Annotated in this window: 96 protein-coding genes, 2 tRNA genes and 1 pseudogene (1 of these 99 running past the window's edge); 45 read left to right on the forward strand and 54 right to left on the reverse strand. The window is 64.1% G+C overall.

Features of this window, described 5'->3' with window-relative positions; all coding sequences use genetic code 11:
- Positions 1 to 179, reverse strand: a pseudogene (locus Uis4E_RS11770) (DNA repair protein RadA); the annotation flags it as partial.
- Between the two features lie 134 nt (positions 180 to 313).
- Here Uis4E_RS11770 and Uis4E_RS00005 point away from each other — a divergent pair.
- The gene (locus Uis4E_RS00005; protein ID WP_101621260.1) at positions 314 to 928 is read left to right on the forward strand and encodes a hypothetical protein; all 615 of its coding nucleotides are present in this window, start codon (positions 314 to 316) and stop codon (positions 926 to 928) included.
- 105 nt (positions 929 to 1,033) lie between these two features.
- Positions 1,034 to 1,123, forward strand: a complete 90-nt coding sequence (locus Uis4E_RS00010) for a 30S ribosomal protein bS22 (protein ID WP_004268639.1) — start codon at positions 1,034 to 1,036, stop codon at positions 1,121 to 1,123.
- A gap of 134 nt (positions 1,124 to 1,257) precedes the next feature.
- On the opposite strand, the gene rpiA is transcribed toward Uis4E_RS00010, so the two are convergent.
- Together rpiA and Uis4E_RS00020 are read right to left on the reverse strand one after the other, a co-directional pair.
- Entirely contained in the window at positions 1,258 to 1,956 is a 699-nt protein-coding gene (gene rpiA / locus Uis4E_RS00015; protein WP_034527071.1) for a ribose-5-phosphate isomerase RpiA, read from the reverse strand.
- Positions 1,957 to 2,051: 95 nt separating this feature from the next.
- Positions 2,052 to 3,002 (reverse strand): ribonuclease H family protein, encoded by a 951-nt coding sequence (locus tag Uis4E_RS00020; protein WP_423734895.1) that lies wholly within the window; start codon positions 3,000 to 3,002, stop codon positions 2,052 to 2,054.
- A 740-nt stretch (positions 3,003 to 3,742) separates the two neighbouring features.
- Here Uis4E_RS00020 and Uis4E_RS00025 point away from each other — a divergent pair.
- From Uis4E_RS00025 to Uis4E_RS00050, 6 genes are read left to right on the forward strand one after another with little or no spacing between them, the layout of a single operon-like run.
- Positions 3,743 to 6,130, forward strand: coding sequence for a fibronectin type III domain-containing protein (locus tag Uis4E_RS00025; protein ID WP_101621262.1), 2,388 nt, complete (start codon positions 3,743 to 3,745; stop codon positions 6,128 to 6,130).
- Between the two features lie 5 nt (positions 6,131 to 6,135).
- Positions 6,136 to 7,371 carry a heme/hemin ABC transporter substrate-binding protein gene (locus Uis4E_RS00030; RefSeq protein WP_207764521.1) on the forward strand — a complete coding sequence of 412 codons (1,236 nt, stop codon included), beginning with the start codon at positions 6,136 to 6,138 and terminating at the stop codon, positions 7,369 to 7,371.
- Positions 7,368 to 8,468: a FecCD family ABC transporter permease gene (locus Uis4E_RS00035; protein WP_101621263.1), complete on the forward strand. Its 1,101-nt coding sequence runs from the start codon at positions 7,368 to 7,370 to the stop codon at positions 8,466 to 8,468. Before Uis4E_RS00030 ends, Uis4E_RS00035 begins: the two co-directional genes overlap by 4 nt.
- Complete coding sequence (locus Uis4E_RS00040; RefSeq protein ID WP_101621264.1) at positions 8,465 to 9,346, forward strand: heme ABC transporter ATP-binding protein; 882 nt, start codon at positions 8,465 to 8,467, stop codon at positions 9,344 to 9,346. Before Uis4E_RS00035 ends, Uis4E_RS00040 begins: the two co-directional genes overlap by 4 nt.
- The gene (locus tag Uis4E_RS00045; protein ID WP_101621265.1) at positions 9,343 to 10,668 is read left to right on the forward strand and encodes a hypothetical protein; all 1,326 of its coding nucleotides are present in this window, start codon (positions 9,343 to 9,345) and stop codon (positions 10,666 to 10,668) included. Before Uis4E_RS00040 ends, Uis4E_RS00045 begins: the two co-directional genes overlap by 4 nt.
- A gap of 14 nt (positions 10,669 to 10,682) precedes the next feature.
- Positions 10,683 to 12,038, forward strand: a complete 1,356-nt coding sequence (locus Uis4E_RS00050; RefSeq protein ID WP_133125349.1) for a hypothetical protein — start codon at positions 10,683 to 10,685, stop codon at positions 12,036 to 12,038.
- Positions 12,039 to 12,114: 76 nt separating this feature from the next.
- Here Uis4E_RS00050 and pgm read toward each other — a convergent pair whose 3' ends face one another.
- Positions 12,115 to 13,791: a phosphoglucomutase (alpha-D-glucose-1,6-bisphosphate-dependent) gene (gene pgm / locus Uis4E_RS00055; protein ID WP_101621408.1), complete on the reverse strand. Its 1,677-nt coding sequence runs from the start codon at positions 13,789 to 13,791 to the stop codon at positions 12,115 to 12,117.
- Positions 13,792 to 14,191: 400 nt separating this feature from the next.
- Between pgm and Uis4E_RS00060 the strand changes: the two genes are divergently transcribed.
- Complete coding sequence (locus Uis4E_RS00060; protein WP_207764524.1) at positions 14,192 to 16,303, forward strand: glucose PTS transporter subunit IIA; 2,112 nt, start codon at positions 14,192 to 14,194, stop codon at positions 16,301 to 16,303.
- Between the two features lie 142 nt (positions 16,304 to 16,445).
- Positions 16,446 to 17,279 (forward strand): PRD domain-containing protein, encoded by an 834-nt coding sequence (locus Uis4E_RS00065; protein ID WP_101621268.1) that lies wholly within the window; start codon positions 16,446 to 16,448, stop codon positions 17,277 to 17,279.
- 6 nt (positions 17,280 to 17,285) lie between these two features.
- Here Uis4E_RS00065 and Uis4E_RS00070 read toward each other — a convergent pair whose 3' ends face one another.
- Positions 17,286 to 18,416, reverse strand: a complete 1,131-nt coding sequence (locus tag Uis4E_RS00070; protein ID WP_101621269.1) for a diacylglycerol/lipid kinase family protein — start codon at positions 18,414 to 18,416, stop codon at positions 17,286 to 17,288.
- A gap of 379 nt (positions 18,417 to 18,795) precedes the next feature.
- On the opposite strand from Uis4E_RS00070, the gene serS reads away from it, so the two are divergent.
- Positions 18,796 to 20,082: a serine--tRNA ligase gene (gene serS / locus Uis4E_RS00075; RefSeq protein WP_101621270.1), complete on the forward strand. Its 1,287-nt coding sequence runs from the start codon at positions 18,796 to 18,798 to the stop codon at positions 20,080 to 20,082.
- A 248-nt stretch (positions 20,083 to 20,330) separates the two neighbouring features.
- Positions 20,331 to 20,415, forward strand: a tRNA-Ser gene (locus Uis4E_RS00080).
- Between the two features lie 192 nt (positions 20,416 to 20,607).
- On the opposite strand, the gene Uis4E_RS00085 is transcribed toward Uis4E_RS00080, so the two are convergent.
- The 4 genes from Uis4E_RS00085 to Uis4E_RS00100 all read right to left on the reverse strand — a co-directional run bounded on the left by Uis4E_RS00085 (position 20,608) and on the right by Uis4E_RS00100 (position 26,130).
- Entirely contained in the window at positions 20,608 to 22,602 is a 1,995-nt protein-coding gene (locus Uis4E_RS00085) for a DUF6541 family protein (protein WP_101621271.1), read from the reverse strand.
- Between the two features lie 85 nt (positions 22,603 to 22,687).
- Positions 22,688 to 23,935, reverse strand: coding sequence for a hypothetical protein (locus tag Uis4E_RS00090; protein ID WP_101621272.1), 1,248 nt, complete (start codon positions 23,933 to 23,935; stop codon positions 22,688 to 22,690).
- On the reverse strand, positions 23,936 to 24,736 hold the full coding sequence (locus tag Uis4E_RS00095; protein ID WP_101621409.1) for a LuxR C-terminal-related transcriptional regulator: 801 nt from the start codon (positions 24,734 to 24,736) through the stop codon (positions 23,936 to 23,938).
- Between the two features lie 32 nt (positions 24,737 to 24,768).
- The gene (locus Uis4E_RS00100) at positions 24,769 to 26,130 is read right to left on the reverse strand and encodes an ATP-binding protein (RefSeq protein ID WP_101621273.1); all 1,362 of its coding nucleotides are present in this window, start codon (positions 26,128 to 26,130) and stop codon (positions 24,769 to 24,771) included.
- A 113-nt stretch (positions 26,131 to 26,243) separates the two neighbouring features.
- Here Uis4E_RS00100 and Uis4E_RS11775 point away from each other — a divergent pair, with 113 nt between their 5' ends.
- The 3 genes from Uis4E_RS11775 (at position 26,244) to Uis4E_RS00115 (ending at position 30,954) form a co-directional block, all read left to right on the forward strand.
- Positions 26,244 to 28,127, forward strand: a complete 1,884-nt coding sequence (locus tag Uis4E_RS11775) for a PspC domain-containing protein (RefSeq protein ID WP_101621274.1) — start codon at positions 26,244 to 26,246, stop codon at positions 28,125 to 28,127.
- On the forward strand, positions 28,120 to 28,878 hold the full coding sequence (locus Uis4E_RS00110) for a hypothetical protein (RefSeq protein ID WP_101621275.1): 759 nt from the start codon (positions 28,120 to 28,122) through the stop codon (positions 28,876 to 28,878). The genes Uis4E_RS11775 and Uis4E_RS00110 overlap by 8 nt, the downstream gene beginning before the upstream one ends.
- 213 nt (positions 28,879 to 29,091) lie before the next feature.
- On the forward strand, positions 29,092 to 30,954 hold the full coding sequence (locus Uis4E_RS00115) for an alpha/beta hydrolase family protein (protein ID WP_243394249.1): 1,863 nt from the start codon (positions 29,092 to 29,094) through the stop codon (positions 30,952 to 30,954).
- A 389-nt stretch (positions 30,955 to 31,343) separates the two neighbouring features.
- Here Uis4E_RS00115 and Uis4E_RS00120 read toward each other — a convergent pair whose 3' ends face one another.
- The 5 genes from Uis4E_RS00120 to Uis4E_RS00140 form a co-directional block, all read right to left on the reverse strand.
- Entirely contained in the window at positions 31,344 to 31,994 is a 651-nt protein-coding gene (locus Uis4E_RS00120) for a DUF4125 family protein (RefSeq protein ID WP_101621277.1), read from the reverse strand.
- A gap of 12 nt (positions 31,995 to 32,006) precedes the next feature.
- Positions 32,007 to 34,481 carry a DUF4037 domain-containing protein gene (locus tag Uis4E_RS00125; protein ID WP_101621410.1) on the reverse strand — a complete coding sequence of 825 codons (2,475 nt, stop codon included), beginning with the start codon at positions 34,479 to 34,481 and terminating at the stop codon, positions 32,007 to 32,009.
- A 629-nt stretch (positions 34,482 to 35,110) separates the two neighbouring features.
- Positions 35,111 to 38,752, reverse strand: a complete 3,642-nt coding sequence (locus Uis4E_RS00130; RefSeq protein ID WP_243394250.1) for a 5'-nucleotidase C-terminal domain-containing protein — start codon at positions 38,750 to 38,752, stop codon at positions 35,111 to 35,113.
- A 148-nt stretch (positions 38,753 to 38,900) separates the two neighbouring features.
- The gene (locus Uis4E_RS00135; RefSeq protein ID WP_101621278.1) at positions 38,901 to 40,097 is read right to left on the reverse strand and encodes an MFS transporter; all 1,197 of its coding nucleotides are present in this window, start codon (positions 40,095 to 40,097) and stop codon (positions 38,901 to 38,903) included.
- A gap of 107 nt (positions 40,098 to 40,204) precedes the next feature.
- A tRNA-Pro gene (locus Uis4E_RS00140) sits at positions 40,205 to 40,278 on the reverse strand.
- 114 nt (positions 40,279 to 40,392) lie between these two features.
- Between Uis4E_RS00140 and lysS the strand changes: the two genes are divergently transcribed.
- Positions 40,393 to 42,078: a lysine--tRNA ligase gene (gene lysS / locus Uis4E_RS00145; RefSeq protein WP_101621279.1), complete on the forward strand. Its 1,686-nt coding sequence runs from the start codon at positions 40,393 to 40,395 to the stop codon at positions 42,076 to 42,078.
- 96 nt (positions 42,079 to 42,174) lie between these two features.
- Here the strand turns inward: lysS and Uis4E_RS00150 are convergent, their stop codons facing one another.
- Positions 42,175 to 43,197, reverse strand: a complete 1,023-nt coding sequence (locus tag Uis4E_RS00150; protein WP_101621280.1) for a zinc ribbon domain-containing protein — start codon at positions 43,195 to 43,197, stop codon at positions 42,175 to 42,177.
- Between the two features lie 45 nt (positions 43,198 to 43,242).
- On the reverse strand, positions 43,243 to 44,025 hold the full coding sequence (locus tag Uis4E_RS00155) for a hypothetical protein (protein WP_101621281.1): 783 nt from the start codon (positions 44,023 to 44,025) through the stop codon (positions 43,243 to 43,245).
- A gap of 272 nt (positions 44,026 to 44,297) precedes the next feature.
- Between Uis4E_RS00155 and Uis4E_RS00160 the strand changes: the two genes are divergently transcribed.
- On the forward strand, positions 44,298 to 45,983 hold the full coding sequence (locus Uis4E_RS00160; RefSeq protein WP_133125350.1) for a serine hydrolase: 1,686 nt from the start codon (positions 44,298 to 44,300) through the stop codon (positions 45,981 to 45,983).
- A gap of 60 nt (positions 45,984 to 46,043) precedes the next feature.
- Here the strand turns inward: Uis4E_RS00160 and Uis4E_RS00165 are convergent, their stop codons facing one another.
- Together Uis4E_RS00165 and Uis4E_RS00170 are read right to left on the reverse strand one after the other, a co-directional pair.
- Entirely contained in the window at positions 46,044 to 46,979 is a 936-nt protein-coding gene (locus tag Uis4E_RS00165; RefSeq protein WP_101621283.1) for a hypothetical protein, read from the reverse strand.
- Positions 46,976 to 48,046 (reverse strand): hypothetical protein, encoded by a 1,071-nt coding sequence (locus Uis4E_RS00170; RefSeq protein WP_101621284.1) that lies wholly within the window; start codon positions 48,044 to 48,046, stop codon positions 46,976 to 46,978. Before Uis4E_RS00170 ends, Uis4E_RS00165 begins: the two co-directional genes overlap by 4 nt.
- Before the next feature lie 139 nt (positions 48,047 to 48,185).
- Between Uis4E_RS00170 and Uis4E_RS00175 the strand changes: the two genes are divergently transcribed.
- The 5 genes from Uis4E_RS00175 (at position 48,186) to Uis4E_RS00195 (ending at position 53,196) form a co-directional block, all read left to right on the forward strand.
- On the forward strand, positions 48,186 to 49,163 hold the full coding sequence (locus Uis4E_RS00175; protein ID WP_133125351.1) for a hypothetical protein: 978 nt from the start codon (positions 48,186 to 48,188) through the stop codon (positions 49,161 to 49,163).
- An 80-nt stretch (positions 49,164 to 49,243) separates the two neighbouring features.
- Positions 49,244 to 50,635 carry a VirD4-like conjugal transfer protein, CD1115 family gene (locus Uis4E_RS00180; protein ID WP_165784778.1) on the forward strand — a complete coding sequence of 464 codons (1,392 nt, stop codon included), beginning with the start codon at positions 49,244 to 49,246 and terminating at the stop codon, positions 50,633 to 50,635.
- Between the two features lie 47 nt (positions 50,636 to 50,682).
- Complete coding sequence (locus tag Uis4E_RS00185) at positions 50,683 to 51,075, forward strand: helix-turn-helix transcriptional regulator (protein WP_165784779.1); 393 nt, start codon at positions 50,683 to 50,685, stop codon at positions 51,073 to 51,075.
- Between the two features lie 10 nt (positions 51,076 to 51,085).
- The gene (menA, locus tag Uis4E_RS00190) at positions 51,086 to 52,363 is read left to right on the forward strand and encodes a 1,4-dihydroxy-2-naphthoate octaprenyltransferase (protein WP_133125352.1); all 1,278 of its coding nucleotides are present in this window, start codon (positions 51,086 to 51,088) and stop codon (positions 52,361 to 52,363) included.
- 92 nt (positions 52,364 to 52,455) lie between these two features.
- Positions 52,456 to 53,196, forward strand: a complete 741-nt coding sequence (locus Uis4E_RS00195) for a phosphoglyceromutase (protein WP_034525883.1) — start codon at positions 52,456 to 52,458, stop codon at positions 53,194 to 53,196.
- A 431-nt stretch (positions 53,197 to 53,627) separates the two neighbouring features.
- On the opposite strand, the gene phoU is transcribed toward Uis4E_RS00195, so the two are convergent.
- On the reverse strand, positions 53,628 to 54,308 hold the full coding sequence (gene phoU / locus Uis4E_RS00200) for a phosphate signaling complex protein PhoU (RefSeq protein WP_101621289.1): 681 nt from the start codon (positions 54,306 to 54,308) through the stop codon (positions 53,628 to 53,630).
- Between the two features lie 225 nt (positions 54,309 to 54,533).
- Between phoU and Uis4E_RS00205 the strand changes: the two genes are divergently transcribed.
- Positions 54,534 to 55,838 (forward strand): sensor histidine kinase, encoded by a 1,305-nt coding sequence (locus Uis4E_RS00205; protein WP_101621290.1) that lies wholly within the window; start codon positions 54,534 to 54,536, stop codon positions 55,836 to 55,838.
- A gap of 150 nt (positions 55,839 to 55,988) precedes the next feature.
- On the opposite strand, the gene Uis4E_RS00210 is transcribed toward Uis4E_RS00205, so the two are convergent.
- Entirely contained in the window at positions 55,989 to 56,243 is a 255-nt protein-coding gene (locus tag Uis4E_RS00210; RefSeq protein ID WP_101621412.1) for a DUF2530 domain-containing protein, read from the reverse strand.
- 59 nt (positions 56,244 to 56,302) lie between these two features.
- Complete coding sequence (gene serC, locus Uis4E_RS00215) at positions 56,303 to 57,445, reverse strand: phosphoserine transaminase (RefSeq protein ID WP_101621413.1); 1,143 nt, start codon at positions 57,443 to 57,445, stop codon at positions 56,303 to 56,305.
- 322 nt (positions 57,446 to 57,767) lie between these two features.
- Between serC and Uis4E_RS00220 the strand changes: the two genes are divergently transcribed.
- The 3 genes from Uis4E_RS00220 (at position 57,768) to Uis4E_RS00230 (ending at position 60,918) form a co-directional block, all read left to right on the forward strand.
- Complete coding sequence (locus Uis4E_RS00220) at positions 57,768 to 58,784, forward strand: CHAP domain-containing protein (protein WP_101621291.1); 1,017 nt, start codon at positions 57,768 to 57,770, stop codon at positions 58,782 to 58,784.
- A 139-nt stretch (positions 58,785 to 58,923) separates the two neighbouring features.
- Positions 58,924 to 59,670 (forward strand): C40 family peptidase, encoded by a 747-nt coding sequence (locus Uis4E_RS00225; protein WP_101621292.1) that lies wholly within the window; start codon positions 58,924 to 58,926, stop codon positions 59,668 to 59,670.
- Positions 59,671 to 59,889: 219 nt separating this feature from the next.
- Complete coding sequence (locus Uis4E_RS00230; RefSeq protein WP_101621293.1) at positions 59,890 to 60,918, forward strand: universal stress protein; 1,029 nt, start codon at positions 59,890 to 59,892, stop codon at positions 60,916 to 60,918.
- A 271-nt stretch (positions 60,919 to 61,189) separates the two neighbouring features.
- On the opposite strand, the gene Uis4E_RS00235 is transcribed toward Uis4E_RS00230, so the two are convergent.
- Positions 61,190 to 61,603 (reverse strand): OsmC family protein, encoded by a 414-nt coding sequence (locus tag Uis4E_RS00235; protein ID WP_034525863.1) that lies wholly within the window; start codon positions 61,601 to 61,603, stop codon positions 61,190 to 61,192.
- 135 nt (positions 61,604 to 61,738) lie between these two features.
- On the opposite strand from Uis4E_RS00235, the gene Uis4E_RS00240 reads away from it, so the two are divergent.
- The 3 genes from Uis4E_RS00240 to Uis4E_RS00250 all read left to right on the forward strand — a co-directional run bounded on the left by Uis4E_RS00240 (position 61,739) and on the right by Uis4E_RS00250 (position 64,003).
- The gene (locus tag Uis4E_RS00240; protein WP_101621294.1) at positions 61,739 to 62,614 is read left to right on the forward strand and encodes a thymidylate synthase; all 876 of its coding nucleotides are present in this window, start codon (positions 61,739 to 61,741) and stop codon (positions 62,612 to 62,614) included.
- Positions 62,615 to 62,658: 44 nt separating this feature from the next.
- Positions 62,659 to 63,327: a dihydrofolate reductase gene (locus Uis4E_RS00245; RefSeq protein WP_101621295.1), complete on the forward strand. Its 669-nt coding sequence runs from the start codon at positions 62,659 to 62,661 to the stop codon at positions 63,325 to 63,327.
- A gap of 130 nt (positions 63,328 to 63,457) precedes the next feature.
- Positions 63,458 to 64,003, forward strand: a complete 546-nt coding sequence (locus Uis4E_RS00250) for a low molecular weight protein-tyrosine-phosphatase (protein WP_101621296.1) — start codon at positions 63,458 to 63,460, stop codon at positions 64,001 to 64,003.
- Between the two features lie 82 nt (positions 64,004 to 64,085).
- On the opposite strand, the gene Uis4E_RS00255 is transcribed toward Uis4E_RS00250, so the two are convergent.
- Entirely contained in the window at positions 64,086 to 66,026 is a 1,941-nt protein-coding gene (locus Uis4E_RS00255; RefSeq protein WP_101621297.1) for a beta-N-acetylhexosaminidase, read from the reverse strand.
- A gap of 721 nt (positions 66,027 to 66,747) precedes the next feature.
- Here Uis4E_RS00255 and Uis4E_RS00260 point away from each other — a divergent pair.
- The 3 genes from Uis4E_RS00260 (at position 66,748) to Uis4E_RS12115 (ending at position 69,523) form a co-directional block, all read left to right on the forward strand.
- The gene (locus Uis4E_RS00260) at positions 66,748 to 67,992 is read left to right on the forward strand and encodes a tyrosine-type recombinase/integrase (protein WP_094667163.1); all 1,245 of its coding nucleotides are present in this window, start codon (positions 66,748 to 66,750) and stop codon (positions 67,990 to 67,992) included.
- Between the two features lie 92 nt (positions 67,993 to 68,084).
- Positions 68,085 to 68,789 carry a helix-turn-helix domain-containing protein gene (locus Uis4E_RS12110; RefSeq protein WP_240542077.1) on the forward strand — a complete coding sequence of 235 codons (705 nt, stop codon included), beginning with the start codon at positions 68,085 to 68,087 and terminating at the stop codon, positions 68,787 to 68,789.
- On the forward strand, positions 68,786 to 69,523 hold the full coding sequence (locus tag Uis4E_RS12115) for a hypothetical protein (protein ID WP_240542078.1): 738 nt from the start codon (positions 68,786 to 68,788) through the stop codon (positions 69,521 to 69,523). The genes Uis4E_RS12110 and Uis4E_RS12115 overlap by 4 nt, the downstream gene beginning before the upstream one ends.
- A 50-nt stretch (positions 69,524 to 69,573) precedes the next feature.
- Here Uis4E_RS12115 and Uis4E_RS00275 read toward each other — a convergent pair whose 3' ends face one another.
- Genes Uis4E_RS00275 through Uis4E_RS00290 form a run of 4 tightly spaced genes read right to left on the reverse strand, consistent with a single transcriptional unit; the run spans position 69,574 to position 72,784 of the window.
- Positions 69,574 to 70,248 carry an ABC transporter ATP-binding protein gene (locus tag Uis4E_RS00275; RefSeq protein ID WP_101621298.1) on the reverse strand — a complete coding sequence of 225 codons (675 nt, stop codon included), beginning with the start codon at positions 70,246 to 70,248 and terminating at the stop codon, positions 69,574 to 69,576.
- A gap of 14 nt (positions 70,249 to 70,262) precedes the next feature.
- Positions 70,263 to 71,333, reverse strand: a complete 1,071-nt coding sequence (locus Uis4E_RS00280) for a hypothetical protein (RefSeq protein WP_101621299.1) — start codon at positions 71,331 to 71,333, stop codon at positions 70,263 to 70,265.
- The gene (locus Uis4E_RS00285; protein WP_101621300.1) at positions 71,330 to 72,355 is read right to left on the reverse strand and encodes a hypothetical protein; all 1,026 of its coding nucleotides are present in this window, start codon (positions 72,353 to 72,355) and stop codon (positions 71,330 to 71,332) included. The genes Uis4E_RS00280 and Uis4E_RS00285 overlap by 4 nt, the downstream gene beginning before the upstream one ends.
- Before the next feature lie 51 nt (positions 72,356 to 72,406).
- On the reverse strand, positions 72,407 to 72,784 hold the full coding sequence (locus tag Uis4E_RS00290; RefSeq protein WP_044089000.1) for a hypothetical protein: 378 nt from the start codon (positions 72,782 to 72,784) through the stop codon (positions 72,407 to 72,409).
- A gap of 389 nt (positions 72,785 to 73,173) precedes the next feature.
- On the opposite strand from Uis4E_RS00290, the gene Uis4E_RS00295 reads away from it, so the two are divergent.
- Positions 73,174 to 74,451 (forward strand): tyrosine-type recombinase/integrase, encoded by a 1,278-nt coding sequence (locus Uis4E_RS00295; RefSeq protein ID WP_043164767.1) that lies wholly within the window; start codon positions 73,174 to 73,176, stop codon positions 74,449 to 74,451.
- Between the two features lie 123 nt (positions 74,452 to 74,574).
- On the opposite strand, the gene Uis4E_RS00300 is transcribed toward Uis4E_RS00295, so the two are convergent.
- The 6 genes from Uis4E_RS00300 to Uis4E_RS00325 form a co-directional block, all read right to left on the reverse strand.
- Complete coding sequence (locus Uis4E_RS00300) at positions 74,575 to 76,596, reverse strand: beta-N-acetylhexosaminidase (RefSeq protein ID WP_101616317.1); 2,022 nt, start codon at positions 76,594 to 76,596, stop codon at positions 74,575 to 74,577.
- Positions 76,597 to 76,730: 134 nt separating this feature from the next.
- Positions 76,731 to 77,600, reverse strand: a complete 870-nt coding sequence (locus Uis4E_RS00305; RefSeq protein WP_043164770.1) for a carbohydrate ABC transporter permease — start codon at positions 77,598 to 77,600, stop codon at positions 76,731 to 76,733.
- Positions 77,600 to 78,535: a carbohydrate ABC transporter permease gene (locus tag Uis4E_RS00310; protein WP_044088999.1), complete on the reverse strand. Its 936-nt coding sequence runs from the start codon at positions 78,533 to 78,535 to the stop codon at positions 77,600 to 77,602. Before Uis4E_RS00310 ends, Uis4E_RS00305 begins: the two co-directional genes overlap by 1 nt.
- A 10-nt stretch (positions 78,536 to 78,545) precedes the next feature.
- The gene (locus tag Uis4E_RS00315) at positions 78,546 to 79,856 is read right to left on the reverse strand and encodes a sugar ABC transporter substrate-binding protein (protein ID WP_043164773.1); all 1,311 of its coding nucleotides are present in this window, start codon (positions 79,854 to 79,856) and stop codon (positions 78,546 to 78,548) included.
- A 412-nt stretch (positions 79,857 to 80,268) separates the two neighbouring features.
- On the reverse strand, positions 80,269 to 81,198 hold the full coding sequence (locus tag Uis4E_RS00320; protein ID WP_052119032.1) for an ROK family protein: 930 nt from the start codon (positions 81,196 to 81,198) through the stop codon (positions 80,269 to 80,271).
- 131 nt (positions 81,199 to 81,329) lie between these two features.
- A complete protein-coding gene (locus Uis4E_RS00325; protein ID WP_101616319.1) occupies positions 81,330 to 82,448 on the reverse strand; it encodes an ROK family protein in 1,119 nt (372 codons plus the stop codon).
- 234 nt (positions 82,449 to 82,682) lie between these two features.
- Between Uis4E_RS00325 and Uis4E_RS00330 the strand changes: the two genes are divergently transcribed.
- Complete coding sequence (locus Uis4E_RS00330; protein ID WP_043164978.1) at positions 82,683 to 84,017, forward strand: ABC transporter substrate-binding protein; 1,335 nt, start codon at positions 82,683 to 82,685, stop codon at positions 84,015 to 84,017.
- A 156-nt stretch (positions 84,018 to 84,173) separates the two neighbouring features.
- Here the strand turns inward: Uis4E_RS00330 and Uis4E_RS00335 are convergent, their stop codons facing one another.
- From Uis4E_RS00335 to Uis4E_RS00405, 17 genes are all read right to left on the reverse strand, one after another.
- Positions 84,174 to 84,857 carry a response regulator transcription factor gene (locus Uis4E_RS00335; RefSeq protein ID WP_043164775.1) on the reverse strand — a complete coding sequence of 228 codons (684 nt, stop codon included), beginning with the start codon at positions 84,855 to 84,857 and terminating at the stop codon, positions 84,174 to 84,176.
- A complete protein-coding gene (locus tag Uis4E_RS00340; RefSeq protein ID WP_081886550.1) occupies positions 84,854 to 86,122 on the reverse strand; it encodes a sensor histidine kinase in 1,269 nt (422 codons plus the stop codon). Before Uis4E_RS00340 ends, Uis4E_RS00335 begins: the two co-directional genes overlap by 4 nt.
- An 8-nt stretch (positions 86,123 to 86,130) precedes the next feature.
- Positions 86,131 to 86,487 (reverse strand): hypothetical protein, encoded by a 357-nt coding sequence (locus tag Uis4E_RS00345; RefSeq protein WP_052119033.1) that lies wholly within the window; start codon positions 86,485 to 86,487, stop codon positions 86,131 to 86,133.
- Positions 86,488 to 86,508: 21 nt separating this feature from the next.
- Positions 86,509 to 86,907 (reverse strand): DUF6591 domain-containing protein, encoded by a 399-nt coding sequence (locus Uis4E_RS00350; RefSeq protein WP_043164778.1) that lies wholly within the window; start codon positions 86,905 to 86,907, stop codon positions 86,509 to 86,511.
- A gap of 32 nt (positions 86,908 to 86,939) precedes the next feature.
- On the reverse strand, positions 86,940 to 88,364 hold the full coding sequence (locus Uis4E_RS00355; protein WP_101616323.1) for an FtsX-like permease family protein: 1,425 nt from the start codon (positions 88,362 to 88,364) through the stop codon (positions 86,940 to 86,942).
- On the reverse strand, positions 88,357 to 89,055 hold the full coding sequence (locus Uis4E_RS00360; protein WP_243394251.1) for an ABC transporter ATP-binding protein: 699 nt from the start codon (positions 89,053 to 89,055) through the stop codon (positions 88,357 to 88,359). The genes Uis4E_RS00355 and Uis4E_RS00360 overlap by 8 nt, the downstream gene beginning before the upstream one ends.
- Before the next feature lie 201 nt (positions 89,056 to 89,256).
- Positions 89,257 to 91,059, reverse strand: a complete 1,803-nt coding sequence (locus tag Uis4E_RS00365) for a prolyl oligopeptidase family serine peptidase (protein WP_101621301.1) — start codon at positions 91,057 to 91,059, stop codon at positions 89,257 to 89,259.
- A 63-nt stretch (positions 91,060 to 91,122) separates the two neighbouring features.
- Positions 91,123 to 91,257 carry a hypothetical protein gene (locus Uis4E_RS12285; protein WP_257798101.1) on the reverse strand — a complete coding sequence of 45 codons (135 nt, stop codon included), beginning with the start codon at positions 91,255 to 91,257 and terminating at the stop codon, positions 91,123 to 91,125.
- Positions 91,238 to 93,790, reverse strand: coding sequence for a class III lanthionine synthetase LanKC (gene lanKC / locus Uis4E_RS11595; RefSeq protein WP_133125353.1), 2,553 nt, complete (start codon positions 93,788 to 93,790; stop codon positions 91,238 to 91,240). The genes Uis4E_RS12285 and lanKC overlap by 20 nt, the downstream gene beginning before the upstream one ends.
- A 371-nt stretch (positions 93,791 to 94,161) precedes the next feature.
- Entirely contained in the window at positions 94,162 to 95,667 is a 1,506-nt protein-coding gene (locus Uis4E_RS00370; RefSeq protein WP_243394252.1) for an ABC transporter ATP-binding protein, read from the reverse strand.
- Between the two features lie 264 nt (positions 95,668 to 95,931).
- The gene (locus Uis4E_RS12370) at positions 95,932 to 96,360 is read right to left on the reverse strand and encodes a lasso peptide biosynthesis B2 protein (RefSeq protein WP_081886553.1); all 429 of its coding nucleotides are present in this window, start codon (positions 96,358 to 96,360) and stop codon (positions 95,932 to 95,934) included.
- Positions 96,357 to 96,629 carry a PqqD family protein gene (locus Uis4E_RS00380; RefSeq protein WP_043164786.1) on the reverse strand — a complete coding sequence of 91 codons (273 nt, stop codon included), beginning with the start codon at positions 96,627 to 96,629 and terminating at the stop codon, positions 96,357 to 96,359. Before Uis4E_RS00380 ends, Uis4E_RS12370 begins: the two co-directional genes overlap by 4 nt.
- Positions 96,616 to 98,205 carry an asparagine synthase-related protein gene (locus Uis4E_RS00385; protein ID WP_043164788.1) on the reverse strand — a complete coding sequence of 530 codons (1,590 nt, stop codon included), beginning with the start codon at positions 98,203 to 98,205 and terminating at the stop codon, positions 96,616 to 96,618. The genes Uis4E_RS00380 and Uis4E_RS00385 overlap by 14 nt, the downstream gene beginning before the upstream one ends.
- A gap of 54 nt (positions 98,206 to 98,259) precedes the next feature.
- The gene (locus Uis4E_RS00390) at positions 98,260 to 98,388 is read right to left on the reverse strand and encodes a lasso RiPP family leader peptide-containing protein (RefSeq protein ID WP_106426817.1); all 129 of its coding nucleotides are present in this window, start codon (positions 98,386 to 98,388) and stop codon (positions 98,260 to 98,262) included.
- Between the two features lie 170 nt (positions 98,389 to 98,558).
- The gene (locus tag Uis4E_RS00395) at positions 98,559 to 99,242 is read right to left on the reverse strand and encodes an ATP-binding cassette domain-containing protein (RefSeq protein ID WP_240540846.1); all 684 of its coding nucleotides are present in this window, start codon (positions 99,240 to 99,242) and stop codon (positions 98,559 to 98,561) included.
- A gap of 245 nt (positions 99,243 to 99,487) precedes the next feature.
- A complete protein-coding gene (locus Uis4E_RS00400) occupies positions 99,488 to 100,195 on the reverse strand; it encodes a response regulator transcription factor (protein ID WP_101616400.1) in 708 nt (235 codons plus the stop codon).
- Positions 100,196 to 100,211: 16 nt separating this feature from the next.
- On the reverse strand, positions 100,212 to 101,564 hold the full coding sequence (locus Uis4E_RS00405) for a sensor histidine kinase (RefSeq protein ID WP_243394253.1): 1,353 nt from the start codon (positions 101,562 to 101,564) through the stop codon (positions 100,212 to 100,214).
- A gap of 485 nt (positions 101,565 to 102,049) precedes the next feature.
- On the opposite strand from Uis4E_RS00405, the gene Uis4E_RS00410 reads away from it, so the two are divergent.
- Positions 102,050 to 102,670: a DUF4192 family protein gene (locus tag Uis4E_RS00410; RefSeq protein WP_101616396.1), complete on the forward strand. Its 621-nt coding sequence runs from the start codon at positions 102,050 to 102,052 to the stop codon at positions 102,668 to 102,670.
- A gap of 88 nt (positions 102,671 to 102,758) precedes the next feature.
- A complete protein-coding gene (locus Uis4E_RS00415) occupies positions 102,759 to 104,318 on the forward strand; it encodes a ParB/RepB/Spo0J family partition protein (RefSeq protein WP_101616394.1) in 1,560 nt (519 codons plus the stop codon).
- Positions 104,319 to 104,433: 115 nt separating this feature from the next.
- Here the strand turns inward: Uis4E_RS00415 and Uis4E_RS00420 are convergent, their stop codons facing one another.
- Complete coding sequence (locus tag Uis4E_RS00420; RefSeq protein WP_043164796.1) at positions 104,434 to 104,766, reverse strand: hypothetical protein; 333 nt, start codon at positions 104,764 to 104,766, stop codon at positions 104,434 to 104,436.
- A gap of 28 nt (positions 104,767 to 104,794) precedes the next feature.
- On the reverse strand, positions 104,795 to 105,271 hold the full coding sequence (locus tag Uis4E_RS00425; protein WP_165784780.1) for a hypothetical protein: 477 nt from the start codon (positions 105,269 to 105,271) through the stop codon (positions 104,795 to 104,797).
- Between the two features lie 319 nt (positions 105,272 to 105,590).
- Here Uis4E_RS00425 and Uis4E_RS00430 point away from each other — a divergent pair, with 319 nt between their 5' ends.
- Genes Uis4E_RS00430 through Uis4E_RS00470 form a run of 9 tightly spaced genes read left to right on the forward strand, consistent with a single transcriptional unit; the run spans position 105,591 to position 114,009 of the window.
- On the forward strand, positions 105,591 to 105,995 hold the full coding sequence (locus Uis4E_RS00430; RefSeq protein ID WP_043164798.1) for a MobC family plasmid mobilization relaxosome protein: 405 nt from the start codon (positions 105,591 to 105,593) through the stop codon (positions 105,993 to 105,995).
- Positions 105,986 to 107,437: a relaxase/mobilization nuclease domain-containing protein gene (locus tag Uis4E_RS00435; RefSeq protein ID WP_044088992.1), complete on the forward strand. Its 1,452-nt coding sequence runs from the start codon at positions 105,986 to 105,988 to the stop codon at positions 107,435 to 107,437. Before Uis4E_RS00430 ends, Uis4E_RS00435 begins: the two co-directional genes overlap by 10 nt.
- Positions 107,438 to 107,488: 51 nt before the next feature.
- Positions 107,489 to 108,391, forward strand: coding sequence for a DUF3801 domain-containing protein (locus tag Uis4E_RS00440; RefSeq protein WP_101616392.1), 903 nt, complete (start codon positions 107,489 to 107,491; stop codon positions 108,389 to 108,391).
- A 39-nt stretch (positions 108,392 to 108,430) separates the two neighbouring features.
- The gene (locus tag Uis4E_RS12120) at positions 108,431 to 109,438 is read left to right on the forward strand and encodes a hypothetical protein (RefSeq protein WP_240540845.1); all 1,008 of its coding nucleotides are present in this window, start codon (positions 108,431 to 108,433) and stop codon (positions 109,436 to 109,438) included.
- The gene (locus tag Uis4E_RS00450; RefSeq protein WP_165784781.1) at positions 109,438 to 110,883 is read left to right on the forward strand and encodes an antirestriction protein ArdA; all 1,446 of its coding nucleotides are present in this window, start codon (positions 109,438 to 109,440) and stop codon (positions 110,881 to 110,883) included. The genes Uis4E_RS12120 and Uis4E_RS00450 overlap by 1 nt, the downstream gene beginning before the upstream one ends.
- 18 nt (positions 110,884 to 110,901) lie before the next feature.
- The gene (locus tag Uis4E_RS00455) at positions 110,902 to 111,615 is read left to right on the forward strand and encodes a hypothetical protein (protein ID WP_101616388.1); all 714 of its coding nucleotides are present in this window, start codon (positions 110,902 to 110,904) and stop codon (positions 111,613 to 111,615) included.
- Positions 111,612 to 111,920, forward strand: coding sequence for a hypothetical protein (locus tag Uis4E_RS00460; protein ID WP_101616386.1), 309 nt, complete (start codon positions 111,612 to 111,614; stop codon positions 111,918 to 111,920). The genes Uis4E_RS00455 and Uis4E_RS00460 overlap by 4 nt, the downstream gene beginning before the upstream one ends.
- The gene (locus tag Uis4E_RS00465; RefSeq protein WP_101616384.1) at positions 111,917 to 112,351 is read left to right on the forward strand and encodes a hypothetical protein; all 435 of its coding nucleotides are present in this window, start codon (positions 111,917 to 111,919) and stop codon (positions 112,349 to 112,351) included. Before Uis4E_RS00460 ends, Uis4E_RS00465 begins: the two co-directional genes overlap by 4 nt.
- Complete coding sequence (locus Uis4E_RS00470; protein WP_101621303.1) at positions 112,348 to 114,009, forward strand: VirD4-like conjugal transfer protein, CD1115 family; 1,662 nt, start codon at positions 112,348 to 112,350, stop codon at positions 114,007 to 114,009. The genes Uis4E_RS00465 and Uis4E_RS00470 overlap by 4 nt, the downstream gene beginning before the upstream one ends.
- A 26-nt stretch (positions 114,010 to 114,035) precedes the next feature.
- On the opposite strand, the gene Uis4E_RS00475 is transcribed toward Uis4E_RS00470, so the two are convergent.
- Both Uis4E_RS00475 and Uis4E_RS00480 read right to left on the reverse strand, forming a co-directional pair.
- Positions 114,036 to 115,193: an ABC transporter permease gene (locus Uis4E_RS00475; RefSeq protein ID WP_165784782.1), complete on the reverse strand. Its 1,158-nt coding sequence runs from the start codon at positions 115,191 to 115,193 to the stop codon at positions 114,036 to 114,038.
- Positions 115,174 to 115,343, reverse strand: the final stretch of a protein-coding gene (locus Uis4E_RS00480) for an ABC transporter ATP-binding protein (protein WP_165784783.1). 532 nt of this gene lie beyond the right edge of the window; the window shows 170 of its 702 coding nt (coding positions 533-702); the start codon falls outside the window, past its right edge; its stop codon occupies positions 115,174 to 115,176. The genes Uis4E_RS00475 and Uis4E_RS00480 overlap by 20 nt, the downstream gene beginning before the upstream one ends.

A 115,343-nucleotide genomic window follows, 5' to 3' on the forward strand; every position in this document is an offset into this window, starting at 1 on the left:
CCACGGCCCGCGCCGGCACCGCCGGCCACGCCCGCGCCGCTCCGGCGCGCGGCGGCCGGCCGGGCCTCGTGGAACTCGTCCACCGTGCCCCACTGGCCGCATTCGGGGCATTTCCCGTACCATTTCGTGCCCGTCCAGCCACATTCCGAGCACAGGTACTGCACATTCGTCTTCGCCATGCCTCGACGATACGCACGCAATCGATAAACCGGTAGATGTATACCGGTTTATCGCCGTCCTTCGGAGTGTCGCGCCGCGTCACCGGCGTTCCGCGCCGGCCGCAGCGTCACAAGGCTGTGCCACAATCGGAACCATGTCGAATACTCGTAGTTCCGCGCAGCACGGCCACGGCAAGCTGATCGCCGTCATCATCGCCGCTGCGCTCGTCGTCGTCCTCGCCCTGCTGTCCGCATTCGTCTGGCCCGGATGGGCGCTCAACAAGAACGCCACCGGCACGCAGAACAGTGCGCAGCAGACCGCGGAGCCGACCACGCCGAGCATCAAGGCCACGGCCCTGCCGGACAACGCGACCGAACTGCTCAAGGCCATGCCGGACAGCGTGCTCAACTATGCGCGCACCAAGGCCGACGCCTCGACCACGTGGAACTCCGCCACGCCGCTCGAAGAGTACACGCTCACCTACTCGACCGGCAAGAAGGCCGCCGACGTGACGCTCGTCGTCGCCCAGTGGAGCACGTCCGACCCGGCGAAGACCCAGTACGACGCGCTCGCCAAGAACCTGACCGGCAAGTCGATCGCCTCGGGCGCGGTGAAGGTGCAGGGCGACACCACCGGCGACTACGTGGTGAAGACCGATTCCGGCGACGCGAAGAAGGCCACCGCCCTGTGGCGCAACGACACGGTCGTGTTCCAGGCCACCGGCTCGAAGGCCGCGGTCCAGCGGTTCTACCAGAAGTTCCCGCTGTAAGGGGAGCCCCGGGGCTCACGGCGACGCACGGGTGGCGTAGTCCGCGAGAACGTGTATACTCGTGCGAGTTGCAACTTTTACGATTAATCGGATTGGAGGCTTCAGATGGGTTCCGTCATCAAGAAGCGCCGCAAGCGGATGAGCAAGAAGAAGCACCGCAAACTGCTGCGTAAGACCCGCCACCAGCGCAAGTAGTCTTACCTGCATCAAGGCATGAGAAGACCCCGCGGACCGGAAGGTTCGCGGGGGTCTTCGTTTATGCTCGCAGGTCGGCCGGGCCAGACGCGGAATCGGGCCCGGCCGACCTGCTCAGTCGGACGTGAACCGACTCACTTGTTGCCGTTGGTGAGGACGCGCGGGCCGTTCGGATCGCCGACGATCACCTTGTCGACCATGTTGAGGAACAGGCCGTGCTCGACGACGCCTACCGTGTTGATGAGGTCCTCGGCCAGCTCGAACGGGTGCTCGATCTTCTCCAGGTGCAGGTCCACGACGTAGTTGTTCTCGTCGGTGCGGACCTCCTTGCCTTCGGCGTCGAGGCGCAGGACCGGCTTGTAGCCCTTGGCCTCGAACTTCTTGATCACGTGGCCGGCGCCGAACGGGATCACCTCGACCGGCAGCGGGAACTTGCCGATCGTGTCGACGACCTTGGACTCGTCGACGATCCACACGATCTTGTCGGAGTTGGTGGCCACGATCTTCTCCCACAGGAGGGCCGCACCGCCGCCCTTGATGCCATTGAAGTTCTTGTCGACCTCGTCGGCGCCGTCGATGGTCACGTCGATGTGGTCCACGTCGTCGATGTCGACGATCTTGATGCCGTAGCTTTCGGCCTGCGCCTGCGTGCGGCGGGAGGTGGTCACGCCGGTGAACTGGAGGCCTTCCTCCTGCACGCGGCGGCCGAGCTCGTCGACGAGGAACTTGACGGTGGAACCGGTGCCCAGGCCCGCGATCATGCCGTTCTCGATGAGCTTGGCGGCCTCGATGCCGGCGGCCTTCTTGAGGGCGTCCTGCTGTGCCTTATCCATGATGTGAATCCTTTCCTTCCATATGAAAAGTCGTTTCCATCCTAACGCGGGTGGAAGATTGTGCGCGGGTGTGTGCGCTCGTGTTCGCCAAATGTTCAGTCGCGCAGAAAATCCGCGTCCGTGATCGTGAGATTGCCGTCGCCGTCCACGAATCCGTCCACCGCGATGTACCCGCGCACATGCATCGGCATGCCGTCGAAGTACGGACTTGTCTTCGGCGCGGGCGAGAAGCGCACGTCGCCCGTCACCCTCAGTCCGCTCGGCGCGGGGAGTGCGGGTTGTGCGACGGGTTGCACGGGAGATGCGGGTTGCGCGGAGAGCGACATGGACTGCGCGATCTCCGTGTGCGACGACGCCGTGCGCGTCTCCGCCGCGTCCGGCGCGGTGCCGCCTACTCCGCCGAGATCGTCCGGCACGCCCTCCGGCTCGGCGAGCAGGTCCGCGAGACTCTTCCGCGATCCCGAGTCGTCCTGCGTCGCGGCCCGTCCCGCGTCGCGACGCAGGCTCGCCGCGTCCGCCTTGCCGTCCAGCACGAGCTGGACGTCCGGCGGCACGTCGGTGCCGCGCGAGTACTCGGAGTTCAGCAGCGAACGCCATCCCTCGATCGGCAGGTATCCGTCGCGCGCGCCCGACCGGCAGTCGCCGGCGTACGTGCGCGCGAGCTCGTCGACGAGCTCGTTGCCCGCGTTGCCCGCGTGCCCCTTCACCCATCTGAACTCGACGGGACCGGGACGTTTCGAGATCGCCTCGTCGATCGCCTGGATGAGTTCGCGGTTCTTGACCGGCTTCTTCTGCGAGTTCTTCCAGCCGTTGCGCTTCCAGCCTTTGACCCATTTCGTCGAACAGTTGATCGCGTACTGCGAATCCGATTCGATGATGAGCTGCTGTTCTCCCGGATGCGCGCGCAATGCTTCGAGCACGGCGCACAGTTCGCCGATTTGGTTGGTGCCGTTCGTGGCGCCGCCCGCGTCGTAGCCGCGCGAATCGTGCTCGTGGCCGGGGTCGCCGCCCGCGTCCCTCGCATGGTCGGCCCACGCCCATCCCATCGGCCCGTTCGGATTGCCGAGCGCGGACCCGTCCGTCGATACCACAATCGTGTCAGTCATACCTCCACCCTAATGGCACCCGCGGGCGTGATGGGGACGACCGTCCCCCGTCCGCTTCGCGGGTACCGCGCCGGCGGGCGCGGTGCCTGGTGTCGTGCGCGTTTGCGCCACACAAGGGGTGCTGCGATGCTGTGTGGCGCGCGTTTGCGCCACGCAACGCCATGTGCAGGTGGTTTCGTGCTTGTGTGGCGCGATACTGCGCCACACTCGGCCCGAATCGGTGATTCCGCGTAAGTGTGGCTGAGGAGCTGCGCCACACGACGCATGGAGATGCGATTCCGGCGTTGCGTGGCGAGGAAGTGCTCCACACTTCGGTCCGTGTGGCATTGTGTGGCGCACATCCGAGTGCATGGAGGATTATCCCGCTTGCCTGGGTGTCCACTCCGGGCCCGTCGCTCACTCAGCCGCGCGACACGTGCGTGGAATCGCGTTTCTTGGGTTGGTGTTCCCGCGCATCGGGAATGTGAGGTTTCTCACAGCTATTGATTTCGCGTGGAGAATCTGCCATCGTGCGCGTGCGAATAGCGGCGGAATCGCGTGGACACAAGACTGTTCTTTCAAAAGAATCCTTCGTAGATTGCGAAATGCTTTCGCGGCCGCCCGCCAGCGACTCAAGGGAATCAGGGGCGGAATCCGCGAGGAACCTCCGCAAGGGAACGAAGGAACGAAAGGACCCCAGGATGACCGCATCATCCCGCCGCGCCGTGATCGCCGCGTTCGCGGCCGTCGCCGCACTCGGCGCCGGCCTCGTCGCGCCGACCGCGCACGCCGCCGAATCCAAGACCACCAGCGACGCCACGCTCACGTGGAGCCTCAACAAGGAATCGAACTGGCGCGCCTACGCGCCGGGCACGTTCAACTTCCTGTCCGCCGGCATCGTCGACAAGACCTCGGCCAGCGACTCCGTCGAGGAGAACGAGTGGAAGCAATCCGACGGCAACGTGTCCATCGAGAAGAAGCAGGCCGACGGCACATACCAGGCCGCCACCTGGGCGGGTCTCAAGACCACGCCGGACGGCAAGGACCTGCCCGCCGCCTATTCCGCGACCGGCGAAGGCAGCGGCAACCGCGTCAAGCTCACCAAGGGCTCCGGCACGATCGACGCCGCGAACGACGACGCCGAGATCTCGTGGGACGGCGCGTTCACCGTCGTCTACTACTCCGGCCTCAACCAGTGGTACGCGAAGGACCTCAAGCTCACCGTGACGAACGGCTCCGGCAAGCTCACCGCCACGCTCGGCGGATGGGCCACCGACATGAACGACACGAGCAAGTTCGCCGTGCTCGACGAGGAGAAGGACGTGGAGATCGCCACGCTTTCGAACGTCGACGTGAAGGACGACGGCACCGTCGTCACCCCCGACTTCAACGAGACCGACGTGGACGGCCAGGGCACGATGTTCAAGAGCTGGCCGAAGCCGTTCCTCGACTTCGTGTCCAAGACCGGTTCCGGCCCGTACTGGTACGCCTCCGGCGGCGCCGCCGACCAGCGCAAGGCCCCCGCCGAGATCCAGGTCGCCTACACCGCGAAGACCCCCGAGCCGCAGGCCACCGCGCCCGAGGCGCCGGCCAAGCCGACCGCGACCGTCGCCGGCACGATGGCCGACCCGTACCGCGTGAAGGTCGATTGGACCGCCCCGGCCAAGGACGGCGGCTCCGCGATCACCGGCTACACCGTCACCCTCACCCCGTCCACCGGCGACCCGGTCAGCCAGGACGTGGACGCGACCGCCACCACCGCCACGTTCGGCAAGCTCACCGCGCAGAACGTCTCCTACACGGCGTCCGTCGTCGCGAAGAACGCGGAAGGCGCGTCCGCCGCGTCCCCGGCCTCCGACCCGGTCACCCCGAACGCCGATCCGGCCGCCACGCCGGCCATCACCGTCGAGCCGACCGCCGACATCGATCCGGCCGTGGAGAACACGTTCACCGTCAAGGGCACCGGCTTCACCGGCGGCGCCGCCTTCTACGGCGCGTACGCCGTCGTCGCCGACACGAGCAAGTGGAACGCCGGCCAGACCCCGACCTCCGCGAACGACTTCGTGAAAGCCGCGTGGGTCAAGGCCGCCGACATCAAGGACGGCGCCTTCACCGCCACCGTCACCGTGCCCGCCGGCTCGCTCGAATACGGCAAGACCTACGTGGTCGGCACGACCGCCGCGCACGGTCTGTCCCTGACCGACCGTCGCCTCGACACCGCCACCGCGATCACGCTCAAGGCCCAGCCGAAGGCCCCCGAGGCCCCGGCCCGCCCCGCACTCGCCGCGAACGGCACCAGTGCCACCGTCACCTGGACCGCCCCGGCCGACAACGGTTCCGCGATCACCGGCTACACGGTGACGCTCACCCCGGCCGACGGCAAGGGCGACGTCAAGACCCAGGACGTCGACGCCGCCGCGACCGCCGCCACGTTCGACGGTCTCGCCAAGGGCGTCGACTACACGGCCACCGTCGTCGCCAGGAACGCGATCGGCGCGTCCGCCGCGTCCCCGGCCTCCGCTCAGGTCACGATTGCCGCCACCGCGCCGGGCGCGGCGGGCGACGTGACCGTCCGCCAATCCGCCGCGCACGAGCTGATTGTCGGTTGGACCGCTCCGGCCGACGACGGCGGTTCCGCGATCACCGGCTACACGGTGACGCTCACCCCGACCACCCGCGCCGACGGCGCCAAGACCCAGCAGGTCGCCGCCGACACGACCACCGCCGTCTTCACCGACCTCGATCCGGCCGTCGCCTACACGGCGTCCGTCGTCGCCGCGAACAAGATCGGCGATTCCGCCGCCGCGACGTCCGATCTCGACAATCCGGTCAATCCCGCTCCGGACCAGTCCACGGGTGATGGTGACGGTGACGGCACTACCGACGGCACCGGTACCGGCACGACCGACGGCAACGGCTCGAACGGCTCGACCACGACCGGTTCCGGCACCGCGGATGCCACGACGAACGCCGACGGCTCCGCGAAGCTGAGCGCCACCGGCGCCTCCGTCGCCGCGCTCGCCGGCGTGATGATCGCCCTCGCCGTCGCCGCGGCCGCCGTGACCATCCTGCGCCGCCGCAACGCCTGACGCGGATGATGACCGACTCCCGCAACGGCCGCCGTCACCGCGCCATCTCGCGCGCCGCGACGGCGGCCGTGGCCGCGTGCCTGCTGGTGCTCGGCGGGTGCGCGAACATCGGCACGATCTCCGAGGCGAGCCTCGACTCATGCGACGTGCCGACCGCCTCCACCGAGCCGAATCCGCCGCAACTGCCCGATGTCACGCAGTCGCAGCTCACCGATCCGCGCGAAATCACCGGTCCCACGACCGCATACACGCGGTCGGACCAGATCATCCCGATCACGAACGTGCCGTTCGAGGAGCAGCGGCTGCCCGTCACCGTGGAAAGCGCGGACGGGCCCAAGCAGACCGTGACCGACACGACGCGCATCCTCGCGCTCAACCAGAACGGCGGTCTCGCCGCGGCCGTGTACGCGCTCGGCTTCGGCTGCAACCTGGTCGGCCGCGACACGGCCACCGGCTCGTCCGGCATGGACAAGCTGCCCAAGGTGACCGTCAACGGCATGGATCTGAACGCGGAGGCGATCCTCGCGCTCGAACCGACCGTCATCATCACCGACACGTCGATCGGCCCATACGACGTGCAGTTGCAGTTGCGCCAATCCGGGATCCCGGTCGTGTTCGTGCCGTTGGAAAGCGAGAAAGGCGTCTCCGGCGTGGGCGCGCAGATCCAGGCCGTCGCCGACGCGCTCGGCGTGAGCGACCTCGGCAGACAGCTCGTCAAGCGCACGAACAGCGAGATCAGCCAGACCATCCAGAACATCCGGAACACGCTCGTCCCCACGGACGAGAAGCGACGCCCCCGCATCGTGTTCCTCTACGTGCGCGGCAAGTCGATCTACTACTGGTTCGGCGAAGGCTCCGGCGCGGATTCGCTCATCCAGTCGATCGGCGCGGTCGACGTGGCCGAGGAGGTCGGCTTCAACGGCATGGCCCCCACCAATTCCGAGGCGCTCATCAAGGCGAAACCCGACGTGATCCTCGCGATGACCCTCGGCGTCGAATCCGCGGGCGGCGTCGACGGCATGCTCGCCATGCCCGGCATCGCGGAGACGCCAGCCGGGCAACACCGGCGCATCGTCGACATGAGCGACTACGAGATCATGAGCTTCGGCCCGCAGACCGCGCAGGTGCTGGCCGCGCTCGCCACCGCCGTCTACGCGCCCGAACACAGCTACCAACCGGAGAACAAGCCGGAAGTCATCCAGAAACGACTCGACGAGATGCAGCAGGAGAACAAGTCATGACCGAACGTGACGCGCGCATCGCCGCCAACGCGGCCGACCTCGGTCTCGCCGCCCGCACCCCGCGCGTCGGCAGGACCGCCCTCACCTTCATCGTGCTCGCCGCCGGGCTCGTCGTGATGACCGTCGTCTCCGCCTCGCTCGGCCAGCTCATCATCCCCTTCGACCAGGTGCTCGGCTCGGTCCTCAACAAGGTCGGCCTCCACTGGCTCGACGGCCCGACCCGCGCGTTCGGCGAGGAGGCGTTGTGGAACGTGCGCTTCCCGCGCATCGTCATGGCGATCGTCGTCGGCGCGGCGCTCGGCGTGGCCGGCGCGCTCATGCAGGGCGTGTTCGGCAACCCGCTCGCCGAGCCGGGCACGGTGGGCGTCTCCTCCGGCGCGGCCGTCGGCGCGAGCTGCTCGATCCTCATGGGCTGGGATTTCCTCGGCGCGCTCACCACGCCCGCCCTCGCCTTCGCATGCGGCCTGTTCACCACATTGTCCGTATACCTGCTCGCCCGCCGCGACGGCCGCACCGAGGTCGTCACCTTGATCCTGACCGGCGTGGCCGTCAACGCGGTGGCCGGCGCGCTGATTTCGTTCTGCACGTTCGCCGCGCCCACCTCCGCCCGCGACCAGATCGTGTTCTGGCAGATGGGCTCGTTCAACGGCTCGCGTTGGAACCAGGTCGCGCTCGTCGCGCCGATGTGCGTGGTCGGCGTCATCGCCGTGCAGTTCATGGCGCATCGGCTCGACCTGCTCGCGCTCGGCGAGAAGCCGGCCCGTCATCTTGGCGTCGACGTCGAGCGCCTGCGCTTCTGCTCGATGCTCGTCGTCGCGCTGCTCGTCTCGTCGGCCGTCGCGTTCTGCGGCATCATCGCGTTCGTCGGTCTCGTCGTGCCGCACCTGCTGCGCCTCATCATCGGCCCCGGGCATCGCGCGCTGCTGCCCGCCTCCGCGCTGGGCGGCGCGCTGCTGCTCACCATCGCCGATTTCGCCGCGCGCACCACGATCCAGTTCGCGGACCTGCCGATCGGCATGCTCACCTCGCTTGTCGGCGGACCGTTCTTCTTCTGGCTGCTGCGCCGCAGCCGCTCCAAGTCGGGAGGTTGGGCATGAAACTCACGGCCATGAACCGCACGCATCGCCCGCCGGTCCCGCCGCGGCCGGGCGACACGGTGCTCGAACTGAACGGCGTCGGCGTCGAGATCGACGGCCGCACGATCCTCGATCGCATCGACCTCGACATCCGCGCCGGCGAACTGCTGTCCATCGCCGGGCCCAACGGCGCCGGCAAATCCACGATGCTGGGCGCGATCACCGGTGACGTGCCGGTCACGTCCGGCGCGATCAGCCTGTTCGGCAACCCGCTCGCCGCGTGGGATGCGACCGAACTCGCGATGCGACGGTCCGTGCTCATGCAGAACGTGGACGTCACGTTCCCGTTCACCGTCGACGACATCGTGCGCATGGGCCGCTCGCCGTGGGAGGGCACGCCCGACGAGCTCGACGACGACATGGTCGTCGCGTCGGCGATGGCGATGACCGAGTCGACGCCGCTCGCGGAACGCGTCTACACGTCGCTGTCCGGCGGCGAGCGCGGGCGCGCCGCGTTCTCGCGCGTGCTCGCGCAGGCCGCGCCGATCCTGCTGCTCGACGAGCCGACCGCGGCGATGGACGTGAAGCATCAGGAGATGCTGATGCGCCTGGGCCGTGACTACGCCGAGGCCGGCTGCGCGGTCGTCGTCATCGTGCATGCGCTCGACGCGGCGGCCGCATGGTCGGATCGCGTGGCGCTGCTCGAGCGCGGCCGGATCGCCGCGCTCGGCGCGCCCGAGGAGGTGTTCACGTCCGCGCGCCTGTCCGCCGTGTACCAGTGCCCGATCGAGGTGCTGCGCCGCGGCGACGGGAGTCTCGTGATCCTGCCGGAGCGGCCGGCCGTGCACCGTCACGTGTACGGCCGCCGCCGGACCGTCCAGAGAGAGGAGACGCGATGATGACGAGGAAGAGGATGACCGCCCGCGTGGCGCCGCACGTTGCGACGCGCCTGACGGCGTGCGTCGCGTCCGCGTTGCTGTCCGCGGCGATGCTCGTCGCGTCCGCACTGGCCGGCGTGTGGCCGGGGGCCGCGTCGTCGGCTCTTGTGCCGTCCGCCTACGCCGCCGGCGCGAGCGTCGCCGTCAGCGTGGACGGCGGCACGCTCAACCCGGACGGGAACACGGCGGTCGCGTTGTCCGGCAGCGGGTTCCAGTCCGTGAAGAACGGGTTCGGCGGCATCTACGTGCTGTTCGGATGGGTGTCCGATCCGGGCGGCGACTCGTGGAAGCCGTCGCAGGGCGGCGTGACCGGCGAGACCTACAAGTACGTGCCGGACGACGAGAACGATCCGGCCGGTTACGACGTGTTCGTCGCGTTCCCCGGCAGTTCGACGGCGAGCGCCGCGAACGGCGGCACGATCGCCGCGGACGGCACGTGGGGCGCGACGATCACCGTGCCCGGCGCGAGGTTCACGAGCACGGATCGTTCCGGCAATCCGTCGGACGTGGACTGCACGGCCGTGCAGTGCGGCATCATCACGATCGGCGCGCACGGCGTCGCGAACGCGAACAACGAGACGTTCACGCCGTTGACGTTCGGCGCGACGGCCTCGTCCGCCGCGGATGCCGCGGACTCCGGCGCCGCGCAATCGGGCGAGTCGGGGCAGCAGACGGGGGCGGCGTCCGGTTCGGACGCGACCGGCAAGAGCGGCAAGACCGGCAAGAGCGCGGGCGGTGCGACGACCGCGGACGACGCCGCGCGACAGGCCGCGGATGTGATGGCTGAAGGAGCGAATATGGGAACCCCGACCTTGGGCGTGGCCGGATGGCTGATCGTCGCTGCAGCGATCATCCTCGGCATCGCCGTGATCGTGTTGGCGGCGGGATACGGCGGCTATCTCGCCGCGAAATCGTTGCTGCTCGGCGTCTCGCCGGCCGCGTTGGAGAAGGAGATGGCGCGTCGTGAGCGTCGCGCCGAAGCCGTGCGCGCGCGGGAGGAGCTCAAATCCGCGAAACGACGCCGCAAGCAGGCCGAACGTCTGGCGCGCGAACAGGCGAAGGCCGGTCGCGCGCAGGGACTGCCGGCGGATGCGGGGATCGGCGCCGCCGGCGAGGAGACGCAGGTGCTCGCGTCGCCGATGGGGGAGACCACGGTGATGCCCGCAGTCGCGGGGGATTCGGATGCTCGGCCTGCCGGCGTCGCGCGTCGCGCGGCCGACATCCGCGGGTTCTTCACCCGTCACGCGGCGGCCGATGCGGCGACGGTGCAGGAGGTCGCGTGATGGGCGTGTGGCGCATGATGCTGAGAACGCTGTGCGCGTTCGCCGCGGCGCTGACCGTGTGCGCCGGTTCGGTCGCCGTCGTCGCGCCCGCGCTCGCCGCGGATGACGGCTCCGGTGATGACGGGGACGCCACGAAACTCGCCGACGTGACGTTGCGCTGGGGCATGAACGACGAGACCAACTCGGCCGCGTTCTTCGGCGGCTGCAACTTCCTCTCCGCGGGAGTCGCCGCGAACACGGGCGGTTCGAAGACCTGGGACGAAAGCCTCTACACGGCGAACGACGGGAACGTGAGCATCGTCAAACCCGATGCGGACGGCGCATGGGTGGAGGCGACCTGGACGTCGAAATGCCTCACCCGCGACGGCGCGAACGTGACGATGGGCAAACGCGCGGACGGCCGCTCCATCAACACCGAATCACAGGTCGTGCTCTCCGGCGGCACCGGCACGGTGCGGGCGGACGGCGCGACGACCATCAGCTGGAAGGGCTCGTGGACGGTCGCCTACTACGGCGGCATGACGTACTGGTCCGTCACCGATCCGACGCTCACGCTTGACGCGGACGGCACGGGCGCGCTCACCGCCACCGCCTCCGGCTACGGCGCCGACATGAACGACGCGAGCAAGTGGCTCACGCTCGAACCGCAGGAGATCCACCTCGCCGACTTCACCGGTGGCAACGCGGTGGACGTCGCGAAGGCGGTCTCCGACCACGGCTTCACCGCGACCCCCGACTATCTCGGCGTCGCGGTGGACGCGAACGGCGACCACGGTTCGCAGGCCGGCAAGGACGCGGCGAACGCCGCCTACTGGGGCGCGTTCCCACAGTCGTTCGTCGACTTTCAGATGGGGACCGGGCAATCCGCCTACTGGTACACGTCGGGCAGCGCACGTGACTTCGCCAAGCCGACCCTGCCGCTGTACGTGCAGTACGACGCGTCGTATGTCGTGGATGCGGGGGAGGGCAGCCCCGCCGCCGGAACCGCCGCGGGGGGAACGGCATCGGGGTCGGGCTCGTCGGCCTCGGGCACCGGTGCGGGTCCGGGCACCGGTGCAGGCTCGGGCTCCTCCGCGACGAAGAAGACGACCGCTGCCGCGGCGGCGCCGTCCGACACCGCGGCGCAGTCCTCCGGTGATGATGCGTCGGCGGACGGCGCGGATATGGGTGCCGCGGATACGGGTGCCGCGGCGTCCGCCGACGGCTCCGACGACCGCACGATGCTCATCGCCGACAACGCGCGGACCATCGCCGTCGGCTCCGGTGCGGTGGCCGTCGCCTCCGCACTGCCACTGGCAGCCGGGTGTCTCATCCGCCACCGCCTCGGCCTCGACGCCGCCGCCGAGCTCGACCGGCGGCTGGGGCTATGACAAAGGCGCCCGGATCTGGGATCCGGGCGCCTTAGCGTCTCACTCATTTCCCGTCAGAGGAACGGGGAGACCGACGTCACTCGCCGAGGGCCTTGTCGACGACCTCGGAGGCCTCCGCGAGCACCTTGTCGAGGGCCTCGGGGCTCTCGAAGGACTCGGCGTACACCTTGTAGATGTTCTCGGTGCCGGAAGGACGGGCGGCGAACCAGTTGTCCTTCGTGGTGACCTTGAGGCCGCCGATCTTGGCGTGGTTGCCCGGCGCCTCGGTCAGCTTGGCGGTGATGTCCTCGCCGGCGAGCTGCGTGGCGGTCACGTCGTCGCCGGACAGGGAGGCGAACTTCTGCTTCTGCTCGAGCGTGGTCGGGGTGTCGACGCGCTTGTACCAGGACTCGCCGAAGCGGGCCACCTGGTCCTTGTGCAGCTCGGCCGGGTTCTTGCCGGTCTTCGCGGTGATCTCGGCGGCCAGCAGGTCGGGAATCAGACCGTCCTTGTCGGTGGTCCACACGCGGCCGTCGCGGCGCAGGAAGCTCATGCCGGAGCTCTCCTCGCCACCGAACGCGACCTCGCCGGAGAACAGCGGGTCGACGAACCACTTGAAGCCGACCGGGACCTCGAGCACCTTCGCATTGATCGACGCGGCGACGCGGTCGATCAGCGAGGAGGAGACGAGCGTCTTGCCGACGGCGGCGCCCTTCGGCCAGTCCGGACGGCTGCCGCCGAACAGGTATTCGACGCACACGGCGATGTAGTGGTTCGGGTTCATCACGCCCCAGTCCGGGCAGACGATGCCGTGGCGGTCGGCGTCCGGGTCGGTGCCGCCGACCAGATCGTACTTGTCCCACGCGCCGGCGTTGAGCTGGTCGACGAGGCCCTTCATCGCGTACGGCGAGGACGGGTCCATGCGGATCTTGCCGTCGTGGTCGATCGTCATGAAGCGCCAGGTCGGATCGACCTCCGGGCGCACCACGCCGATGTTCAGGCCGTACTTCTCGTTGATGAGCGGCCAGTAGTTGACGGACGCGCCGCCCAGCGGGTCGATGCCGAGGCGCACGCCGGAAGAACGGATCACGTCGAAGTCGATGACGTTGCCGAGGTCGGCAACGTAGTGCTCGCGGAAGTCGAAGCCCTCGACGTACTCGGACTTGACGGCCTCCTCGTAGGGCACGCGCTTGACGTTCTTGTAGTCGCCGAGCAGCTCGTTGGCGCGGGCGGCGATCGCGTTGGTCACGTCGGCCGGGGCGGGGCCGCCGGTGACGGGATCGTACTTGAAGCCGCCGTCGGTCGGCGGGTTGTGGGACGGGGTGACGACGATGCCGTCGGCCAGGCCTTCGCCTTCGAAGCGCTGGGTGCCGTCGGCGGCGCGGTTGTGGGTCAGGATCGCCTGGGAGACGACCGGGGTGGGGACGAAGTCGTCGCGGGAGTCGATGCGCACATGCACGCCGTTGGCGACGAGCACCTCGATCGCGGTCTTCTTGGCCGGGCCGGACAGCGCGTGTGTGTCGGAGCCGAGGTACAGCGGTCCGGTGACGCCGGCCTTCTTGCGGTATTCGGCGATGGCCTGGGAGATGGCGACGATGTGGGCCTCGTTGAACGAGGTCTTCAGGGACGATCCGCGGTGGCCGGAGGTGCCGAAGATGACACGCTGCTCCGGAACGGACGGATCGGGGACGAGGTCATAGTACTTGCCGATGACCTCATCGACGTTGATCAGATCTTCTGGGGTGGCGGGCTTGCCCGCATTGTTTGCTACCATGAATCCCATTGTACGGCGATGGGACCGCGCAACACGTTATGTTCTGTGATTAATTGTTCTGAAATGTGTGTGAACGCCCGTTGAATTCCGCGCGGATTCGTGTGAGGGTTCACATGCGATTCGTGTGAGCCCTCACGACACGGACGGCGATGAAAAGGTTTGCACAATCGTTACCGTTCTGTTATAGTGACGCACTGTCAGTTTCCTTAGCAGGGTTGCTACTCAAGATTTCGAGGCAAGACCTGAGGCGTGAGCCAAACCATAGGGACGGTCGCCCACAAGGCGCATATCCCCCTACGGTTTCAGACTCTTGCCTCAGGTCTTTTTCGTTGTCTGGGCCAATGCCGACCTGACACGTGGGGGAACTGCGACATATGGAATGAAGGAAATGGAGAACACGATGTCGCATCAGGACGATGTCAAGGCGATCATCACCGCCGTCGGTGGTGCCGCCAACGTCAAGTCGTTGACGCACTGCGCCACCCGACTGCGTTTCGAACTCAAGGACGGTGGCAAGGTCGATCAGGCCTCGCTCGACAGCAACAAGGTCGTGCTGGGCGCCGTGCCGCAGTCCGGCGACCGCTACCAGGTCGTCATCGGCGGCCAGGTCGCCTCCGTGTACGACGAGATCATGCACCTGCCCGAGATGGCGGGCCTCGGCTCCGGCACCGTCGACGCCGACGCCGCGGACGGTGAGATGAGCGATGCCGAGCTCAAGGCCGCCAAGCGCAACCAGGGCGTGCGCGGCAAGGTCGCCTGGCTCGACAACTTCTTCGAGTACCTGGCCGACTCCTTCCGCCCGATCCTGGGCGTCCTGCTCGGCGCGTCCATCATCATCGCGCTCGTCAACCTGTTCATCTCGCTGGACGTCATCCCGAACGACGAGGCCAACACCGGCCTCATGTTCATCAAGGCCATCTGGAAGGGCGTGTTCTACTTCCTGCCGATCATGGTCGCCTACAACGCCGCCAAGAAGCTCAAGGTGGACCCGTGGCTGGGCGGCGCCATCATGGCCGCGCTCATGACCCCGCAGTTCACCGCCCTGTCCGACACGAAGACCTGGGGCGACGCCGTCAGCTGCGTGGAGAACACCACGCTCGGCACGTCCTCCTGCACCGCCACCGTGTTCGGCCTGCCGATGCAGCTGTCCGACTACTCCGGCAACGTGTTCGTCCCGTTGATGATGGCCGCCGTGCTCGCCCTCGTCTACCACGGACTCAAGAAGATCATCCCGGATTCCGTCCAGCTTGTCTTCCTGCCGTTCTTCTCGATGATCATCGTCGGCGCGCTCACCGCCTTCCTCATCGGCCCGCTGGGCGTGTGGGTCGGCAACGGCCTCGGCGTCGGCCTCGCCTGGATGAACGGCCACGCGCCCTTCATCTTCGCCATCGCGATCCCGCTGCTCTACCCGTTCCTCGTGCCGCTCGGCCTGCACTGGCCGCTCAACGCCCTCATGCTGATGAACATCCAGTCGATGGGCTACGACTTCATCCAGGGCCCGATGGGCACGTGGAACTTCGCCTGCTTCGGCGCCACCGCCGGCGTGCTGTTCCTCTCCATCCGCGACAAGGACGACCAGATGCGCCAGACCTCCATCGGCGCCCTCGCCGCCGGCCTGCTCGGTGGCGTCTCCGAGCCGTCCCTCTACGGCATCCACCTGCGCTACAAGCTCATCTACTCCCGTATGCTCGTCGGCTGTGGCGTCGGCGGCGTCGTGATCGCCGTCTTGGGCTGGCTGTTCCCGTCCTCCGCCGGCGTCCACGGCGTGACCACCACCGCCTTCGCCTTCACCTCGCTGCTCACCATCCCGGTGTTCGACCAGATGTGGGTCTACGCCGTGTCCATCGCCGCCGCGTTCCTCACCTCGATGGTCCTCATCATCACCCTCGACTACCGCACTCCGGAGCAGAAGGCCGAAGTGAAGGCCCGCGTCGCCGCCGCCCAGAAGGCCAAGGCCGGCAAGGGCGAGGCCGCCGTCGAGGCCGCCCCGGCCGCTGCTGAGGCCGCCGCGACCGCCACCGAGGAGGCTCCGGCCGCCCCGGCCGCCGAGGCCGCGCCGACCACCGCCGTGGTCGCCCCGGTCGACGGCCACGTCGTCTCCCTCGACGACGCCGGCGATCCGGTGTTCGCCTCCCGCGCCCTCGGCGAGGGCGTCGGCGTCCAGCCCGCCGCCTCCGTGGTCAAGGCCCCGGTCTCCGGCGTGCTCCAGACCGTCGCCGAGACCGGCCACGCGTTCGGCCTCAAGACCGACGACGGCGTCGAAGTGCTCGTGCACGTCGGCATCGACACGGTCAAGATGAACGGCGAAGGCTTCGACGTCAAGGTCGCCAAGGGCGATCGCGTCAACGCCGGCGATCCGCTCGTCGACGTCGACTTCGACAAGGTGAAGGAAGCCGGCTACAGCACCACCACGCTGATGACGGTCCTCAACACGGCCATGCTCAAGGCGGTCACTCCGAAGACGGACGTGGACGTCAAGGCCGGCGACGAGGTCATCGCCATCGAGAAGTGACCATTCCGACGCGCCGGCCCGGGGCTTCGGCGGCAATCGCCGCCAAGGCTTCCGGGCCGGCGCGTCGGCTATGCTGGAAAGGATCCGCGACGAGGCCGACCGGCCGTTGCCTTCCCGCGGGTCCTGCGGTGAAAGGGATGTCATGGAAATACTGCGCGTCTTCAACAACAACGTCGTTCTCGCGAAGGACGGGACGCGCGAGGTCATCCTCACCGGCCGCGGCCTCGGATTCAAGGCGAAACCCGGCATGACCGTCGACCGCGCCAAGGTGGCGCGCGTCTTCGTGCCCTCCGACGGGCGCGACCCCGACCACATGGCGCAACTGCTCGGCGACATCCCGCCCGAGATCATCAGACTCGTCTCCGACGCGATGGACGAGATCGGCATGGGGGAGGAGGCGGCGCAGAGCCCCACGCTCGTCATGGCGCTCGCCGACCACGTGTGCGGGGCGCTGCGCCGCGTCAAGAACCGCATCCCCGCCATCGCCTACCCCCTCACCGAAGAGGTGCAGACGCTGTACGAACGCGAATACGAGCAGGGGCGTGCGCTGCTCGCCGCGTTGAACCGGCGGCTCAACGGCGTGCTGTCGGACAACGAGGGCGTCGCGTTCGCCCTGCATCTCGTCAACGCCGGATTCTCGACCGGCGACCTCAGCCACACGTATGCGATGACCGGCGTGATCCAGCAGCTGCTCGCCGTCATCGAAAGCACGTACGGCATCACGCTCGATGAACATTCCGTCAACGTGGGCCGTTTCATCACGCATCTGCGCTACCTGTTCGTGCGCATCCACCAGCACGGCCAGCTGGACCGCGAGCCGGAGGCGATCGTCACGTCGATCATGGAATCGTATCCGCAGGCCGCCGAATGCGCGCACCGCATCGCCGCGCTCATCGAACTGCGCCTCGACACCACGCTCACCGAGGACGAGATCGCCTACCTCACCCTCCACGTCGCCCGCGTCACCGCCGCATAGCGCTCCCTACGCCCGGATCGGCTCCATCGTGCCGGTGGCGGACGGATCCTGCCGCGTGATCTCCGGCACGCGCACGATCAGCGCCTCACGGTCCACGGTGAACCGGATGTGCTGCGTGGCAGGCAGCATGTCGCCGTCCACCTGCGCGGGCGTCGGCTTCTCCAGCACGAGCTCCGCGCTCACGCCCTGCACCTGGTCGATCGTCGAATTCGTGGAGAGCGGGTTCTGCTCCGCCTTGCCGGTGATCGTCTGGTGCACCACGTCGCCGAACAGGTTCGCCCATCCGATGAGCCCGCCCGTCGTGTCGATGATCTCGAAGTCGAGCAGGCCGTCGTTGAACGAGGCGTTCGGCATCAGCGAGAACACGGGGATCTGGCCGCAGTTGCCGGCCATGAACGTGCGGAACACGAGCCCGCGCGTCGAATGCGTGCTGCCGTCCGCGCTCCGGATCGTCACGTTCGCACGGTATTTCGGCGCGAACAGGTTCTTCACGCCGCCCACGAAATACGCGAGCCAGCTGATGTTCTTCTTCAGTTCCGGATCGGTGTCGTCGATCATCGCCGCGTCGAAGCCGACGCCCGCGATGATGAGGAACGCGTGCGCATGATCCTCCTCCGGATGGTCGAGCAGCGCGAGACGGCCCATGTCCACGCGACGCGACCCGTGCGACGTGGCCACGGTGAGCGCCGCGTCGATGTCGTCCACCGGAATGCCCATGTTGCGCGCGAACAGGTTGCCGGTGCCGATCGGCACGATGCCGAGCGCGTGGCCGGTGCCGGACACGGCCGACGCGACCGTGCGCACCGTGCCGTCGCCGCCCACCGCGACGACCACGTCCGCGCCGTGCGCGAGCGCCTCGAGCGCGCACGCGCGGCCGTCCTTGTCGAGCTGCGTGTCGATGAACTCGACCTCCGTGAGCCCCTTCTCCTCGCAGAACCGTTCGATGCGCGCGCGGCGGGCGTCCGCCTGCGGCTTCGACGGGTTGATGATGAACGCGTAATGCACCTGGTCGTCATCGCGTTTGACGAGTTTCTCGGCGAGACGGCGGCGACGGTACGCGCGCATGGCGAGCGCGGCTGCGACGATGACGGCGACGACGCCGAGGATTACTGCGATGATGACTGCGGCTGTGGGCATAATCTTTATTCTGCTCACCTGACGCTAAGATTCCCGCATCGCCACGGAATAATTGAACGATTCCTGCACGTGCGAAGGCCATAGGCGTCGGATGCGTGCCGGCCTTGGCGCGGTCCGGACGCGGCGGGCCCGTTCGGTGTCGCTTCCATGCCACGTCTGGCGCGGAACCGACGCTGAGCTAGCTGTTTGCGTCGGATGCGTGCCATGATTGGCATGGCGCCGACGCTGCGAGGTCCGTAGGCGTCGGATGCGCGCCATGGTTGGCGCGGTCCGGACGCGGCGGGCGCGGAGACACCTGCGTTGCATCGCCGGAGCGGACGGGTCCTCGATGCAGGACGCAGTCTCCCGCGTGTCGGCTTACGGCGGTAGGCTGGGCGGCATGCTTGATATTCAATTCATTCGCGAACACGCCGATGTCGTCAAGGAATCCCAGCGCAAGCGCGGCGAGTCCGTCGAACTCGTCGACGAGGTCCTGCGCTCCGACGAGGCGCGCCGCTCCTCCCTCAAGGAATTCGAGGCCGCCCGCGCCCAGCAGAAGGAGATCGGCAAGAAGGTCGCCGCCGCCCCGGCGGACGAGAAGGCCAAGCTGATCGCCGAGACCAAGGCGCTCGCCAACAAGGTCTCCGAGTACAAGGCCGCCGCGGACGCCGCGTCCGAGGAATACACCACCGCCATGTGGAAGCTCTCCAACATCGTCGAGCCGGAGGCGCCGGAAGGCGGCGAGGACGATTACGTCGTCGTCAAGAAGGTCGGCCAGATCCGCGACTTCGCGGCCGAAGGCTTCGAGCCGAAGGACCACCTGACCCTCGGCACCGAGGTCGCCGGCATCGACATGCGCCGCGGCGTCAAGGTCGGCGGCTCCCGCTTCTACTTCCTGCGCGGCCAGGTCGCCCGCATGCAGATCGCGATGCTCACGATGGCCGTCGACCAGGCCGAGGAGCACGGCTTCACGCTCGCCATCACCCCGACGCTCGTGCGCCCCGAAGTGATGCGCGGCACCGGCTTCCTCAACTCCCACGCCGACGAGATCTACCGTCTGCGCGAGCCCGACGAGCAGTACCTCGTCGGCACCTCCGAGGTGGCGCTGGCCGGCATGCACGAGAACGAGATCCTGGACCTCGGCAACGGCCCGCTGCGCTACTGCGGTTGGAGCTCCTGCTACCGCCGCGAGGCGGGCGCCGCCGGCAAGGACACCTCCGGCATCATCCGCGTCCACCAGTTCGACAAGGTGGAGATGTTCGTCTACGCGAAGCAGGAGGACTCCTACGCGGAGCACCAGCACCTGCTGGAGATGGAGCAGGAGATGCTCGCCAAGGTCGAGGTGCCGTACCGCATCATCGACACCGCCGCCGGCGACCTCGGCTCCTCCGCCGCTCGCAAGTTCGACTGCGAGGCGTGGGTGCCGACCCAGGGCCGCTACCGCGAGCTCACCTCCACCTCGAACTGCACCGAGTACCAGGCCCGCCGCCTGAACATCCGCGAGCGCACCGAGGATGGCTCCACCCGCCCGGTGAGCACGCTCAACGGCACGCTGGCCACCACCCGTTGGCTCGTCGCGATCCTCGAGAACCACCAGCAGAAGGACGGCTCCATCGAGATCCCGAAGGCCATGCGCCCCTACATGGGCGGCCGCGAGGTCATCGAACCCACCAAGTGGGAAGCCTGACACCCCCAACCTAATCCCCATGGTGCGGTAACACACAATCTCCATAACGGCGGGAAATAGCCGTTTTGTGTCACCGCACCATGGGGATTTCACCGCACCATGGGATGTTGGGTGCGGTGTATGGGTGCGGGGCGCGCCGCTGCGGTGCGCTGCCGCAGCGCGCCACCGCGGAGGCGGAGGGGCGTGTTCCGCACCTTCTGTATAATGAATCGTCGTGCATGCGGCCGAAATGGGGCGTGCGCGTATACGGGTAGATGTCTGAGCGGTCTAAAGAGACGGTCTTGAAAACCGTTGAAGGGCAACCTTCCGCGAGTTCGAATCTCGCTCTGCCCGCCGTAACGGGAACGGGGCTTCGAAAATGTCCGAAGCCCCGTTTCGCGTATTCGCCCGACATCGCCCGCGTATTCGCCCGACATCGCCCGCGTATTCGCCCGACATCGCCCGCGGGTCCGCCGGAATCGGGTCCGCCGGACCCGCGCTACGCCGTCCGCCGCCGCTACGCCGTCCGCCGCTCGCCGCCGCCGGCTACTTCACCGGGCAGGCGAGCTGGTACAGCGCCCAGTCCTTGGCGTGCGGTCCGTACGTCGTCAGATCGAGCCCCGTGACCGGCTTCAACGCGCCCGCCTTCACATAGGCGTCGATCAGCTTGGCGTCGTGGAACTGGTAGAACTGCGCGCGGTACGTGAACATCTGCAGGCTCGGCGCCTGCGGGCCCATCGCGAGGAAGTACACGGGCCTGCCGGGCGTGATGGAGCACGGCGAGGCGAGCATCGTCGCCGGATCGCCGGACGCGAAGTCGCGTTCCACCTGTCCGAAGATCGCGCCGTGGATCGTGTCCTGCGGGTTGTAGACCGGGTACAGCATGTTCGCGTCGAGCACCGCCGTGCCGTACATCGAACCGTTGAGCGGATCGGAGACGATGAGCGCATCGGTGCCGACCTTGTCGACCACGCGGGTGAGCGCGTCGAGCTTGTCGCCGGTCAGCTGTTCGGTCGGATCGACCTTGTCGAGCCGGGCCGCGTCGGTCAGCGCCGCGCGCATCTCCGTCTTGACCGGGCTGTCCGCCTGCGCGGCGACCATCGCGACGGCCAGCAGCACGGCGCCCGCCGCCGCGACGCCGCGCGTCAGACGGTTCCGGCGTCGCGCCTGCGTCGCGCCGGAACCGGCCTCGCGCGCGTCGGCGGCGTCCGTGGCGGCGGCGGTCGCGTCTGCGCGATCCGCGCCAATCCACGCGTCGAGCCGCGCGGCGGCGAACGCGATGAGCGGCAGGATCACGTACGGCAGGAACGTCATCGTGCGCACCTCGTTGCGGTACCAGACCGCGGTGACGATGTTCGGGATCGCGCCGGTGAACGTCGCGCTGCATTCGAAGACGAACAGGACGAACAGGAACGACAGAATCAGCGACAGCGCGATCTTGCCGGTGCGGCGGTCCGGCTCGCGCGGACCGTCCGAATCGTCCGCGACGGTGGGCACGGCGCCGGTCCGGTGTCCGATGGGACACCGGCCTGTCAGTGTGATTCCCGCGACCGCGAGCGCCCCGATGAGCAGGATCATCATCGCCCAGCCGGCCACGGTCGGCACGTCGAACGAGATCAGTCCGTTCGCCGGGTCGCCGGAGACCATGCCGTCGGTGAACGCGTAGGTGAGCGACGTGCGCAGCGACATGTCCGGCTTGTGCGTGTGGAACCAGCGTTCCGGATGGAAGTACTTGTCCGATTTGATGAACGTGAACGCGTAGACGAAGAACGCGACCGCGCCCACGGCGAGCGCCGCGAACACGCCGGCGATCAGCTTCCACGGCATGCGCACCAGCACGAACGGCAGCATGATGAGGATGTACGTGAAAATCAGCTTCGGCTGCGTGGACGCCACGACGAATCCGGCCAGCGCGGTCAGCGCGAGCGGGCGCCACAGCCGCGCGCTCGCCGCCCGCGCCTCGAACATGTCCGACAGCGCGTCCAGCAGGTGCAGCGTGGCGAGCAGCAGGAACGGCAGCAGGTTGCTGCCCAATCCGTAGGCGAGCAACGGCCCCGCGTACAGCATCTGGTACGGGTTCGTGCCCGAGGAGACCGCGAGGATCGGCACGGCGAGGCCCAACGCGCAGCGCACGCCGAGCGACGCGTCGCGCAGGAAGTACCGGCACAGCAGCAGCATGCCGAGCGGCCACAGGATTCCCGCGCCGAGGATCCACACGCAGTTCACCGCGACGATGACCGCCATGTTCCCGGCGAGCGCGGGGATGCCGAGCGCCCCGCCGACCTTCACGATCAGCGCGGCGAGCACGTGGAACAGCGGCGGGTAGAAGCCGTCGTGCGGCTGCAACGTGAGCAGCACGCCCGGCCCGTGATGGAGCAGCTTGCGGATGAAGTAGTAGTGCGACGGCGCGTCGATGCCTTGGATCGGCTTGTCCCACACGGCCGTCGGGAACCAGGCGAGCACGATGCAGAACGCGGCGACCACGCCCAGCAGCCCCGCCACGATCGGCGCCCACCGGATGATGCGGTCTTGCGTACGCATCCGTTGGTGAATCATCGAAATCTGAGCCATGGAAACCAATCCCCGATCGTCGTCGGAATCATCGTCGTCTCAACCGCGCAACAGTCTAGCGCAGCAGCCGCATCGCGCGCAGCAGCGGCTGGCGCGTGAACCGGTCCGCCATCGTCACCACGAGCACGAACAGCGCCGAGAACGCGACGCCGAACGCGATCGCGCCGGCGACGCCCGCGCCGCCGTGCGCGGCGAGCGACGTCATCAGCGCGGTGCAACGGTCGTGCCACAAACCGTTCATCAGCGACTGCGCGATGTAGAAGCCGAGGATGCCGGACGCGACGGCGGCCGCGAAACGCACGGCCGGACGCGGTCGCGCCGGACCAGCGACGCCCGCGCGGCCGGTCCCGCGGCCGGCGGACGCGTCGTCGCGACGCGCGTCGCCGCCGGTCGCCGCCGCCATCAGCGCGAACCACGCGGCGAGGAACGAGACGAGCGACGTCGATTTGAACGACATCGCCATGAACAGCCCGCGCGCGCCGGCCACGGCGAACGCGGCCTCGATCGCCGCCGTCACGACGACGAGAGCGACGAGCGCGCGCCGCCAGACGCGCGGCGGCGCGGCGCGGCCCGCACGCACGTCCATACCGAGGACGCCGGAGAACAGGAACGTCGCCAGATACGTGACGGCGCTCATCAGCTTGCGCCAGTCGGTCAGTCCGCGGCCTCCCTCCGGCGCGACGAACGCGATGTACGCGTTCAGCGCGAACACGGCCACGAGCGCGAGTGCGGCGAGCGCGTGGCGGGTCCGCGCGTCCATGCGCGCGAACAGCCACGCCGCCGCCGGCGCGACGACGACGAACACGAGGTACAGCCAGACGAATTCGAGACCCATGCCCCACCATCCCGCGGTGCCGAAGCCGGCGACCGGCGTGAACAGGTCGATGACGGCGCACACGGCGACGTAGAACAGCACGGACAGCACGATGATCGCGGCCCGTCGCGCCGTCGCCGCGGCCTGCGCGCGCAACGGCTTCGCCGCCGCGGAGGGGATGAGATAGAACCCGGAGATCATGTAGAAGATGTGGTTGCCGCACGCGCCGAGCAGCGCGGTCATGCCGAGCACCCACATCGCCGCCGGATTCGCCGCGACCGGCTGCAGCTCCGCCGGCAGCCGGTCGACCGGCGTGGACGTGGCGACCACGGTGAACCACGGCTGGGACGTGTGGAACACGGCGATGCCGAGGATCGCGGCGACGCGCAGCATCTCCACGCGCATGTTGCGCGCGCGGCGGGGGCGCGGGGATGCGGGTGATTGCGCGGAGGCGCGGCTGGTCATCTGGACGGATTCGTCATCGGTCATTCACACGATTCTACGGTCGGCCGCCCACCGGGTCAGCTCGGTGCGGTTCGACAGCTGGAGTTTGCGCAGCACGGCGCTCATATGCGTCTCCACGGTCTTCACGGAGATGAACAGCTCGGCGGCGACCTCCTTGTACGTGTAGCCGCGCGCGATGAGGCGCATCACGTCCTGTTCGCGGCGGGAGAGCCGGTCGAGCTCCTCGTCGTGCGGCGGGTAGCCGGCGGCCCCGGCCGGGCCGAACCCCGCGCCGCCCGCGCCGAATCCAGCGCCCGCGGCGTCCGCGCCGGACGCGCCGGACGCGGCCCCGCCGCCGAACCCGCCGCCCGCGCCCTGGAACGCGGACAGCACGAATCCGGCGAGCTTCGGCGAGAACACCGCATACCCCTCGTGCACCTGCTTGATCGACGAGATGAGGTCCGCGCCGGTGATCGTCTTGGTCACGTAGCCGCGCGCGCCGGCGCGGATCACCGCGCCCACGTCCTGCGGAGCGTCGGACACGGACAGCGCGAGGAACGCCGAATCGGGGGAGTAGGCCTTCGACTTGAGCAGGATCTCCGCGCCTCCGCCGCCCGCGCCGCCCGGCACGTGCACGTCGAGCAGCACCACGTCCGGCTTGGTGTGCGCGATCATCGCGATCGAGCCGTCCACGTCCGCGCCCTGGCCGACGATGTCGAATTCGGTGCGCAGCGTGGCGGTCACGCCCGCGCGGAACATCTCATGGTCGTCGACCACGGCCACGCGGATGCGCGCGCCGCCCGCCGGGTTTCCGCCCGCCGCGCCCGTCGTCGCGTCGTTATCCATCATCATCCCGTATCCCTCCGTCATCGCGTCCATCATTCCTTCCCGTCCCGTCGCGACGCATCGTCGTCGACCGTCGTGCGCGCGCCGCCGGTCGCGCCGCCTTCCGGCGCGGCCGCGACCGGCATGCGCATGCGCACCTCCGTGCCCCACCCGGGCCGCGACACGATCTCCACTGTACCGCCGCGGCGACGCACGCGGCCGACGATCGACTCGCGGATGCCGAGACGGTCCGGCGGGACCGCGTCCACGTCGAACCCGTCGCCGTGGTCGCGCACGTACACCTCGACCGCCCGCGCGCCCGCCTCGCAGTAGACGGACACCGGCTCGCCGCCGTGCGTGACCGCGTTGACGAGCGCCTGCCGCGTCGCGTCGAGCAGCGCGTCCGTCGCGGCGCTCGGACGTGCGTCGCCGACGGTCACGACGTCGATCGCGCGTCCGTGGCCGTCCTCCACCTCGGCGGCGATCGCCTTCACGCCCGCGCTCACCGAACGGTCCGACGTGACGCGCTCCTGGTACAGCCACGCGCGCAGCTCGCGCTCCTGCGCGCGGGCGAGCGTGAACACCATGTCCGGTTCCGCGCTGTGCAGTTGGATGAGGGCGAGCGTCTGCAATACGCCGTCATGCAGGTGGGCGGTCATGTCGGCGCGCTCCTCCTCGCGCTCCTTCATCGCGCGTTCCGCGGTCAGCGTGCGCAGCGTCGCGCCCGCCCACGGCAGGATCGCGAGCACGACGCCGACGAGCATGAGGAATCCGGCGACGATGATGCGGCGGGGGAACGGCGTGCCCGAATACATGACGGTCGTCACGTACGCCACGTAGGCGAGGAAGATGAGGATGAGGCCGGCGACCATCGTCGGAATACGGCCCTGCTTCGCGTCGAACCGCGACCATGCGGCGATGAGGCCGCACGCGGCGAGCAGCAGCGGCATGATGAGGTCGGCGTGGTCCGTGCCGCCCAACGCGACGCTCATCGCGACGAGCGCGAGACCGACGCAGGCGACGAGCGTCGGCATCGGGATGCGGAGGACCGCGGCCGCCACGTTCTCCGTGGAGCCGTGCATCGCCTCGGCGGCCGATTCGGCGCGCGTGCGGCCGGTCGCCGTATCGCGGTTGCCGGCGGCGAGCGGCGCGTTCGCGACCGGGGTGGCCTGCGCCTGGGCGGCCGCCGCCGCGAACGGGTCGCCGGCGGGGACGAACATCCACAGGAACAGGTAGGCGGCGACGCCCGCGCCCCACAGGAACGCGAGCGCGACGAACGCGAGCCGCACCCACGCCGTTGATACTCCCAGATGCAGGGCGACGCCTTTGCAGACGCCGGCGAGCATGCGGCCGCGGGTCGGGCGCATGAGCGGGAGCCGCGCCGGGCGCAGGGGCGGAATATTCGGTGAGGTCATGTCTCCATTGTGCCCGCTTCAGGGTGCCGAATCAGGATTCCTAGCCCGGGTTCAGGGAAGAATCAGGGGTTTCCCCGACGGCCGTGCAAGCATGCGGCTGCTGTAATGGAGGCATGAACGAGAACAACAAGCTAGTGACCAAGGTGTTCGCCTGGTTCCGCGCCTCCGGCGTGGTGCGCGGCGACGACCGTTGGATCGGCGGCGTGTGCAGCGGCATCGCCGCCCGCCTCGGATGGAGCCCCACGCTCGTGCGGGCCCTGATGATCGTCTTCACCTTCCTGTTCGGATTCGGCGCGGCCCTGTACGCGTTCGCGTGGCTGCTGCTGCCGGACGCGCGCGACGGGCGCATCCTCGCCGAGGAGCTCGTTGCCGGCCGATGGGATTGGAACTGCCTGGGCGCGTTCGCGATGCTCGGCGTGGCCGTGCTCATCGTCGGCGCCGGATGGGTGGCGATCGGCGTCGCCGCCGTCGCCTTGTGGGCCATCTGCCAGAGCGGCATGCGCCAGCAGCACGGCTACGGGTACGGCTACCGCAAGGAGGGGCCGAACGGGCCGTACACGCCGGTGCCGCCGCGCGGTGCTCCGGGTGCTCCTGGGGCTCCTGGGGCTCCGGGTGCCGGCGGCGGGCCGGCGTATCCGGGAGTCGCGTATCAGAACGGTGCCGCGTATCCGGGCGGCCCGGTGCCTCCCCAAGGTGCGCCGGTGAATCCCGTCGGCGCAGCCTACGGTCCGGCGCCGGCCTACGGCCCCGCGTCTGCGTCTGCGCCCGCGTCCATGCCGGCGATGCGGACGATCCCCGTCTCCGCGATCCCCGCGCCCACGCCGCGCCGCGCGCGCCGCAAGCCGGCCGGGCCGCTGCTCGTGCTGCTCGTCATCGGACTGACGCTCGTCTCCGGCGCGGCCGTGATGCTCGCCATGGAGCACGGGTACGCCGACAGCCACACCGGCGAAAGCATCATCAACGCGGTCACGATGATGACCGTGTGGATCTCGGCCGTATGCATCGCGATGGGCGTGCTGCTCGTCATCCTCGGCGCGATCGGCCGACGCTCCGGCGGACTCATCCCGCTCGCGCTCATCGCCGGATTCGTCGCCTGCTGCATGATCGTCGCGACCGGCGTCGCCGGCTACTCGACCTACGACATCAACACCGTCCGCGACGGCTACACCGAGGTGCGCCTGGGAGCCGGATCGAGCGCCGGATCCGAGAACGCGAACGGGATGGTCGCCGTGCAGGCGCGACTCGACGAGAACGCCGACCGCGACTACTGGTCCGCCACCGGCGGCCTCAACGCGAACATGAACTACTGGGTGTCCGATTCGAGTCCGGAGACCTTCCGCACGCTCGAACAGGGCGTCCACTTCCAGGGCGTCGACTACGACCTGAGCACCGCGAACATCGACCTGAGCAAATACGGCAACTGGGGCTACGGCGGCGACCGGAGGAACACGTACAAGGCCGGATGCCCGGCCGGGCAGATCAACCTGTCCGTGCGCAACGCGCACGTGTACGTGACGCTGCCCGACGGATGCCCGTACGCGTTCGGCTCCGGCGGATTCGTCTACACGCAGGGCGACACGCTCGGCGGCTACGACCAGATCGTGCGCAACAACGGCACGACGACGCTGGAGGTGCCGTTCCTCGACCGCATGGCCGGCACCCGCGACAACCGCGACGACAGCATGATGAACGCGGACGGCTACCAGCCGGACAACTACGACTGGCAGGGCAACGGCGAGACCGACGAAAGCTCGTTCCTCATCAACGTCGCCTCCGGCGTCTCCGGCAAGGTGATCGTGCGCTACGCCTCCGAGACGCTGCTGCCCGGCTACACCGACTTCGTCAGGCAGATCTCGAAGGGCGACGTCGCCTCGCTCGACCTCACGACCCGCAGACACTACGCCGTGCAGAACGGCGACACGACCGCCTCCGGCACGAACGGTTCCGGTTCCACGGATTCCGGTACGACCAACAAGAAGGAGCGTTCCGATGACTGACGACAAGACCATGGACAAGACCACGGACATCCGCACCATGGACACGCAGGCCATGCCCACGGAACAGGCCGCCGCGGAACAGGCCGCCGCGGACAAGGGATTCGACGACTCCCGCAACCACTCCCTGCAGGACATCGTCGACACGCAGGCTATGCCCGCGCCCGCCGGCGTGAAGCCGGACGTCGCCCCGCCCACCGAGCAGGTCCTCGACAAGCCGATCCCCACCGTCGACCAGAACGCCGACACCGCGGTGTTCGCCGAGGCGGCGGTCGGTACCGAGGCGACGACGAAGACCGACCCGGCCGCAAAGGACGACACCACGCAACCGGTCGCCACCCCGCCCGTCGACCTCAACACCCCGCTCACCCGTCTGATGGGCGTCTCCGACGAGCCGGAACCCGAGGCGAAGCCCGAACCGGCGCCGCCGAAGCCCGCAGCGGCACCGTCCGCTCCGCGGCCCGCGGCCCCCGCGCAGCCCGCGGGCGGCGCACGGCCCGCAGCCCCCGTTCCGGCGACGATCGCCCCGACCGGGCCGAGCGTGCCGACCATCCTGCTCGGCGCCGTCGGCATCCTCGTCGGCGCGTTCGGGCTGCTGCTCGGCCTGCGCCTGCCCGACGTCACCGCCTGGATGTTCGGCATCGACCCGCAGACACTGACCGCCCTGTTCTTTGGCGGCATCGGCGTGGTCCTCATCCTCGTCGCCATCATCTGGGCCATCGCCAAAGCCATCACCGGCCGCAGGAACCAGTAGCTCGGCTTCCGGCCCCCTCGACTGCGCTTCGCACGTCAGCTCCTCCTCAAAGGGGGAGCAAGACAGTGAAATGGTTTGCGCCCCCTTCAGGGGGAGCTGTCAGCCGTAGGCTGACTGAGGGGGTCGCCATCCCGCCTATGAAGGCGTGTCCCGCGGGCGGGGGAACTAGAGTGACGCACAGTGAGACCGGTGGCAATCCGCGCCGGTGGAACCATGAGATACCGCGGAGAGGTCGTCGGAGAGAAGGAGCGGGAGATGGACGCGTGGCGCACGGTGGGGCGGATCGCCGGCACCGCCGTCGTCCTGCTCGCCGTCCTCGCCGCGCTCGGCACGCTGATGATGCCGCAATGGCGTCCCGAACCCTACACCGACCACATCACGGTCGCGTCCGCGGACACCTCCATCATCGCGAATCCCGCCGCCGTCCCCGCCGGCGCTGCCACATCCGACAACGCCGCAGTCGCCGCGAATCCGTCCGCACCCGTCGCATCCGACCCGTCCCCGTCATCCCTCCTCGCCGACCATCAAGGCACCTACCGCACGCGCACGCGCGAACTCACCATCCACCTCGACGACGGCGGCAGCGTGCCCGCCATCCTGCGCGAACCGGTCGACGCTCCAGGACGGCGCCCCGCATGCCTGTTCATCCACGGCTCCGGCACCGGCACGGCCGACGACTTCGGCGACATCGCCAACGCGATGGCCTCCGCCGGCATCGTCACGCTCGTCCCCGCCAAACGCACCGACGACTACACGCCGCTCCACCGCGACTACCCGCGGTTCGCACGCGACTACACGACCGCGCTCGATCTGCTCGAACTCATCCCCGGCGTCGACGCCACGAAAACCGGACTGTACGCCGAATCCGAAGGCACCTGGATCTCCATGCTCATGACGTCGCAACGCCGCGACATCGCCTACAGCATCCTCGCCTCCGCCCCCGTCTACAAAGGCCGCGACCAGATGGCCATGGCCGTGAGCGCCTACGCGCGGCAGGCCGGCGCACCCCAGCCGGTCGTCAAGGACGTCGCCAAACTCCTCTCCCTCGACTTCGCGCCGTTCGACCTGCGCTACGCCGACTTCGACGCCGACACGGTGCGCGGCTCGCTCACCATGCCCGTATTCGTCGGCTACGGCACGTACGACACTGCCATGCCGATTGAACAGGGGGCGCGCACCATCATCCGCGACGCCGCACGCCACGGCAACCGCAACGTGACCGTCCGCTACTACGCCGCCAACCATCAGATGCGCGCCGGCCAAGGACTCCTCACCGCCGGACTCCCGCTCGCCGACGGCTACACGCGCGACCTCGCCGACTGGGTGAACGGCGTCGCCTCGGGCGCGGCATCCGGCACACGCGCCGACGGCTGGACCACGCCGCAGGTCGCCGGCGCGACCCCGCACCAGCAGTACGCCGCGCCACGCGACACATCATCCGGCATCATCGGCTCGCTCGGCGCGCTCGTCGCGATCACCGGCCTGTCGCTGATCTGCTTCGCCGCCGTCATCATCATGGCGATCGGATTCGGATGCGCGGAACTCGCGCGTCGCCGCCGGCTCGCCGCGCTGCGCGCGCAAGGCGCGGCGAGCGTCGGAGGCCTGCGCGAACGGTTCCCGGCGATCGGACGGCGCGGGACGGACGGCGCACGATCATGGCCCGGCACCAGCCGCGCGTACGTGCGCAACGTCGGCTACTCGCGCGCGTTGCGGCGAATCCTCGGCTGGGGCATCGCCGCGACGACGCTGACGCTCGCCGCGCTCGCCGCATACCTCTCCTACGTGGGCGTGAGCGCCGTATTCGTGCGCCATGACCCGACGCTGCTGTCCATGGGATTCATCGCGCTGCGGGTCGGCGGCGTGGCGTGCGCCGTGATGTGCGCGTGGCTCATCGTGCGGCTGCGGGACGCGTGGCGCATCCGCCGCGCCTACCTCGCGCACGGCCTCTACCCGATGGCCGGACTCCACTCCACGTGGCTCGTCGGCCGCTGGCATTGGCTCGCCGCGTTCCTCGCGCTCGCCGGCATGCTGCTCGCGCTCGTCGTCATGGCCTTCTGGGGCCTGTTCACCCCGTGATATCGGCGGGGCGTCCTTCGGTGCTTTTCGCGTTGCCACGATTCGGGACGGCCGGCTTGTCTTTGGGACCAGCCGGACGGGACGGACCTGTTCGGACGCGTTCAGGGGGCTTGGATGTGGCTATCTCCATCGAGAGGGGTACATCTCACTCCGTCACGAAGGGCAACTGGTTTGAGAGGGGTACCTGGTGTGGCTGTTACAGGGTATTCATGGCGGAACGACGTTGGTTATTGTCCGGATACGCCATTCGAGATACCCCTCGTAACGCGGATAGGTGTCTGCGGCAGGACGCATGTACCCCCTGCAACGCAGATAGACCTTTGCAAGGTGATCCTTGAACGCACTGCCGCGCGCTCGCGATGGGTCGGGGCCAGCTCGTGGCGGATGATTCACACCGAGGCCTGCGCGGCCTCCGCCTCGTTGAGGTCCGCGAATCCGCCGAGCCGCACCGTATGCAGCAGCGTCTCCTCGGTGATGTTGGCGCTTCGCGCCGCGCGCCCCGCGATCATCGCCTCGTACAGTGCGAACGTGCGGTCCGAATACGTGCCGAGCTCGCCGCGCAGATACGTTTCGAACGACGTCGCCGCAGGCGTGTCCTCGCTGGTGGTGAGCACGCGCATCGCCTCGCCGAGCCGAGGGTAGCGCGCGCGGAAGTCGCGCGCCCACGAGACCTGCGTCGCGATGACGCGCTCCTGCCGCGCGATGCGTCCCTCGGACAGCCGCGGAATGTACGGTTCGATGGTGCGCTCGTACTCGTCCGGCGCGGTCGAGGCCATCATGCGCCCGTACTTCTCGGTGACGAGATTGCGCCCGATGCGGTCCGCCTCGGCGAGATCGCTTGCGTAGGATTCGAGCAGCGGCCGGTCCCATGTGAGGAACTGGGCGAGACGCATCTGGTGGAACACCGGCCAGTTGCCCTGGCATGCGGCGCGCCCGCCCTCGTTGTTCGTGCGCTGGAACTGGTCCCACTCAAGACACACGATCCGCTCGCGCAGCGCGGTGATGTCGGCGGTGGCAGTGGATTCGTTCGATTCGGTCATCGTGGATGCTCCTTACAGACTGTGCAGGCATGCGGCGTCGGATGCGATATGCTCCTCGACGTACGGCCGCTGCCATTCGAGGAAGGTCTCGTCCGAGCGGGTGAGTCCGTCGCGCCTGAGCTCCTTGACGATGGACGCCGCCACCTCCTCGACGAGACGTCCGATGGTCTCCGCCGCGGGCGCCGACCCCTTGCCGCCCTCGCCGAAGCCGGCGCCGCCGTAGCAGGCCGCGGAGGCGAGGCGCATCACCGATTCCAGCTTGCCGCACACGTCGCCCAGACGGGCGAACATGCCGCCGGACAGCTTGCGTAGCGCGGCGAACCGCCACTTGTAGTACGGCAGGTAACCGGCGATCATCGGCTTGTTGACGAGGAACACGAGCGAGGCGGCGGCATCCACGAACTCGGATATCGCGAGCCAGGCGGCCGCGCCGTCGCCGCGCTTGAGGCTGCGTGGCAGATTGTACTGCCCCGCCTGCGCGATCATGCCGAGCCGCTTGGAGACCAGCGCGAGGCGCACGTCCTCCGGCATGTCCTTGAACCCCTGGCGTGTCTCGGAGAACGCGCCGAGCGGGTCGGCGAACACATGGCCGTTCGTCGCGGCGGCGAGCGTCGCCTCGTCGAGCATCAGCCATTCGTGCGGCGCGTCGGCCGCCGGGGCCTTGCGGTATCCGGTGATCGATTCGAAGAAGTCGCCGATGCGGAACACGCCGTCGCGCCGGAACGCGCCCTGCGCGCGCGGCGTGAGCGGCGAGGGGGCGGTCGGAACAGTCGGGGTGGTTTGGGCGGTGGCGGCGATATCGGCGGTGGCGGTGGTGCTGGTGGCCGTGGCGCTGGTCGTGTCCGTCGGTTCGTCCGCGGTGGCGGACGGGCGCACATAGCCGCGGAAGTCGCGGGGAAGCGCGTCGTAGTCGGCCTGCAATCGCGCGCCGATCGCCGCGTAGTCGTCATCGGTGAGCCACAGGCAGAAGCGCGGGCCGAAATCATGGTCATGCGAATACGCGTCGTCGAAGCCGTAGCATTCCGAGCCGTGCCCGACGAGGCCGGCGGCGATGCGGTCCGCATACTCCGGGTACTTCGCCCGCACCATCGGACGCCCGATCTCCTCCCAGTACGCTTTCGCGAGTTTGAGACCGGAGATGGGTGCCGCATCCCCGCTCCCGCTGGGCGGCAGGGGGGAGGATGCCTCATTCCCGCTCCCGCTGGCGGGAGCTGTCCGCGGAGCGGACTGAGGGTGGTCGACGTTGGTTGTGCGGGCGCCTGTCCGCTGACCACCCTCCGGCGCTTCGCGCCACCTCCCGCCAGCGGGAGGCAGAGGGGAGTTCCCGCTCCCGCTGGGCGGCAGGGAAGAGTTCCCGCTCCCGCTGGCGGGAGGCAAAGAAGAGGCCGCCCCGTTCCCGCTCCCGCTGGCGGGAGCTGTCCGCGGAGCGGACTGAGGGTGGTCGGCGTCAGCCGCGCGGACGTCTGTCCGCTGACCACCCTCCGGCGCTTCGCGCCACCTCCCGCCGGCGGGAGGCAAAGAAGCGTCGTCCGCTCCCGCCTTCGTCTCGGCCTCCTTGAGGTTCGCTTCGGTGATCCGGTAGTAGTCGGTGTCCGTCCCGTAACATTCCTCGATCACGGCGAGCGCGCGCCGGTAGTAGGCGACCGCGTCCGCATACCGGTGCTCCGCGTAGCGCACCTGCGCGAGCCCGGCCAGCGCGGACGCGTAGTGCGCCGAATGTTCGAGATGACCGGTCGCGTAGATCTCCAACGCCTTCGCCGCGTGCCGGTCCGCCTCCTCCAGCTTGCCTTCCTGGAGCAGGACGAGCGCGAGGTTCGTATGCGACGAGGCCACGTCGATGTCGGCGTCCGGGTTCACGCTCGACGATTCGATGATGCGCAGCGCCTCGCGCAGCTCGGCCTCCGCCTTGTCGATGCGGTCGGTCTCGCTGTACAGCATCGACAGGTTGTTGTGCAGCGCGGCGAGCCGCCGGTCCGTCGGATCGTAGTTGCGTTCCGCGCATGCCAGCGCCTGCCGGTACAGGTCCTCCGACTGGTCGTAGCGTTTCGCGGCGCGCATCGCGGTCGCGCAGTTGATGAGCGTCGTCGCCCACGCCTCGGTGCCTTCGAGACCCATGTGCAGGGCGAGTTCGATGGCCCGCTGCACGATCCACTGGTTTTCCTCGTGCCGGCCCTGCGACCGGTAGAAACCCATCGTCTCGTTGAGCACGGTGAGCAGTCCGGCCTCGTCGCCCGCGTTCTCCGCGTCGACCGCCGCCTGTTCGAGGTATGGTCCGGCTTTCTCCGCCGCGTCGTGCGCCGCGAAGATCGCGTCGAGACCGGTGAGGAACCCGTTCACGTCGAACGTGCGGGTAGAAGCGTCCGTGTCGCCGGCGTCGTCGGATGCGCTGCTCTCGGTCGCGGCGGTGTTCTTCGTGGCGGTGGTGCACTTGTCGTCCGCGTTTCCATGCTGGGGGGCGTCGAAATCGTGCGCGTGCTTCGCGGCCATCCGCTCCAGCGCCGCCTCCAAGTCCGGGTTCATCGCGGAATCCCCCGCAAACGATTCCATGCTGTCGATCGCGTCGGCGTCCACTGCATCATCGGCCATTGGTCCGTTCCCTCCATCGCGAATGTCGTTCGTCACTGTCTTCCAGCGTACTGTGACCGTTCCCGCCGCACGCTGTGAGTGTCGTTACATCGAGAGACTCGGAGGTCTTCGCCGCTCTCGCGTTGTCCTGCCATGACACTGCCGTGACGCTGCCGTGATACGCCGCCGCGGTGTCCCATTGTCGGGAAACAGGGCCACTGCTCCCGACAACGGGACTCTGACGTCCGCTCAGCGTCCCGTTGTCGGGAAACGGAGCCACTGCTCCGGAATCCGGGACGCTCACGTCCGCTCAGCGTCCCGTTATCGGGAGCAAGCGGCTGATTTCCCGACAACGGGACGCCGTAACGGAAGCAAAACGGGGAGGGCCCCGCATCGCGGGGCTCTCCGAGAGATCGTGGTCCGGGCCCTACAGGGTCCCGGCCAGTGGATCCGGTCTGGGGCTGGTTTCAGTGATCTGGTTCCAGAGTGATCCGGTTCCAAGGTGCCGGTTCCGGATTCGGCTGGTGGGAACCGAATCACCGGGATCGGCGTCAGTGCTGCTGGCGGCGGCGCACGGCGACGGTCACGCCGCCGGCGGCGGCCAGCAGCACGACCGCCGCGGCGATGGCCGCCACGGATGCGCCGGTGTCGGACAGGCCGGAGCCGTTGCCTTTGCCGGCGCCGTTCGCGCCGGTGGAGCCGTTGCCCTTACCGGGCGTCGGGTTCTGCGACTGGCCGCCCTGGTCACCTTGGCCGCCTTGACCGCCCTGGCTGGGCTGGCCGCCCTGACCACCGCCCTGCCCGCCTTGGCCACCGTCGGCGTGCGCCTTCTTCGCGGTGTCGATCTCGGTCTGCGTGTAGAGCATCTGCGGGTAGACGGCGGTGATGGCGGTGCCGAACTTCGCCCGCTCGTCGGCGGTCAGCGTCTTCGTCACCGTAAACTCGGACGGCTTCGCGGAGCCGAGATCGTTGACGCCGAAGTCCACGCCGTTAACGTACAGGCCGAGCGCGAGCGGCTTCGGGCCGTTCGCGTACACCGGCAGGCCGAACGTGAGCGTCACCTTGCCGCCTTCTATCGACGAGGACTTGAGCTGCACGCCGGCGGGCGACTCGTCGCCCTTGACGTCCGGGTGGGCGCCCAGATAGTCGATGAGACCCTGCACGTCGACCGTGCCGGTGAGGCGCGGCGCGCCCTGCGCCTTGAATCCGGTGAACCCGTCGCCGCCGGAGAGCAGGAACGAGTTGGCGGCCACGGTGACCGTGTCGTCGTCCTTGATCTGCTTGCCGTCGACGTACACGTCGGTGACGGTGGCGACCGGCACCTTGGTGTTCGCGTCGGGCATCAGCGTGTAGGTGAACGTCACGTTCGACGAGATGCCGAGACGCACCACGTTGGATTTGCCGTCCTTCTCCTGCCACTGCTGGGCGAGCACGGTCTTGAGCTGCTTGCCGGTGAGGTCGACCACGCTGTTGTCGTTGCCGAACGGGAGCATGCTGTACGCCTCCTTGACGGTGATCCGCTTGTTCCCGTCAAGATCGAGGTTGTCGGTGCGCAGGCCGCCCGGATTGATGAAGCCGATGGTCGCGTTCCTGCCGACCTCCGTCTTCTTCGCGGATTCGAGCGCGGCGTCCGCGTTGAGCGTGCCGAGCTGGGTCTCGGCCGACCAGTCGCCCTTCGCGAAGTTAGCGGACTTGTCGATGGTGCCGACGACCTGCTCGCCGGCCGAGGCGGAATCCTTCTGCGCCTGCTGGTAGACCTTCGCGGCCGGGCCGTTCGGATCGCCCTCGAAGCCCTTGGACGGCGCGGTGCCGTCCTTGTTGGTCACGTACGTGATGTCGTACTGGGAGACGTTCTTCACGGTGACCTTCGAATCCTTGCCGGTGCCTTCGATGAAGAGGTCCTGCGCGGCCGCGTCTTGGCCGTACTTGCCGGCCTCGAGGATCGGCGCGCCGGACTTCGTGGTGGTGCCGTATTCGTTGCGGTGGCTGTGACCCGCGTAGACGAGGTCCACGTTCGCGTCGAACCCGTCGCCGTCGGAGGCGAGCGTGTCGCCGTCCTCGTGGACGAGCGCCACGACCGCGTCCGCCTCGCCGTTGGACTGGTCGCCGTCGGACAGCTGGTCGGCGACCTTGTTGACGGCCTGCACCGGATCGGTCACGGTCACGCCCTGCATGACGCTGGGGGAGACCACGTTCTTGAGGTCGGCGGTGATGGCGCCGACGAACGCGACCTTCTTGCCGTTGATCGTCTTGATCGTGTACGGCTTCAAGCGGTCGGAGGTGAGCTTGCCGCCAGAGATGTTCGCGGCCACCCAGTCGATGCCGTACTGCGGGTCGGCGATGCGGTCGTTGAAGTCGCCCGTGCCCTTGTCGAGCTCGTGGTTGCCCAGCGCGCTCACGCTCAGGCCCCACGCCTTCGCCATCTCAAGGGTCGGCTTGTCCTTGAAGTAGGAGGATTCGAACGGGGAGGCGCCCACGAGGTCGCCGCTGGAGACGAACACGCTGTTGCCCGGGTTATGGTCCGCGGCGAGCTTCTTGTACGCCGCCTCGATCCACTGGCCGGTCTCGATGTGGCCGTGGAAGTCGGTGATGTCGAACACGGTCACCTGCTTGGCGTCCTTGCCCGGCTGGTCGGGCTTGGTGGATCCGCCGTTGCCGTCGGAATCCGGGTGGCCGCCGTTGTCGGCGTACTGTTCGCCGATCACGCTCGGCGCAGAGGCGCCCGGCTCGACCTTGACGACGTCGCCGTTCTCGTTCAGCGTGACCTTCGCGCTCAACGCGGCGGCCAGGTCGAGACGCTGCCAGCCGGCGGACGTGGAGTCGAGCGGATAGCCGCCGTCGATCGCGGTCTTCGCGAGGATCGCCTCACGTTGGTCGCGGTGCAGCTTCGGGTACGCGATCTTGAGCAGGTCGGCGGAGCCCTCCGGCGCGGTGAACGTGGTGCCGGCGGTGGTCTTCGCGAAGCCGTAGGTCAGGCGGTTCCGGTAGACGCGCAGCGCGGAGGCGCGGTCGGTGATCGGCTCCTGGCTCACCGCGTCGACGAACCCGTTCGTGTAGCCGTTGGCGGCGTTCGCGCCGAGGTTGTCGACGCACTCGCTCACGGTCGCGTAGTCGGAGTCCTGCTTGGTGGCGTGGCCGTCCGCCACGCACTTGGCGGCGAGATACGACTGCAGCTGGTCGGAGGCCGGCTTCACGTACTGGTCGTAGTAGGTGCTCCAGTAGTAGCCGTTCGCGACTTCGCCGTCGATGCGGCCGCCCATGATGTCGAGCGGGTAGTGGACGCCGAGCACGATGCGGTTGTTGCCCGCCTCGGAGGTGCGGGCGAGGATCTCGGGCGCGAGCTGCGGGAACATGCCGGCCAGAGCGACGCCCCACGAGTAGGCGCCGGTCGTGTGGCCGGATGGGAACGAGCCGGATCCGGCGAGGCCGTCGTATTCGGCGGAATGCGTGTTCCCCTGCGCGTCGGTCCAGTCGGGCACGCGCTTGACGTTCGCGGAGATGTCGGTGATCTCGTTCTTGCCGCCGTTCGTGCGGTCCTCGAACGGGCGCGGGTGCTGGAAGTGCTTCTTCGCGGTGGATGTGGAGACCGTGTCGTACTTGAAGACGTCGGACACCTTGCTCAGGCTGCCGTCCGCGAGTCCTTCGGAGAAGTATGTGCCGAGGACCGGGCCGAGCGAGTCGGGCAGCGTCTCGGCGGCGCTCATGTCGGCGTCGACGAGCGCGCGCTGCTGCTGCGGCGTTGCGGTCGTGCCGTCGCCGCCTTCCGCGGCCGCGTTGTTGATCTTCTGGACGAAATCGTCGTCGTGATCGAGCACGGTCGTGTTCAGGACCTTGCCGCCCGCGGTCTCGGTGGCCGGCTGCCAGTACGAATCGTATTCGCCGAGCAGCTGGACGAGATTCGGTTTCGCGGCGCGCGCGGCGCCGTCGGAGTAGACGGTCGCGTCGTCGCCGGCGGTTTCGGCGTCGTAGCGGCCTTCGCTGGTGGCCGCGTACTTCGCGGCGTCGAACTTGTCGGTGGCGCCGCCGGCGGCGATGCCGTTCGCGGCGGACGCGGAGGCGGCGGCGCCGTTCGCGGGCGCCGCGGTCTCGTCCGCGGATGCGGTCGCGACGCCGACGCCGGACAGCGTCGCCGCGGCGACCATCGCGGCGAACAGCCTCGTCGCGATGCGTGTGTTCCTCTTCACTTGCTTCACTTGGGTTCCCTTCATTGTGTCCGTCGGAGCGTCCATGATTCGGATTCGTGCCGGACACCGCCCACGCTACGGCCGCGACATGGCCGGGGTGGGCGACGGGGGAGAACGGGAGGTGAACTTCCGTGAAGTGTGAGCAATCACACGTGGGTCACACGTGGATCTCGCGCAGACGGTGGACCGCCTCGGTGTCGGACTCGCAGCGCCACGAGTAGAAGACGAGCGCGGCGACGGACAGTATGGCGAGCGGGATGCCGCCGAGACCGGTGAACCGGTAGTCCATCGAGAACGTGGTGAGCATCGCGCCGCCGACGATCGAGCCGACCGCGTTGCCGAAGTTGAACGCCACCTGCACGGCGGCGCCGGCGATGAGCTCGCCGCCGCCCTGGCCGGCTTCGGTCATCAGCAGCTGCTGCGGCGCGGAGATGAAGAACAGTCCGAACGCGATCCAGAACGTGAGGATCGCGGTGGTCACGTGGCCGCCGGGCAGGAGCAGCACCATGACGAGGCCGATCAGCGAGATGGACTGGCCGAGCGCGGCCGTGCCCGCGTGACGCCAGTTGTCGGTGATGCGCCCGCCGATGATGCCGCCCACGACCATGCCGAAGCCGGCGAGCATCATCAGGAACGGGACGGCGGCGCTCGGCCATCCGCCGGTCTTCTGCAGCCACGGGGAGACGTAGCTCCACCAGCAGAACACGCCCGCGTTGCCGGTGAACACGGCGGCGAGGATCACCCACGGGCCGCGGCGGCGCAGGAACCGGAACTGGCCGAGGATGCCCGTGTCCTTGACGGGAGGCACGAACGGGATCCACGCGATCGTGAGCACGATCGTCATCGCCGCCCACGCCGCGAGGATGCCGAACGCGAGACGCCACGACAGGGATTCGGCCATCAGCGTGCCGGCGGGCACGCCGAGCATGTTCGCGACGGTCTGCCCGGTCACCATGATCGAGACGGACTGCGCCTCCTTGCCTTTCTCGGCGAGCGTCTTCGCGATGAGCGTGGCCGTGCCGAAGAACGCGCCGTGCGGCAGTCCGGAGATGAATCGCGCGACGACGAGCATGCCGGCGTTGACGGACAGCGCGCTCATCGTGTTGCCGACGAGCGCGATCGCCATGAACAGGATGATGAGGTTCTTCGGCGGCACCTTGCGGCCGAACACGAGGATCAGCGTGCCGATGCACACGCCGATCGCGTACGCGGAGATGTAGTGGCCGGCCGTCGGGATGCTCACGCCGGTCGCGGCCGCCGCCTGCGGCAGGATGCCCATCATCACGAACTCGGCCGCGCCGAGGATGAACGCGCCCGCCGCCAACGCCAGCAGGCTGCGCATACCCTTCTTCATATCGTTTCCTCTTACTGTGTTGCTTAACCCGTGTTGCGGTCCCTCGCCGGAGGGAGGTGGAGATATGAAAAAGGGAACCGCTGATTTCTCAGCGGTTCCCTCAGTTGTCGGGCTGGCGGGATTTGAACCCGCGGCCTCTTCGTCCCGAACGAAGCGCGCTACCAAGCTGCGCTACAGCCCGTTTGGCAACGGGGGATATATTACATGCTTCACTCCGCGATGCAAACCTCGGCGTGTCGCGCCGTTTTCCGCGTATTTCCCGCCGTGTATCGCCTTCTCGCTAGACTGTGTGCCTATGTGTGAAACCCAAGAATCCCAAGCGAACGAGGACGAGAACGTCGAGAACGCCGTCCCCCAGATGACCACGGTGGAACGCGCGGAGATGCTCCTCAAGCAGGACGAGACCATCCGCGAGAAGATCAAAGGCGGCGCCACCCTGGACGAGGCCGTCGACCCGTCCAACAAGGAGTTCGGCCCGCTGGCCCATCCCGAGCAGGTGCAGATGCGCGTCGCCAAGCGCGCGATGATGCTCGAATCCGGCGTCAACCCGTACCCGGTCCACCTCGACGTGACCGACACGATCGAATCCGTGCGCGCCAAGTACGACGGCAAGCTCGAGCCCGGCCAGGAGACTGAGGACATGGTGGGCATCGCCGGCCGCGTCCTGTTCATCCGCAACGCGGGCGGCCTCAACTTCGTGCAGCTCTCCGCCGGCGACGGCACGAAGATCCAGGGCATGATCTCCAAGAAGGAGATCGGCGCCGACTCCCTGAAGCAGTTCAAGCAGCTCGTCGACCTCGGCGATCACCTGTACCTCAAGGGCCGCGTCATCTCCTCGAAGACCGGCGAGCTCTCCGTCTTCGCCACCGAGTGGGCGATCGCCGCCAAGGCGCTCCAGCCGCTGCCCGCCCTCCACAAGGAGCTCAACGAGGACACCCGCACCCGCAAGCCGTACATCGGCATGATCGCGGACGAGAAGATCCGCAACATGGTGCGCAACCGTTCCAAGGCGGTCGCCTCGCTGCGCCACACGTTCGCCAGCCATGACTTCATCGAGGTCGAGACCCCGATGCTGCAGACCGTGCACGGCGGTGCCGCTGCCCGCCCGTTCACCACGCACATGAACGCGTTCGACCTGGACCTCTACCTGCGCATCGCGCCGGAGCTGTTCCTCAAGCGCTGCCTCGTCGGCGGCATCGACCGCGTGTTCGAGATCAACCGCGACTTCCGCAACGAGGGCGTCGACGCGACGCACGCCCCCGAGTTCACGATGGTCGAGGCGTACCAGGCGTACGGCACGTACAACACGATCGGCCAGCTCGTCAAGGAGCTCGTGCAGAAGACCGCGATGGACGTGTACGGCTCGCACAAGGTGACGCTGCTCGACGGCACCGAATACGACTTCGGCGGCGAATGGCGCACGATCAGCATGTACGACTCCCTGTCCGAGGCGCTCGGCGAGGAGATCGTCCCGAACGGCGGCCCGGACAGCCCGGGCACCTCCGTCGAGCACCTCGGCGCCATCGCCGACAAGCTCGGCGTCGAGCGCGACGAGGTCGAGAACCACGGCAAGCTCGTCGAGCATCTGTGGGAGCACTTCTACGAGGACAAGCTCTACGAGCCGACCTTCGTGCGCGACTTCCCGGTCGAGACCTCTCCGCTCGTCAAGGGCCACCGCTCCAAGCCGGGCGTGGTCGAGAAGTGGGACCTCTACGTGCGCGGCTTCGAGCTGGCCACCGGCTACTCCGAGCTCAACGACCCGATCGTGCAGCGCGAGCGTTTCGTCGCCCAGGCGAAGGACGCGCTCGCCGGCGACGAGGAGGCGTGCGACATCGACGAGGACTTCCTCGAGGCGCTCGGCGTCGGCATGCCGCCGGCCGGCGGCATGGGCATGGGCATCGACCGACTGCTCATCGCCCTGACCGGCGCGACGATCCGCGAGACCATCACCTTCCCGCTCGTCAAGCCGCTCGTCGCCTGAGACGTGATGGCGTGACGATGCAATAGTGGGGGCCACGGCTGATGCAGCCGTGGCCCCCACTCGTCTCTGCGGTGCCGATGCGGCGTCGCCGCGCGGTCAGCGGCGGTTCCTGCGATCGCGGTCCATCTGTTCGACCATGACGTTGTAGGGGTCTCGGTGCAGGCGGATCTCGTCCTGGACCGCCTTGTCGACCGGACGGAAGAGGAGGAACGCCCCCACGGCCGTGATGGCGCCGCCGATGACCCCGAGCTTCGTGAACGAGCGCGACGACCGGGCGGCATCCAGTGCGGCGCGGACCGTGCCGTAGTTGCGGCTCTCCAGTCGCTTCAGCGTCGCGGTCTTCTCCCCCTCGTCGTGGAACAGGCCGTCGCAGCAGCCCGCCTGCACCGCGGCGATGGTGATCGTATTCGCCTGGGTATGGGCGAACATGTACTTGTTGAGGGCGCGTATGAGCAGCCATGCGATGGGGTAGGCGATGAAGGAGAGCGGGACGTTGCCCGTCGCCATCATGATGCCGTATCCGATGAAGCCCAGTGCGAAGAATCCGATGATGGTGCCGTATTGGGCGTACCACACGGGTCGTGTGAGCTCATGCGGGTCGATGCCGCTGCGGCGGCAGTACTCCACGATCTCCGGCTCGGCGTGGGTCGCCTTGGTCAGCGTCAGCCAGATGCGCATCAGGATGGTGCCGACCAGCAGCGAGACCAGGAACGCCGGTATGAAGGTGATGATCTGGATGATGGGAAGACTGCTGATGATGAAGAGGCATCCGACGATGCCGAAGATGAACGGGAACAGGCCCCGCTCGAGCAGGACCTGCTTGAGCGTCCACGTCCGGTTGAGACGGTCGAAATCGTCGTCCGTGATGCCGGCCGGTGCCGGTTGTGTGGTGGCGTACGTGGGTTGTGTGGTGGCGTAGGCGGATTGCGTCTGCTGCGGGGCCGTGTGGGCCGTGCCGTATGCCGCGTCGTATGACGCGTAGGCGGGTTGCGTCGGCTGCATGGTCGGCATGGTCTGCGTGGATTGGGGGGAGGTCGTCTGCGCGGCGATCGGTTGGCCGCACAATGCGCAGAATTTCGCGTTGGGCTGGTTGGCTGCGTTGCAGTGGGGGCAGATCATGGTCGTTCCTTACTGATGTTGTGTTCCGTCGGTGGTTTCAGGAGATCAGCTGTGCCGCGCGTTCCAATTCTGCGCGGCGACCGTGGGGCCGTTGGCGAGCGCGTCGCCGAGGAAAGCGGTCTGCTCGTTGACGGCGTCGGTGTTGCGGTTGACCGCCGCGGTGGTCCTGGCCTGCGCGGCGATGCCGGCCGCCGACAGTATGTTGCTCATGCGCTGGTTCCACACCTGCTTGCGTTGCATCTCCTCCATGGTCTGGCGGTGCTGCCACAGGTCGAATTCGTCCAGCGCCTCCTTCAGCGTGTTCGCGCGTCCGGAGCTGACGAATTCGTATACTTTGCCGATGGAGGACAGGTCCCACTGGTCGAGTGGGAAGTGGGGGCAGTTGGCGTTGTAGGCGCGTGCGAGCGGGGTGATGTTCTGCTGGTTGATGACGGCGATCTGCTGGTCGAGGCCGGGGAACCGGTCCTGAAGGGCGGCGATCTGCCGTTGCTGCTGTTCCCTGTGCCGCTTGTCCGCCTCCTCCATCATCGGGCGCGATCGCACCTCCATCAGGCAGCCGCCGAGGAACACGGCGATGCCGATGAATTTGCCGATGACCGGTATCAAGGCCACCGCGATTCCGAGCAGGGCGCCGTACAAGCTGCCTCTTCTGGCGAGGCGCAGCGTTCGGTCGTAGACGGGTTTGGAGTGCTGCACCTGGACGATCTGCCGGGCGATGCCCTGCTTCTGTCCGTTCAATGCGTCGAGGTTCTGGAGGTTCTGTTGTATCTGCGTCAGCAGGTTGCGGGCGTTGCCGAGTTCCTGCAGCAGTGCGTCGCGTTCGTTCACGGCGGAGCGTTCCTTTCTTGATGCGGGTCCGGGCGCTTCCCCGAGGGAGGCCGAGGCATACGCGCATTATGATAACTAGCAGTTTGCATAATGCGTGTGGCGGCTTCCGTGGCGTATAGGCCCGTGTCGTGATATCCGGCACCATATGCCGGCGCGGCGATGCGTTGCCGTAGATTCTACGGCAACGCATATCGTTCGCCCACACCATGTGGAAGTGTCGATGTCATCGCCGATGATTCGAAAACGTCGTCGGATGAATATGGGAGGGAATCATGGGATTCTGCAATCAGTGCGGGGCTCCGCTTCGTCAGGGGGCGGCGTTCTGCGACCAGTGCGGGGCCCCGGTCGCGTTGGGGTCCGGGATGCCGCAGGGGGCGCCGTCCGCGGTGCCGATGCCGCCGATGCCCGGCGTGCCGGACGGGACGATCTATGACGCCGGGCCGAACGTCGCCCGTCCCACCGCGTCGATGCCGTCGATGCCGTCGGTGCCGTCATCCGCCGTGCCGCCGGTCTCGCCGGCCGCACCCGCGTCGCCGACGGCCATCGCGGTGGACCCGAAGGCCGCGAAGCGCAAGCGGATCATCCTCATCGTGGTCGCCGCGCTCGCCGCCGTCGCGCTGATCGTCGCCGGCATCGGCTTCCTCGGTTCGCGGTCGGACGACTCGACCGGCAAGCCCGCCGCTGCCGCCACGAAGAAGTCGACGAAGTCCAAGAAGGCGCAGAAGACGGAGAAGAAGTTCGCGTTCGACTCGAAGAAGATCGACTCGATCGTCAAGGACGCGCAGCCGGCCGCCGTCGCCATGGCCACGTCGGACGGCAAGGCCGAATACTCCTCGTCCGGCGCGGGCAAGTCCGGCGTCGCCTCCGGCCTCTACCTGCCGGTCTACCTCGCCGCGACCGACAACGGCAAGAATCCGAACACAACGGCGAGCACGATGCTCAAGACGATGGACAACAACGCCGCCAACCAGCTCATCGACCAGGTGGGCGGATTGGACGCGCTCAACGACTGGCTGAAGAAGAACGGCTACGAGCACACGCAGTACCAGCGCAAGTTCGGCGACACGGCCGCCTCCGCAGCCGGCAAGGAGAACACGACCACCGCCGAGGACGCGACGAACATGCTCATCGTCGTCGACCGGATCGACGCGGGCAAGCTCATGGAGCTCGACACGTCCAAGGAGGGCATCACCGTGCCGTCGTCGATGACCATCCACGGCCATCGCGGGCAGGGCATCGGCGGCGCCTACAACTACTATCTGATCGTCAAGGACGGCGACAGGACCGTCGTCGTCACCGTGATGACCGAGCAGGACAAGTCCGGCGCCGCGGGACTCGTCAACAAGCTGCTCGAGGAGATCCACCAGGAGACGAACCCCGAAGGCGAGGGCGAGGGGAACAAGTCCGGCGACGGGAACACCGCGCAGAACGGCGACGAAGGCTCCGGCACGGCGACGCCGGTGGAGCTCACCCAGTCGTACACGACGCAGTACGGCACCGTGAACGCCGTGACCATGCCGGCGCTGACCTTCCAGTACCCGTCCGATTGGACGATCACCGACAACACCGTGAACCAGTACGTCGAGGAGGTGGATCTTTCCAATTCCCGTGGCGTGCAATTGCGGTACCTGTACGGGATGGACGGGTACAGCGGCTGCGGGCGTTACCAGTGGAGCTCCGACATCGCCAAGGTGGCCGACGCGCAGTTCAACGCGCCTGCCGTGCAGGCGACGCAATACGATCTCGGCCCGTTCATGGTCGCCTCGTTCAACGACGACATGTACGCGTTGACCCCCGAATCGATGCAGGGCCACCACGACTTCGTGGGAGAGCCTCAGTGCGTGCTGGCATTCGATTGGGCCGGCTCCACTTCGTTCGTGGTCGCCAACAACCAGCACGGCCTCACCGATCAGGAGCGGCGCGAGGTCATCGCCATCCTCGCCAGCCTCAAGGGCTGACCGCCGACGGGCCGGCGCCGGCCGCGCACGATCCGGGCGCCGGCCCCTCGCGCGCCCGGATCAGCCGTGCAGGCCGGCGAGGAACTCCTGGTATTCACGCTCCTCGGCCGGGGTGAGCCGCCACGCGCCCTCGTCGGTCATCGGGTCGTCGTCCGGCTCGAAGAACCGCAGCATCGACTCGGGGCACCCCACCGGGGCGACGAGATTGTGGTCGTAGAGGAACTCGGTGACGGCGTACCCGTCCACCGTGATCCGGTACTGGTCCCACGCCTCGTCCCAGTCGTCGAACAGCGACGGGTCGTCGTCCGGCGCGTTGACGCCCGCATCGGACGGCTCCGCCGCGGCAGATCCCGCGCTCATGCGCGGATCCGCGCCGACCGCGAATCCGATGTGCGCCGCCCCGTCCGACTCGTATCGCCGGTCCTGAGGCGTCAGGATGACGAAGAAGCATTGGTCGTCGGTGTCCACGTCGATCATGTCGGCGAGCCAGTCGCGCCCCAGCATCATCAGCGTGACGCCGGTGCGCGCGTCGGAGCGCAGCGGGATGACGAGCTCCGCATAGTCCGCGTCGTGCCGGACCAGCTCGTGCAGCCGGCGGATGTCGCGTTCGGGGACGTCGCCCACGAACGCGTCAGTCTTCCGGTTCGCATCGTCGGAGAGCCGCAGATGATGCCGTTCGCATAGCACGTCGATGAGTCTGAGCATCTTGTTCTTCGTGCGCGACTTGCGTTTCGCCGTGCCGCGCCGGGAGACGACGACCGGCACGCCGCGGTTGTCGAGGAAATCCTCGCATTGCCGGCACAGCCGCCGCCGCTGCGCCTCGTCGCCGGGATCATAGGGCGTGCCGCCCTCCTCCAGCAGTCGACGATGGTAGTCGAACAGCGCCGATGCCGTGACGTCGCCGTCCTGTCGGCACAGGACGTAGTCATCGTGCAGCCGCGCCAGCAGGTCATCGCCGAAATCGTAGGCGCCCGGCCCCCGTGTCCCGTCGCTCATCGCGTGCTCCTCGTCTTCATCCAAGTGCGGCGGCACACGCTGTCCACCGCGCGCAGCAGTCCGTCCACGTCGGCGGATTCGCCATAGTCCATGGCGCGGCGGCGTCTCCACAGCAGCCGTTGCAGTCGCGTGACGTCGATCACGAACGGGACGTACCGGTCGTTCCCCGCGAATCCCACCTCCGCGGTCGCGCACAGGTAGCGGTCCACGGCCTGTTCGACCGCCGCCGGCAGCGCCGCGAGCGCCGCGGCGGCGGTCGGCAACGGGTCGTGGCGGACGTCGGTCGGCCACGTCGCGTCGCGCTCCTCCCGGTAGCCGCGTGCCAGCAGCGCGTGGGAGTCGCGGTATCGCGCGGAATCGAACACGGCGTACGGCTCGTCGAACGTCTCGTCCGCATGGTCCAGCCGATAGCGCAGGTCGTACGGGTTGCGTCCGATCTCGTCGGACTTGCAGAAGGCGAGATCGTCGGGGATCTTGTCGATGAGCGCGAGCGTGCGCGAGCTCGGCAATCGTGGATGGTCGGGACGGTCGGCGCGGACGATGTCGTAGCCGTAGACGCCGCGCGTGGTACCGGTCGCGTCGGGCTCGCCGGTCTGTGTGTACGGGGTGAACACCTGCGGCGCGCACAGGTCGATGAGGTCGGTGAAGGTCATCTCGTCGAAGCGGATCGTGAGGAACGCGACCGCGCAGTACAGGGCGGCGTCGAGCAGTGCCGCGTCGACCGCATCGCCGTCGGCGGCGTGTGCCGCGTTGGCGGTCGCGATGCAGCTCGACAGCGCGTACGCGGCGTCGTCGTCGTATCCGCTGCCGGCGAGATCCCACCATCGGTCGTCGGCGGAGGCGTGCAACCGGACGTACCGTCCCGTCGCCATCGCGGCGAGCTGGGAGAACGCCGACCGTGTCCGGGAACGCAGCCGGTCCCGTTCCTCCGCGCTCGTGGCGGCGTCGTCGACGATGGAGCGCATCATGCCTTCGGTGTCTCGCAACAGCCGGTGCATGCGCGCGAGCTTGCCGTAGACGGTGCTGGTGGACGGATCGTTCATCGTGTGCCTCGCAACGTTGCCCATGTCGTGTCTCCTTTCATCGTAGCGATGCCGCCACGATATGGAGGTGGCGATCCCACAAACCGTAGAATCTACGAAACCGGTTTTCGTGGGACGCATATCGTCATTCCCGTCACGACGACGAAAGGAACGGATGATGCCGATGACGGGGAACAAGGCGGATGCGCGAAGGTTGGCGCGCATCCCCTTGGAGACGCGGTTCCGACGGCTGGCGGAGGATTGCCGGCACACCACGCCCGACTACGCGATCTCGCTGCTGCGCCGGTTCGCGCGCATGCCGCTGCACGACTACTGCGACGAGGCCGACATCCTCGACGGGGACCGAAGCGGCTTCGTGCGGCCGCGCCTCCTCGACGATCTGCGGCTCGCCGTGGAGGAGATCGGCCGCGGCGACCGGGACGCTCCCTGTGACCGCCGCGGCGCGCCGGCGATGGCCTTCGACGCGGACACGACCGTGGCGCGGTTCTCGGCGATGTTGCGCGACAGGCTGCTGCGCTGCGACGCGGACGACCTGTGGCTGCCGCGGCCCGACTGCGACGGCGTCGACGAGGTGATGGCCGTCGTCGACGTCCTCGTCCGCCCGCTCGGGCAAGGGCTCGACGACGGGGAGGACAAAGGGGCGTCGCGCCGCCGACGATCCCGCCGGACAAGGGAGGGCGCGGTCACGTTCACCCAGCCGCTCGACGCCGCCGGGTGGCGCGGCGGCCGGACGGGCGGACGGGCGGCGATCGAACGGATACCGCTTGAACGGCGGCTGCGCGACGCCCGCGACCACGCCGACCTGTGGGCCCGACCGGCCAGCGGCCGCGACCGGACCCTGCTCGATCGTGTGCGCCGGCTGCAATTGGCGGACTGCTTCGAGGCCTACGAATGGATTCTCGGCGACGTGGCCGTACCGATGCGGCGCCGGGCGTTCGCGCGCGTGGAACGACTGGGCGTGACCATCCTGCCGATGCTCGGCGAGACGTCCGCCGCGCAGACGGAGGCCAATCGGAACGCATGCTCGGCGGATGGAACGTCCCCGATCCTGACCCGTCCCATGGGCGATGACGACGCCGACGTGAACCTCGTCGCCGTCATCGCGCCGTTGGCGGTGATGGCCGACCGCGGGCTCGCCTAGACGGGGTCGCCCCACGTATGGCCGGAGGCGGACGCCGCCGAGCCGAGGACCAGGAAACGGACGAAACGAAAGGGAGACATATGGACATGACGACCATGAAGAACATGGAGCAGGCGCCGGGCAGCGGCTCGGGCCCCAAGGGGAGGATCCTCGCCGCGGGGCGCACGGTCACCAACGACACCCGCGTATCCCGGCTCAACAACAACGACCTGGTGATCGGGCCGTCCGGCGCGGGCAAGACCCGCGGCTACGTCAAACCCAATCTGCTGCAATGCGAGGAATCGGTCATCGTGACCGACACGAAAGGCAACCTCGCGCGTGAGATCGGCCCCGCGCTCGCCGCCCGCGGCTACCGCGTGGCATGCGTCGACTTCACCGACGTCGCCGGCTGGGGGTCGAGCCCCATACGCGGCGTGCCCGGTGCGGCCATGCTCGGCTACAATCCGCTCGACTTCATCCGCACCGCCCCCGACGGCTCGTTCAGCGAGCAGGACGTCGTCGCCATCGCCTCCGCCGTCAGTCCGATCGAGGACCACCGCGACCCCTTCTGGGACAGCGCCGGCGCCATGTACCTCTCCGCGTTCATCGCCTACGTGATGCAATGTCTGCCCGACGAGGAGCGCACGTTCGCCTCCGTGCAACGCATGGTGAGCGTGATGGGCGAGGACTCCATCGCCGTCATGATGGACGAGATGTGCGAGATCGACCCGCGGGGACTGGTCGCCAGACGCTGGCGGTCGATCAAGGCCTCTCGGACGGCCGAGAAGATGGACGCCAGCATCCGCGGCATCCTCGAATCGAAACTCGCGCCGATGTCGTTCGGCGGCGCGACCGCCATGTTCACCCGCGCCGAGCGCATCGACTTCACGCGGCTCGCCACCGGACGATGGGCGGTGTTCGTCAACGTCTCCGACACCGACCGGTCGATGGACCGCATGATCAACCTGTTCTACACGCAGGCGTTGCAGCAGCTGTGCCGGTACGCCGACACCGCGTGCGACGACAACCGGCTTCCGGTGCCGGTGCGCCTCTACCTCGACGATTTCGCGACGAATTGCCGAATCCCCGATTTCGACAAGGTGATCGCGGTGATCCGTTCGCGCGGAATCTCCGTCAGCGTGATCCTCCAGTCGCTCACCCAGCTGGACGGCATGTACGGGGAGGCCGTGGCCGCCAGCATCGTCGACAACTGCGACCACTGGCTGTACCTGGGCGGGCAGGACGTGCAGACCGCGCGACGGATCGGACTGCGCGCCGGACTCCCGCTGGACGAGGTGCTGCGGATGCCGCTCGACAGGCTCTACCTGTTCGAGCGCGGACGCGGCCCCGAACTGGCGCGGCCCTACGACCTGACCGATCACCCGCTCTACCGGAAGACCCCGGAGGGGCGGCGCGCCGTCGCTGCCGCGGCTCAGGCCGTGGAAGCCGCGGAACGCATCCTCGCCGGCTGCGACGAGGCCGGAAAATGCTAACTGAGCGTTAGTGGTGCTTTGGTGTCCGTTGCACTGCAATGGGCACCATGTCAACCACGAGTTATCAGCGCTTCCTTTGGACGGTCGGCCGCCGCATCCAGAGCTTCCGCAAATCCCGTGGTCTCTCGCAGGAGCAGCTGGCGGAACGGCTCGACATGGACCGCGTCTCGATCGGCTACATCGAACAGGGGCGGCGCTCACCCAAGCTCTCCACGCTGTACGCCATCGCCGGCGTGCTCGGCATCCACGTGTACGACATCTTCATCGGTGCGGAACCAGACGGGACGGACGGAACGGAGCACGTCCCGAAGCGTATGCGCGGCGCGGACCATTCCGGAATCCAACAGGACCAATGGAACCTGCAGGCGCGCCGCAGCCTCCTCGCCGCCGAAAGCCTTGGAACAGACAAGGAGCGGGGCATCCAACCCGAATCGCGCTAGAGTGAGAGCCATGCGATCGGGAATCGGGAATCGGGAATCATCGAACAACGCGGCATCGAACCGCGCGCACGCTCCGTTGCGCCTGTGGATGTCCGGCATCCGTCCGAAGACGCTGCCCGCGTCGATCGCGCCGGTGCTGGTCGGCGCCGCCTGCGCGTGGCGGCTGCTCGACGCGCCGGCCGCCCGCAGCTGCATCTCGATCGACGAGCGCGTCTGGGCCGATCTGGAGACGGCCCAAGGCCCGTGCTTCGTCCCTTGGTACGCCTACGACGGCGCGTTCGCCCGGTTCTCCGCCATGACGCTCCTGTGCGTCGGCGTCGCCCTGTTCCTCCAGATCGCCGTCAACTTCGCCAACGACTACTCCGACGGCGTCCGCGGCACGGACGCGTCGCGCGGCGGCAGCGAGGCGGCGAGCGGCAAGCCGCGCCGCCTCGTCGCGTCCGGCCTCGTGCCGCCGAGACGCGTGCTCGCCGCGGCCGGCGTCGCCGCCGCGCTCGCCTGCGCGTGCGGTCTCGCCGTCGCCGCGCTGTCCGGGCAATACTGGCTGATCGGCGTCGGCGCGTTGTGCGTCATCGCCGGATGGTGCTACACCGGCGGCCGCCACCCCTACGGATACGCGGGTTTCGGCGAGGTGTTCGTGTTCGTGTTCTTCGGTCTGGTCGCCACGCTCGGCACGCAGTTCGCCATCGCGCGGAGCTTCGACGGCTTCGGCATGCCCGACACGTGGCGGATCGCGTTCGAGACGCCGCTCACGGTGCCGGCCAAGTCGGCGGCGGCCGGCTGGACCGTATGGTCGATGCTGTGGGACGGCGAGTACGGCGTCGACGGGATGGGGATCCTCGCCGCCGTCTGCTGCGGCATCAACGCGATGCTGCTGCTCATGGTCAACAATCTGCGCGACGTCGACGACGATCGCATACACGGCAAATGCACGCTCGCCGTGCGCCTGGGCGCACGCGGCGCGCGGATCATGCTCGTCGTGTGCGCGGCCGTGGAGTGGATGGTCGCCGGATACCTGATGGTCGCGTCGGGTCTCGTCGCGGCCGACCGGGTGTCGTTCGCGGCGACCGGCCACGTCGGGCGGATGCCGGGATTGGCGGCGCTGCTCCTGCTGGTCGCGGCGGGCGTCGGCCTGGCGCTGCTGGCCGGCATCGTGCTGAACGTGTCGCGCGCTCGGTACGGCGTCGCCCTGAAGCTCGCCGGACTCAACGCCCTGTGGTTCGCCGTCGCGTTCGCCGTGCTCACGATGGTCGCCACCGGCGCCCCCGACGAAACCATCGCCGCTTAGTCCCTCCGGCCGGCCGATTGTTTACCCAAACGTTGCCGAGAAACGTGGGATTCATGTTCGTGTCTGGGCCGGACTGGCGGTAGACTGGCCGTATGTCTTACAAACTGGTACTGCTCCGTCACGGACAGAGCGCATGGAACAAAACCAATCAGTTCACCGGCTGGGTCGACGTCCCGCTGACCGAGCAGGGTGAAGCCGAAGCCAAGCGTGGCGGCGAGCTGCTCAAGGAGAAGAACGTCCTCCCGGACATCGTGTTCACCTCCCTGCTGCGTCGCGCCATCAACACCGCCAACATCGCGCTGGACGCCGCGGACCGCCTGTGGATCCCAGTCGAGCGCAACTGGCGTCTCAACGAGCGTCACTACGGCGCTCTGCAGGGCAAGAACAAGACGGAGATCCGTCAGGAGTATGGCGACGAGAAGTTCATGCTGTGGCGCCGCTCCTACGCGACCCCGCCGCCCGAGATCGACCCGAACGACGAGTACGCGCAGAACCACGACCCGCGCTACACCGGCGATCCGGTTCCGGAAGCCGAGTGCCTGGCCGATGTCGTCAAGCGCGTCGAGCCGTACTTCAAGTCCGCCATCGAGCCCGAGCTCAAGGCCGGCAAGACCGTCCTGATCGCCGCCCACGGCAACTCGCTGCGTGCCATCGTCAAGATGCTCGACAACCTGTCCGAGGAGGAGATCGCCAAGGTCAACATCCCGACCGCCATCCCGCTGCTGTACGAGCTGGACGAGGACTTCAAGCCGATCAAGCCGCGTGGCGAGTACCTGGACCCGGAGGCCGCCGCCGCCGGTGCCGCCGCCGTCGCCGCCCAGGGCCAGAAGTGAGCCCCACGATTCATCACTGAATCACGGTAACCGAAGGGGGGACGCTCCACGAAGGAGCGTCCCCCTTATTGTTGCCCTGCGGCAGGGCAATGGTTGTTGCCCCCGCTGGCGGGGGCTCCCGGCGAAGCCGGGTGGGGGTGGTCGCCGGCCGGCGAGACCACCCTCAGTCTCACTGCGTTCGACAGCTCCCGCCAGCGGGAGCGGAAATACGTCATGCATGTGTGTGCGTGTCCGTTACGGGAGCGGGATGTCGTCATGCATGTGCGTGCTTGACCGTTGCGTCGGCGGGAGCGGGATACCGTCATACGCGCATGTCCTGTGCCGCAATCCGCATATAACAAAACGACGCAAGACCAGTCAAGGCCATTGCGCCGTTTCGGGCCCTCCCTGGGGAGGAAATTCGTCATCCGTCCAGACAGCCGGACGGAACCTTACTCGATCGAGCCTTCCTCGTCACGGCTCGGCTCCTTCGACGGATCGAAGCCGGAGACGATGAACACGACGCGACGCGCGGCCGAGACCGCGTGGTCGCCGAGGCGCTCGAGGAAGCGGCCGAGCAGCACGACGTCGATGAGCTGCTGACGGCTGATCTCCTCGCTTTCGTCAAGCGCGAACTCGAAGGTTTTGTGGTGCAGAGCGTCGAGCTTGTCGTCGTTGGCGATGATGCGCTCGGCGGTCTTGGCGTCGCGGTCGGCGAGCATGCTCACCACGTCGTCGGACGTCTCGTCCAGGAAGTCCTGCATCTGCTGGAACGTCTCCTTCGCGCCCTCAGGCAGCGCGGAGGCGGGGTAGGCGCGGCGCGCGGTCTCCGCCACGTGCTTGGCGAGATCGCCCATACGCTCGAACGTGGTGGCCAGACGCATCGTGGAGACCACGACGCGCAGGTCGGTGGCGACCGGGTTCTGCTTGGCGAGCAGCTTCACGCACTGGTCGACGACGCTCTCCTCAAGGGCGTCCAGCTCGATGTCGCCATCGATCACGGTCTGGGCGGCCTCCACGTCCTGCTTGAGCAGGGCGTCGCCGGCGCCGCGGATGGACTTACGCACACCCTGCGCCATACGGTCAAGGTCGTCGGCCACGGCCTTGAGCTCTTCGTTAAAGATAACGCGCATTGTCTTCAGCCTTTCATCTTTCTTCGGCCATGGACGGGCGACGGTCATGCGCAGCCCGCACCTCACGGCAACCTCTCCCATTTTATGCGAGTACCGGCGCTTTCGCGACAACGTAGCGCAATCGCCATCTGTTGTTGGTTGCACGTTCACTGCTACGTTCACCAAGTATTCAACTACACGGCATGTCGCCGCATCCGACACGCCCGGTGTGGGAGAATGGAACGCATGTATGATTCCCCGCTGCCGTCGATCCTCGTGTCGTCGGTCTTCGGCGTGATGGGTCTCGCCATCGCGCTCGCCGTCCTGCTGTTCATCATCGATCATGTCGAACCGATCGTGGAGCGTCTGCTCGGGGGAGCGTCGTTCACCGAATGGCTCGGCAATCTCATCGGACGCAAGACGCGCGGGCTGCGGCGGCGCCGCGACGACGGCGACGGCGACGCCGGCCTCGACGCGTCGACGGAATCGCTGCTGTCGATCCTGCCGAGCGCGTCGCTGATCGTCGACCGCGACGGCGACGTGGTGCGCGCGAACCCGCAGTCGTACCGTCTCGGCATCGTCCAGGACGACAGCATCGTCAACGAGAAGGTGGTGGAGGCGGTGCGCGAGGTGTTCGCCACCGGCGGCAGGCGGCGTTTCGATTTGGAGACGGAGACGCCGGAACGGTTCGTCACGGCGTCCGACGGCGACACGCAGTCCGGTGCGGGCGTCGCGCCGGGCGCACGGCCCGGCGTGCGACGCCCGAACTGGCTGAAGGTGACGGTCGGGCGCGTGGACGAGCGCCACGTCGTCGTCCTCATCGACGACGTGAGCGAGACGGTGCGGTTCGCGCAGATCCGCGACTCGTTCATCATCAACGTGTCCGAGCAGCTGCTGGGGCCGACCGAGGCGCTGGGGCGTCTCGCCGACGATCTGGAGGCCGGCGGCGGGGACGGGAACGGTCCCGACCGCGTGCGCATCGAGGCGGACGCGCGTGAGGTGCGCACGACCAGCAACCATCTCAACCACATGGTCTCCGACCTGCTGCTGCTCATCAAGGCGCAGGAGCCGATCGTGCCGTCCGCCGCGAACCGTCTCGACGTGATGGACGAGGTGCGTGCGGTGAAGGCGTCGCTCGCGCAGAAGAGCGCCGATTTCGGCGTCGACGTGAACGTGGAGGGCGACGATTCGCTCGTCGTCAACGGCGATTCCGGGCAGATCCGCACGGCCCTGGCAAAGCTCGTCGAGAACGCGATCGAGTATTCGCCGCGCGGCGGGTATGTGGGCGTGTCCGTGGAGGCGGACGAGATGCGCCGCCACGCGGTGATCCGCGTGATCGACCAGGGCAAGGGCATTCCGAAGCGCGAGCAGTCGCGCATCTTCGAACGGTTCTACCGCGGCGCCGACCAGAGCGCGCGCACCGCGGACGGCGTGGGATTGGGATTGTCGATCGTCAAGCATGTGGCGCTCACCCACCACGGCACCGTCGCCGTATGGTCCGCGCCCGGCCAGGGCAGCACGTTCACCCTCACCCTGCCCATCGCCCGCTGAATGAGGCCATGCGATCGCGCATGACGTTTTGTCAAGGCCCCCGCCGGCGGGGGCTCCCGGCGAAAGCCGGGTGGGGGTGGTCGCTGCGCGGCGGGAAACCACCCTCAGTCTCGCTTCGCGAGCCAGCCCCCGCCAGCGGGAGCGGAAGGACTACTGGCCGAGACGCCGGTAGTCCCAGCGGTCGAAATGCTCCCAGATGAGCATGAGCACGCCGACGACCACGCCCGCCGCGCAGACGATCAGCGGCGTGGCGACGTCGAATCCGAGCGCGTCGAGGATGAAGCACACGATTAGCGCCACGCACCACAGGCCGGTGCCGATGAGGAACACGGTGCGCAGGTCCACGCGCACCGGTTTGGGCGCCGGCCTGCGCACCGCGGGGTCGAGTATCGGGGCGAATCGCAATTTCACAGCGACCACCTTACCGCATGCCCGCCGCACATGCCATGCGTCAGAGGGGCTCGTCACAGGCGTGCGACGACGTAGTCGATGCACGCGGTGAGCGCGGCGACGTCCGACGGTTCGACGGACGGGAACACGCCGACGCGCAGCTGGTTGCGGCCGAGCTTGCGGTATCCGGACGTGTCGACGATGCCGTTCTCGCGCAGCGCGGCCACGACCTCGGAGGCGGGGACCGCGTCGTCCAGGTCGATGGTGACGACCGCGTGGGAGCGCGCGCCCTCGTCGGCGACGAACGGCTTCGCGTAGTCGGAGCGCTCCGCCCACGAGTAGAGGATGGACGCGGATTTGGCGCAACGGGCGGTCGCCCAGTCCATGCCGCCGTTGTCGTTGAGCCAGCGCACCTGGTTCTCCATCATGATGAGCGTGGCCACGGCGGGCGTGTTGAGCGTCTGGTCCTTGCGCGAGTTGTCCAGCGCCTTCGTGAGCGACAGGAACGGCGGCACCCAGCGGCTCGCGCCGGGCAGTCCCGCGTTCGCCTCGACGCGCGCGGCGCGTTCGACGGCGGCGGGGGAGAGGACCGCGACCCACAGGCCGCCGTCCGAGCCGAACGCCTTCTGCGGGGAGAAGTAGTAGGCATCGGTCTGGCTTACGTCGACCGGCAGCGCGCCGGCGGCGGACGTGCCGTCGACGAGCGTGATTGCGCCTTGTTCGACGCTTCCCTCGACGCGGCGCACCGGGGCGGCGACGCCGGTGGAGGTCTCGTTGTGCGCCCAGCAGTAGGCGTCCACGTCCTCGGTGAACTCCGGCAGACGGTACGTGCCGGGTTCTCCCTTGTAGACGGCCGGATCCTCGAGGAACGGGGCCGCGGCGGCGGAGGCCGCGAACTTCGCGCTGAACGAACCGTAGGCGCCGTATGCGGCGCGGCGGGTGATGAGCGAGGCGCAGGCGATCTCCCAGAAGCAGCTGGCGCCGCCGTTGCCGAGCGCGATCTCGTAGCCGTCCGGCACGTGGAAGAAGGATTCGAGGCCTTCGCGAATCGAGCCGACGAGCTGGCGCACCGGGGTCTGGCGGTGGGATGTGCCCAGCAGCGTGGTGGCGCCGGCGTCGAGCGCGGCGACCTGTTCGGGGCGGATCTTGCTGGGCCCGGAGCCGAATCGGCCGTCCTCGGGCAGCATGTCGGAGGGGATGTTCACTGAATTGGCCATGCGCACCACCCTAGCCAATCGCGCGGCCGGGTGGCCGGGGTCTCCATATATCGGCCGCTGGTGACCGCATCGCGGATACGGCGTCGGATCGCATGGAGGATCGCGTGGATGGCCGCATGGACGGCCGTATGGTGAACGCGTGGTGGCCGGCATGTGATGGCGTCGTGCATGCGTCATGCCGGTGTCGAACCGGTGTCGAACCGGTTCGACACCCCTAGGGGGTTTGCCTGAGGGAGGGGGTCGTTGTAGGGTGGCGAATTGTGACGGTGAAGGGTGCCGTCTGCAGAGGTACCCTCCCAACCCACCAAGGAGCTGATACTGTATGAGGCATGCTGCACACAAGGCGGCCGGAAACACCGCCAAGGGCAACGGATCGAACAGCCTGCTGGGACTGTTCTCCGGATCCCGCGGCACCCACACGCGTGGCAACGTGATCGCCATGCAGATGGCGGGGAACAACGGCGCCGTGCTCGGTCTCGACGAGGCGGTGGCCAGCAAGCTCAACGAACTCGCGCCGATGTCGCGCCGCGCCATCCGCGAGGCGGCCCGTGCGGCCGAGCGTCGTAACTTCATCGTCGGATCCGCGTCCCTCGCGGCTCTGGCGGGCACCGCGGCGACCGCGGTGGCCTTCGCCAGCCCGTCCGACGACGGCGTCTCCTTCACCACTGCCGACGCGGCCACGACGACCACGCAGATCCAGGCCGTCAAGGGCGCCGCGTCCCGTTCCGACGTGCGCACCCCGCTGACCGGCACCACGGACGACACCGCGTCCAGCACCGTGGCGGGCGATTCCACGCAGCAGCAGTCCGACGCGGACGTGCAGACCCAGCAGACCTCGAACGAGGGCTCCTGGTCGCTCGGCGACGCCGACACCGCGATCGACTCCAAGCAGATGTCCAAGTCCCTCGCCAACAACGAGAACGTCGCCAAGCTCATGGACCAGGACGGCAGCCTCCTGCCGGCCGGCTTCAACCCGAACCACGCCACCGGCGACATCGGCAACGCCTACGAGTTCAGCCAGTGCACCTGGTGGGTGTACGTGCGCCGCCACGAGCTCGGCCTTCCGGTCGGCTCGCACATGGGCAACGGCAACATGTGGGCCAACTCCGCGCGCGCCCTCGGCTACTGGGTCGACAACACCCCGCGCCACGTGGGCGACATCATGGTCTTCCGCGCCGGCCAGGAAGGCACCGACTCGACCTACGGCCACGTCGCCATCGTCGAGAAGATCAACGCCGACGGCTCCATCGTCACCTCCGAGTGCGGCTCCGTGATGAACGGCAAGACCTACTCGAAGACCTACACGAACGTCTCCGACTTCGAATACATCCACTACTGATTCGTGTTCCCGCTCACATCCGCCATTTGCGGCGGATTGTGAGATATCCGTCATTCACCGGCGTGTCGCCCTTGATTTCCCTCAGGGCCATGGACAATCCATATCCCGGGGCCACCCCGGGTGCTACCGTAAGGTTCCGATGAAGAATTTGAAGCAAACCGTAATCGCATTCACCGCGGCCATCGCCGCCTGCGCGACGTTCATCGCCGTCGCGCCGGCCGCCACCGCCGCCGACCAGAACTCCGCCGTGGTCTCCTCCGAGCGTTCGTTCCCGAAGACCACGACCGCCCGCAAGAACCTCCTCAAGGAGTCCACCTCCACCGACGTGGAGTCCGACTCCAACTGGGGCGGCATCGAGTCCCTGAACGTGCCGCAGACCAAGTCGCAGGCCGAGAAGGACGCCGAGGCCAAGGCCCAGCAGGAGGCCGCCGAGAAGGCCGCTGAGAAGGCCGCCCAGGCCCAGACCCAGGCCGCCAGCCGTTCCGCGACCCGCGAGTCCTTCGACACGTCCAACCTGCCGGCCGCCACCGGCAACGCGGCGGGCATCGTGGCGCTCGGCCTCGCCATCGCCGCCGACGACCGCTATGTCTACGGCGGCTGCAACCCGCCGTACAACATGGACTGCTCCTGCTTCGTCCAGTACGTCTTCGGTCAGAACGGCATCTCCCTGCCCCGCACCTCCGGCGCGCAGGCCACCGTCGGCGTCGCCGTCCCGAGCCTCGCCGAGGCGCAGCCGGGCGACATCATCGCCAACGCGAACCACGCCGCCATCTACATCGGCAACGGCATGGTCGTGGACGCCGAGAACTACGGCTACGGCATCCGCACCAACCCGGTCAGCTGGTCCTTCGGCGGTTCCAGCTACTCCATCCGTCGCGTCGGCTGATTCCGGCTCACGCTTCATTTCTTGACGAAACGCGTCTCCCCGCCGGGGAGGCGCGTTTTGCGTTCTACGGGGAAACGGGGGAGAAACGCGTTGCGACACGAGTGAAGTATTTCACGCGGATGACACGCGATAACCGCCCGCGACGGGGTATTGTGGGATGCACAGGGGGCGATGTCGCCAACGGCATGACGGCATCGCGTATAACTCAAGGAGGTCGTCATGATCAACGACAAGGCCATACTCGTCGGCGTTGACGGGTCGAATGCCAGCTACAAGGCCGCCTGGTGGGCGGCGAACTACGCCAAGCATGCGGGACTCACGCTGCAGATCGTCTGCGCGTACTCCCTGCCCAGCTACGCGGCCGTCAGCTTCGACGCCACGTACACCGCGATGGGCGACGACAACGCGGCCCACTCCGACGCGCAGGAGATCCTGTCCAAGGCGAAGGCCATCGCCGACGAGCAGGGCGTCCAGGCGGCCACGCTGATCGTGACCGGCGACCCGGCGTCCGTGTTCGTCGAACTGTCGCGCAACTACAACCTCATCGTCATCGGCAACCGCGGCAAGGGCGGACTCGCGGAGCGTCTGCTCGGCACCACATCCTCGTCGCTGCCCGCCTACGCGTACTGCCCGATCGTCGTCGTGCCCTACACCGACGACGACGGCAACCTCATGCACCTCAACAACACGATCACCAAGGTGGCGGTCGGCTCCGACGAGTCCAAGTGGGGCTTGAAGGCCCTCGACATCGCCGCCTCCTTCGCGCACGCGTGGGGCGCCGAGCTCGACGTCATCTCCGCCGCGCCGCAGGGCAAGGGTGCCGACGACGAGGTGTACGCCTCCTTCATGGACGATCTGGAGACGCGCGTCAAGCCGCTCGAGGAGCAGTATCCGGATCTGAAGATCGAGAAGCGCATCGTGCCCGGCTCCGCCGTCGATGCGCTCACCAAGGCCAGCTACGACCATGACGTCGTCGTCGTGGGTTCGCGCGGCCGCGGCGGCTTCACCGGCCTGCTGCTCGGCTCCACCAGCCAGGGGCTGCTGCAGCACTCGGTCGGCCCGGTCTACGTCGTGCCGCGCAAGTACGTGGAGGCGGCGGAGAGCCGTCTCGACACCGTGCCGAGCTCGCCGGCCGAGGTCAAGCCGAAGCCGCTCGAAGACATCAGCGGCGTCAAGGAGGTCCCGGTCGAGCCTGCCGAGCCCGAGGTCGTCCAGCAGATCGAAAAGACCATCGACCCCGAACACTGAAAGGCCATGCGCGCCGCGCATGACCATATATTTCGCCCCCGCCGGCGGTGATCGGGAGGCGGTCATATGATTCGCCCCCCGCCGGCGGTGATCGGGGCCGGCCATATAACTTGCCCCCGCTGGCGGGGGCTGTCAGCGAAGCTGACTGGGGGTGGTCGAAGCCAAGCCTCTGACCACCCCCAGTCGTGTTCCACACGACAGCCCCCGCCAGCGGGGGCCCTTTCGTCCGTCCTGCTTACAGTCCCTCGTCAGAGGGCCGCTTTCGTCCGCCTTACTTCTTGATCGTCACTTCCATGCGGACGGGGGTCTCCTGCACGTAGGTGTGCTTGACCGTGCAGCCCTTGTCGATGTGGCGGGTGATGCGCTCCTTGAGCTTGGCCGCGTCCTCGTCGCTCAGATCCGAGCCGGTCGCGTCGACGACGACCTGCTCGTCGAAGTTGATGTACGCGTCGTTGTCCGCGTCATAGGTGCCGCCGACGACGATCTTCGCGCCCTTGCCCTCGCCCAGCGTATGCTCGATCGCGAACTGGCTGGACAGCGCCGCGCAGCCGGCCAGCGCGATCTTCATCAGATCGCCCGGCGTGAACTGGCCACGATCCTTGCCGAACTTGATGTGCGCGCCGTCCTCGCTGAACGCGTCCCACGAACCGTCCTTGTTGCGCTCGACCCACAGTCGCTTGGCCATGATGACTCCTCGTCTATCCGTGCGGCGCGCCTGTCGCGTCGCGACCATCTCCAATCTAGCCGAAAACCGTCGTCTTCGCCGCAAACGGCCATCCGCCGCAAAGCCGACTGAGGGGGTCACGCTACACTGGTGCCCATGGCTTTGACCCCGGAACAACTCGCTGACATCCGCACCCGCATCCCCGCCCGTCCCGAGACGGACGTGCCCACCCCGTACGAGGATCTCGTGCGCCGGATCCTCACCGAAGGCACGCTCAAGTCGGACCGCACCGGCACGGGCACGATCTCCCTGTTCGGCCAGCAGATCCGCTTCGACCTGTCCGACGGCACGTTCCCGCTGCTCACCACGAAGACCGTGTTCTTCAAGGGCCTCGCCTACGAGCTGCTGTGGTTCCTCAAAGGCTCCTCGAACGTGCGTTGGCTGCAGGAGCGCGGCGTGCACATCTGGGACGAGTGGGCGGACGAGAACGGCGACCTCGGCCCGGTCTACGGCGTGCAGTGGCGCAGCTGGCCGGCCCCCACGCCGGACGACCCGAACCGCACGATCGACCAGATCGCCAACGTGATGGACCTCATCAGGCATCACCCGGATTCGCGCCGCATGATCGTCTCCGCATGGAACCCGGCCGAGGTCGAGCACATGGCCTTGCCGCCCTGCCACGCGCTCTTCCAGTTCTACGTGGCCGACGGCAAGCTCAGCTGCCAGCTCTACCAGCGCAGCTGCGACATGTTCCTCGGCGTGCCGTTCAACATCGCCTCCTACTCGCTGCTCACCCTGATGATGGCGCAGCAGGCGGGCCTGGAGCCCGGCGAGTTCGTGTGGACCGGCGGCGACTGCCACGTGTACGACAACCACATCGAGCAGGTCCTCGAACAGCTGTCGCGCGAGCCGTACCCGTACCCGAAAATCGCGATCGACAAGGCCGACTCGATCTTCGACTACGAATACGAGGACTTCCACATCCTCGACTACCGCCACCACCCCACCATCAAGGCGCCCGTCGCCGTCTGACATTACACTTCTGTTCCAGTCCAATCCCACTCAAGGAGTCCGAAATGGAGCATGACAGTAGCCGAAGCGGCTATCACGAACCCGAGCCCGGGGACGCCGGGCTCGACGAGACCGAGGACTGGGGCGACGATTTCCCCAAGACGTTCTCGGTGAACCTCATCTGGGCCGAAGCCCGCGACAAGGAAGGTCGTGCGGGGGCCATCGGCCTGGAGGGCGGCATGCCGTGGCATCTCGCCGAGGATATGAAGCATTTCAAGGAGCTCACCGTCTCGCACCCGGTGATCATGGGTCGTCGCACCTGGGAGTCGCTGGACCTGCGCTACAGGCCCCTGCCCAACCGCGACAACATCGTCGTCTCCCATGACCACCAGTATCGTGCGCCCGGCGCGACCGTGGTCGACAGTCTGGAGGATGCGCTCGACCTGGCCCGCCAGGAGGCGATCCCGGACGACGGCCTCGACCGTTCCGAGATCTGGGTGATCGGCGGCGCACAGCTGTTCGAGGAGGCGCTGCCGCAGGCGAACAAGGTGTTCGTCACCCTGCTCGACGCGGCCGTGGACGCCGACACGTACGCGCCCGACATCGCCGCGCTCGCGGACGACGACCACGCCGGCTGGCAGGTCGCCGACCGTTCGCCGTGGCTGGAGCCGAAGAAGCCGGAATCCGGCATCGCACGCTACCGTTTCATCAAGTACGTGCGTTCGGCGCGCTGACGTCCGCACCGTCCGCGACGACCTTTCCGAAGAGCCTCCCGCACCTTGCCGCGCGGGAGGCTCTTCTCGTTGTGCCGGTACAATCCTTGTCCGTCGATATCAGATACCGGACCAGCGTAAGGAGCGTGCCATGGCCGAGGAACGCGGCAAGGACCGCAAGCAGAAGAAGTACACCGTCATGACCGTGTGCACCGGCAATATCTGCCGGTCGCCGATGGGCGAGATCATCCTGCGCCACTACTTCGACGAGCGTGGCCTCTCCGACCGCGTGGACGTCGAGTCCAGCGGCGTCTCCGACGAGGAGTGGAGCCACCCGATCGACCCGCGCGCCGTGCACGTGCTGCGCGAACGCGGCTACGGCGACGAGATCCCGCGCGACCACTTCGCGCATCGGATCAGCCGCGACGAGATCAACCGCACCGACCTGTTCCTGCCGATGACCGCCTCGCACATGCGCGCATTATTGCGCATGCTGCCACCGGCGAAGCGCGCCGAGGTCCACATGTACCGCAGCTTCGACCCGAACCTGCCGAAGCCGCCGGCCGGCCGCGAAGACACGATCGACCTGGTGGACCCGTGGTACGGCGGCCCGCACGAGTTCGAGGTCGCCATCGATCAGATCGAGGAAGTCGCCCCCTACATCGTCGACTGGGTGGCGAAGCGCCTCGACGCGTAGCCCCCCACTCCCATGGTGCGGTAACACACAATCTCCATAACGGCGGAATCAAGCCGTTTTCGTCGACCGCACCATGGGAGTTTCACCGCACCATGGGATGTGGGTGATGCTGGGATTGCCGCATCGCGTCGGCCGTCCTCCATATCACATCCTCGACGCGCCGCAGCTCCGACTCGCGGCTGACCGTGCGCCATTGCGCGGCGTATGCCTCCATCCACGATTCCAGCGCCGCGGCGAGCGTCGCGTCGCCGGCATGCGTCGCGTCGTCGCCGTCGCACATCCGCGCGAGCCGCAGGCCGACGCGGTTGAGCAGCCGCTGACCGTCGACGGCGATGCGGAACGCCGCCGCCGCGTCCGCCGCGCGCGATCGCGCAAGCGCCGTCGCGAGACGCGCGGCGCACTCGCGCAACGTCGCGTCGGCGGCGTCGAATCCCGCGACGATGCCGCGCGCCCGCGCGTCGGCGAGTGCGGGCATGCCGGTCTCCAGCCACGTGACGAGATCGTCCCAACCGAACAGCGTCGCCCGTCGCGCCGCGGCGAGCGACGGTACCAGCGTGCCGTCGATGTCGCCGTATGCGACGCGCGAGATGCGACGGAGCATGTCGGTCTCATCGGCGATGCGCCCCGGCGCCCACGATTCCTGTGCGCCGACAATCATGCCGGGGACGGCCATGCGCGGGTCGTTGACATGGCCGAAATCGCCCCAATCGGTGACGAGCAGGCCTTCGGCTTGGTATTGCGTGCCGTAGCGGGCCATGCGGGTGATGTTGTTCCACGCGTCGTCGATTCGCGGCAGGAGCGCGTTCCAGCACCATACGGCCGGGCAGACGATCTGCGTGGCGCCGGATTCGGCGACGGTGCGGATCTTCCCGTCGTCGACCTGCGGGTCGTACTGCCAGTTGAGCAGGGTGACGGTTTCGGGGAGCCGTTTCAGGATTTCAGGGTGTTCGAGGGCGATGTCGCCCCACATCATCGGCCGTTTGCCCTGGGCTTCGAGGTGGCGGCACAGGCGGGTGACGTAGTCGGCGTACATGGCGGCGACGCCGATCCGCTCGGCGAGGGGTTTGGAGCGGCCCCTGCCGAGGTCGAAGGTCTCGTCGGCGCAGATGTTGAATTTGCCCGAGCGGAACAGCTGCAGATAGTCGTCGATGAGCTTTGTGGACAGGTCGAAGGCGCGGTCGTCGCTGATGTTGAGCGTGTGGTGGCGCATGCGGTCGATGAACCCGAACGGCTCGTCGGCGGTTTCGGGGAACTCACCGAGATCGCGGAATGTGTGCGTGCGCAGGGCCATGTAGAGATGCCCGAACGTGGAGACGGACGGGACCAGCTCTATGCCCCGTTCGGTGCAATAGTCGTCGAATTCGAGGATGTCGCGCGGGGCGAGCGGGCTGGAGCCGCGCCAAGTCTCGCTCATCCCGTCGAAGCGGAAGGTGTGTTCGACGTAGAGCTGGAGCTGGTTGTATTTGTACAGGCAGAGCTTGTCGGCCCAGGTCTTGAGCCAGTCGAGGGTGGGGACGCGGCCGCGGGTGACGTCGAGGTAGTAGCCGCGCGTGACGAAGGCGGTCTGGTCCTTGATGTGCAGGCGGGGCAGGGCGGCGCCGCATTGGCGGATGAGTTGGCGCAGGGTCTGCACGCCGTTGCGCACGCCCTCGGAATCGGTGCCGGTGACGGTGATGGCGTGTTCGGTGATGTCGAGCGTGTATGCGCCGGGGGCGGTCGGCGCGGTGGCGGGGGCGCGCGTGTCGGCGGTGGTGAGGCCCGCGACGGTGAGGGTGATGGAGCCCGGCCACCGGTCGCCGGTGGCGATGCCCCAATCGAGGCCCGTGGCGTCGCGGATGTCGTCGACGAGCTGCATGGCGAGTACGTGCCGGTCGTCGCCGACGGTTCGCGACTCGTTGACGCGGCCGTTCAGCGGCAGCAATGTGACGCCTGCGTCGCGCCGCAGGGTGCGCGGCGTGGGGATGATGTGCCATGTCGTCGTGTGTGGGGTCTCCCGCGTCGTCGTGGTCGTGTCGTCGTCCATGAGGCTCCTTCGCTTCGCGTACCCACTCATTGTCCCACGGGTATCGAAGACGCGGATGCATGCCGTCATGCGCGTTTCTTAGGTACATGCCACGCTGCTTAGGTACGTCCTCGTCCGGTATACCGACGTCATCGTGGAATCTGAGGCCTATGTCTCGGGAGATACCTACCTAAGAAACGCACGATGTACCTAAGAAACGTGTTGGCGGTCCGTAGGTGGGGAGTGGTGCCAGCCTGATGTTACGAGTCGCCGTCCAAAATCCGTCCAGAACGCGGGACTCGTGGCAAACCTGTATCAAAACCATACGAAAAGACCGGCGGAATCGTTGGGATTCCGCCGGTCTTGGCCTTGTACCCCCAGAGAGGGGGATACGGCCCAGCGTCGTACAGGTCCATCTCCACCACTCCGGGGGCAAATAAATTTACCTTCATTACTTACAAAATCAATCATAGCAACGGTTCCCGCTTTCTTCCAATAGACACGCAAGCAGTGTTGCTCCTTATCGTCATCTTCATGCGGCTGATGGTCGAAACGACCTGTGACGAGTGATCGAATCAGCCTAAACCTCAATGATTGCAAGGCCTAAGGCACTAGAGGTGCATTTTTAGGTGCAATGGCTCACTGAGAGCGTATTCGGCCACTTGGTGGCATTTTTGGTGGCATTTTTCCGAGGCCGTTATGCCATGCCATCGATCTTGGATTCAGCACAAGGAGCATCATCATGTCCGCGAGGACGAAGAAGGACAGTATGGGGCCGTCGCCGGGGCGGCGGAGCAGGTTCGGCACCGTGACGCCGCGCTACGATACCGCAGGCAATCTCGTCGCCTGGCAGGTGCGGTACCCGGACCCGAAACGACCGGGCAAGAAGGTCCAGCGTCAGTTCAAGCCGGACATGGAGCACGAGGCGCACCAGTGGCTCGAAGAGGAACGGCATCTGGTGGAACTGGATCGCAAGAACATCCAGGAATGGGTCCATCCGTCAGAACGCCGCCGCAGGAAGCGCGCGAACCTGATCTCGTTCGAGGATTACGTGACCCGGTGGGCGGAAGGATACCGGCTGCCGAACGGCGAGAGGATAGCCGGCGGCACGCGCCGGAACCTGTATCTCGACATCGCGCACTTCATGCCGGGCTTCAAGGGCAAGCTCCTGACCGAGATCACGCCGAAGGACATCAAACGCTGGTACGACGCGCCGCACCCTGAGGGGCAATGGGCGTTCCGCCGCTCATGCATGCGCCTGAAGGCGGCGTTCGCCAGCGCCACGAAGATGAGTATGGACGGCTCCCCGCCGCTGATCCGCGACAACCCGTTCATCCTGCCCATACCACCCGCGCCACGATCCGCCAGGGAGGACGTTCCACCGGTCACGCCGCTGGAACTCAAGCTGATCGCGGAGAACATGCCCGACTACACGAGACTGGCGGTGATACTCGCCACGCTCGTCGGAGGCCTCCGTTGCGGCGAGCTGTGCGGCCTGCAGATCAAGGACATCGACCTGAAGGCCAAACGCCTGACCGTGCGACATTCCGTCAACAGGGGCTATGCGGATCGCGGTTCGACACGCATCGCCAGGACCAAGACCGACTCCAGCCGGCGCACCGTGCCCATCCCCGACGGACTCGTTCCCCTGATTCACGACCACCTGCTCAGGCACTGCGAATGGACGGACCCGGAAGCCATGGTCTTCCGCCCCAGACGAGCCTCGGTGATGAGCCAGACCACCCTGGAGGCCCAGTTCCGCAAAGCCAGGGAGAAAGCCGGCCGCCCCGACCTGACCTTCCAATCCCTGCGAGCGAGCCACGCGACCCTGCTCATGCTCAAGGGCGGCACTCTGCGGGAAGTCATGGACGAACTCGGCCACGTCAGCGAGAAGGTCGCCATCAAGCACTACCAGCGCATCGTCGCCCGACACCGCAACCAGATCGTCAACCAACTCGCCGAAGACTTCATCAAAGCAGCGCAATGACCACATGCAGACGAATACGGATTGAGACGCCCTGTTGCCCGGTGTATACAGAACTATTCCCAATCTGGAATAGTTCTGTATACAATAGGAATATGGCTATCAGAACGAATCGGACGCTGCTCACACGGCGGGAAGTCGCCCGTAGGCTCGGAGTGAGCGAGCGACGGGTCAGCGCGCTTCGCGCTGCTGGCCGGCTTGAATCTCTTTCCGTGGGAGGCGGCTCGCTGATTACGGAGGATTCCGTACGTCGCCAAGCACAGTGGCAGGGTGCGGATGGGCGTCCTTATTCACCAGACATGGCGTTCGGGGCGCTATACATGCTCAGCGGGCTCGACGCGCCATGGCTGGGCCGGCAGCAGCGATACCGGCTCAGGGGATACCTGAGGCAGATGGATGCGGAGAATCTGACCCGTCTCGCGCGCAGGCGTGCGACGACGGTCGAATACTGGTGCAGGGACTCCAACCTCGACAAGGTCGAAACCCTCATCCGTCCCTCCGCCGCCACCGGAGCATTGGCCGCCTCGTTCCAATTGACCGCCACAGACGTGGTGGAAGGCTACGTCACCGCCGATGCTCTGAACGACGCCATTCGGCAATGCCGGTTGAAGCAAGGCGCGACTCCGGTCCGGGTACGGCTCCATGTCACCGACGATCTTCCCGCCGGTGAGGGCCCTATGCCTCTCGGCGTACGTGCGGCCGACCTGGCCGAATCCAACGACCCGAGAGAACGCCGCGCCGGCATGGAAACCCTTCAACAGCTGATCGACGAATATCATCGCAAGGAGCATCAGGCATGATTCCGACAATCCGCATCCCCAACACGGGCCATCCGTGGAATACCGTGTACGCGGTCGCCGCGGCGAACATCCCGGAATCATGGCTGCTTACGGGCGGGCTCATGGTCCAGCTGCACGCCATCATGGGCGGATTGACAGCACGACCCACCACCGATGCCGACCTGCTCGCCGACCTCATGGCGGATCGACGCGGCATCGCCAGACTGCGCGGCATTCTCACCTCTCGCGGGTTCGAGACGCAGCCGGGCACGCTGACCGGATACACGACCCGCATGATCGCGCCGAACGGCGACGTCGTGGACCTGCTGGTCGCCGATCACCTTCCCAAGTTCCTTGGGGCTGACGCGACCATCGCCGGCACACCGGTGCTATCCATGCCGGGCGGCGCGCAGGCAGTGGAACGCAGCATGCAGGTCCAACTCATCGATGACAAGGACGGCGCCGAAGTCGTGGTTCGCATCCCGGACCTGCTCGGCGCGCTGATACTCAAGAGCGCGGCCTACAGCGCCGACCACGCCGGCTACGGTGACCGTCACCTCTATGATGCAGCCATGCTCGCATCCCTCATCCCGGATCCCGATGCGGAGCTCGCACGCTTGCACAGCGGCACCGACCGCAAACGCATCAGACTCCTGCACGACAAGCTCATCGAGGATTCCCCGTACTGGGACAACCTCGATGAATCACACCGTCAAGACGGGCTCGACACTATTGAAACGCTCGCCACATGGTAATTGTCGGCAATTCCTTTTCTTGCAGATCCAGTTGTACCTTGCGAAAACCTTCAGATGAATGCGCCGTCTCGCATGGTGAGGGTGGTGTCGCATTGGGCTGCGACGCGTGGGTCGTGGGTGGCGAGGATGAGCGTGGCGCCTTGCCTGCATTGCGCGAGGAGCATGGTCATGATGGTGTCGGCGGTGTGCGTGTCGAGTGCTGCGGTGGGTTCGTCGGCGATGATGATGGCGGGGTGCATCACGGTCGCCCTGGCGATGGCGATGCGTTGCCTTTCGCCGCCGGACAGTTGCCTGGGCATGCGTCGTGCCTTGCCGGCGAGTCCGACTTGTTCCAAAGCGGCCGTGGCGCGTTGCTTGCGTTCGGCGCGTTTGATTCCGGGTTTCGCGTATTCCATGGGGATGGCGACATTGGCCCATGCGGGCTCGTCTTCGAGGATCGCGTAGTCCTGCGGGATGAAGCCGAACATGCGGTTGCGCCATGCGGAACGGTCCTTGTCGTTTTCCGGTGCCGGGAGTCCTTGCAGGAGCAGGGAGCCGGAGGTGGGTTTCATGGACAGGCCGATCATGCGCAGCAGGGTGGATTTGCCGCATCCGGACGGTCCCATGATGGCGATCGACTCCCCGGGCATGGCCTGCAGGGATATGTCGTGTACGGCGAGGAGCTGCGCCTGCCCGTCGGCGTATCGTTTGGTCAGGTTTCGGGCGTCTATGGTCGTCTGTGGCATGGTCGGTGCTTCTTTCATTGGATGTGTGTGGTTGCGCGTCGTGCGGCGATCGTCCAGACCAGGGCCGCCATGGCGAGGATGACGGCGATCATCGTCCGGGATGCGGTGGCCACCGGTTCCCCTATCAGCTGGAAGCATGCCAGTACCACGGCGGCGGGCAGCAGCATGCTGAGGATGAGTCCGGCGACGCGAATCGCCTCGTCTACGGCGGTGGCGCCGTAGAGCCGGCGGACGAGCATCGACGGCCGTTCCCGTGCGAGGGTCACGGACAGTGTCCGGATGATCACGATGACGGTGAGCGCGAGGAAGGCGGACAGTCCGAGTAGGTACATCAGCGCGCGCACGATGAGATCCCTGTCGCGTTGGGGTTGTTCCGTGTTCAGCCGGTGCGGCACGAGTATCAGGCCGGCGTCGCGGCTTCCCGTGATGAAACTGTCGAGCTGGGTTCGGGATGGGTTGAACATGACCGTTTTGGTCACCGCCTCTTCGAGTTCGATGTCGTTGAGCCGGTTCAATGAGCCCGGGTCGAGTCGGATGACGATGGTCCGGTCCAGGTTGATGCCGGCGGTGTTCGGGTCGAATATGGCCGCCGAGGCCGGCAGCGTGCCGGTTACCTTGACGTCGACGCCGGCGATATGCACGCTGTCGGGTGCCTGCGCCCGGTCCACCCGGTAGCCGATGGACGCGCAGGGCGCGTGGGAGCACAGGCCCAGCCGGGGGAACACGTCATCGACGTTGCCCATCAGGACGATGGCCGGTATGCCGTTGGCGAAATCGGGATCGTCGATCTCGACGTTGTTGACGATCGCGGCGTACCCCCTGCCCTGTTCCAGCATGTCCCGCAAACTATCCGTCACCTTGGGACTCGTCTTGCTCGGGGACTGCAGGAGGTATTGCGGGGAGAACGTGACCGCGTCGGCGGCCCGCAGACGAGCCTCGCCGCTGATCACGCTGGATTCGGTCAGCACATCGCTGAGCGTCATCGTGAACACGCTTCCCGCGAAGACGACGAGCAGCGTGATGCCGAGAATCGATCCCCATCGCCTCAATCCCATGCGGACGCCGGTCATCAGTTCATGGATCATCGTTCCACCTCGTCATTCGATCGTATGCCGAGCCATTCAGCCAACGCCGTCACAAGCGCCGTCAGGACCGTGCCGCTGATAAAAGCTGCGGCGAACGCGGCCGCCGGGCCGATGCCGGTCCTGCCCGACACCACGGTGATGAGCACGGCGCTCAACATCGTTCCTGCCAGCACGCCGGCCACGATCGGGGCAACGGCCTCGCGCACCCGGCCCGCCCACACCTGCCTGCCGGTGGCGCCGAACAGCCGTCTGACATGCAGGTCCGCCTTCCTCGCCGTCTCCATCGTCATGACGCACACGCAGGCGCAGACCAACGCTAGTACCAGAAACAGCAAGGTGATGCCCACGAAGGAATCACCGGCAAGGGACGACCACAACGATTGCGCCTGCGGCTGCGTCACGTCCATGCCGCAGCGCACGAACAGGTCCGAGATCTCCCGGAGCCGCTGCGGGTCGCTCGTGTTCACATACACGCTGCCGGGAAACAAGGGAACCGCCCCCAACGGGAGCACATACTGCAGATTGCCGCCCACGTTCACCCCCGGAACCCTGGCGACGCCGCCGACGGAAAACCCCTGGGGCAGCAGCGGGGCATCCCCATGCTCGCGCCATTGGCCGGCCGAGAACGACGACTCGATCACACAAGCCATGCGACTGTCCATGTCCCGGCATCCGCGCGGAAGCGCATCGGCCCATCCGATGGAGGACCCCGACGACTGGAACACGATCGCCGGCCAACCGTCCCCCACGGAACCCTCCAACAGGGAAATACCGTGACCGGAAAGATACTCGGCCAGATCACGCGTCGCCTCAAGATTCTTCCCGTCGTCGTGCTCGGCATCCGCCGAAGCGGTCAGCACCAGTTGCGTCCGCGCATCGGACATGCCCCACTGCGAGCCACGCCAATCAAGAACGCTCCAGTACACAGCCCACGCAAGAAACGAAGACAACACACCCAACAGCAACGATATTGCGCAAATGGATGTAGAAAAAATCTTTAGATGATGGGTAATTTTTAGCATTCCGTATCTTTCCAATCACGGTATTTCTAGATGGGTGCAATAAGAAATGCGTCAGAAGTATTCAACGCCCCAGTAATAGTGCGTGACGTACTTATCGCCCCACAATACGGAATCCCAGACGGAGTCCGTCCTGCTTCGAACCTGAGTGTCTCCTGAATAGGAAGCAGCTGATGTATACAGGCGTCCGGTATCCAGACTGGGGCCGGCCTGTCGGGTGAAGCGCTGATATCCGCGACGCGCGTGACGCCCGCCATCATTATAGGAGGCCTGAATCTGTACATAGCCATTCACCTTGATGCCGCCAATGCTGCTTTCCCATGTGCGACCATAATTCGGACCGCCGGCAAAAGCGGTAGAGGGCAATGCGATGCCAGTTATACCCAGAATTGTCGCAAGGACAATTGCCGTAAATTTCTTTCGCACAATCATGATTACTCCTTTGTTTTTGTTGGGAAATTTGGAATGTGTAAAGGCATACGTAAAAACTAGATGGTAATTACTTTCCTTTCTGCTAGGTGTCGAAGCCCTATGACTTCATCTTGCAAGATTCAGTCTTCTGCCCAAGCGAGAGAGAAGCAATCAGAAAAGGAGTTATTGACATCTAGAGATGACTTGCAATACGTCAATCGCGGGAAGGGAGAGATACAACTAGCTGCTTCTATAACCCGCTTAAGGCCGATTATGTTTGTTTTTGTCATCTCTGGATGACAAAAACAAACAACGGTTCTTTCAGCATATCTGCCTACACTGGTTTTTGGTTTCAATCTCCCCACAAGGCGCACGCAGGGTGCGCCTTTTCGCGATCGAGGGAGATCAATATGCCGAAAATCAGGCATTCCCATGGAAACCATCCGCAGAAGCCTCCGCGAAGCAAGTGGGGAACCGTGCTGGCCCGTTATGACGGAACCGGCATGCTAATCGCATGGCAGGTTCGATATCCGAATCCATTAGAACCTGGCAAACGCGTCCAACGCCAGTTCAAGCCGGATCAGGAGCTCGAAGCCCGTAGGTGGTTGGAAGCCGAAAAGTATCTTGTCAGTCTCCATCGTAACGGCATCGCCGAATGGGTTCATCCAACGGAACGAAGCCGACGAAAAGCCGTCGCGGAAAAGAGCCGGACACAACGCAATATGCTGTTCCGCGACTATGTGATGCGATGGGCCGAGGAATACCGGCTGCCCGACGGCAATGGTATCGCCGGTGGCACGCGTCGCAATCTTTATCTGGACATTGGCCATTTTTTGCCAAGTCTTGGGGACCTGCCGCTTAACGAGATCACTCCGTCCATTATCAAGGCTTGGTATGATGCGCCTCACCCGGAAGGACGGTGGGCGTTCCGACGCTCATGCATGCGACTGAAGGCGGTACTGGAGTCAGCCACCCGTGGCGGATTGGACGGTTCGGAGCCATTGCTGTCCTTCAATCCCTTCATATTCCATATTCCGCCAGCGCCACAGCCCGCCCGCATCAATGTACCGCCGGTGACTCCTTCCGAACTGATCCTGCTGGCTGACGCCATGCCCGATTACACCAGACTGTCCGTATTCCTCTCGACTTTAGTGGGTGGTCTGCGATGTGGTGAACTATGTGGGCTTCAGGTGCAAGACATCGATCTGAACAGGCAGATACTTCATGTCCGGCACTCCGTGAATCGCGGTGACGCTGACAGAGGGGATCTCCAATTCGGTAAGACGAAAACGGAATCCAGCATCAGGAACGTACACATCCCGGATACCCTGATTCCTCTTATTCGACAGCACCTTTCTGATTACTGCGATCTGACACGACCGGATTCGCCGGTGTTCGTGCCCAAACGTGCAAGAATCATGTCCCAGACAACGCTGGACGGCCAGTTCGCCAAGGCCCGGCTGAAAGCAGGACGCCCTGATCTGACATTCCAGGCATTACGAGCCAGCCATGCAACATTACTCATGATTCAGGGTGGAACGTTGCGGGAAGTCATGAATCAATTGGGACACGTCAGTGAGAAGGTGGCTATCCGGTACTACCAGCTCACCGTCGCCTCACATCAGAGTCAAGTGGTTGACGAGCTTGCCGAATCATTTATGAGCGACATTCAGCGGCGTGAGTCCTAGACCAAAGTGATGCACCATCGCGATACGTGACTCACCTTCATATAGGAAATGCCGTGAGGGATCTGAATCTGGTCCCTCACGGCATTTCGGTCTCTGACTGGTCGAAGTCTCACAATCGCAGCATCAGACGGATTGGAAGCGCAGATAGTCCGTTAACTCCCACACCGTATCTTGCAGCCGACGAAGTTCGGAGTCTCGGCTGAGAGTACTCCATTGCGCCGCATACGCCTCCATCCAGATTTCCAGCGCTTCGGCAAGACGCGCCGTATCATCATGCTGAGATGCGGCACTTGACTGCAAAGAGTCGATGACCCCGACATCGGACGCAAGCTGGAGACCAACTCGGTTCAACAGTCGTTGCCCCTCGATGGCTACGCGGAATTCAGCGGCGTTTCCTGCGATTCGCGGTCCTGCGGTCGCGGTGATCGCGGAGATTCGACGGGCGCTGGTCTGCAGAAGGTGATCTGCGGTTTCACCGAGCGAGATGTGGTGCTTCAGATAGCGGAGCAGCATCCGTCGGGATTCCACAAGTGACGGTGCCCGGCTTCCGTCCTGAAGGGCGCGGATCACATCGTCTGGTCGTTCGTTTTCCGGCAGCAGTCCTGGGATGGTTTGCAGGACACCGGTGTTGACGCCGCCCCGTCCGTCATCAAGTTCCAGCCAAGTGATCAGGTGGTTCCATTGGAAGCAGGCCGCATGGCTTGCGCGAGCAAGGATATCAAGCAGTTCTCCGCTGGCGTCGTGGTATTCGAGTCGGGAGATGCGTCGGAGCATGTCGGTCTCGTCGGGGATGCGCCCGGGGTTCCAGGATTCCTGTGCGCCGATGATCATGCCGGGGATGGCCATGCGCGGGTCGTTGACGTGGCCGAGGTCGCCCCAGTCGGTGACGAGCATGCCTGCCGCTTGGTATTGCGTGCCGTAGCGGGCCATGCGGGTGATGTTGTTCCAGGCGTCGTCGATGCGCGGCAGGAGCGCGTTCCAGCACCATACGGCCGGGCACACGATCTGTGTGGCGCCGGATTGGGCGACGGTGCGGACCTTCTCGTCGGTGACCTGCGGGTCGTACTGCCAGTTGAGCAGGGTGACGGCTTCGGGGAGGCGCTCCAGGATCTCGGGGTGTTCGAGGGCGATGTCGCCCCACATCATCGGCTGTTTGCCTTGGGCTTCGAGGTGGCGGCACAGGCGGGTGACGTAGTCGACGTACATGGCGGCGACGCCGATCTCCTCGGCGAAGGTCTTGGAACGACCCCTGCCGAGGTCGAAGGTCTCGTCGGCGCAGATGTTGAACTTGTCGGAGCGGAACAATTGCAGGTAGTCGTCGATGAGCCGGCATGACAGAGTGAAGGCGCGTTCGTCGCTAATGTTCAATGTGTGGTGGCGCATGCGGTCGATGAATCCGAACGGTTCGTCGGCGGTCTCGGGGAACTCGCCGAGATCGCGCAGGCTCCGGGTGCGCAGGGCCATGTAGAGGTGACCGAACGTGGAGACCGACGGCACCAGCTCGATGCCCCGTTCGGCGCAGTAGTCGTCGAGGTCGAGGATGTCGCGCGGGGCGAGCGGGCTGGAGCCGCGCCATGTCTCGCTCATGCCGTCGAAGCGGAAGGTGTGTTCGACGTAGAGCTGGAGCTGGTTGTACTTGTAGAGGCAGAGTTTGTCGGCCCAGTGTTTGAGCCAGTCGAGGGTGGGGACGCGCCCGCGGGTGACGTCGAGGTAGTAGCCGCGCGTTTCGAAGGCGGGCCGGTCCTCGATGTGCAGGAGGGGCAGGGCGGCGCCGCATTGGCGGATGAGCTGGCGCAGGGTCTGCACGCCGTTGCGCACGCCCTCGAAGTCCACGCCCGCGACGGTCACGCCATCCGGGGTGACATCGAGCGTATACGAGCCGGACGGGTGTGCATGGGGATTGTCAAGTATGGTCAGGGTGATGAATCCCGGCCAGCGGTCGCCCGTCGCGATGTCCCATTCCAATCCGGTGGCTGCGCGGATGTCGTCGATGAGTTGTGCGGCGAGTATATGCCGATCGTCACCGACCGTGCGCGCTTCGTTGATTCGTCCGCACATTGGCAGCAATGCGATGCCTGCTTTATGCTGCATGGTTTGCGGCGTGGGGATGATGGTCCATCCTTGCAGGAGTATTTGGCCGTTCATGGGAAGTTCCTTTCTTGGCATATCGCTAAGGATTGTTGTGAGGTTCGTTTGGCCCTGAGATGGCAGTGCGGTGTCGAGGCCATTTCGCGGATATGGTCCCGACACCGCACATGCTGCCGATCGATTCGGTTGGGTTATTTGACGGCTCCCGTGGTGACGCCCTTCATGATGTTCCTTTGAATGATCATGAAGAAGATCACGACGGGCAGGGAGAAGATAACGGATGCGGCCATCTGCCCGCCGAAGTCGGTGCCCATGGTGGGCGTGGAGAACGAGGAGAGCCACACGGGCAACGTATACTTCGCCTGATCCTTCATAAACGTGTAAGCGGTCATATAGTCGTTCCACGCGTTGATGAACGCGAACACGGACGTGGACACGATGCCGGGCGCGGCCAGCGGGAAGGTGATCTTCCACAGGATCTGCCAGTCGTTGGCCCCCTCAACGGCCGCGGACTCGAAGATGTCCTTCGGGATGTTGAGGAAGAAGCCGCGCATGTTCCAGATCGCAAACGGCAGGACCATGGCGATGTACGCGAGGATCAGGCCGCTGTACTTGTTCAGCAGGCCGAACTGGTTGAAGATGATGAACTGCGGGATGATGCCGCCCGAGGTCATCTGGATGGCCAGCACGAACACCATGATCGCCTTGCGGCCGCGGAACCGGTAGAGGGTCAGGGCCGCGCACGCGAAGAACGCGAGGACGATCGACAGGACGATCGACACGGCGGTCACGATCACGCTGTTCTTCAGGTTCGTCAGGAAAGACGTCTGGGTGACGGCCACCATGAAGTTGTCGATCGACAGCTTCGCGGGCCAGAACACGGGCGTGGCGGTCATGATCTGGTTGCGCGGCTTGATCGACGTGACGAACATCCAGTAGACCGGGAAGATCCACACGATGCAGAACGCGACGGCCAACACGATCGTGCCGATGCGGCGCAGCCGTGAGGAAAGGCTGCGCTTGGCTCGCGGCGCGGCAGAGGTTATGGTTGCGGTGGTCATCACAGGTCCTCCCCGGATTTGAGCAGGTATCGGATGTACACGCTCGTCAGGGCGAGCAGGATGAGCGTGACCAGCACGCTCGCGGCGGCGCCGGTGCCGATGTCGAACGACACGAACGCCTTCTTGTAGGTGAAGATGCCGATCGTCGCGGTCGTCTCGCGGGGGCCTCCCTGGGAGACGAGCCAGATCTGGTTGAACACGTTGAAGTCCCAGATCACCGACAGCATCGTGATGACCATCAGGCTCGGCTTGATCAGCGGCACGGTGATCTGCCAGTAGCAGCGCAGCTTCGAGCAGCCGTCCAGCTGGGCCGCCTCAAGGCAGGACTTGTCCACCTGCGTGGTCGCCGCGTACAGGTTGATCGCGATGTACGGGACGGCCTGCCAGACGACCAGCAGCCAGATCTCCAGGAACGCGAGCCACGTGTTGTCGGTCCACGACAGGTTCGTCACGTCCCCGAACAAATGGGTCTGGGTCAGCAGCCAGTTGACCACGCCGTACCCCGGCTGGAACAGCCACTTCCATACCACCGACGAGGCGACGTTCGGCATGGCCCACGCGAAGATCAGCACGAACGTGACCAGCCAGCGCATCACCGGCCCCAGCTTGGTCATCAGCTGGGCCACGCCCATGCCGATCAGCACGCTGCCGGCCACGAGGGCGGCAGCGAACCCGAACGTGCGGGCCAGCGACTTGTAGAACTCCGGGTCGGTCAGCACGTTCTCGTACTGGTCGAACCCGACGATGTTGAACGAGCCCGTGAACAGGGTCTTCTGGTTGAAGTCCGTGAACGACGTGAAGACCAGGAAGATCAACGGCACCACGACCAGCGCGATGATGATCACGCCGGCGGGTGTCAGGAGCCACAGGGGCGTCAGATTGCGACGCCGCTTCACCACGGGGACGGCGGCAGCCGTCGATTGCGCATTGCTCATCACGCTTCCCCTACTTCTTCGCGTACAGGGAGTCCGCATGCTCGTCGAACGACTTGGCCGCGGCCTTGGCCGTGGTGGCGCCGGTGGCGATGTCGCCGAAGCAGTTCAGGGAGCTGTCGTTCTCGATGGTCAGCCATTGCGGTGACGCCGGCGTGGCCTTGGTGTTCTTCGCCGACTCGAAGAAGCCGGTCAGGTAGGACGGGAAGTCCGCGGACTTCATGACCTCGTCGAGGCCTTCGACGTAGTTGGGCATCCACCCGTCCTTGGCGAACACGTAGTCCTTCTGGATCTCGGGGCTCGCGGCGATCTTGATCCACTTGAGCGCCAGCTCCTGACGCTTGCTCTTCTGGGCGACGCCCCATACCGAGCCGGCCATCATCGCCGGCTGGAGCTTGCCGCTGGCGCCGGGCATGGGGAACGATCCCAGATCGTCGGTCGTGAGGTCGGGGTTGTACTGCTGGATGGTGCGGATGCCGGCGCTGTTGTTCAGGATCGCGCCGGTCTTGCCTTCGGCCAGCAGCTGGCTGAAGTCGGGGTTGCCGGTATCCAGCGAACGGGACGCCTCGGAGGACCACTTGTGCTGGAATTCCAGCCATTGGTCGATGCCCTTGAGCGAATTGTCGCTCGACAGGGTGCTCTTCCAGGTTCCGTCCGACTGCTGCTCGGCGAAGTCGCCGCCGGCATCCCAGATCCACCGTGCCGCCGACTTCCAATCGCGGCCGGGCATGTAGAACGGGGAGAAGTCCTTGTCGGTGTTCGCGTCCCGGAGCTTCTGCAGGTCGGCTTCAAGCTCCTCGTACGTGCTCGGCGGATTGTCGATTCCGGCCGCGGACCACATCTTCTTGTTGTAGATCACGGCGCCGGCGGCCCCCAGCGCGGGGATGCCGTACAGTCTGCCGTCGATGGTGGCGGGCTCCTCAAGACCGGACAGCCAGGTGTGCCCCTGCCTCATATCGTCGGCCTTGTCCGTCAGATCCAGCAGGCCGCCGCTCACGGCGAACCCGGCGACCTGCGTGTTGCCCAGATCGATAACGTCCGGCGGCGTGTCCGTGGACAGCGCGGTCGTCACCTTCGTGTTGATGTCGGCCCACACCTGGGTCTGCACATCGACCTTGACGCCCGTCTCCTTGGTGAACCGCTCGTTGATCGCCTTGATGGTGTCCTCGCTCTGGTCGCCCTGCATGATCCACACCGTCAGCTTGCCGCCCGCGGACGCATCCTGCTGCGATCCGCCGGACGGGGCTCCCATCGAGCATCCCGACAGGGTGAGCGCTGACGCGGCCGCCAAGGCGATGGCCGCGGAAATCCTCTTCGTTCTCATGGTGGTTTCCTTTTCCTGGAATGCCTGCCCGACGCCGCCGTTCGGAGGAATGGCGCGACGTGCCGCTGCGCACGACGGTCCCGGGTCCGTATCCGCCCGCGCTGCCATGCGTGGACGATGCTGTTTCGGACGCCGTCGCCGGCGCCCGAAACAGCGCCTGGGAACGTGATGTCACATCGTTCCTCGACATGACATCACGGCATGAATGACCAGAATTTTGTTAGTCATCCTTGCTTAATTCCCTTAGTTGGTTTCAACCTCCTTGATAGCCAAGGATATGACGCCTTTATCTTTTTTGCAAGTCAGTCGAACAAAATAAGGGGCATGCTACGGCCTTGCTTGGCGAAACCTGACGGAACGCGCGGCATTCGGCCCGACGCGCCGAAGGGGGGCGTTGCATCGGGAAGTGCGGTCAGCAGGCGATGAGGGATGCACCGAGCGCGCCGATCGGAATCGACGGGTCGGCGAGCCGCAGACGTTCCGTCAGGCGCAGACCCGCGATGAAACCGCTGGAGGATTCCCGCCTGCGCAGTTCCCCGCGCAATGCGTCAAGCAACGGGGAGCCGACGCGCGAGACGCCGCCCCCGATGACGATGACCGAAGGGTCCTCGCCCTGGGCGACGATCTGCACGACGTCGGCGAGGGCATGCAGCAGGATGCCGAGAACCCGCCCGGCTTCGGCATCGCCTCCTGCGGCCTTCGCGAGGATGTCGGGCAGCGGAGGATCCGCCATGGGCCACATGCGTCGCAGAGCCCCTCCCGAGCATGCGGTCTCCAGACATCCGCGTTGGCCGCATTTGCATGCCACGCGGTTGGAATCCACCGGAAGGTGGCCGATCTCCCCGAGGGCGCCCGTGTCGCCGCGTTCGACGAGACCGGCGCGGACGAATCCGGCCGCCAGCCCCGTCCCCAGGTTGACGAACGCCATCCTTCCCTGACGGAGCCGTTCGGGAAGCGTCCCATAGGCTCCCAGCGCGGCGGCGTTCACGTCGTTGTCCACCCACACGGGCAGACCGAGCACGCCGGACGCGCGGCCCCCGAGCTCCAGTTTCTCGATTCCGAGATTGACCACGTTCTCCACCTGCCCGGTGTCTCGGTGGACCAACCCCGGGATGCCGATGCCCACCGATCTCACATCACCGAACCTCATGCCGGCCACCTGCCGCACGATGGCGGCCACGTCCTCCACGACCTCATTGCCGCCCTTTCGGGCCGTCCTGCGTCCGGACGCGAGGATGGCGCCGGCCGCGTCGGTCAGCACCGCCTCGATCTTCGTTCCCCCGACATCCACTCCGACGCGCAGGTTCTCTATTTCCGTCGCGCCGCCGCCGTTCATCATCATGGCAATCTCCGTTCCCGTTGGACGGACTTCTCTTTCGTCCGCCGATCATTATGTTCGAAATCCTTACATATTGGATTCGGGAAGCGATGATACACCACGACATGCGCGCCCTGCGACGGCGGCCGCATCCATCAGGACGAGGCCGCCGCCGCGGACAGCCCGCGCCTGCCCACGATCTCGCGCAGAACCGAGACCGCCTGCCCCCGCAGGGTGGCGTCGTCGCCGAGCTCGCACCGGCGCACCCGTATGTTGCTCTGGTAGTCGTTCCGCGACAAGGAGTTGACGGTTTCGCCGCATGCGCCGAGCAGCGTCTCGCCGACGATGTCGGGAGGCCCGTAGACGGCGATGTCGTGAAGGTTCAGCAGGCTCGCCGGCATGGCCAGCGCGCTGCCGAGCCTTGCGCCGGCCTCGGCCAGGATGTCCGCGCGCCGCTCGGGATTCCGGCGGATGCGGTCGCGCAACGCGATGGCCGATACGTAGGTCTCCAGACAGCCGCGCTTGCCGCAGGTGCACGCAGGGCCGGCGGGATCGATCACGACATGGCCGATTTCGCCGGCCGCATGGTCATCGCCCTCCACGAACTCGTCGTTCAGCAGCACCGACGCGCCGATGCCCCGAGTGATCTGCACGAGCAGACAGTTGGGATTGCCGTGCCCGAGGAAGCGGTCGGCGAGCAGAGCCGCGTTCGCGTCGTTGTCCACTCGGACCGGCAACGAGAACTCGCCTTCGAGCATGTCGCGAAGCTCCACGTCATCCCAGCCGAGATTGGAACTGGAGATCACCCTCCCCGCGCCGGAAACCACGCCGGGGACGGCCACGCCGATGCCGACGAGCCCCGAACCGGCAAGCCGGATCATCTGGCCCACAAGCGAGAGCACATCGTCGAGATTGACCCGGTCGCCATCATCGAGCACGCGTTCGCGGCGCTCCACGATTCTGGCCCGCAGGTCCATCACGGCGCCGGTCATCACATACGGGCGGGACAGATCGACGCATACCAGACGAAGCACGTCCGCGTCGATGGCCAGCAGGGTGCCCGGCTTGCCCCGGCCGTCGCGCCTGCCCGACCCCAGTTCCCTCAGCAGGCCGTCGTCGATCATCTCGCCGGTCACATCCGTAGCGGTGGCGCGGGAAAGCCCCGTCTCCTTACACAGGTCGGCGCGCGACAGCTGCCGGTCGGGAAACAGTAGCCGGAACAGCAGTCTGCGGTTGTTGGCCCTTGCATCGCTGGGATTGGATTTAGCGTACATGGGAGCCCTCCTCGGGTGAGACGATTGCGGAAAATGCGGAATCACATTATCGGGACGGACATCCCGGCGTCATCCTCGAACGGCTTTCAGGATAACACCCATCAGGGGACTGACAATATGAAAACCCCGGCACTTTGACAAGTTTCCCATCTTTGTACATAATCATGTTCGACATCCAAACAAAATAGTTGCGACATACGGCCAAAGATGGTCGAGCACGGAAAGAAGACCAACATGAACAACACCACACGCGCAGCCATCGCCACGGCCGCCATCGGAGCGCTGCTCATCCCTCTCGCGGGATGCGGCAACACGACAACAAGCTCGGGCAAGACCGAACTGACGGTATGGTCGTGGGACGCCAGCATCGATCGCGCCGCCAAAAACTTCATGAAGGCCAACCCCGACATCACGGTGAAGGTGAGCAACGTCGGCAGCACCGAGGAGACCTACACCGCGCTCAACAACGCGGCCCAGGCCGGCAATGGCCTGCCCGACGTCACCCTGATCGAATACCTCGCCATCCCGCAGTTCGTGCACTCGGACACGCTCATGGATCTGAGCAAGGTCTACGACACCGTCAAGTTCAAGGACACGTTCACTCCCGGCACATGGAACTCCGTGAACATCAACGGCGGCCTGTACGCGATGCCTGCCGACTCGGGCCCCATGGCCTACTTCTACAACAAGGACGTGTTCGACAAGGCCGGTATCGGCCAACCACCGACCACCTGGGACGAGTTCTACGAAGACGCGAAGAAGATCCGCGCCACCGGCTCCTACATCACCTCCGACTCCGGCGACGCCGGCCTGTTCAACGCGATGATGTGGGCCATGGGCGGCCACGCCTACAAACTCAACGACGACAAACTGACCATCAATATCACCAAGGACAAGGGCGCCCAGCGGTTCATGAACCTCTGGCAGAAGATGCGCGACGAAGACCTCATCGACGTCCACACGAAGACCTGGACCGACGACTGGATGAAGTCACTGGGCGACGGCTCCATCGCCAGCCTCATCAGCGGCGCATGGATGGCCAACAACCTCCTGCAGGGCGTGCCCCAAGCCACCGGCAAATTCCGCGTAGCCCTCCTACCCACCATCGACGGAACGCCCATCAACGGCGAATACGGCGGCAGCGGACTGGCCATCACCAAGAAGATCCCCGACGGCAAACTCGACGCCGCCAAGAAGTTCGTCGAATACGTCACCACCAACGACGAAGGCATCGACGCCCGCGTATCCAACGGCAGCTTCCCCGCCACCACCAAGACCCTCGACCAGAAGGACTTCCTCGCCAAGACCACGCTCAGGAACGCCGACGGCAGCGACAACGAGTTCTTCGGCGGACAGAAATACAACGAGGTCTTCTCCCAGGCCGCCAAGAACGTCACCGGCAAATGGGAGTTTCTGCCCTTCGAACCCTACGCCCGCTCCATCTACAACGACAATATGGGATCGTTCTTCTCCGGCAAGACCGATTTCAGGACTGCTGCTGGCAAATGGCAGATAGCGCTAAGAAATTATGCCGCTGACCAAGGATTTGCATCGTTTCAAGATGAATAGATTACAAAGATGACTCCTGTAAGAAATTAGCTATGGTTCATATAGTATTATAAAGGAGTATATAAATTATACTCGTAATTAGATGGATACTTCATGTTAAGCACATTTCATAAATGTGTGAAATATTGACATGGGCCTATGTTTGAATTGAAGTCACTATTTCAGTTGTGTAAAAACACCCGATTTAATCCAATTGATTGCAATTTGGGTGCGGTTTGAAAGATGAAGTTTCGATAGAATTCGACTAACATAGCGTTTGACTGATTTGGTTTCCAGAAATAGTTTTTTTGCTATGTCTTCATTACTGAGTCCTTGTGCGATTAAGGCACATATGTCACGCTCTCTAGTAGTAAGACTCTTGAATGATTCAATAAATATATTTTGTTGGTCTTGAAAAATGAATTTGCTTTGTTGATATTCTACTAGTTTCTTTGTTATTCGTGGAGTAAGAATTTTACCATTTTCAAAAACAGCTTTTATCGATTCCATTAATTGTGATTTACTTATGTCTTTCAGTAGGAATCCGCTGGCTCCAGCGTCGAGCCCGCCGAAGGCGTAGTCGTCTTCGTCGTAGGTGGTGAGGATGAGGGTTCTGATGGTGGGCCAGTGTCTGGCGATGTGTCGGGTTGCTTCGATGCCGTCCATGCCGGGCATGCGCACGTCCATGAGGATCACGTCGGGCAATGGCCGGTGATTGGCATCCAACTGGTTGAGTGTGTCGATGGCGGATTGCCCGTTTTCCGCTGAGGTGATGACGGTGATGTCGGTCACGTCGTCGAGCATGAGCTGGAAACCGAGGCGTGCCAGTCTCTGGTCGTCTACGAGCATCACACGGATCATGGTTGAATCTTCCTTTCGGCCGGTTGCTTCCCGGTCATGTTCCCGGTTGGGGGAATGACCGCTTTGACCTGCCATTCGGTGCCATCGACCGGCCCATAGGCGAACGTGCCGCCGGCGTCTTGCACGCGCCGTGACAGTCCGGCCAATCCGGTGCCGTCATCGGGTGCGACGGCTTGCGCCGCACCGGTGGCTCCGTCGTTGCGGACGATGACGGTGACTCCGTTGGGCTGGTGGTTCCATGAGACGTTGAGATGCGTGACGTGTCTGCCGTGGCGGATGGCGTTGGTTATGGCCTCTCGGGTCACGTCGAAGCAGAGGTCCGCCTGGGGTTCGTCGTCGGCGCGGATGCCGGTTTCGGTGAATATGGTGATGATGCCGAGCGTGCGGGCATGTGCGAGGATCGGACGGATGTCATCCCATGAACGCATGCTCCGGGATCCCGGTTCAGCAGGGTCTTCGTCGGTCGTGTCGGTTTCAGTCAGTGCGCGCACGGCCTTGCGCGTGTCCGCCAGGCTTTCCCGTGCGATCTCGTTGATGCCTTTCAGGGCCTCGTCCACGCGCGGGTCGCCGGTCTTACCGCTCAATCCCTCGGATAAAGCGATGATCGTGGTCAACCCGTGACCCACGCTGTCGTGCAGCTGTCCGGCGATGCGCGAACGACGCACCGCGGCGTCACGCTGCTTGACGGCGGTCTGCGCGCGCCGGTGTTCCAGGCCGGCGGCGGCCGTGGCTCTCCTGGCTTGAACCATGCCGCGGTGCGCCAGGGCGATCGCGCCGGCGAGGGCGAGTAGGAGGATGCGGCCAGGCCATTCGCCGAGGAACTGGCTGGCGGGCCATGACATGAACGTCGCCAAGGTCACGGCCAACGTCGTCGCGAGGGATCCGATGTACATGCGGCGTTCCCCGGTCGTGCGCATGAACGCGTAAAACGCCGCGACCAGCTGGACCAGCAGAATCGAGTCCGCATGCCAGAAGGACAGCATTAGGGTCAGGACGAGCTGCGACATCAATGTGACGGACGGGACCCGGTAACGGAACATCAAGACCGAGCATGACAGGCACAGGGCCAGCAACAGCAGCACGAATCCGCCGGTCTGCTTGGCGAGCGTGTACATCGGGTCCAATGGGGTGCCGATTATGCGCTCCCACATGAGCATCATGACCTCGACCGCGAGCACGCATAATGGCATGGCTGTGGCCGTGACCCTGCCGACGTTCACCGTTTGCCGTTCCATACGATCCACTGTGCCGTCTCGCCGGGTCATCGGCGTGCTTACTGGGCGAGACAGTCCGCGCCGGGCATCAGGCAGCCGAGCATCGTGACCGAACCGGTGAACAACAAAGTGAATACGATGATGATGGCCAGCCATACGAACGGCGAGAGCAGCGCCCCGATCCATGCGGCGACGCGGCCGCCATGCTCCCATCCGTGCCCGTCGCGGCCGGTGATCCACGCGATCAGCACGCCGGGCAGGGACAGGAACAGTCCGAGCAGCAGGAATCCGACGATCGAATCGTTCGGCGCGGCTTGCAACGGTTGGGGCGGGTTCGGCCGGCCGGGCTCCGGGACGGGCGGTGACGCCGACAGGGGCTTGCCGGGTGACGGTTCGTGATGTGCGGGAATGTCCATGAGCGCCGATCCTTTTGAGTGTCATTGGAGCTTGTTGATGTTGATGGTGCCGTTGTCACCAGGCAATGCACTGATGGAGACCTTGACGATGCCGTCGTCGGCCGTGTAGTCGTATACGCCGGCCTGTTCCTCCTCGGTGGCGTTGCGGGTGAAGCCCGCGTCCTTGATCTTTCGCGCGTAGTCCTTCGCCTCGGCGATGGTCCATGACACGTCGATCAGATAGCCGTTGTCGGTCTCGTCCCTGATACGGGTCGTCACCCGATCGGGTTCGGGCACCCGGCCGGCATACTGGCCGTCCGGCCAGGAGCCTTGGACGGAGCCGCACGCCGCCAGCCCGAACAAGGCCGTCAGGATTAGCAGGAACGCGAGCAGCATGGACACCGGGGCTCGCCTCGGCATGGCCGTGTATCGGACAGGCATGATCTCATCCTCCTTTTCCGAATCCGGTGCCGTCAACGGCTTCTGATCGCGTCGGCCACGCTGCGGCGCAACGCGGGGCGGATCTGCATGTACTGGATGAGGAACAACGCCAGCCAGCAGGCCGCTGCCGCGCCGATCACACCGGTCCACGGGATCTCGGCCACCGGAACACCGACGAGCGTGATGGAGCGTGTGGCGAGCACGAGCGAGCTGACGGCGACCGGGATGAGCGCGAGGACGACCGCGCCGGCGGCCAATTGCAGGCTCTGCCACAGGATCATGCGCGTCACCCGGCGCGGCGACATGCCGATGCTGCGCAGCAGCGCCTGGTCGGCGACCATGCCGCGGTTCGACAACGCGATGACGGCCAGGCTCGTGGCCAGGGACACGATGCACAGCATCGCGATCATCAGCAGCGAGTCCGCGTAGTTCAGGCTCGTCGGATGGCCACCCAGGGCCAGTATCCGCCCGTAGGACCGCGCGCAGGTCAGCAGGGTCGCGGACAATCCCAGAGCCAGTGCGAGCGGGGCGATGGTGTTCATACTGGACACGGCCTTCGCCCTAGCGGCACGGGCCGCGAGCACGCCGGTCGCCGACCCGCACAGGCGGCACATGACGCGTCCCGCGTCCAACAGGATCGGGACCAGCACGCCGGCGAGGACATACATGCCGAACGACGCGATGATCCCGGCCCATAATGCGCCGTTGAACGTCTGGCCGGCCTCCTGTCCGAACGCGCGGGCGCGCGGCATGCCCATGCCGGAGAACGCCAATACCAGCGCCGCCGCCATGACAACCAGTCCCAGCGTCCAGCGCACCCAATACCGCCATCCACGCCGTCCAATCGGCGCGTCCTTGCCGCGGATCGCCTCGATGGGACGGACCTTCGCCGCACGCATCGAGGGCACAAACGCGCCCAGCATGCACGTGACCACGCCCAACAGCAGCGAGCCGAGCCATGCCGCCACGGACGGCGCGAACGCGGGAGGGACGAACGAGCCGAGCCCGCCGGCGAAGCTCTCCGCGGCCATCGCGTCGAACTCGGGAACCGCGAGCAGGCTGGCCGGCATCGCGATCAGTGAACCGAGCAGCGAGCCAATGAAGCTCGCCACGCCCACGAGCATCCACATGCCCGCACGCACCTGGCTCGGGCTGGCGCCCATGAGACGCCATTGCGCGAACGTGCCGCGGATGCGGTCAACCGTGGCCGAACCGACCACCGTGAGCGAGAAGAACGCAAGCAACGCCACCACGACATAGATCGTGACCGACACCATGGCGAACTCGGCCGGATCCAAACCCGCCAGCCGGGCGGCCGACGCGAACGACGGCGACGAGGTCCACACGAACTGGTTCATGCACACGCCCACCAGCGTGGTCACCACCGCGACCACCATGATCGTGGGCACCCAACCCGCGAGATTGTCGCGGAACACGCGAAGCACATACCTACCCACGGCGAACCTCCTGACCGTGCTGCGACATGGGCGGCTCGAACGTGCGGCGCATGCCCTCGACGATCTGCCCGGCGGTCAGCCTGCCCGCGACGTGGGTGATCCCGCCGTCACGCAGGAAGACTACGCGGTCGGCCAGTGCGGCGGCATCCGTGTCATGCGTGACCATGACCACGCTGGAACCCGAATCCGCCAGCTCGCGCAGCACCTGCAGCACGAGCTCGCTGTTCGCGGTGTCGAGCGCGCCGGTGGGCTCGTCGGCGAACACCACCGACGGACGCAAGAGCAGGGCCCGGCACAGGGCCACGCGCTGCTGCTCTCCACCGGACAGGGCGCTCACCACGGTCCTCGCCCTCTGGCGCAGACCGAACCGGGACAACAGCTGCGTGACATGCACGTAGTCGGCCTTGCGATGAGCGAGCGAGAGCGGCAGCATCACGTTCTCCTCGACCGTCAGATACGGCACGAGGTTGTACTGCTGGAACACGAAACCGATATGCCCGCGGATGAACCGCGAACGACGCTCCTCGTCCAACGCGTAGATGTCGGTGCCGCCGATGACGACCCGGCCCGAGTCGGGACTGTCCAAACCGGACAACACGTACAACAGAGAGGTCTTGCCCGCACCCGAAGGCCCGACGATCGCCGTCAACCCGGCACCGGGAATATCCAACGAGACATCATTGAGAATCACACTCGGACTGGAACCATCAGCGGAAACCACACGCTTGACCAGCCCACGCGCCTGAATCGATAAATATGTATTTACCCCAATGAAGTCATTTGGTTGTTTTTTCATGGACGAGAATCCTTCCTACGAGAGTGCTACTGCCGACAGTATCCATAAAGACGAGTCAATCGTCTATGCCGGAGAGACGATTGACATCAAAAGATGTCAATCTGTGTCGAAGAGAGAGTCGAGTAACCATATAGTTGATAAACAGCCACCGGTCAAAGAATCATCAGAATTGTGATGTCCTTCATCTAAAAGTTGCAAAAACACCGAATTATGTGCGGACGGAACAATAGCCGAATATGAATTCAGCCATTGTTCCGTATATAAGAGAGGCGCCTTTATATCATTCTTGCCGGCAGTAATCCAAATGTCAGGAGCTTGATTAGAAAAATCAGCTGGAAGACGCCGCAATTGCGCCAAAGGTGAAAACGAGTCATAGCAAGAAGATGATGATGGATATCCGAATTCATCCCAATCGCTAATTGTAAGTGGATTGTCGGGGTTTGTGAGAATCAATTCCGGTGTTAAAAAAGGGTGCGATAATTGAACAATTTTGAAATAATCCGGGCGGCGCAATGCGGCAGAAAGAACAACCAAAGCGCCGGCGCTTGAACCCACTGCTCCAATGCGTTTGGCGTCACATAAGTTATTTGCAATCAATCCTTTAGTGCAATCGAGAAAATCATTGATAGATATGAACTTATTGTTTTTTATCGCTTGCCTATGCCATTCCTCCCCATACTCGCCCCCACCTCGAATATGGCAGAAGGCAACAGTTATGCCGGACTGTATGACATATGAAATCAAACGGTCATAGGCTCCCTCAAGTGCGATTCCATAACATCCGTATGCCATCAATAGAATAGGAGACTGCTCGAGAATACTATCAAGTCTATAAAAAAGTGTAATGGGAATATTTGTTTGATCTCTACTCCGGATAATAATTTTGCGACAGTGAATATTAGGTGTGGACGATACAGCCTCTAAGAATCCTTTCCTATTTCCTGTTACAATTTGCGTTTGATGGATTGGAGATGATATGCAGAAAACAGGGAATCTATCCTGAAATCCAAGAAAACTAATAACTCCACAAGGAGGAGCTTTCCATATCCCATTTTGTCCGAGAGATGGAATCCAGATGGCGGAGTCGCCCGATAGGCGTCCTATCACATAAACAATCCCATTACGCTTTTGCAATGATTTAGGAATAAATCCATGGGGAGACTGAATCATTTGCCTATCATGTATATCGTTAAAAAAGTTAATAATTAGAAGTTGGTTATTGACGATAGCATATAGAAGAGTATTTGTAATCTCCATCGAATCAATGGGGAGTGATGCAGTAATTTCCCTAAAGCGTGTGTCTCTTTCGCCGAAATCATCGAAAAACAGCATACGAGAATTGTCTCCGTGCGTCATTCTTATAACAATAACCGCATCATTACTGCAAACGAAAGATAATATATCATATTCACTATTTGTGCCGTATACTTCAATGATGCCACACTTGTTTGCCATCATTAGTTTATACGGGCGATTTGATTTGCTTTTATTAATCCAATAGATAGAATGGTATGTCGTTCTTATCTGAGGTACAACATTGTTGCACCTCAGAAGAATATTGGCGGATTGCTTTTTCAATTCATATAATGAAATAGTGTACAAATCAGTTTTTGGCATCTGCGTTAATAATGCCGCTATTGTCTTCTCTGAATTAATGTAAAAACCAGATATTCTTCCAATCGGTTTTTGACATAAATGAATATATTGCGACGGATCATCCTTGAAATGAATTACTAGTTCATTATTAATTTGCATTAATTCGAGCGATTGATTACTGGAATAATGAAAATTATTTGTATCCTCTATTAAATGTTCACAAAGTTGTTGCGCCTTGCTGCGATACTTGTCAGAGAATTCTTCATACAATTTGATGGGTTGATTGAGTGTTGTACACTTCATAGTTACTCCATTGCAAAAGTGTCTGGCATCAATTTTGCGAATTGGTGCCAGACACTTGTCTTGTCAGCAGTTGCTGTAGGTCAAGGTACTCGGCAGGCCCGGGCAGGGGCCATTGAAGCTAAACGTGCTGATACGTGCTGCATCATCCGTTTCGCCGTCAGCAGTCAAGATTTGAAAATCAAGAACGTTGTTTCCCATTGTGCACCTCCTTTCTAATATCTAAGGAATCGTTCCATGACAGGAACGGTATGCCTGACCATTTCCCCTGGAGTGCGGCAAGAGATCCGAGGACTCCGGCGGATCCGGTCAGAAAATCACACGACAGTTTTAGTCCTTGATTTCCTCGGACATAAAAACCGCCTTTACTTGGAATGATAAATAGTCGAAGAGAATCGCAATATGAGTTAATTACCTGATATTCCAGCTTGCTTTTATCGTCCTTTGCATTCAGAAAAGTCAAAAAGCCTGACATACCATATGCGTATGTTCCCTGTGCACACTGATAGTAGGTGCATGCGCGAACTAGGGACTCATACTCTTTGTCCAAGAGACATTCTCCGGTCGCTTTTCGCAAGGCATATAAAGCGATTGCAATACCGCATGACCCGGTTCCCAGATATGGCAGAGTTCTCCACTTTTCATCGTATTCCATGGTCATATTTTGGGTCAAAACACATTTTTTAATATCGTTTTGTATTGCATGTAGTGCATAATCCACATATTTTTCATCTCGATCAACCGTTCTATAGATTTCGGCCCACAATAAGGCCGTGCCAGACCAGCCATATAATAATCCAGCGGATTCACATTCGACATCGTTGGTAAGCATGTTCTGCAACTTTGATGAGGCTAAAAATAGTTCATCATATGATTTATTCGACCCGATACTTAGGTCATTTAGGCCGACGCCAGCCCATCCGGACCAATAAGTAGGATTAATGGGGTTTGCCACGGGCAAAGAATGTGCTTCTCGAGCGAGTTCATCAAATCCCGCCATGCGTAAGCCATACTCCAAACCATCTTTGCCGGCGAATCCTCGGTTTTTAACGCCCGAAAGATGATTTAAAATCCATTGAGATGCTTTTTGAACCGATGCGGAATCTATTGGATCACCTGCCAAAGCTAACGTCGACAAAGCACCCGCAACGCCATAAGGGTATCCCACCGAGGCTTGTACAGCATTAGGGCCAAATAGTTCTATATCACCGGGTAGAGCAACTGTAGCGCCTTCATCAAAATGAAGGTGTGCCTTTATTCCCCGAGCTAGTCCATGTATTAAATCTTCAATAGAAGCGAGATTGACAGCTCGCTGATCCAAGGATAGCTGAGTATTTTTAGATGTCTTTTGAATTATAGATTCGATGGAGTCTTCGTTAATATCGAGATGACTCTGCGCGTGTCTAGCGATTCGTATAATGCTTCCTTCATTGCCCTGATCTGTAATGGTGGCTTGAGGAAGAAGCATATCTAACTCCAGCAACCCTAATGAACAAAAATCTGCGTCGGTGCCGGTAAACCCTGTCAGAGGACCATATCCTGGTGCTATTTGTTTAATTCGCCATCCTTTATCCATTTTGTGCGCGAATTCAAAATCAATAAATATAGGATTAACTCCGTTTTCCATAATGATATTTTTAGGGTGAATATCACCAAGAAGCCATCCGTGTCGATGAAAGAGCGACATTGCTTTATCAAGCTGTGAAACGGTATGATCAACCCATTGCCCAAAGGCAGCATTATCTAGTTTCCAAGGAGCTGGCTTTAGTATGGGAGTTCTAAGCATGCATTCATACTTAAGGTTGTTTCCTGGTATTTTCTCCATCACGAGATAAAGGTTTTCCCATGCTCTAAACATTCCGAATACCTGAGGCACAAAGCCCGTATCTTGTAATTCGGATAAGACATGTTCTTCGTGCTTCAAACGATATACAGCATCATGGCCGTCGGAATCAAGCGCCGTATATGGTCGCGCCTCCTTTAGTACAACGATAGTTCCTTTTGAAACGTATTCATCCGTCAACGCCTCTGCGGTATACACACCTCCACCGCATGAAAAATGCATAGCTGATTTCATCTCGAATGGGAATGGTATAGATTGAGATTCTATGGATTCGTGTAGAAATTCCGGTATTTTCACCCAATCCGGCACGATAAAGGTAGGACGACGTACATCTTCTTCCTCGACTCCGTCGGGCCTTTTCAATACACTTATATATTTTGTCTTATCCTTAGGCGGGATAAAAGCGCCGAAGCGATAGAATATAGGCCCGTTCCTCCAACGTCTATCCGAAAGGATATAGGGTCCTGACTCATTCCCAATAATGTCGTCTAACCCATTGAGAGTAGAATGAAACTCCAATTCGTTTACTGGATATATTGTAATATATTTTCCGGCAGCAGCCCTATCGGTATATTTACTGTTTTGATCAAAAAAATCAGCTTTTGTTGATAGATATTTAAATGCGACTTTTTTTGAAAAACAATAATTTGATACTTCTCTTAATATCTTTTCATAATTCCAAAGAGTTGCCGAGATGTGAATCTTCCATCCCTGTTCCGGAATTTTAACATTACTAGGACGACAATTTGTCCATGGGGTACCTTTATATATCTTCCAATTATTTGGAAAGTGAATTTCATCATCAAGTCTTGGCGAAGATTGACGATCTGGTGGCTCATAGAAGGAACTGTTGGACTGACAGAATGGGATATATTTTAGGTCGATGGGCACGATTCTGTCTCTTTCCTTATTAATGGCTTATGACATTTTTATTACATCACCTATTCGCGTGCCGCGCGACCCGTTGTGGGTTATCTGTTATCTCCAGATGACAAGAGATAAGAGTCGATATAGATTTCCGTCCAGTCGTCGGCCTTGTCATCATATGATGATATATACATTTTTTGTATAGTTTATGTCTGTATTTGTTATAGAGTTAGTCAGAGTGTTGCTTATTTGACCTAGCGGAACATAGTGTATTTTGTGTAGATGTCCAATCGGTTGTAATCGGTGAAAAGTGATATATATGCAGCATATATAAAATAACTATATTTTATAGTTAGATGAGGAATTATTGTAATAAATCGCCAAATTTCTTTTAGCTATGAGATATATTGTTCCGTTGCGAGATTGCGATAAAATGGTGCCGTTTTAAAAAGTTGTTTATGGGTTCCCGATCCGATAATCCGCCCTTGATTAAGTACATATATAAGATCGGAGTCAATTATCGTGGCGAGTCGATGCGCAACGATAATAAAAGTGCGGCCTTCTACCTGAGTCAATAGCTGAGTGATAAGGCGTTCGTTATCGGCGTCCAGGTTTGCGGTGGCTTCGTCGAGCAGGATGATTTTTGCCGTGGAAAGAAGGGCGCGGGCTATGGCGAGTCTTTGGCGTTCTCCGCCTGATAGCATGATTCCGTTTTCCCCTATCTGCATATCAAGACCTTTGTCGGATCGATCTAGCAGATGGGAGAGATTCACGGATTCCAATACCCGTCGGCATTCATCATCGCTACAATCGTTTGATCCGAGAAGTAGGTTCTCTCGTATGCTACCGGACAGTGCCGGTGAATCCTGTTCCACGTATGCGATGTGGCTGCGTAAATCGTCTCGATCACAGGTTGTTATGTCCTTACCGAGTACATTGATATTTCCGCTGGAAGGATCATAGAAACGTTCGATAAGTTGCAGGATCGTGCTTTTCCCTGCCCCTGAGGGCCCGACAAGTGCCGTGACACTTCCTTGGGATATGGAGAGATTCAGGTCACGCAGAATTGGTTTGGATCCATAGGAGAAGTAGACGTGTTGGAATTCCACCGCTGGCGGACGGGGCCCGCTGTGTGCCAGCGGCATATGTTCATTGATTGTTGCGACGACGGTGTCAGAGTCCTTTTCTTCGGGAATATCCAATATTTCCCGTATACGGTTCATTGCGGCCATTGAATTGCCGATTTGTGAGCCTGCGTAAATGATCTGGCTGAGCGGTGAGATGCTGATGAACAGCAACATGATGAACTGAGTAAGTTTCTCTACGGATAGCAGCCCTGTGGTTACGCGCCATAATCCCAGACCGAACACAATGATAGCTGCGAGTTGCAGGGCTATCGTGGCCAGTGGATTGACGATCGACTGGATTTTGGCAATCTTGAGTCCGGACAGGCGGACGCGGTTGATCAAGGCGGCAATAACCTTATTCTCGTTCTCGAAGCCGTTTGAAGCGCGTATGGTGCGGATGCCGGCGAGATCACGATTGAGCGTGGAGGTAAGGTCGCCGAGCGTGTATTGGCTGTCATAGCTTGCTCGTTCGATGAATTTAGCGGACAGCAGCATGAGCGTGAATACCGTAAGGAGCAAGGTGATCGCTGTGCCGAATAGGATCGGGTCAAGCATTGCCATAAACGCAGCGGAACCGATGACGGTGATGAAACCTGATGCAAGGGCTGATGTGCACTGCATGAATGCATTACGCAGTTGTGAGGTGTCGTTGCCGACACGGCTGAGCAGGTCGCCGGAGTCACGTTGATCGTATTCGCGTATGGGCAGACGTAGCAGGTGTTTGCTTAGTGCGAGACGAGCATCCCTTACGATATCCTCCCCTGTGCTCTGCAATTGGTAGTTCTGTAGGGCTGATATAGCTCCTGAAGCGGTGACGAGATAACAGCATTCCGGCAATGACGGGCCACTGGGGAACCTGGAATACACCATTCTGGAAGAAGTTGGTCATGTACTTAGGCACGAGCAGCGTCATAACGGCTCCTATGGCTCCAAGACATAGGATGAGTGCCAGCCGTCCTCGGTATTTTCGGAGAGGAGAAATCAGATTGTACATGGAGGCATGTTTCATGTGCATGGTGTCGTCCGGGTCGTTGGCGGTCATTGCGTATCTTTCCGTTCGGAACTGGTTCTGGTGATGGTGTACCGTCTGACGGCATCAGGTTCGCCGATGGGTATGCCGTTGGCTTCGACCCAGGCGTGTGCGCGAAAGGGACGATCGGTGAACCCGGTGCACCATGTGACGGATCGGCGAGATATGCGGCATGCCGCCGCCGTGGAGAGCGACCGAAGCAGACAACCCTGCTGGCTGCGGCATCTGCGGCTTACCGAACATACGGCGTTGCGGTAACGCTTCGCCATGTCGGCATCGGCTGGCGGATACCGTTCGGACCACGTTTCAAGCCGGCGGCAGAACTTTCCGATTCGTTGTCGTTCCATCCGTCTTCCGATAATGATGGCAATCAGCGCCACCAGGCGGTCGTGAAAGTTGACGCGTGTGGTTGCTTCCGGCTGTAGAGGGATACTCATAGGCGCACGTGCTTCCCTATATCGGCGAGGAATCGTTCCGTATCCCGGACGATGATTTGTCTGTCGGTCTGATATTCTTCGGCGATTGCGTTCATGCAATCCTCGACGGTTTTGCCGTGCATCAGACCGTCGAGGATGATTCGGCCTATTTCGTTGACCTGCAGGTATTCGCCGGTGTCGTTGACGAATACGATTGCCCCTCCCTCTTTGGGATATAGGGATATCTGGTCTTTCAGGCTGGTGTTCGCCATCGTGTTATCGGTTTGCATGTCTTAGCCACCTTTCCACTGCCGCGACTCGTTGCATTTCAAACAGAAACGTGATGTCAGGCATCGGCATGGAAGCTCGACGCCGTACGGCTGGTATATCGATCAGTCCTTCTTCGTCCAGCACTCCGCCGGCGATTGAGTCGAGCAGCGTGTCTTTCGAGCGTTGCCATGCCAGATACAGTGAATATGAGTGATCGCCTTTGACGGGACGCCGGAATATCGTTTCGGGGACTATACCCTTGAGCGCCCGGTACAATACGGCTTTGTGTAGATTTCCCTCGGTGCGTGCACTGATTGGGGCGCATAGCGCATAGCCCACGATTCCACGGTCCAGGTAGGGGGAGCGGAACGTTATGTCGTCGGAGGCGAACGTCCGATTAACCTGATTGAGCATTCGTGCCTGCATTGACAGAGAGTAGAGCGCCTGATGACGGCTTCGGTCGGGGCTTAATGGCCGAATGTCGGCGTGTTTCAATTGTGATTCAATGGCGCCATATAGGGTATCCCTGGCTTTCGCGGTCAGGAATTCGGGAATGCGTATGGCATCGTGCCATCCACAAGGCGAGGAGCGATGGCCATGATCTTGTTCCGCGTCCAGGAGCGATGACCGTAATTCCTCATGCAGATCGGTGCTGTCGGTCAGATCGAGAATTGCCTGATAGGGTGGGACCCGGTAATCGGCGCTGTATTGTCTTCGAATGTCCCGTAGCCGCAGCGGGTGTTCCCGCAGACAACTCCATGATGAGGATGGCATGGATGCGAACAGCTCGTCTCCTCCGAAACCCGTGACATGGATACGGCTTGTGTCTGCTTCCATTTCGGAGATTCGGCTGAGATAGCCTTCGATATCGCTCCAGAAGACCGGTTCTTCAGGTATCTCTCTGTTGGGATATTCGGCTGTGGATTCGAATGATCTGTTTCCATCCACGACTCGGCCGATTTTGATGAGTGGCATCCGAACGTCCTCGGAGATTCGCTCGGCCCATCGGGAATCCTGATTCATTGGATCGTCGGGTGTTTCATGATACAGGGGCATACGAACCCCCTCACTGGCGAAGATGTATGCGATGGCGGCGGAATCCACTCCTCCGGACACATCGGCGGATAGTGGTGCCTCATTGCGCCACTCATCCGCGATCGTCAGGAAACGGCTCCTTAGCGATGCCAGAATTACGTCGTTTGAAACATGTTTTATGGGTGAAGGTTCCGCTCTCGTATATCGCGGCCTATTGGATTTGTCGAGGTGCAGTGTGGTTGCGGCGGGTACGGAATGTATGTTCCTCCATGGGGATTTGTCCCCTCGCAGGCTGTCAGGGAGCGAAGGCAGCAGATCCATGATGATGCGTTCCAGGTCAAGATCGGCGTTCGTGATGCTTGCAAGCCGGAAGGCGCTGTCCGACAGGAGCACTTCATCTTCGGAGACGGTCCAGAACATGCGATCGCCACTCAACAGAGGAACCTGGACGCATGTTCCCTCGTCATTGATGCTGATGGAGGCGGGAAGCTTCGAACGGTCCGTCGGCTTCCCGCCGCGGACAATCACGGTACGGTTTGGGTTCTTATGCGTAAACGGCATCACGTTTCCCTATCCTGATACAGCTAGGGATCATCAATATATGCAGGGTTTCGGTCAGTTCGATCCCCAAGGGAACGGGGCCTTGGCTCCGCCAACATCGACATAGTTGCCGAACCATACGCCATTGGTTGCTTCCTTGAATGATGCGATGACCTCAACGACAGGAGGCACATAATCCTTCATCTTCGTTCTCCTCATGTTCTGTATATGGAACCGGATTGCATGCCGGTGCATGCCATTCCAGTTAACCTGATTTGGATGGTACATCCAAGAATGTGTTTGGTGTTTGTCATCTTCGGATGACAAACACCAAACACATGGACCTATGGGAGCGGGTGATCCGCCGGCGTTTTTCAGTCTTCCTTCCAGAGCTGGCCGCGGGAACCCTCTTTTACCACGGTGCCTTTATCCAGTACCACAACATCATCGGTAATCGGCTTCAGTCTGCCGTCCGGTTCGGATGCGATGAGCACCGCAACGCCACGATTCGCCTGCTTCCGTATCTGCTCGCAGATCCAATTCGTGCCCGATTGATCAAGTGCCTGGAGCGGTTCGTCTACGATCAGGGCTTTGGGGTTGGGAAGCAGAGCTATAGCGAATCGCATTTTGAGGACATCGATCGGGGTGAGATCGCGGAGCTTGACGGTGAGAAGATTCTGCAGTTCGGTCATGTGAACGATGCCGTCAAGAACCGGATTAGGTGTTCTGGCCCAGAGCGCTTTCCAACGAAGATAGGTTCCGGCCGAGTAATACGGGGACAGTGAAATAGCTTCGGGCATTGCATTCACAACGTTTTTGGGTATACGGGATGTGCCATAGGGTTTGCCACAGGTGTATATGCATCCGGAATCCGGGATATCCAGTCCCAACAGCATCCGGAGAACAGTTGTTTTGCCGGCGTCATGTGGCCCCATCAGAACGGTGACTCGACCTGCATAGGCGGCAAATGAGATCCCATGCAATTCGCGACCGGCATGATTGAATGAGACGCTCTCAAACGCGATGATGGGTGAAGCCGAATCGGGCAGCTGGCACATCGTTTTCCTTTCTTCGATTGACCCGAGCCGCAATAATCGAAGTCCCCCCCCCCTAACGGTTTTTGGATACTGCCCTATCTTAGGGGATGGCAAAAGTGACGTGATATATGCTAGGTTTGTTCCGTTCGCTTGAGCGACGGATATAGACAGTTAACCAGTTCGCTCTATTTCTCAATAAAAGGATTGTGGTGTTTGTCATCTTCAGATGACAAACACCACAATCCTTGAGATGAATATCGTGATCTTTATGCTGGTTTGCCGCCTGTTATTTGGTCCAACCCCGATTGATACCAGGCTATGGCGATTTGGACTCGGTCTCGCATATGCATTCTGGCCAATATGCGGCTTACCGTGCGTCGTACCGATGTCGTTTCGATGAATAGGCGCTCCGCGATTTCCTGATTGGACAAGCCTGCCGCCACGAGTTCCGCGACTTCATGTTCCCGCTTGGAAAGTCCGTCGAATAGGCTCCGTAGCAGCTTGATACGGGTGTTGTCCGATATGGGGCGAACCCCGCGATTGAGCACTTCACCGGTGATTCTCGGTGTCAATACTGCATCTCCGTTATGCACGGCGTGTACGGCGTCACGTAGCTGTTTGGGGGTTGCGTCCTTGAGCAGGAATCCGGATGCCCCTCGCGCCAATCCGTCGAAGGCGTAATCGTCCTCATCATATGTGGTCAGGATCAATATTTGGATTTGGGGGAATTGCTCCTTGATGATGCCCGTCGCCTCTATGCCGTCCATGACGGGCATGCGCACGTCCATCAGAATCACGTCAGGCAGTTGCTGCGGTGATTGCCGTAGGAATTCGATTGCTTGGGCGCCATCCGCGGCCTGTGAGCTGACGATGATGTTCGGATCGTTGTTCAGCATCATCATGAAGCCGGTTCGCGCCCCTCGCATGTCATCGACCAGCATGACCTTGATGATGTCGTCTCTTGCATCCTTCATGGTTCTTCCGTTTCTTTCAGGGGATTAGTGCCTTGACCGTCCAGCCATTGCCGTATGGCCCATAGGACAGGGTGCCGCCCATTTTCGCAAGGCGTTGGGAGAGTCGTTGCAGTCCGGTTCCACCTGTCGGCTTCCTGTTTTGACCGGATGCCTCGCCGGTGGTGTCGTGTCCGGAGACGTGTCCATCGTTGCGGATCGTGATTGCTGTTCCGCCATCACGGTAATGATTCCAGGAGACGGCAATGCGGGTCAGTCCCGCGCCGTGCCGAAGGGCATTGGTCAGTGCCTCGCGAGTGACGGCGAAGCATAAATCCGAACGGCGGGGATCCTCGACGCGTCTTCCTGTTTCGGTGAACACGACGATGATTCCGGTTGAGCGTATGTGTTCCAGTACTGGTCTGATATCGTCCCAATCCCGTAAACGCAGGATGTCATCCTGATTCACTGGTTCAAGACCGATCTGTTCCAAAGACGGCTGCGATTCTTCTTCATTGAAGACCTTTAAGATGCGGCGCGTATCGCCCAGACTGTCCTTCGCAATCGATGTGATCTCCGCTAAGACATCGGCCAGTTGCGAGTCGGAATAGCCGCCGTTCCTTATGCAGTCCTCGCCTCCCTGCGATAACGCGATGATCGAGGTCAATCCATGGCCGACACTGTCATGCAACTCGTTGGCCATGCGAAGGCGCCGTTCCGTACGATTCCTCTCCTCCGCCAGTATTGCGGTCTTTCGCCGTGCTTCAGACAGCAGTCTATTCGCCGTTCGCCGGTCCCGCGCTATGGACAACAGTGAGGATGCGATGCCGGCCAAAGCGACGGAATACAGTAACGCCAAATACTGAGGCTGTAGATAGGAGGGATAGATGCATTGCATTGCGATCATGCAGATCATGGCCAGATCGCACATGGCCTGAGCATACAGGGGAAGCCGAATGCACAGATAAAGCACCAGGATAAGCGCGACCTGCGTGTATGAGTGCAGGCCAACGCCGAACAGGACGCCCAGAGAGAGCTCAATGAATTCCAAGGCCAGCAACGCCACGGGGCTTCTGGACCTTAACGTCACGTTTGTGGCTCCTAAAACCAGCAGTATGAGGAAGTACCATATTCCCGCTCCTTCGTTGAGGAACCGGATAAACGAATATCCTGTGCCGATTGCCATCCGCTCTTTCACATAATCGCGGATCAGCACGCCCATCGTGCCAACGATGCAGATCAGAGTCGTCGTGAAACGAAGCAGGCGTTCCCCTTTGAGCTGACGAAGCCATAGGATCAATCGATCCCGTGGGGTGACGGCCAGCGTTTGTCCCCCATCTGATGACTTACCCCGGCGTGAGCCCATAATGAGGCGGTTCCTCGCAACCTGCACCTTACGCCTTCTTCGTTGTCCGAAAATACAGCTTTCCCATTATCTACGATTCGAGGCTCGCATGTCCATGACTTGGCTCCTGTTTGACATCTATGAATGACAATAACTTACGCGGACTTCCCGCTCCGCTTGCGGAGAGAATGCTCCAGGCGGGGCCGTTCGACATACTCTCCGCAATCGGCGCGGGGACGCGGCCCCGGGCCATGCGCTACGCGCATGACCGTGCTGTCTGGCCGCTCGCACGCTCGCGGCGGTGGGCCGCGCGGAATCTGACGAGGGGTTTGCGGCCACCACCAGCATGCCATGCGCTCCGTCTGCGTTCCCTGCGCCGTGTCCCGCGCCGCTCCCGTGCCTGCGCTGCGACGGCGAACCAGCATGCCGTCTTCGCTACGGCCCGGATCGTCGCGGTCCACGCCTCCGGTCTCTCCGCCTACGCGCATGGCAGGCGGGTGGTGTCCGAAATGGAAACCACACGGAAAGGACCGATGGACATGAACGACATGGTGGATACCCGCACGGCGGGAACCGGACTGGCGAAACGCGTACGCGACGGGTTCCTTCAGGACCGGCGTGAACTTGGCCCGGCGCAAGCGGCCGACAAGTGGTTCGCGCCCCTGATGGACAGGTGGAACGGCCTGCTGTCGCGCGACGAGGGCGGTTTCTCCCATGAGGAGCGCGTCACGCTGGCGGTGTTGATGACCGAGTGCCTGAGCATGCGGGACGCGCTGATACTCGCATCGCTGCGCGAAATGGGCGGCGGCGAACTGCACATGCTGTACGCCCAGCCGCATTCGATGGAATCGGCGGCCGTGGTCATGCGCGAACTGTCACGGGCGTTCAAGGACGCCGACTACCAGCCGGACACGCGACGCGGGGAACGCGCGACGGCGTTGCTGGAATCAGTGACGGCCGACGCCCCGGACGGATACGAGGCGCAGCCGATGGCGTCGTGCGCGTACCTGCTGTGGATGGCCGACCGTTCGACCGCCGCCGCGGTGCGCGCGCTCAAGGCCTTGGCCTTGGACGACGACTGTTCGCTGGCATCCCTCGTGCTCGCGGCCAGCGAACACGGCATCCGCCCCGCATGGACGGAACGCCGCCACTGAGCGTCGGACGCGGATTCAATCCGGTCGGGGCTTCCGACGTCGGAAACCCCGACCAATCCCAATCATCCGTTTTTTCAAGGAGACAATCATGGAAACCGCAATCATCGAACGTCCCGTAATGACCGACGAAGGCATGGACGAATCGAACATCGTCATGCTGGACGTGGGGCTCATCGACCCGAACCCCGCGAACCCGCGCCGTGACGTAGGCGACGTGTCGGAACTCGCGGATTCGATACGCGCGCAGGGCATCCGGCAGAACCTGCTCGTCACTCCCACGCCGCGGGGACGCTACCTGCTCGTCATCGGGCATCGTCGCCTCGCCGCCGCCAAACTCGCCGGATTGAGCCGGGTGCCCGCCGTGGTGGCCGATTTGTCGGAACGGGAGCAACGCGAGCTCATGCTCGTGGAGAACAGCCAGCGCGCCGACCTGACCGTCATCGAGGAGGCCGACGGCTATCAGGGGCTTCTCGATTTGGGCGTGGGCGTGGACGAGGCGGCGCAACGTACCGGCCGTTCCGTGTCATTGGTGCGCCGACGCCTGAAGATAGCCGCCATCGGCGAGAACGCGCGAAGCAAGGCCGGAACCGCCCAGCTGAGCATCGACGACTGGGAGACCATCGCCGACTTCGACCGGTATCCGGACCTTCAGGAACGGCTCGCCGAGGCGGCGGGCGGCAAGAACTGGAACATGGCCGTCAAGCACGCCCGGCAGGAGCGGACATGGCGCGAATGGCTCGACACGGCGAGAGCCGAATTGGAACGCATGGGCATCGACGCGGCCGACGAACAGCCGAACACGGACGGCTGGTATGACTCGCCGAAGGGATTGCGACGCACCACGATGCTGACCACGGGCGACATCGCCAAGGCCATCGACGCATGGCGCGACTCCCATGACGGTGCCACGCCCGTCGTGGGGGTGCGGGCCGAAGGCGCGTCATGGGCGCGCGGCATCGTCCTGTACGAGACCGTGGACGAGGAGGCGGAGACCGCGGCCCGCGAGGCGCGGGAGGCGCGTTGGCGAGAGGAACGGGAACGCGAGGAACGCGAGACGGCACCGGCCAAGGAGTTCGCGCGGGCAAGCCGTGATTTGCGCATCGCGTTCGTGACGCATCTCATGGAACTGAAATCCCAGCCGAAAGGCATCGGCAGGGCCGTCGCCCTGCTGTCCGCGAGATTCGTGCTCGATGCGCTCACCGAGGGATTCGACCGATGGGACAGTCACGCCGAAGACGTCTGGGGGCAAATCACCGGCATCGACACGACGGGCGACGACGCCGATGCCGAGGAGCCGGAGAGCGAGGCCGAAGACCCGTTACGCGCGTCCGTCACCGCGATGATTGCCGGCGACCCGCAACGGGCCGCGTTCGGACTGCTCTACGCGTTGGCCGAAGAACGCGTCAGCTGGGAAACGTGGCGCGGCGCGGCGACCATCGCGGAACACGCCGCGCCACTGTACGAGGCTTTGGAAACGCTCGGCTACCGCACCTCGGACACGGAGACCGAAGCCCTCAACGGCTCCCTCGCGCCAATCGATGACGACGACAATGGCGGGGATGCCGGCATAGGGCAGGACGGCGAACCGGACGACGACGGGACGTCGCAGACCGACGACGCATCCGGCGAACCGGAAGACGCCGAATAGACGACGGACTGGGCGGAACCGGAATACGGGTTCCGCCCAGTCCGGGCGCGGACGGCGAAACGTGACGGCGCATGCGCGCCCGCACCTGCCGGAGCCAAGCGGCGGCGGGTGACGCTCAGCCGTGGCGGGCGGAGCGTCGTCGGAGCCGCGCGTCGCACCAATCCATGAGCATGCTCGCAAGCACGGCCGTGAGGAACGCGGCGACGATTAACGTGAAAGAGCCGTCCAATGCCGGAGCGTCCGAGCCGGCGAGGAAATGCATGAGCAGGAACGCCAGCATGAGCAATCCCGACAGCATGGCGAACGCCGTGAACACGGAATTCGCGAGGAACACCACGAGCCGCAACGGGTGCGCGAGCAGGGCAAGGCACGAGGCCACGCCCCGCATCAGCGTGCGTATCACGCCCGTCGCCAGCGACAGGCCAAGCATCACCAGCAGCATCGGCATCGCCGTCACCTCCCGTATGTCGCCAATGTCATCCAGCGTAGCCGCCAGGACGCGGGAAACCGAATCGCAACCCCTCCGGGTCCAATCCAATCGAACCGGACGTGTCAGCATCCATGGCATCAGCCGCATTCTCCGTTGCGGCGTTGTCCTTCGTCAGGGCAGTCTCCGGCGCATCGGCGGCGGATGCCGGTCGGCCGCCGGATTCGACGGCCGAATCCGCGCCATCATGGATTTCGCCATGGCTATCGGCGGGATTGGCATGTCCGTAGTCGGGCGTGACGGCATGGAACGCCATGCCCGTCTCCCTCGGCTCCATCCTGAGCGTGCGCACAAGCTGGGCGCGCGGCATGTGATGGTCGTCGCAGAACGACTGGGCGGCGTCGCGGAATCGTTCCGCGGCCCAGCGCATGTCGTCCAGCAGGATGCCCAAACGCGACAGTTCGCCGCGTTTGCGCCGAAGCGCCTCCAACTCGGCATCCAATGCGTTGTCGGCGATGGCGCGCATCGCCCGGTTGCGTTCCCTCGGCTTCGCCATGACGGTCTCCTCACGGTGATTGTTCTTCGTTGCCCCGCATCGTAGAACGACGCCGGCCATGATGCCGGCGGACACGAAAACGGAACCGGCACCGGCATGCGAAACGTGACATGGAGTCCGCCGCGCATGGCGTGGCACGAAGGTGAAACTGACCGGTGCCGCAACCATCCCTCCCCGGAGGGGCGGTTGGTGTGCAGCAAGCATCGCCGGTGTACGTACACCGGCGCGGCCCCGCGAAGCTCGGGGCCGATCGCGGGACACCCGTGGAACCCGATATGAGGAGGCGCCGATGGGCTGGAAAGGCAACCGTTCCAGGACGATCCGCAAGACGGTCACGTTCAGCGAGGAGGAATGGCGGTGGGTGGCGGACTCGCTCAAAGTGGAGAACCGTCAGCGTATCCAAGCCGGGCTCAGGCCCGTGGGATGGATGGCGTTCGCCCGCAACCGGATCAGATGCGCCCACCGCGTCAACATCACCGTGCCCGCGAACCTGCATGACGTGAGCGCCCAACTGGCGAGGATCGGCAACAACGTCAACCAGATCGCCCGTCACGCGAACACCACGCGGGAGACGGACCTGGCCATGCTCTCGCGCGTGTTCGACGAGCTGCGCCAGGCGGAACGACTGGTCGCGGGCCTGAGCATCCGGGTGGAGACCGACGTCGACCCCAAAGGGGTGCCCGAATGGCTGTAGTCAAGATCGGCAAGATCAAAAGCACGCTCGCCCGCAGCATCGCCTACGTGACGAACCCGGCCAAGACCGACGGCTACCGGTGGGCCTCGACCACCGTCGGCGATGACATCACGGACGCCGAGTCCATCGCCCGCGGCTTCGAACGTGCGTTGGACGCCACGAAAGGCGGCTCACGCCGACGGGGCGCCGTGTTGGCGCTGCACGTGATCCAATCGTTCGATCCCACCGACCAGGTCACGCCCCGATTGGCGCATCTGATCGGGGAACGGTTCGTCCGGGAGATCACCGGAGGCACGCACGACTACGTGATCGCCACCCACACCGACAGGTCCCACATGCACAACCACATCCTCATCTGCCCGGCAGACCGGATTACGGGCAAGGCCCTGCGTCTGCGGAAAGGGACTTTGGGCGAATGGCGGAAGATCAGCGACCGGCTGTGCCGCGAATACGGGCTGCACATCCTCATGCCGGAACAGTCCGGGCGCGTGGCCCCGTCGATCGGGGAACTCCACCTGAGCGCCAGAGGCGGCAACCTCAAGGACCGGCTGCGCACCAGCATCGACACGGCCTGCATGAACGCCCATGACTTCGCGGGATTCCGCCGCGAACTCGCGACGCTCGGCGTCAACGCGACCGTTCGCGGCGGACGCATCACCTACACGTCATGCGGGCAGACCCGCGGAATCCGAGACCGGCGACTGGGCGTGGCGTACAACATGCTCGCCGTCATGGGCAAGATCCACCGGCGCACGCTCAGCGAGATCATCTTCCATGAGGCCATGATCACCCGTCGGACGGATACGGCGGTGACCGTGCGGGTGCCCGGCACGCACGGACGCCTGCACCTGGCAATACCGTGCGACCGGCTCGTGCGCGACGGAAGGATCTGGCACGCCTACCTGTCCGACGACGTCAGACAGGTGCTCACCGACGGGAACGGCGGCTATGTGCGGTCAACGGACTGCGAGAGCCTGTACGCATGGTTCGCACGGCCCGCGCTGCGACTTGAGGACTACTGTCGGCAACGGTTCGACGGCCGGGACATGACCGGCGTGAACGGGCGCGCGCTGCGTCAGGCGATCGCCTGCGACCGGCTCGCCGACAGCCTGCGCGAGCTCAATGTGCTCGCCCAAGTCATTGATGAGGGCGACGGCCGATTGGCGACGCTCGGCCGACTCACCGACTCCGTCGAACGCAACGCGAAGCACATGCGCGCCCTGATCGCGCTCATCGCCGACAACCACGATCAGGGAGCCGACGCCACGGGACTGGAAGCCCAGCTCGCCATCGAGGAGCAGGAGACCCGCAACCTGGCTTCCGACGCCCTCGCCCTGCGCCGGCTCATCGCCCGCACCGCGCCAGCCTCCGAACGCTCCGACGGCGCACGGCGCGCGCAACGCCGCGATGACGGGCATCGTGTCCGCCGCAGGAACCGGTGAGCCGGCGGAAGCTGGAACGCAACGAACCACGACGGATGACGGGAGAATCCCATGGCGGCCGAGGACCAGGCACAGGAACTCATGATGCGCGTCAGCGAGCAAGGCACACGCGTCATCATCGACGTGACCAAATACGGGCTCGACAAGGCGCTGCACCTGCTTGGCATCGGCGTGCACGCCACCGGCGAGACACTGCGGCGCATCAGGACCACCGGCAAGGTGGACGGCAAAACCCTGCATCGCACCGGCGAGCCGATCAACGTGCAGGAAGTCACCGGACGATACGCCCGGCAGCTCGAACACGACCTGAAAAAGGCCGGCATCACCTTCCACATCGAGCACGACCGCGACACCGGCCGCACCTTCCTCCACTTCCAAGGCAGGGACGCCGATGAGGTCAACCACGTCGTCTCGCGCATCGTCGAACGCCTCAATCGGGAACTCGCCCAACAGGAGACCGCCACGATTCCCGAATCCGGTGGCGACGACCACGCACAGCCGTCCATGGAGACGACGCCGATGCCGGAACGGGAGGAGCCGAACCCGTTCCTCGAACCATCCGACGACGCGCTGCGCCTCGCTTTCGACGCCGAATCGCCATCGAACGGCCGGTTCGACTTCCGCACGGTGCCCTGGGATCGTGACGCCGCGATTATCACCGACCAGCTCGACCGGCTCCACATACCACACCACACGCAACGGGTCGCCGACGACACGGTGCGCTTCACCTACCCGGCTGGCCAGGCCAGACGCATCGCCGACGCGATCGAATCCCTGACCGCACGCTCGCGGGGCCTGGACTGGAGCCGCATGGACATCCCCGCCCCGGACGGCGGCGTGCGCCGCCCCAAAACCAAGCAGCAGACCCTGAACGACATCCGCAAGCGGGCCGGCAAACGCGTCGAAGGCCAACGCCGCACCGCGCCCTCGAAGCAACGCGCCCGCACCCGGTGAGCGGATGCGCGACGACCATGACCGGAAAGGAGCATCGCCATGCCCGAGCTTTCAGCCAACGCGCGTTGGCTCATGGACAACCTCATCGACAACGACCGGCAGGCCCTGGCGGACATCGCACGACGTGGCGAGCAATACGCGGCCGCTGGTATGCCGCAGGACAATCGGCTGGGCCAGGTCGCCCGCATGGTCGTCGATGACGCGATCCGACGCCACAACCAGGCATGGCCCGACGCCGCGATCGGCTTCCCCGCGCCGGACCTCGACCAGGCCTCCGACGAGATCGCCCAACGCATCCGCACGCAGGCCGCACGATCATGGAACACGCCCGACGCCATGCAGACGCCGACGCGATGGCAGTCCGAACATCCCGGGAACGCGCAGACCCCGGCCCCGGAGCCGAAGCAGGACGGGACGGCCGTCGGCTGGCCCGGCGGCGAGCAGACGGCGCAACCCGCGGCCGGCGGAAGAACAAGGGAGATCTGGCCGCGCGTGAACTTCCCCAACAGCTACGTGCACCTGTACCGGATGACTTCCAAGGACGGGCGCACGTTCGACAAGATGCGCGTGGCGATACCGCAAGGCACCAGCATCCGCGGCGTGGACCTGACCGGATGGCAGCTCGACCGCTTCCTGACCGACCATGCGAGGGACGCCAAACTGAACGGGCGCGACGTGACCGTCAGCTTCAAACCCGGCGAACCGGTGGAACTGTGGCGGGGCAAAGGCGAGCAACGCGAGACCATGCGCATCGACGACGCATGGCAGCTGTGCCGCGCCGTCAAAGCGCAACGCATGGCCTACGCGAGGCAACGCGCCGAAAACAAACCGGTCACCACCACCGGCGCCCGATCCGGCGAGGAACCGCCAGCAGCAGCACCCGGCCCGGAGAACCCCGAACCGACGGCCGCGCAATCCCGGACGGCCGGCAAGAGCCGGACGCTCGACGCCATCAAGGACAGGGCCGAACGCCGTGCACAGGCACCATCCACCACGCCGGCAAGAACGCGGACGCAATCACAACAATCACAGACAAGGAGCCGATGATGGCGGAAGACGATCTGACGATCAACGTATGGGTAGGCAACCTCGGCCGATACAACGAGGGCACGCTCATCGGCGGATGGCTGCGCCTGCCCACGGACGAGCAGCGGATCGACCGGTTCCTCACCGAACAGGTCGGACTGACGCTCGACGCGCAGCAAGCCTATGAGATCGGACGCCAAGGAGGCGTCGTCTACGAGGAATACGGCATCTTCGACCACGAATACGCGGGACTGCTCGCCGCACTCGACTATCGGCCCGGCGAATACGAAGACATTTACGCCCTGAACACGCTCGCACAAGCCGCCCGGATCTTCACGCAAGACCAGCCCGAAGCATTGGAGGCGGTACGGCTGGCGGCCGACATGAACAGCGTGCACGACCCGATCGGACTGGCGAACCTGCTCGTCCAATCCGAGGACATCGAATACATGACCTACGACCCGCCGCAAGGCATCACGCAGGAGAACACGCCCGATCTGGACGAGATGTACGGCTGGCATTGCGTCAACCAAAACGCCGAACTCGCGAAACTTCTTGACGGCCCATACGGCATGTACTTCGACGTGGCGAAATACGGGCGCGACGCCGCCATCAACGACAACGTCACCCTCGCCGACCAGGGGTTCCTGCTCGACGCCACCATCCCCGACACCAAACGGTATTCCGACACGGAACTCAAGCAGATCATCGACGCCTACACCGACAACGAGCCCGGCCTCGACGCCACGACGCAGTCAGCCCCCGACGCAATGCGGATGATCGAAAGCTGGGGAGACACGCACGACAACGTGATGCGATCGGACGGCACGGAACGCATCACCGAACGCATCATGCGGGCCAACGACGCCGATGACGAAACCCTGCGCCAACAGGTCCAAGGCCTCATCAAACCGGTGGCCGACCAGCTGGACGGCGACATGCCCTCAGGCTCTGCCACGTTCGCCAGACTCGTCACCGAACACGCCAATCCCGACCAGATGCCGGCACGGGAACCGTTCCGGCTCGAATCACTGCTCGAACCCGGCGAACGCATCATGGAATACACGCTCGCCTGCACGGCGACGAACTGGGGAGCACCCGTCTACCAGTGCATCATGCCCGCCGATTCCACCGACATCAGCGCAGGATTGGAGGACACCCTCCAACGCATCATCGCCGACCGGACCGGGCGCGGCGACGCTGCCGCGATACTCGCCGAAACCATGGGCGCCAGACCCGCCGGCGAACTCGACCCCGCCGACGGCATCACCCCGATCGACCAGGGATACGCGTTGCCCGCACCCATCACCTCCTTCAACCCCAAACCGGCGAAAGAGGAAGAGCCGAACACGTCGAAAGGCAAGGACACGGTGCTCGACGGCATACGTCAACGGGCCAGCCAGCGCGCCGACGACCCCACAGCCCATCCATCCACACCGGAGCGGACGAAGACCCGCAACCGATAAGCCGCCGAGGAGACCAGCATGACCACCATGGACACCGCCTACCGGCAACTGCAGGACGAACTCAAACGCCTCGGCTACGAGCTGCGCATGGAAGGCTTCGGCATCCTCCAGCCCCAAGGCTCCTACGGGGACATCGAACCACCGTACCGGCTCGTCACCCTGCGCGAGATCCCCATCGAACCGTTGCCCGAATGGTCGGCCGACGTGCACCCGCATGACATCACCTACCGGTTCGACGCCACGCGATACCAGCACGACCGCGAACAACGGGACACCGTTGACGTGCGCGACTACGAAACGTGGACGCGCACCGTATGCGACGAACAGCACGTGCAGGGCCGCGTGCTCATCGACATGGACAAAACGGCGGAGGAACGCATCGCCGACCTCGCCACCGCAATCCACTACATCCAATCCGCGAACCCCGCATGTCGCTCCTACCCGGTGGACCGCAAGACCCGACGCAACGAACTGCCCGACCGCACCCGCATCAGCCAACCGATCTACGACTACCGGGACCCATGGAGCATTCGGGTCATGGCCGCACGGGAGCAGGCTCTCGACACGCTCTCCTCCAAGCACGTCCGGGTGGCCAAGGCCCGCGCAGAATCCGACGCGCTCACCGGCGGCGGCCGCGACGCCCGCGCCATCGGGCACGACGCCATCAACGCCGTCCAAGGCAAAGCCCCGAACATCGGCAAACCCGCCAGAAAACGCAGGCCAAGCCGATGAGCGACGCCCGATACCCGCAGGCCTATGCGCGCGGCATCCTCACCGATGACGCCAGATTCCACACCGACGGCAACAGCAGGACGACGGCAACCCTGACCGTAAACGCCGGCACCATGGACGCGCCGCTCATCATCCGCGTGCATGCAGCCGGAGACCATGCGGCATACCTACGCGAACAGGGCGCGCTGCAGGGACGACGGCTCATCGTCCACGGCATCATCCATGAAGAGGAAAACGCCGACGAAGCATACATCCTGGCCGATGAAATGGCCCTGCACACCAGCGTCAAGGACACGCTCCCGTGAACACGGCGCGAACGATCACCATCATTGACGCAGGCGAGGAAACCAACGGCGCTCCAATCACACGCGGGAACCCGGCCATCTACGATACGGGAACACCCGTGGGACGCATCCTTGCCGCGATGTGCGACGGAGGCGACACCATCGAGAACCGCCAAGGCCTCACGCGCATCACCATCGCCGCCGACTCGGGAAACAGGCAGCCGACGTCCGGGCACGATGAACTTTTGCCGGCGGACACCGCCGTCATGCATCCGACGGCCGACGATCCGCCATGGACCAAGGAACAGACGCTCACGAACATCCGCGTCCGCGCCGAACACCGCATCAACGGCCGGATCCCGCAACCGACCGATGCCCCCGCAGGCGATGACATGCGAAGAACCATGACGCAGCACCGCGGAGGCTTGGAAAGAGACAGGGGAAACCAATGAAACGTCTGCAAGCCATACTGCCCGCGGCCATGGGACTGTTCACGCTGTTCTGGCTGGGTGACAAGATCGGCTACCAGATACGCACCGACCTGGATGAAGGCACGAGCGTGATCGACCTGATGAACAGGTTCTGGCTCGACCTGTACCACCCATTCCACCTGTCCACGAACCATACCGACCTGATGTGCGGACTCGCCGCAATGGGTGTCGGCCTGCTGATCTGGGCATACAAGTACACGGCACGCCTGAACCTGCGCAGCGGCGAGGAACACGGCTCCGCTCACTGGGGCACCACGAAGGACATCAAACCGTTCATCGACCCCGTGGAATCCCACAACATCCGATTCACCGCGACCGAACGGCTCTCCATAGACACGCGACGCACCCTACGCAACCTCAACGCGCTCCTGCTCGGCTCATCAGGCTCCGGCAAAACCCGCTACTACGTCAAACCCAACCTATTGTCCGTGGACATGAACTGGGCCGTCACCGACCCCAAAGGCGAACTCAAACGCGACACAGAACACGCCATGCGCGACCGCGGCTACCAGGTCAACACGCTCGACCTCATCCACCTCGACCGATCCGACCGGTTCAACCCCATGCGCTACATCGACTCCAAGGAACCCCAATCCGCGATCCTGCGCCTGACCGACAACCTCGTCACCAACGCCACCGGAGACCGCAAAACCGGAGACAGCTTCTGGCAGGACGCCGAAAAAGCACTCCTATGCGCCCTCATCGCATGGACCTACTACACCGAAAACAACCCCACCCTCAACCAAGTCACCGACACCCTCGACCGCATGGGAGCCAGCGAACAAGACGAAGACAAGGAATACATCATCGACGCGCTCTTCGCCGAAACCCAAACCGAAATCCACCGCATGCGCGAACACCCCGACGACTACGACGCGGAAACCCGGAGAATGCTCGACGGGCTCGCGTTCGCATGCGCCCAATACAACACGTTCCTCAAAGGCGCCGGCGAAACCAAGAAAAGCATCATCATCACCACCGGCGTCCACCTCGCACCCCTCCAAGTACGCGAAGTGCGCCGGATTCTCGACGGCGACGACATCCGGCTCGAAACCCTTGACCAAGGCAAACGCATCATCTACCTCGAACTGCCCGACACCAATGCCACGTTCTCCTTCATCGCCAGCGTCTTCTACCAATGCCTCTTCGAAACGCTTGTACGCAAAGCCGACGCCAAACCCGACGGCGTGCTCGACCGCGACGTGCACTGCATGCTCGACGAATTCGCCAACATCGGCAAGATCCCCAACTTCGTAAGGCTCATCGCCACCATACGAAGCCGACGGATCAGCTGCAGCATCATCCTCCAGACCGTCAGCCAAGGCAAAAGCCTCTATCGGGATGACTGGGAGACCATCGCCGGCAACTGCGACAGCCAGCTCTTCCTCGGCGGCAACGAACCCAGCACCACCAAGTACATCAGCGACCGGCTCGGAGACCAGACCATCGACGTCATCGAAACCAGCGAAACCAAAGGCCTCAACGGCAGCTGGACGCGCAGTAACCGCAAGAACGCGAGAAAACTCCTCACCCCGGACGAACTTGGGCGCATCCCCACCAGCCAGTGCGTATACCTGCTCAGAGGGATTCCGCCATTCGAATCAAGGAAAGCGATGTAGTGCAACCATAAGTTCAACCGTCGATATCAGCGGAGAGCAAGTGCTGGTTGCAGTCGTGCTGCTTTGATAGCTGGGGCCAGTGCTCCAAGTGCGGCCGTTGCAACTGCAGCGGCGCAGGCGATAATAGCAGCAGAGACGGGGTATTGCAGTTGAACCATAGATGCTGCGGGCAATAATACGGGTAATGTTCCTACGATAAGCAATGAAATTATTATGGATCCTAAAGCAACGAAAAGGCTTAGCATGACGGACGATCCTACGACGAGACAGACGATGCTAAGCCGTGTTGCCCCGAGAGCGCGCCGTATCAACAGTTCGCGGGCTCGTTGCTCGATACCGGCCATGCCTATGTTGATGATACCTATAGTGGATACCGTCAGCAATAGCAGGGCGGAGACCAGTGTTGCGGCCTGTAGGAAACTTACTATGGAATCATAGCTTTCCGCATTGTCGGTTCTGGTCGTATCCGTCACCGAGCCGCCGACAGTGTCGAAGAGCATGTCATTGACGAGCTGTTTGATCTCTGATTCGTTGAACGATAATGAATGGGGATGTACTCGCAAGGTGATGCTGCTCGGGGTCCAGAGCAGAGGAAAGAACGTCTGCAGCATTATTGGGTTCATATATATCACAGGTTCAGTGGATCCATCGCTCACGACGCCTCTGACGCGCACATTGAACGTTGAAATACTGTTGAATTGTCCAATCGTTAGTGAGTTGTTGACGGTATATAGATTATTGGCTGCTTCGTTGACGACCGCGCAAGGTGAGGTTTGTTCGTTGTCGGTTGGGCATCCGATTCCTGAAATCAGGTGATTGGGGTAGATGAGGCTACGGTTGGAAGATGCGATGAGGAAGGTGGCGTTCTGAATCTTGCCGTGCTGGTATACGCCGAGTGAGGATATTTGGTATTCAGCAGCAATAGCCGCATCCTGACTGTGCTCTAGACTGTCCAAAAATGCGGCATTGGCTTTTGACGAGTTTGTGCCCGCATCTTTGACAGTCAATGTGTATGTGGGAGACCATCCCGAAAGTTGTGCATTGATGGTCTGCAGATAATCTTTTCCGGTCGTTCCGATAAGCACCGAAGTGATGAGAGATAGGATTCCAACGGCCATGGACAGTGATGTCAGAATCGATCGCATAGGAGAGAGACGAAGATCTTTAATGATCATTTTGAGCATGCAATTCACCTCTTTCCATGATGATCTGACGCTGACATTTCGACGCAAGTTGAGGGTCATGCGTCACAAGAATCAGTGTCGTATGGTCTTGGTTGACGCGGTCAAACAGAAGATCCGCGACCGCGTTTCCGGTTTCCGTGTCAAGGGCGC

Source organism: Bifidobacterium parmae (genome assembly GCF_002860365.1).
GTDB classification, from domain to species: domain Bacteria; phylum Actinomycetota; class Actinomycetes; order Actinomycetales; family Bifidobacteriaceae; genus Bifidobacterium; species Bifidobacterium parmae.

Coding starts and splice junctions, on each gene's coding strand:
- Uis4E_RS00005 (WP_101621260.1), top strand. CDS start 314: ATGTCGAATACTCGTAGTTCCGCGCAGCACGGCCACGGCAAGCTGATC.
- Uis4E_RS00010 (WP_004268639.1), top strand. CDS start 1,034: ATGGGTTCCGTCATCAAGAAGCGCCGCAAGCGGATGAGCAAGAAGAAG.
- rpiA (WP_034527071.1), bottom strand. CDS start 1,956: ATGGATAAGGCACAGCAGGACGCCCTCAAGAAGGCCGCCGGCATCGAG.
- Uis4E_RS00020 (WP_423734895.1), bottom strand. CDS start 3,002: ATGGGATGGGCGTGGGCCGACCATGCGAGGGACGCGGGCGGCGACCCC.
- Uis4E_RS00025 (WP_101621262.1), top strand. CDS start 3,743: ATGACCGCATCATCCCGCCGCGCCGTGATCGCCGCGTTCGCGGCCGTC.
- Uis4E_RS00030 (WP_207764521.1), top strand. CDS start 6,136: ATGATGACCGACTCCCGCAACGGCCGCCGTCACCGCGCCATCTCGCGC.
- Uis4E_RS00035 (WP_101621263.1), top strand. CDS start 7,368: ATGACCGAACGTGACGCGCGCATCGCCGCCAACGCGGCCGACCTCGGT.
- Uis4E_RS00040 (WP_101621264.1), top strand. CDS start 8,465: ATGAAACTCACGGCCATGAACCGCACGCATCGCCCGCCGGTCCCGCCG.
- Uis4E_RS00045 (WP_101621265.1), top strand. CDS start 9,343: ATGATGACGAGGAAGAGGATGACCGCCCGCGTGGCGCCGCACGTTGCG.
- Uis4E_RS00050 (WP_133125349.1), top strand. CDS start 10,683: ATGATGCTGAGAACGCTGTGCGCGTTCGCCGCGGCGCTGACCGTGTGC.
- pgm (WP_101621408.1), bottom strand. CDS start 13,791: ATGGTAGCAAACAATGCGGGCAAGCCCGCCACCCCAGAAGATCTGATC.
- Uis4E_RS00060 (WP_207764524.1), top strand. CDS start 14,192: ATGTCGCATCAGGACGATGTCAAGGCGATCATCACCGCCGTCGGTGGT.
- Uis4E_RS00065 (WP_101621268.1), top strand. CDS start 16,446: ATGGAAATACTGCGCGTCTTCAACAACAACGTCGTTCTCGCGAAGGAC.
- Uis4E_RS00070 (WP_101621269.1), bottom strand. CDS start 18,416: ATGCCCACAGCCGCAGTCATCATCGCAGTAATCCTCGGCGTCGTCGCC.
- serS (WP_101621270.1), top strand. CDS start 18,796: ATGCTTGATATTCAATTCATTCGCGAACACGCCGATGTCGTCAAGGAA.
- Uis4E_RS00085 (WP_101621271.1), bottom strand. CDS start 22,602: ATGCGTACGCAAGACCGCATCATCCGGTGGGCGCCGATCGTGGCGGGG.
- Uis4E_RS00090 (WP_101621272.1), bottom strand. CDS start 23,935: ATGACCGATGACGAATCCGTCCAGATGACCAGCCGCGCCTCCGCGCAA.
- Uis4E_RS00095 (WP_101621409.1), bottom strand. CDS start 24,736: ATGGATAACGACGCGACGACGGGCGCGGCGGGCGGAAACCCGGCGGGC.
- Uis4E_RS00100 (WP_101621273.1), bottom strand. CDS start 26,130: ATGACCTCACCGAATATTCCGCCCCTGCGCCCGGCGCGGCTCCCGCTC.
- Uis4E_RS11775 (WP_101621274.1), top strand. CDS start 26,244: ATGAACGAGAACAACAAGCTAGTGACCAAGGTGTTCGCCTGGTTCCGC.
- Uis4E_RS00110 (WP_101621275.1), top strand. CDS start 28,120: ATGACTGACGACAAGACCATGGACAAGACCACGGACATCCGCACCATG.
- Uis4E_RS00115 (WP_243394249.1), top strand. CDS start 29,092: ATGAGATACCGCGGAGAGGTCGTCGGAGAGAAGGAGCGGGAGATGGAC.
- Uis4E_RS00120 (WP_101621277.1), bottom strand. CDS start 31,994: ATGACCGAATCGAACGAATCCACTGCCACCGCCGACATCACCGCGCTG.
- Uis4E_RS00125 (WP_101621410.1), bottom strand. CDS start 34,481: ATGGCCGCGAAGCACGCGCACGATTTCGACGCCCCCCAGCATGGAAAC.
- Uis4E_RS00135 (WP_101621278.1), bottom strand. CDS start 40,097: ATGAAGAAGGGTATGCGCAGCCTGCTGGCGTTGGCGGCGGGCGCGTTC.
- lysS (WP_101621279.1), top strand. CDS start 40,393: ATGTGTGAAACCCAAGAATCCCAAGCGAACGAGGACGAGAACGTCGAG.
- Uis4E_RS00150 (WP_101621280.1), bottom strand. CDS start 43,197: ATGATCTGCCCCCACTGCAACGCAGCCAACCAGCCCAACGCGAAATTC.
- Uis4E_RS00160 (WP_133125350.1), top strand. CDS start 44,298: ATGGGATTCTGCAATCAGTGCGGGGCTCCGCTTCGTCAGGGGGCGGCG.
- Uis4E_RS00165 (WP_101621283.1), bottom strand. CDS start 46,979: ATGAGCGACGGGACACGGGGGCCGGGCGCCTACGATTTCGGCGATGAC.
- Uis4E_RS00170 (WP_101621284.1), bottom strand. CDS start 48,046: ATGGGCAACGTTGCGAGGCACACGATGAACGATCCGTCCACCAGCACC.
- Uis4E_RS00175 (WP_133125351.1), top strand. CDS start 48,186: ATGACGGGGAACAAGGCGGATGCGCGAAGGTTGGCGCGCATCCCCTTG.
- Uis4E_RS00180 (WP_165784778.1), top strand. CDS start 49,244: ATGGACATGACGACCATGAAGAACATGGAGCAGGCGCCGGGCAGCGGC.
- Uis4E_RS00185 (WP_165784779.1), top strand. CDS start 50,683: ATGTCAACCACGAGTTATCAGCGCTTCCTTTGGACGGTCGGCCGCCGC.
- menA (WP_133125352.1), top strand. CDS start 51,086: ATGCGATCGGGAATCGGGAATCGGGAATCATCGAACAACGCGGCATCG.
- Uis4E_RS00195 (WP_034525883.1), top strand. CDS start 52,456: ATGTCTTACAAACTGGTACTGCTCCGTCACGGACAGAGCGCATGGAAC.
- phoU (WP_101621289.1), bottom strand. CDS start 54,308: ATGCGCGTTATCTTTAACGAAGAGCTCAAGGCCGTGGCCGACGACCTT.
- Uis4E_RS00205 (WP_101621290.1), top strand. CDS start 54,534: ATGTATGATTCCCCGCTGCCGTCGATCCTCGTGTCGTCGGTCTTCGGC.
- serC (WP_101621413.1), bottom strand. CDS start 57,445: ATGGCCAATTCAGTGAACATCCCCTCCGACATGCTGCCCGAGGACGGC.
- Uis4E_RS00220 (WP_101621291.1), top strand. CDS start 57,768: ATGAGGCATGCTGCACACAAGGCGGCCGGAAACACCGCCAAGGGCAAC.
- Uis4E_RS00225 (WP_101621292.1), top strand. CDS start 58,924: ATGAAGAATTTGAAGCAAACCGTAATCGCATTCACCGCGGCCATCGCC.
- Uis4E_RS00230 (WP_101621293.1), top strand. CDS start 59,890: ATGATCAACGACAAGGCCATACTCGTCGGCGTTGACGGGTCGAATGCC.
- Uis4E_RS00235 (WP_034525863.1), bottom strand. CDS start 61,603: ATGGCCAAGCGACTGTGGGTCGAGCGCAACAAGGACGGTTCGTGGGAC.
- Uis4E_RS00240 (WP_101621294.1), top strand. CDS start 61,739: ATGGCTTTGACCCCGGAACAACTCGCTGACATCCGCACCCGCATCCCC.
- Uis4E_RS00245 (WP_101621295.1), top strand. CDS start 62,659: ATGGAGCATGACAGTAGCCGAAGCGGCTATCACGAACCCGAGCCCGGG.
- Uis4E_RS00250 (WP_101621296.1), top strand. CDS start 63,458: ATGGCCGAGGAACGCGGCAAGGACCGCAAGCAGAAGAAGTACACCGTC.
- Uis4E_RS00255 (WP_101621297.1), bottom strand. CDS start 66,026: ATGGACGACGACACGACCACGACGACGCGGGAGACCCCACACACGACG.
- Uis4E_RS00260 (WP_094667163.1), top strand. CDS start 66,748: ATGTCCGCGAGGACGAAGAAGGACAGTATGGGGCCGTCGCCGGGGCGG.
- Uis4E_RS12110 (WP_240542077.1), top strand. CDS start 68,085: ATGGCTATCAGAACGAATCGGACGCTGCTCACACGGCGGGAAGTCGCC.
- Uis4E_RS12115 (WP_240542078.1), top strand. CDS start 68,786: ATGATTCCGACAATCCGCATCCCCAACACGGGCCATCCGTGGAATACC.
- Uis4E_RS00275 (WP_101621298.1), bottom strand. CDS start 70,248: ATGCCACAGACGACCATAGACGCCCGAAACCTGACCAAACGATACGCC.
- Uis4E_RS00280 (WP_101621299.1), bottom strand. CDS start 71,333: ATGATCCATGAACTGATGACCGGCGTCCGCATGGGATTGAGGCGATGG.
- Uis4E_RS00285 (WP_101621300.1), bottom strand. CDS start 72,355: ATGCTAAAAATTACCCATCATCTAAAGATTTTTTCTACATCCATTTGC.
- Uis4E_RS00290 (WP_044089000.1), bottom strand. CDS start 72,784: ATGATTGTGCGAAAGAAATTTACGGCAATTGTCCTTGCGACAATTCTG.
- Uis4E_RS00295 (WP_043164767.1), top strand. CDS start 73,174: ATGCCGAAAATCAGGCATTCCCATGGAAACCATCCGCAGAAGCCTCCG.
- Uis4E_RS00300 (WP_101616317.1), bottom strand. CDS start 76,596: ATGAACGGCCAAATACTCCTGCAAGGATGGACCATCATCCCCACGCCG.
- Uis4E_RS00305 (WP_043164770.1), bottom strand. CDS start 77,600: ATGACCACCGCAACCATAACCTCTGCCGCGCCGCGAGCCAAGCGCAGC.
- Uis4E_RS00310 (WP_044088999.1), bottom strand. CDS start 78,535: ATGAGCAATGCGCAATCGACGGCTGCCGCCGTCCCCGTGGTGAAGCGG.
- Uis4E_RS00315 (WP_043164773.1), bottom strand. CDS start 79,856: ATGAGAACGAAGAGGATTTCCGCGGCCATCGCCTTGGCGGCCGCGTCA.
- Uis4E_RS00320 (WP_052119032.1), bottom strand. CDS start 81,198: ATGATGATGAACGGCGGCGGCGCGACGGAAATAGAGAACCTGCGCGTC.
- Uis4E_RS00325 (WP_101616319.1), bottom strand. CDS start 82,448: ATGTACGCTAAATCCAATCCCAGCGATGCAAGGGCCAACAACCGCAGA.
- Uis4E_RS00330 (WP_043164978.1), top strand. CDS start 82,683: ATGAACAACACCACACGCGCAGCCATCGCCACGGCCGCCATCGGAGCG.
- Uis4E_RS00335 (WP_043164775.1), bottom strand. CDS start 84,857: ATGATCCGTGTGATGCTCGTAGACGACCAGAGACTGGCACGCCTCGGT.
- Uis4E_RS00340 (WP_081886550.1), bottom strand. CDS start 86,122: ATGACCCGGCGAGACGGCACAGTGGATCGTATGGAACGGCAAACGGTG.
- Uis4E_RS00345 (WP_052119033.1), bottom strand. CDS start 86,487: ATGGACATTCCCGCACATCACGAACCGTCACCCGGCAAGCCCCTGTCG.
- Uis4E_RS00350 (WP_043164778.1), bottom strand. CDS start 86,907: ATGCCTGTCCGATACACGGCCATGCCGAGGCGAGCCCCGGTGTCCATG.
- Uis4E_RS00365 (WP_101621301.1), bottom strand. CDS start 91,059: ATGAAGTGTACAACACTCAATCAACCCATCAAATTGTATGAAGAATTC.
- Uis4E_RS12285 (WP_257798101.1), bottom strand. CDS start 91,257: ATGGGAAACAACGTTCTTGATTTTCAAATCTTGACTGCTGACGGCGAA.
- Uis4E_RS12370 (WP_081886553.1), bottom strand. CDS start 96,360: ATGAGTATCCCTCTACAGCCGGAAGCAACCACACGCGTCAACTTTCAC.
- Uis4E_RS00380 (WP_043164786.1), bottom strand. CDS start 96,629: ATGCAAACCGATAACACGATGGCGAACACCAGCCTGAAAGACCAGATA.
- Uis4E_RS00385 (WP_043164788.1), bottom strand. CDS start 98,205: ATGCCGTTTACGCATAAGAACCCAAACCGTACCGTGATTGTCCGCGGC.
- Uis4E_RS00390 (WP_106426817.1), bottom strand. CDS start 98,388: ATGAAGGATTATGTGCCTCCTGTCGTTGAGGTCATCGCATCATTCAAG.
- Uis4E_RS00395 (WP_240540846.1), bottom strand. CDS start 99,242: ATGTGCCAGCTGCCCGATTCGGCTTCACCCATCATCGCGTTTGAGAGC.
- Uis4E_RS00400 (WP_101616400.1), bottom strand. CDS start 100,195: ATGAAGGATGCAAGAGACGACATCATCAAGGTCATGCTGGTCGATGAC.
- Uis4E_RS00410 (WP_101616396.1), top strand. CDS start 102,050: ATGGACATGAACGACATGGTGGATACCCGCACGGCGGGAACCGGACTG.
- Uis4E_RS00415 (WP_101616394.1), top strand. CDS start 102,759: ATGGAAACCGCAATCATCGAACGTCCCGTAATGACCGACGAAGGCATG.
- Uis4E_RS00420 (WP_043164796.1), bottom strand. CDS start 104,766: ATGCCGATGCTGCTGGTGATGCTTGGCCTGTCGCTGGCGACGGGCGTG.
- Uis4E_RS00425 (WP_165784780.1), bottom strand. CDS start 105,271: ATGCGCGCCATCGCCGACAACGCATTGGATGCCGAGTTGGAGGCGCTT.
- Uis4E_RS00430 (WP_043164798.1), top strand. CDS start 105,591: ATGGGCTGGAAAGGCAACCGTTCCAGGACGATCCGCAAGACGGTCACG.
- Uis4E_RS00435 (WP_044088992.1), top strand. CDS start 105,986: ATGGCTGTAGTCAAGATCGGCAAGATCAAAAGCACGCTCGCCCGCAGC.
- Uis4E_RS00440 (WP_101616392.1), top strand. CDS start 107,489: ATGGCGGCCGAGGACCAGGCACAGGAACTCATGATGCGCGTCAGCGAG.
- Uis4E_RS12120 (WP_240540845.1), top strand. CDS start 108,431: ATGCCCGAGCTTTCAGCCAACGCGCGTTGGCTCATGGACAACCTCATC.
- Uis4E_RS00450 (WP_165784781.1), top strand. CDS start 109,438: ATGGCGGAAGACGATCTGACGATCAACGTATGGGTAGGCAACCTCGGC.
- Uis4E_RS00455 (WP_101616388.1), top strand. CDS start 110,902: ATGACCACCATGGACACCGCCTACCGGCAACTGCAGGACGAACTCAAA.
- Uis4E_RS00460 (WP_101616386.1), top strand. CDS start 111,612: ATGAGCGACGCCCGATACCCGCAGGCCTATGCGCGCGGCATCCTCACC.
- Uis4E_RS00470 (WP_101621303.1), top strand. CDS start 112,348: ATGAAACGTCTGCAAGCCATACTGCCCGCGGCCATGGGACTGTTCACG.
- Uis4E_RS00475 (WP_165784782.1), bottom strand. CDS start 115,193: ATGCTCAAAATGATCATTAAAGATCTTCGTCTCTCTCCTATGCGATCG.